The sequence below is a fragment of the Streptomyces sp. NPDC050504 genome, assembly GCF_044458065.1.
Classification (GTDB): domain Bacteria; phylum Actinomycetota; class Actinomycetes; order Streptomycetales; family Streptomycetaceae; genus Streptomyces.
Genome location: NZ_JBITHO010000008.1, coordinates 231224 through 344641, shown reverse-complemented (window position 1 = coordinate 344641; position 113418 = coordinate 231224). Strand labels below are relative to the sequence as shown.

The 113418-nt window shown below is 72.6% G+C and carries 95 protein-coding genes, 1 tRNA gene and 3 pseudogenes (1 of these 99 running past the window's edge); 54 read left to right on the top strand and 45 right to left on the bottom strand.

Going from position 1 to position 113418, the window contains the following annotated elements; genetic code table 11:
• The 4 genes from ybaK to ACIBNE_RS29695 form a co-directional block, all read right to left on the bottom strand.
• A protein-coding gene (gene ybaK, locus ACIBNE_RS29710) for a Cys-tRNA(Pro) deacylase (protein WP_399276902.1) crosses the window boundary here: on the bottom strand, nucleotides 1-331 show its 5' portion. It extends 167 nt beyond the left edge of the window; 331 of the gene's 498 nt are visible here — the first part of the coding sequence; it begins with the start codon at nucleotides 329-331; its stop codon lies beyond the left edge, outside the window.
• Between the two features lie 23 nt (nucleotides 332-354).
• Nucleotides 355-1104 (bottom strand): LON peptidase substrate-binding domain-containing protein, encoded by a 750-nt coding sequence (locus tag ACIBNE_RS29705; protein ID WP_399276900.1) that lies wholly within the window; start codon nucleotides 1102-1104, stop codon nucleotides 355-357.
• Nucleotides 1105-1109: 5 nt separating this feature from the next.
• Nucleotides 1110-2177: a hypothetical protein gene (locus ACIBNE_RS29700; protein WP_399276898.1), complete on the bottom strand. Its 1068-nt coding sequence runs from the start codon at nucleotides 2175-2177 to the stop codon at nucleotides 1110-1112.
• Between the two features lie 176 nt (nucleotides 2178-2353).
• Nucleotides 2354-3970, bottom strand: coding sequence for an oxidoreductase (locus ACIBNE_RS29695; RefSeq protein ID WP_399276896.1), 1617 nt, complete (start codon nucleotides 3968-3970; stop codon nucleotides 2354-2356).
• 171 nt (nucleotides 3971-4141) lie between these two features.
• Between ACIBNE_RS29695 and hisD the strand changes: the two genes are divergently transcribed.
• The 10 genes from hisD to ACIBNE_RS29645 all read left to right on the top strand — a co-directional run bounded on the left by hisD (nucleotide 4142) and on the right by ACIBNE_RS29645 (nucleotide 11918).
• Nucleotides 4142-5482 carry a histidinol dehydrogenase gene (hisD, locus tag ACIBNE_RS29690; RefSeq protein ID WP_399276894.1) on the top strand — a complete coding sequence of 447 codons (1341 nt, stop codon included), beginning with the start codon at nucleotides 4142-4144 and terminating at the stop codon, nucleotides 5480-5482.
• Complete coding sequence (locus ACIBNE_RS29685; protein WP_399276892.1) at nucleotides 5461-6585, top strand: histidinol-phosphate transaminase; 1125 nt, start codon at nucleotides 5461-5463, stop codon at nucleotides 6583-6585. Before hisD ends, ACIBNE_RS29685 begins: the two co-directional genes overlap by 22 nt.
• Nucleotides 6585-7181, top strand: a complete 597-nt coding sequence (hisB, locus tag ACIBNE_RS29680; protein ID WP_399276890.1) for an imidazoleglycerol-phosphate dehydratase HisB — start codon at nucleotides 6585-6587, stop codon at nucleotides 7179-7181. Before ACIBNE_RS29685 ends, hisB begins: the two co-directional genes overlap by 1 nt.
• A gap of 4 nt (nucleotides 7182-7185) precedes the next feature.
• Nucleotides 7186-7344 (top strand): hypothetical protein, encoded by a 159-nt coding sequence (locus ACIBNE_RS29675; RefSeq protein WP_399276888.1) that lies wholly within the window; start codon nucleotides 7186-7188, stop codon nucleotides 7342-7344.
• Nucleotides 7341-7982, top strand: a complete 642-nt coding sequence (gene hisH, locus ACIBNE_RS29670; protein ID WP_399276887.1) for an imidazole glycerol phosphate synthase subunit HisH — start codon at nucleotides 7341-7343, stop codon at nucleotides 7980-7982. Before ACIBNE_RS29675 ends, hisH begins: the two co-directional genes overlap by 4 nt.
• An 8-nt stretch (nucleotides 7983-7990) precedes the next feature.
• Nucleotides 7991-8713, top strand: coding sequence for a bifunctional 1-(5-phosphoribosyl)-5-((5-phosphoribosylamino)methylideneamino)imidazole-4-carboxamide isomerase/phosphoribosylanthranilate isomerase PriA (gene priA / locus ACIBNE_RS29665; protein ID WP_399277169.1), 723 nt, complete (start codon nucleotides 7991-7993; stop codon nucleotides 8711-8713).
• On the top strand, nucleotides 8710-9102 hold the full coding sequence (locus ACIBNE_RS29660) for a RidA family protein (RefSeq protein WP_399276885.1): 393 nt from the start codon (nucleotides 8710-8712) through the stop codon (nucleotides 9100-9102). Before priA ends, ACIBNE_RS29660 begins: the two co-directional genes overlap by 4 nt.
• On the top strand, nucleotides 9099-9854 hold the full coding sequence (gene hisF / locus ACIBNE_RS29655; protein ID WP_399276883.1) for an imidazole glycerol phosphate synthase subunit HisF: 756 nt from the start codon (nucleotides 9099-9101) through the stop codon (nucleotides 9852-9854). The genes ACIBNE_RS29660 and hisF overlap by 4 nt, the downstream gene beginning before the upstream one ends.
• 128 nt (nucleotides 9855-9982) lie before the next feature.
• Entirely contained in the window at nucleotides 9983-10573 is a 591-nt protein-coding gene (locus ACIBNE_RS29650) for an ArsR/SmtB family transcription factor (RefSeq protein WP_399276881.1), read from the top strand.
• 70 nt (nucleotides 10574-10643) lie between these two features.
• The gene (locus tag ACIBNE_RS29645) at nucleotides 10644-11918 is read left to right on the top strand and encodes an MFS transporter (protein ID WP_399276879.1); all 1275 of its coding nucleotides are present in this window, start codon (nucleotides 10644-10646) and stop codon (nucleotides 11916-11918) included.
• A gap of 64 nt (nucleotides 11919-11982) precedes the next feature.
• Here ACIBNE_RS29645 and ACIBNE_RS29640 read toward each other — a convergent pair whose 3' ends face one another.
• The gene (locus ACIBNE_RS29640) at nucleotides 11983-12615 is read right to left on the bottom strand and encodes a TIGR03085 family metal-binding protein (RefSeq protein WP_399276877.1); all 633 of its coding nucleotides are present in this window, start codon (nucleotides 12613-12615) and stop codon (nucleotides 11983-11985) included.
• Between the two features lie 83 nt (nucleotides 12616-12698).
• On the opposite strand from ACIBNE_RS29640, the gene hisI reads away from it, so the two are divergent.
• The 11 genes from hisI (at nucleotide 12699) to lgt (ending at nucleotide 21613) form a co-directional block, all read left to right on the top strand.
• A complete protein-coding gene (hisI, locus tag ACIBNE_RS29635) occupies nucleotides 12699-13100 on the top strand; it encodes a phosphoribosyl-AMP cyclohydrolase (RefSeq protein ID WP_399276875.1) in 402 nt (133 codons plus the stop codon).
• Nucleotides 13101-13111: 11 nt separating this feature from the next.
• Nucleotides 13112-14617 (top strand): anthranilate synthase component I, encoded by a 1506-nt coding sequence (locus ACIBNE_RS29630; RefSeq protein ID WP_399276873.1) that lies wholly within the window; start codon nucleotides 13112-13114, stop codon nucleotides 14615-14617.
• Nucleotides 14618-14634: 17 nt separating this feature from the next.
• Nucleotides 14635-15273, top strand: a complete 639-nt coding sequence (locus ACIBNE_RS29625; RefSeq protein WP_399276872.1) for a TIGR02234 family membrane protein — start codon at nucleotides 14635-14637, stop codon at nucleotides 15271-15273.
• 100 nt (nucleotides 15274-15373) lie between these two features.
• On the top strand, nucleotides 15374-15625 hold the full coding sequence (locus ACIBNE_RS29620; RefSeq protein WP_399276870.1) for an HGxxPAAW family protein: 252 nt from the start codon (nucleotides 15374-15376) through the stop codon (nucleotides 15623-15625).
• Between the two features lie 89 nt (nucleotides 15626-15714).
• A complete protein-coding gene (locus tag ACIBNE_RS29615) occupies nucleotides 15715-16176 on the top strand; it encodes a DUF2752 domain-containing protein (protein WP_399276868.1) in 462 nt (153 codons plus the stop codon).
• 118 nt (nucleotides 16177-16294) lie between these two features.
• Nucleotides 16295-17104, top strand: a complete 810-nt coding sequence (trpC, locus tag ACIBNE_RS29610; protein WP_399276866.1) for an indole-3-glycerol phosphate synthase TrpC — start codon at nucleotides 16295-16297, stop codon at nucleotides 17102-17104.
• 7 nt (nucleotides 17105-17111) lie between these two features.
• On the top strand, nucleotides 17112-17291 hold the full coding sequence (gene trpM, locus ACIBNE_RS29605; RefSeq protein ID WP_399276864.1) for a tryptophan biosynthesis modulator TrpM: 180 nt from the start codon (nucleotides 17112-17114) through the stop codon (nucleotides 17289-17291).
• Between the two features lie 74 nt (nucleotides 17292-17365).
• Entirely contained in the window at nucleotides 17366-18610 is a 1245-nt protein-coding gene (trpB, locus tag ACIBNE_RS29600; RefSeq protein ID WP_399276862.1) for a tryptophan synthase subunit beta, read from the top strand.
• Nucleotides 18607-19419 carry a tryptophan synthase subunit alpha gene (gene trpA, locus ACIBNE_RS29595; RefSeq protein ID WP_399276860.1) on the top strand — a complete coding sequence of 271 codons (813 nt, stop codon included), beginning with the start codon at nucleotides 18607-18609 and terminating at the stop codon, nucleotides 19417-19419. Before trpB ends, trpA begins: the two co-directional genes overlap by 4 nt.
• A 93-nt stretch (nucleotides 19420-19512) precedes the next feature.
• Entirely contained in the window at nucleotides 19513-20340 is an 828-nt protein-coding gene (locus ACIBNE_RS29590) for a DsbA family protein (protein WP_399276857.1), read from the top strand.
• A gap of 91 nt (nucleotides 20341-20431) precedes the next feature.
• Nucleotides 20432-21613 carry a prolipoprotein diacylglyceryl transferase gene (gene lgt, locus ACIBNE_RS29585; RefSeq protein WP_399276855.1) on the top strand — a complete coding sequence of 394 codons (1182 nt, stop codon included), beginning with the start codon at nucleotides 20432-20434 and terminating at the stop codon, nucleotides 21611-21613.
• Between the two features lie 70 nt (nucleotides 21614-21683).
• Here the strand turns inward: lgt and ACIBNE_RS29580 are convergent, their stop codons facing one another.
• The 7 genes and pseudogenes from ACIBNE_RS29580 to ACIBNE_RS29550 all read right to left on the bottom strand — a co-directional run.
• Nucleotides 21684-22505 (bottom strand): HpcH/HpaI aldolase/citrate lyase family protein, encoded by an 822-nt coding sequence (locus ACIBNE_RS29580; protein ID WP_399276853.1) that lies wholly within the window; start codon nucleotides 22503-22505, stop codon nucleotides 21684-21686.
• A gap of 11 nt (nucleotides 22506-22516) precedes the next feature.
• Nucleotides 22517-23809 carry a CaiB/BaiF CoA transferase family protein gene (locus ACIBNE_RS29575; protein ID WP_399276851.1) on the bottom strand — a complete coding sequence of 431 codons (1293 nt, stop codon included), beginning with the start codon at nucleotides 23807-23809 and terminating at the stop codon, nucleotides 22517-22519.
• Nucleotides 23806-24693, bottom strand: a complete 888-nt coding sequence (rbsK, locus tag ACIBNE_RS29570) for a ribokinase (protein ID WP_399276849.1) — start codon at nucleotides 24691-24693, stop codon at nucleotides 23806-23808. The genes ACIBNE_RS29575 and rbsK overlap by 4 nt, the downstream gene beginning before the upstream one ends.
• On the bottom strand, nucleotides 24690-26138 hold the full coding sequence (locus ACIBNE_RS29565) for an ADP-ribosylglycohydrolase family protein (protein ID WP_399276847.1): 1449 nt from the start codon (nucleotides 26136-26138) through the stop codon (nucleotides 24690-24692). The genes rbsK and ACIBNE_RS29565 overlap by 4 nt, the downstream gene beginning before the upstream one ends.
• A complete protein-coding gene (locus tag ACIBNE_RS29560; protein WP_399276845.1) occupies nucleotides 26135-27340 on the bottom strand; it encodes an ADP-ribosylglycohydrolase family protein in 1206 nt (401 codons plus the stop codon). Before ACIBNE_RS29560 ends, ACIBNE_RS29565 begins: the two co-directional genes overlap by 4 nt.
• A pseudogene (locus ACIBNE_RS29555) lies at nucleotides 27246-28623 on the bottom strand (ADP-ribosylglycohydrolase family protein); the annotation flags it as partial. The gene ACIBNE_RS29560 and the pseudogene ACIBNE_RS29555, both read right to left, overlap by 95 nt.
• A gap of 108 nt (nucleotides 28624-28731) precedes the next feature.
• A pseudogene (locus ACIBNE_RS29550) lies at nucleotides 28732-29712 on the bottom strand (ADP-ribosylglycohydrolase family protein); the annotation flags it as partial.
• A 191-nt stretch (nucleotides 29713-29903) separates the two neighbouring features.
• On the opposite strand from ACIBNE_RS29550, the gene ACIBNE_RS29545 reads away from it, so the two are divergent.
• The 3 genes from ACIBNE_RS29545 to ACIBNE_RS29535 all read left to right on the top strand — a co-directional run bounded on the left by ACIBNE_RS29545 (nucleotide 29904) and on the right by ACIBNE_RS29535 (nucleotide 37124).
• The gene (locus ACIBNE_RS29545; protein ID WP_399276843.1) at nucleotides 29904-30632 is read left to right on the top strand and encodes a VIT1/CCC1 transporter family protein; all 729 of its coding nucleotides are present in this window, start codon (nucleotides 29904-29906) and stop codon (nucleotides 30630-30632) included.
• Nucleotides 30633-31111: 479 nt separating this feature from the next.
• Nucleotides 31112-35671, top strand: a complete 4560-nt coding sequence (gltB, locus tag ACIBNE_RS29540) for a glutamate synthase large subunit (RefSeq protein ID WP_399276841.1) — start codon at nucleotides 31112-31114, stop codon at nucleotides 35669-35671.
• Complete coding sequence (locus ACIBNE_RS29535) at nucleotides 35664-37124, top strand: glutamate synthase subunit beta (RefSeq protein WP_399276839.1); 1461 nt, start codon at nucleotides 35664-35666, stop codon at nucleotides 37122-37124. The genes gltB and ACIBNE_RS29535 overlap by 8 nt, the downstream gene beginning before the upstream one ends.
• A gap of 157 nt (nucleotides 37125-37281) precedes the next feature.
• Here the strand turns inward: ACIBNE_RS29535 and ACIBNE_RS29530 are convergent, their stop codons facing one another.
• Nucleotides 37282-42471, bottom strand: a complete 5190-nt coding sequence (locus tag ACIBNE_RS29530) for a caspase family protein (protein ID WP_399276837.1) — start codon at nucleotides 42469-42471, stop codon at nucleotides 37282-37284.
• A gap of 78 nt (nucleotides 42472-42549) precedes the next feature.
• On the bottom strand, nucleotides 42550-44052 hold the full coding sequence (locus ACIBNE_RS29525; RefSeq protein WP_399276835.1) for an MFS transporter: 1503 nt from the start codon (nucleotides 44050-44052) through the stop codon (nucleotides 42550-42552).
• A 167-nt stretch (nucleotides 44053-44219) separates the two neighbouring features.
• On the opposite strand from ACIBNE_RS29525, the gene ACIBNE_RS29520 reads away from it, so the two are divergent.
• The gene (locus ACIBNE_RS29520; RefSeq protein ID WP_399276833.1) at nucleotides 44220-44942 is read left to right on the top strand and encodes a vWA domain-containing protein; all 723 of its coding nucleotides are present in this window, start codon (nucleotides 44220-44222) and stop codon (nucleotides 44940-44942) included.
• Entirely contained in the window at nucleotides 44939-45514 is a 576-nt protein-coding gene (locus ACIBNE_RS29515; RefSeq protein WP_399276831.1) for a HutD family protein, read from the top strand. The genes ACIBNE_RS29520 and ACIBNE_RS29515 overlap by 4 nt, the downstream gene beginning before the upstream one ends.
• Here ACIBNE_RS29515 and ACIBNE_RS29510 read toward each other — a convergent pair.
• Nucleotides 45495-45920: a nitroreductase/quinone reductase family protein gene (locus tag ACIBNE_RS29510; protein ID WP_399276829.1), complete on the bottom strand. Its 426-nt coding sequence runs from the start codon at nucleotides 45918-45920 to the stop codon at nucleotides 45495-45497. The two genes, ACIBNE_RS29515 and ACIBNE_RS29510, sit on opposite strands and share 20 nt — an antisense overlap.
• Nucleotides 45917-46861 carry an aldo/keto reductase gene (locus ACIBNE_RS29505; protein WP_399276827.1) on the bottom strand — a complete coding sequence of 315 codons (945 nt, stop codon included), beginning with the start codon at nucleotides 46859-46861 and terminating at the stop codon, nucleotides 45917-45919. The genes ACIBNE_RS29510 and ACIBNE_RS29505 overlap by 4 nt, the downstream gene beginning before the upstream one ends.
• Before the next feature lie 60 nt (nucleotides 46862-46921).
• Between ACIBNE_RS29505 and ACIBNE_RS29500 the strand changes: the two genes are divergently transcribed.
• A complete protein-coding gene (locus tag ACIBNE_RS29500) occupies nucleotides 46922-47287 on the top strand; it encodes a MerR family transcriptional regulator (RefSeq protein ID WP_399276825.1) in 366 nt (121 codons plus the stop codon).
• Between the two features lie 186 nt (nucleotides 47288-47473).
• Here ACIBNE_RS29500 and ACIBNE_RS29495 read toward each other — a convergent pair whose 3' ends face one another.
• Entirely contained in the window at nucleotides 47474-48988 is a 1515-nt protein-coding gene (locus tag ACIBNE_RS29495; RefSeq protein ID WP_399276823.1) for an FAD-dependent monooxygenase, read from the bottom strand.
• Between the two features lie 102 nt (nucleotides 48989-49090).
• Here ACIBNE_RS29495 and ACIBNE_RS29490 point away from each other — a divergent pair, with 102 nt between their 5' ends.
• The gene (locus ACIBNE_RS29490) at nucleotides 49091-49660 is read left to right on the top strand and encodes a TetR family transcriptional regulator (RefSeq protein WP_399276821.1); all 570 of its coding nucleotides are present in this window, start codon (nucleotides 49091-49093) and stop codon (nucleotides 49658-49660) included.
• Here the strand turns inward: ACIBNE_RS29490 and ACIBNE_RS29485 are convergent.
• The 4 genes from ACIBNE_RS29485 to ACIBNE_RS29470 all read right to left on the bottom strand — a co-directional run bounded on the left by ACIBNE_RS29485 (nucleotide 49636) and on the right by ACIBNE_RS29470 (nucleotide 53051).
• The gene (locus tag ACIBNE_RS29485) at nucleotides 49636-50298 is read right to left on the bottom strand and encodes a GNAT family N-acetyltransferase (RefSeq protein WP_399276819.1); all 663 of its coding nucleotides are present in this window, start codon (nucleotides 50296-50298) and stop codon (nucleotides 49636-49638) included. The genes ACIBNE_RS29490 and ACIBNE_RS29485 overlap by 25 nt on opposite strands.
• Before the next feature lie 3 nt (nucleotides 50299-50301).
• Complete coding sequence (locus tag ACIBNE_RS29480) at nucleotides 50302-50721, bottom strand: VOC family protein (protein ID WP_399276817.1); 420 nt, start codon at nucleotides 50719-50721, stop codon at nucleotides 50302-50304.
• A gap of 76 nt (nucleotides 50722-50797) precedes the next feature.
• Nucleotides 50798-51832, bottom strand: a complete 1035-nt coding sequence (locus ACIBNE_RS29475) for an acyl-CoA dehydrogenase family protein (protein WP_399276815.1) — start codon at nucleotides 51830-51832, stop codon at nucleotides 50798-50800.
• Nucleotides 51833-51905: 73 nt separating this feature from the next.
• Nucleotides 51906-53051: an acyl-CoA dehydrogenase family protein gene (locus ACIBNE_RS29470; protein ID WP_399276813.1), complete on the bottom strand. Its 1146-nt coding sequence runs from the start codon at nucleotides 53049-53051 to the stop codon at nucleotides 51906-51908.
• A gap of 99 nt (nucleotides 53052-53150) precedes the next feature.
• On the opposite strand from ACIBNE_RS29470, the gene ACIBNE_RS29465 reads away from it, so the two are divergent.
• From ACIBNE_RS29465 to ACIBNE_RS29445, 5 genes are all read left to right on the top strand, one after another.
• Complete coding sequence (locus ACIBNE_RS29465; RefSeq protein WP_399276811.1) at nucleotides 53151-53936, top strand: SDR family oxidoreductase; 786 nt, start codon at nucleotides 53151-53153, stop codon at nucleotides 53934-53936.
• A 15-nt stretch (nucleotides 53937-53951) separates the two neighbouring features.
• Entirely contained in the window at nucleotides 53952-54563 is a 612-nt protein-coding gene (locus ACIBNE_RS29460; protein ID WP_399276809.1) for a TetR/AcrR family transcriptional regulator, read from the top strand.
• A 22-nt stretch (nucleotides 54564-54585) separates the two neighbouring features.
• Nucleotides 54586-55743 (top strand): acetyl-CoA C-acetyltransferase, encoded by a 1158-nt coding sequence (locus tag ACIBNE_RS29455; protein ID WP_399276807.1) that lies wholly within the window; start codon nucleotides 54586-54588, stop codon nucleotides 55741-55743.
• A 242-nt stretch (nucleotides 55744-55985) separates the two neighbouring features.
• Nucleotides 55986-56189 carry a cold-shock protein gene (locus tag ACIBNE_RS29450; protein ID WP_399276805.1) on the top strand — a complete coding sequence of 68 codons (204 nt, stop codon included), beginning with the start codon at nucleotides 55986-55988 and terminating at the stop codon, nucleotides 56187-56189.
• Nucleotides 56190-56283: 94 nt separating this feature from the next.
• A complete protein-coding gene (locus ACIBNE_RS29445; protein WP_399276803.1) occupies nucleotides 56284-57957 on the top strand; it encodes a DEAD/DEAH box helicase in 1674 nt (557 codons plus the stop codon).
• A 321-nt stretch (nucleotides 57958-58278) separates the two neighbouring features.
• On the opposite strand, the gene ACIBNE_RS29440 is transcribed toward ACIBNE_RS29445, so the two are convergent.
• From ACIBNE_RS29440 to ACIBNE_RS29420, 5 genes are read right to left on the bottom strand one after another with little or no spacing between them, the layout of a single operon-like run.
• Nucleotides 58279-59196: a tyrosine-protein phosphatase gene (locus tag ACIBNE_RS29440; protein WP_399276800.1), complete on the bottom strand. Its 918-nt coding sequence runs from the start codon at nucleotides 59194-59196 to the stop codon at nucleotides 58279-58281.
• 13 nt (nucleotides 59197-59209) lie between these two features.
• A complete protein-coding gene (locus tag ACIBNE_RS29435) occupies nucleotides 59210-60310 on the bottom strand; it encodes an NAD(P)H-dependent flavin oxidoreductase (RefSeq protein ID WP_399276797.1) in 1101 nt (366 codons plus the stop codon).
• Nucleotides 60307-61053 (bottom strand): CoA-transferase subunit beta, encoded by a 747-nt coding sequence (locus ACIBNE_RS29430; RefSeq protein ID WP_399276795.1) that lies wholly within the window; start codon nucleotides 61051-61053, stop codon nucleotides 60307-60309. The genes ACIBNE_RS29435 and ACIBNE_RS29430 overlap by 4 nt, the downstream gene beginning before the upstream one ends.
• Nucleotides 61054-61064: 11 nt before the next feature.
• Nucleotides 61065-61907 (bottom strand): CoA transferase subunit A, encoded by an 843-nt coding sequence (locus tag ACIBNE_RS29425; protein WP_399276793.1) that lies wholly within the window; start codon nucleotides 61905-61907, stop codon nucleotides 61065-61067.
• A complete protein-coding gene (locus ACIBNE_RS29420; RefSeq protein ID WP_399276791.1) occupies nucleotides 61904-62653 on the bottom strand; it encodes an enoyl-CoA hydratase family protein in 750 nt (249 codons plus the stop codon). Before ACIBNE_RS29420 ends, ACIBNE_RS29425 begins: the two co-directional genes overlap by 4 nt.
• A gap of 65 nt (nucleotides 62654-62718) precedes the next feature.
• Here ACIBNE_RS29420 and ACIBNE_RS29415 point away from each other — a divergent pair, with 65 nt between their 5' ends.
• From ACIBNE_RS29415 to ACIBNE_RS29405, 3 genes are all read left to right on the top strand, one after another.
• Nucleotides 62719-63510, top strand: coding sequence for an SDR family oxidoreductase (locus ACIBNE_RS29415; RefSeq protein ID WP_399276790.1), 792 nt, complete (start codon nucleotides 62719-62721; stop codon nucleotides 63508-63510).
• Complete coding sequence (locus tag ACIBNE_RS29410; protein ID WP_399276788.1) at nucleotides 63507-64463, top strand: SDR family oxidoreductase; 957 nt, start codon at nucleotides 63507-63509, stop codon at nucleotides 64461-64463. The genes ACIBNE_RS29415 and ACIBNE_RS29410 overlap by 4 nt, the downstream gene beginning before the upstream one ends.
• A 69-nt stretch (nucleotides 64464-64532) precedes the next feature.
• Entirely contained in the window at nucleotides 64533-65579 is a 1047-nt protein-coding gene (locus ACIBNE_RS29405) for an aminoglycoside phosphotransferase family protein (RefSeq protein WP_399276786.1), read from the top strand.
• Between the two features lie 73 nt (nucleotides 65580-65652).
• Here the strand turns inward: ACIBNE_RS29405 and ACIBNE_RS29400 are convergent, their stop codons facing one another.
• Both ACIBNE_RS29400 and ACIBNE_RS29395 read right to left on the bottom strand, forming a co-directional pair.
• Nucleotides 65653-66219: a PP2C family protein-serine/threonine phosphatase gene (locus tag ACIBNE_RS29400; RefSeq protein WP_399276784.1), complete on the bottom strand. Its 567-nt coding sequence runs from the start codon at nucleotides 66217-66219 to the stop codon at nucleotides 65653-65655.
• 344 nt (nucleotides 66220-66563) lie between these two features.
• On the bottom strand, nucleotides 66564-67610 hold the full coding sequence (locus ACIBNE_RS29395) for an ATP-binding protein (RefSeq protein ID WP_399276782.1): 1047 nt from the start codon (nucleotides 67608-67610) through the stop codon (nucleotides 66564-66566).
• A 485-nt stretch (nucleotides 67611-68095) separates the two neighbouring features.
• Here ACIBNE_RS29395 and ACIBNE_RS29390 point away from each other — a divergent pair, with 485 nt between their 5' ends.
• From ACIBNE_RS29390 to ACIBNE_RS29380, 3 genes are all read left to right on the top strand, one after another.
• Nucleotides 68096-70549 carry an ATP-binding protein gene (locus ACIBNE_RS29390; RefSeq protein ID WP_399276781.1) on the top strand — a complete coding sequence of 818 codons (2454 nt, stop codon included), beginning with the start codon at nucleotides 68096-68098 and terminating at the stop codon, nucleotides 70547-70549.
• Nucleotides 70550-70700: 151 nt separating this feature from the next.
• Nucleotides 70701-71342, top strand: coding sequence for a TetR-like C-terminal domain-containing protein (locus ACIBNE_RS29385; protein WP_399276779.1), 642 nt, complete (start codon nucleotides 70701-70703; stop codon nucleotides 71340-71342).
• Complete coding sequence (locus ACIBNE_RS29380; RefSeq protein ID WP_399276777.1) at nucleotides 71335-72162, top strand: alpha/beta fold hydrolase; 828 nt, start codon at nucleotides 71335-71337, stop codon at nucleotides 72160-72162. Before ACIBNE_RS29385 ends, ACIBNE_RS29380 begins: the two co-directional genes overlap by 8 nt.
• Nucleotides 72163-72171: 9 nt before the next feature.
• Here ACIBNE_RS29380 and ACIBNE_RS29375 read toward each other — a convergent pair whose 3' ends face one another.
• Nucleotides 72172-72864, bottom strand: coding sequence for a class I SAM-dependent methyltransferase (locus ACIBNE_RS29375; RefSeq protein WP_399276775.1), 693 nt, complete (start codon nucleotides 72862-72864; stop codon nucleotides 72172-72174).
• Between the two features lie 178 nt (nucleotides 72865-73042).
• On the opposite strand from ACIBNE_RS29375, the gene ACIBNE_RS29370 reads away from it, so the two are divergent.
• Nucleotides 73043-73471 carry a ribonuclease domain-containing protein gene (locus tag ACIBNE_RS29370; protein WP_399276773.1) on the top strand — a complete coding sequence of 143 codons (429 nt, stop codon included), beginning with the start codon at nucleotides 73043-73045 and terminating at the stop codon, nucleotides 73469-73471.
• A 90-nt stretch (nucleotides 73472-73561) separates the two neighbouring features.
• Here ACIBNE_RS29370 and ACIBNE_RS29365 read toward each other — a convergent pair whose 3' ends face one another.
• A complete protein-coding gene (locus ACIBNE_RS29365) occupies nucleotides 73562-75073 on the bottom strand; it encodes an ankyrin repeat domain-containing protein (protein ID WP_399276771.1) in 1512 nt (503 codons plus the stop codon).
• A gap of 151 nt (nucleotides 75074-75224) precedes the next feature.
• The gene (locus ACIBNE_RS29360) at nucleotides 75225-76112 is read right to left on the bottom strand and encodes a hypothetical protein (RefSeq protein ID WP_399276769.1); all 888 of its coding nucleotides are present in this window, start codon (nucleotides 76110-76112) and stop codon (nucleotides 75225-75227) included.
• A 256-nt stretch (nucleotides 76113-76368) separates the two neighbouring features.
• Here ACIBNE_RS29360 and ACIBNE_RS29355 point away from each other — a divergent pair, with 256 nt between their 5' ends.
• Both ACIBNE_RS29355 and ACIBNE_RS29350 read left to right on the top strand, forming a co-directional pair.
• Nucleotides 76369-77190 carry a S1 family peptidase gene (locus ACIBNE_RS29355; protein ID WP_399276767.1) on the top strand — a complete coding sequence of 274 codons (822 nt, stop codon included), beginning with the start codon at nucleotides 76369-76371 and terminating at the stop codon, nucleotides 77188-77190.
• Between the two features lie 326 nt (nucleotides 77191-77516).
• Nucleotides 77517-80528: an endo-alpha-N-acetylgalactosaminidase family protein gene (locus tag ACIBNE_RS29350; RefSeq protein WP_399277167.1), complete on the top strand. Its 3012-nt coding sequence runs from the start codon at nucleotides 77517-77519 to the stop codon at nucleotides 80526-80528.
• Nucleotides 80529-80618: 90 nt separating this feature from the next.
• On the opposite strand, the gene ACIBNE_RS29345 is transcribed toward ACIBNE_RS29350, so the two are convergent.
• Nucleotides 80619-80936: a chorismate mutase gene (locus ACIBNE_RS29345; protein ID WP_399277165.1), complete on the bottom strand. Its 318-nt coding sequence runs from the start codon at nucleotides 80934-80936 to the stop codon at nucleotides 80619-80621.
• A 20-nt stretch (nucleotides 80937-80956) separates the two neighbouring features.
• Nucleotides 80957-81835 (bottom strand): helix-turn-helix domain-containing protein, encoded by an 879-nt coding sequence (locus tag ACIBNE_RS29340; RefSeq protein WP_399276765.1) that lies wholly within the window; start codon nucleotides 81833-81835, stop codon nucleotides 80957-80959.
• 166 nt (nucleotides 81836-82001) lie between these two features.
• Here ACIBNE_RS29340 and ACIBNE_RS29335 point away from each other — a divergent pair, with 166 nt between their 5' ends.
• The 4 genes from ACIBNE_RS29335 (at nucleotide 82002) to ACIBNE_RS29320 (ending at nucleotide 89749) form a co-directional block, all read left to right on the top strand.
• The gene (locus ACIBNE_RS29335; RefSeq protein ID WP_399276763.1) at nucleotides 82002-83774 is read left to right on the top strand and encodes a beta-galactosidase; all 1773 of its coding nucleotides are present in this window, start codon (nucleotides 82002-82004) and stop codon (nucleotides 83772-83774) included.
• Nucleotides 83775-84196: 422 nt separating this feature from the next.
• Nucleotides 84197-86683, top strand: a complete 2487-nt coding sequence (gene pepN, locus ACIBNE_RS29330) for an aminopeptidase N (RefSeq protein WP_399276761.1) — start codon at nucleotides 84197-84199, stop codon at nucleotides 86681-86683.
• 217 nt (nucleotides 86684-86900) lie between these two features.
• On the top strand, nucleotides 86901-88307 hold the full coding sequence (locus tag ACIBNE_RS29325; protein WP_399276759.1) for a pyridoxal phosphate-dependent decarboxylase family protein: 1407 nt from the start codon (nucleotides 86901-86903) through the stop codon (nucleotides 88305-88307).
• Complete coding sequence (locus ACIBNE_RS29320) at nucleotides 88304-89749, top strand: lysine N(6)-hydroxylase/L-ornithine N(5)-oxygenase family protein (protein ID WP_399276757.1); 1446 nt, start codon at nucleotides 88304-88306, stop codon at nucleotides 89747-89749. Before ACIBNE_RS29325 ends, ACIBNE_RS29320 begins: the two co-directional genes overlap by 4 nt.
• A 24-nt stretch (nucleotides 89750-89773) precedes the next feature.
• On the opposite strand, the gene ACIBNE_RS29315 is transcribed toward ACIBNE_RS29320, so the two are convergent.
• Entirely contained in the window at nucleotides 89774-91585 is a 1812-nt protein-coding gene (locus ACIBNE_RS29315) for a bifunctional metallophosphatase/5'-nucleotidase (protein ID WP_399276755.1), read from the bottom strand.
• Nucleotides 91586-91820: 235 nt separating this feature from the next.
• Here ACIBNE_RS29315 and ACIBNE_RS29310 point away from each other — a divergent pair, with 235 nt between their 5' ends.
• Nucleotides 91821-92537, top strand: a complete 717-nt coding sequence (locus tag ACIBNE_RS29310) for an SIMPL domain-containing protein (protein WP_399276753.1) — start codon at nucleotides 91821-91823, stop codon at nucleotides 92535-92537.
• A gap of 331 nt (nucleotides 92538-92868) precedes the next feature.
• Here ACIBNE_RS29310 and ACIBNE_RS29305 read toward each other — a convergent pair whose 3' ends face one another.
• Nucleotides 92869-93513: a TetR/AcrR family transcriptional regulator gene (locus ACIBNE_RS29305; RefSeq protein WP_399276751.1), complete on the bottom strand. Its 645-nt coding sequence runs from the start codon at nucleotides 93511-93513 to the stop codon at nucleotides 92869-92871.
• 141 nt (nucleotides 93514-93654) lie between these two features.
• Here ACIBNE_RS29305 and ACIBNE_RS29300 point away from each other — a divergent pair.
• Nucleotides 93655-94584: pseudogene (locus ACIBNE_RS29300) on the top strand (RNA polymerase sigma factor); the annotation flags it as partial.
• 173 nt (nucleotides 94585-94757) lie between these two features.
• On the top strand, nucleotides 94758-96191 hold the full coding sequence (gene pyk, locus ACIBNE_RS29295; RefSeq protein ID WP_399276749.1) for a pyruvate kinase: 1434 nt from the start codon (nucleotides 94758-94760) through the stop codon (nucleotides 96189-96191).
• Between the two features lie 35 nt (nucleotides 96192-96226).
• On the opposite strand, the gene ACIBNE_RS29290 is transcribed toward pyk, so the two are convergent.
• Together ACIBNE_RS29290 and ACIBNE_RS29285 are read right to left on the bottom strand one after the other, a co-directional pair.
• Nucleotides 96227-97003, bottom strand: coding sequence for a helix-turn-helix domain-containing protein (locus tag ACIBNE_RS29290; protein WP_399276747.1), 777 nt, complete (start codon nucleotides 97001-97003; stop codon nucleotides 96227-96229).
• Between the two features lie 106 nt (nucleotides 97004-97109).
• Nucleotides 97110-97184 (bottom strand) — tRNA-Leu (locus ACIBNE_RS29285).
• A 100-nt stretch (nucleotides 97185-97284) separates the two neighbouring features.
• On the opposite strand from ACIBNE_RS29285, the gene ACIBNE_RS29280 reads away from it, so the two are divergent.
• A complete protein-coding gene (locus ACIBNE_RS29280; RefSeq protein WP_399276745.1) occupies nucleotides 97285-97950 on the top strand; it encodes an ANTAR domain-containing response regulator in 666 nt (221 codons plus the stop codon).
• A gap of 79 nt (nucleotides 97951-98029) precedes the next feature.
• Here the strand turns inward: ACIBNE_RS29280 and ACIBNE_RS29275 are convergent, their stop codons facing one another.
• The 5 genes from ACIBNE_RS29275 to ACIBNE_RS29255 form a co-directional block, all read right to left on the bottom strand.
• Nucleotides 98030-98746 carry an ABC transporter ATP-binding protein gene (locus ACIBNE_RS29275; protein ID WP_399276743.1) on the bottom strand — a complete coding sequence of 239 codons (717 nt, stop codon included), beginning with the start codon at nucleotides 98744-98746 and terminating at the stop codon, nucleotides 98030-98032.
• Nucleotides 98743-99633, bottom strand: coding sequence for an ABC transporter ATP-binding protein (locus ACIBNE_RS29270; RefSeq protein WP_399276741.1), 891 nt, complete (start codon nucleotides 99631-99633; stop codon nucleotides 98743-98745). The genes ACIBNE_RS29275 and ACIBNE_RS29270 overlap by 4 nt, the downstream gene beginning before the upstream one ends.
• Nucleotides 99630-101387, bottom strand: a complete 1758-nt coding sequence (locus ACIBNE_RS29265; protein WP_399276739.1) for a branched-chain amino acid ABC transporter permease — start codon at nucleotides 101385-101387, stop codon at nucleotides 99630-99632. Before ACIBNE_RS29265 ends, ACIBNE_RS29270 begins: the two co-directional genes overlap by 4 nt.
• A 5-nt stretch (nucleotides 101388-101392) precedes the next feature.
• A complete protein-coding gene (locus tag ACIBNE_RS29260) occupies nucleotides 101393-102322 on the bottom strand; it encodes a branched-chain amino acid ABC transporter permease (protein WP_399276737.1) in 930 nt (309 codons plus the stop codon).
• Between the two features lie 119 nt (nucleotides 102323-102441).
• On the bottom strand, nucleotides 102442-103671 hold the full coding sequence (locus ACIBNE_RS29255) for a branched-chain amino acid ABC transporter substrate-binding protein (protein ID WP_399276735.1): 1230 nt from the start codon (nucleotides 103669-103671) through the stop codon (nucleotides 102442-102444).
• Between the two features lie 445 nt (nucleotides 103672-104116).
• Here ACIBNE_RS29255 and ACIBNE_RS29250 point away from each other — a divergent pair, with 445 nt between their 5' ends.
• Together ACIBNE_RS29250 and ACIBNE_RS29245 are read left to right on the top strand one after the other, a co-directional pair.
• Nucleotides 104117-104308 carry a hypothetical protein gene (locus ACIBNE_RS29250; protein WP_399276733.1) on the top strand — a complete coding sequence of 64 codons (192 nt, stop codon included), beginning with the start codon at nucleotides 104117-104119 and terminating at the stop codon, nucleotides 104306-104308.
• 19 nt (nucleotides 104309-104327) lie between these two features.
• A complete protein-coding gene (locus tag ACIBNE_RS29245; RefSeq protein ID WP_399276731.1) occupies nucleotides 104328-104516 on the top strand; it encodes a hypothetical protein in 189 nt (62 codons plus the stop codon).
• On the opposite strand, the gene ACIBNE_RS29240 is transcribed toward ACIBNE_RS29245, so the two are convergent.
• Nucleotides 104513-105187, bottom strand: a complete 675-nt coding sequence (locus tag ACIBNE_RS29240; protein WP_399276729.1) for a hypothetical protein — start codon at nucleotides 105185-105187, stop codon at nucleotides 104513-104515. The genes ACIBNE_RS29245 and ACIBNE_RS29240 overlap by 4 nt on opposite strands.
• 210 nt (nucleotides 105188-105397) lie before the next feature.
• On the opposite strand from ACIBNE_RS29240, the gene ACIBNE_RS29235 reads away from it, so the two are divergent.
• A complete protein-coding gene (locus ACIBNE_RS29235) occupies nucleotides 105398-107389 on the top strand; it encodes a Xaa-Pro dipeptidyl-peptidase (protein WP_399276727.1) in 1992 nt (663 codons plus the stop codon).
• Nucleotides 107390-107441: 52 nt separating this feature from the next.
• Here ACIBNE_RS29235 and ACIBNE_RS29230 read toward each other — a convergent pair whose 3' ends face one another.
• Together ACIBNE_RS29230 and ACIBNE_RS29225 are read right to left on the bottom strand one after the other, a co-directional pair.
• Nucleotides 107442-107909, bottom strand: coding sequence for a PaaI family thioesterase (locus ACIBNE_RS29230; protein ID WP_399276725.1), 468 nt, complete (start codon nucleotides 107907-107909; stop codon nucleotides 107442-107444).
• A 74-nt stretch (nucleotides 107910-107983) separates the two neighbouring features.
• A complete protein-coding gene (locus tag ACIBNE_RS29225) occupies nucleotides 107984-110263 on the bottom strand; it encodes an FdhF/YdeP family oxidoreductase (RefSeq protein ID WP_399276723.1) in 2280 nt (759 codons plus the stop codon).
• A gap of 137 nt (nucleotides 110264-110400) precedes the next feature.
• Between ACIBNE_RS29225 and polA the strand changes: the two genes are divergently transcribed.
• The gene (gene polA / locus ACIBNE_RS29220) at nucleotides 110401-113112 is read left to right on the top strand and encodes a DNA polymerase I (protein WP_399276721.1); all 2712 of its coding nucleotides are present in this window, start codon (nucleotides 110401-110403) and stop codon (nucleotides 113110-113112) included.
• Nucleotides 113113-113418: the final 306 nt, after the last annotated feature.

Sequence of the window (113418 nt, the reverse complement as noted above, 5' to 3'; positions counted from 1 at the left end):
AGATGCCGCCCCTGACGTACCCCGTGGTGCGCTCCGCCGCCGCCGGGTCGGCCATCGCCGCGCGCTTGCCGCCGACCGCCGCCGCGAGGGCCTTGAGGTCCAGCTGGCCCGCGACCGGCACGACCGCGACGGTCAGCTGCCCGTCCACGTCGGCCACCAGCGTCTTGAAGACGCGCTCGGGGGTCACGCCGAGGGCGGCCGCGGCCTCGTCGCCGTAGGAGGCGACGGACGGGTCGTGCTCGTAGGCGTGCACGGTGTGCACCACGTTCGCCGCGGTGAGCACCACCGTCGCGGGGGTGCCGTTGGACTGCTGCTTCTGCTTCTTCGCCATGACCACCTGCGTACGGGTTCGGGCTAGTTCGGGCTCGTGGGGGACCTGGTGAGGTCCACCGCGGGGAGCGACGGCAGGTGGCGGATCACCGCCGTCTCCGAGCGCAGCAGCGCGAGCTCCTCGCGCAGCCGCGTCGCGGTGTCCGGCGCCTGGAGCAGCCGCTGCTTGGACGGCGTGTCCAGCACGGTCGTCGCCGCCACCAGGTAGGAGACGACCGACGGGTCGTCGGGCAGCTCCGCACCCGTGGTGAGCGTCTGCTCGCTCGCGCCCGCCAGCCGCTTCTGGTAGTTCCTGAAGGCCCGCAGCACCCCTTCGGAGAGCGCGGACGCGCCCTCGCCCGGCTCCTCGGGCAGCTCTTCGAGCTCGGCCGTGAGGTAGGGGCCGTCCGCGTCGACGGAGAGCAGCTTGACCCGCGTCGTCCCGGTGGCCAGCACCTCGAAGCCGCCGTTGGTCCGCTCGCGGATCGTCGCGGCGTCGGCGACGCAGCCGACCCGGTGGAACGCCTGGATGGGGTCGGGCCCGAAGCCGGCCGCGGGGCCGCGCTCGGGGAGCGCGGTCGGGTCGGGCAGGCCGGGCGCGGTCGTCGCGACCTCGCGGCCGTCGCGGATCGCGACCACGGCGAAGCGGCGCGGCTCGTCGGAGTCCGGGCCCGCGGTCTTCAGCAGATCGCGCATCATCGCGCGGTACCGCTCCTCGAAGACGTTCAGGGGCAGGACGAGACCCGGGAACAGCACCGTGTTCAGCGGGAACAGGGGGAGGCGTGCGGTGGTCACAGCGGTCAAGCGTAATGGCCGCTGGGCCGGTGCCGGGCGGCCCTCCCGCGGAGCGCCATCGCGGACGCGACCCTGAGCCGCACCGCGGTGCGCGCTTCGAGGAACGCGGCGAGCGGATCGTCCGTCACCGACGTCCACGGGAAGGACGTCGCACAGGGCCCGATCCGCTCGAACTGCTCCAGCGCGTCCGCCCAGCGCTCGCGCCGCAGCAGCACCTGCACCAGGACGTTGCGCACCTCGGCGGGCCACGGGTCGCCGGCCGCGTACTCAGCCGACAGCGCGATCGCCAGGTCCGCCGCCTCGTCGATGCGCTCCTGCTGGACGGAGCCGACGGGGCCGTCGCCCGCGAGGTACTGGGCGAAGGCGGCGCGCACCGGCAGCGCCTGGATGAGCGAGCCGGGCAGGGCGTCGTGCGCGGCCTGTTCGGCGAAGTCGAAGCACTCGCGGTGCGAGCCGTACCACTGGGCCGAGAGGTACTTCAGCGCGGCGACGTGGCAGCCGTAGTGGTGCGGGGCGCGGCGGACGGCCTGTTCCCACAGGGTCTCGAAGGCGGTGTGCGTGGCGTGCGTGCCGCGCGCGTGGTCCAGCGCGATGCGCCACGGCACGGGGTCCAGCGGCACCGCTTCGGCCGCCGCGTCGATGAGCGGCGCGATCTCGCGCAGCCGCTCCGCGCGGGCGGGGGAGTCCCAGGCCCTGCGGACGGCCAGCTCCGCCTTGACCAGGAGCGCGTCCGGATCGCGCGGGGCCGCGGCCAGCCAGCCCGCGAGCCAGTCGTCGCGGCACTGGGCGAAGGCGGCGAGGCGGGAGACGTAGCGGTCGCGGTTCTCCCACTCGGCGGCCTCCCTGGTGGCGGCCAGGAGCGCCGCGACGGGGGCGTGGTCGGCGGCCGCCGCGGCGACGAGCGCCGGCGAGAGGCGGGCGTCGGGCGCGTCGAGCAGGACCGCCTCGTCGGGGGTGCCGGAAGCCGGGGCGCCGGCGGTGTCGCCGGTGTTCCGGGAGGGCAGGCCCGAGGCCGGTTCCGGGGTGTGCCATCCGAGCTGTCGCAGTCGCCTCAGGGCGCGGAGGAATGACATGGTGCGGACCATTGAAAACCGCAGGTGAGGGGCGCGCCAGTAGGGATCTGTGAAGCTTTGGTAGGAGGTGGAATGGTTGTACGCCGAAAGGTCAAGAAAGCGTAAAGGCGGCGCGGGATTCTGGCTGAAAGTGATCAGCCCGTTCAGCCGGACGATCAACGGGGGAGCGGGCGCCGTCAGCTCCGCCGCAGCAGTCGCGACGCCCCCGCCGCCACCGTAGTGGCCAAAATCCATCCCAGCAGGATCAGCGCCGTCGAAAGCCACTGCCAGCCGCCGTCCAGCCGCCAGTACGCCTCCTGGCCGAGGTCGATCACCGGGATCAACAGGTCCAGCGCGTACAGCGGCGCGCTCCGCTCCGGCTGTCCGCCCCCCATCGGCGTCCCCGGGTCGTACTGCGAGAAGGCGACCGCCCCCGCCGCCCACAGCACCGCCATCCACACCGCGGCCCGCCCTGGCTTGTAGCCGTACGCCACCGTCCAGTCCTGGACGTACCCCCACAGCTTCGCCGCCGGCGGCAGCGTCTCGCGCCGCCTGCGCTGCTTGGCCAGCAGCACCTCGCGGGCGTCCGCGTCCTCGCCGCTCGCCCGCAGCACCGCCGCCAGCCGCTCGTACGGCTCCGGATTGAACTCCGGCGTCGCCGCGGCCACCCAGTCCAGCCGCCGCGAGAGCGGGAAGTGCCCGTACGGCACCAGGTTCTCGTAGACGAACCCGCCCATCGCGAGCCCGCCGGGGCCGGGCCAGCTCGGCTCCAGGTCCACCAGCGTGACGACCTTGGCGCCGTTCAGCACCACCCGGCCCTCCTCGGGCCGCTCGCCCACGAACCGCAGCTCCGGCGTGACGATCCGGCGCAGCGACAGCTCCTCGCCCGGCGCCAGCACGAACCGCGACTCCAGGAAGTCCACCGCGTCCCCGAACCGCCCGTCGTCCAGCCGCACCCCGCCCCTGCACTCCAGCGGCCGCGTCCTGGCCCTCGGCGTGCCGCGCGCCGGGGTGATCGCGTTGCCGATGCCGTACGGCGGGGTGGCCCCGGCCCGCGCGAAGTCCTCGCCGAGCGCCGCGCCGGTCATGTACAGCGTGCGCTCCACGGTCAGCTGCGGGGCGTTCAGCGCGCGCCGCCCGTCGGACGCGCGCAGCCTGCTGCCGCGCAGGCTCAGCGAACCGCCGACCTTCGCCCCGCGCAGGCTCACCTCGCCGTACGCCTCGATCAGCTCCGCCTGGAGGTCCTGGGCGACGGTCAGCCCGTCGGCCGTGACGGCCTGGCCGCGGCGGCTCGGCCTGATGTCGATCTGGTTGAGCAGCAGGTCGGTGCCGATGTGCGCGTCGTTGAGCCGGATGCCCCGCGCGACCCGGCAGCGCGGCAGGTGCAGGTCGCCCTCGGTGTGCAGCCGCGAGCCCTCGAACCTGGGCAGCGCGCAGGACGCCATCCGCAGCGTCGTGAACCGCGTCTCGGGCATCACCACCTCCTCGTCGAAGCGGCACCCGGTGAACTCCACGTACGGCGCGACCGTGCCGCCCGCCACGTCCAGGCGGCCGGTGATCCGCGCGCCCCGCAGCTTCACCGCCGACACCTTCCCCGAGTCGGCCGGCGGGCCGTCCAGCATCAGCCGGGCGACGGTCAGCGCCCGCACGCTGTGCCCGTCGGGCCACGGCCGGGCCGAGAACGGGTCGTCGAGGACCGGGTCGCCCGTGCGCAGGTCGAGGGTCTCGCCCGCCTTGAACGCCTGCCACATCCGCCGTTCGACGGGGGTCAGGTCCTGCGGCGCCGCGTCGTCGCCGTCCCACGGCAGAATCACCGGGGCCCCCTTCCGCTCCGATGCCCGTACAGGCGTTCTTCCCGCTGGGTGAGCGGCTGAACGCGCGTGGTGACGGGGGTCTTCTGGGGCCCGTATCAGCCACTGGTAGGCGTGTATCAGTGACTGATACGGGCCAACGGCCGGTACCGGCGGTCTGCGAGAATCGACCACGTGATCTCCCGAATCGATCTGCGCGGCGATGCCCTCCCCGAGGGCGGCGCCCTGCGCGACCTGCTGCCCCGTGCCGAGTTCGACGTGGAAGCCGCCCTGGAGAAGGTGCGGCCGATCTGCGAGGACGTGCATCATCGCGGCACGGCGGCGCTCATCGAGTACGCGGAGAAGTTCGACGGCGTGCAGCAGGAGAGCGTCAGGGTTCCGGCCGAGGCGCTGAGCGCCGCGCTGGAACGGCTGGATCCCGCCGTGCGCGAAGCGCTGGAGGAGTCCACCAGGCGCGCCCGCCTCGTCCACCGCGCCCAGCGCCGCACCTCCCACACCACCCAGGTCGTGCCCGGCGGCACGGTCACCGAGAAGTGGGTCCCCGTCGAGCGCGTCGGCCTCTACGTGCCGGGCGGCCGCTCCGTCTACCCCTCGTCCGTCATCATGAACGCGGTCCCGGCCCAGGAGGCGGGCGTCGCCTCGATCGCCCTCGCGTCCCCGCCGCAGGCCGAGTTCGACGGCCTGCCGCACCCCACGATCCTGGCCGCCTGCGCGCTGCTGGGCATCGACGAGGTGTACGCGGTCGGCGGCGCCCAGGCCGTCGCGATGTTCGCGTACGGCACGGACGCCCCAGGCGACCCGGACGGCTGCCCCCCGGCCAACATGGTCACGGGCCCCGGAAACATCTGGGTGGCCGCCGCCAAGCGCTACTTCACCGGCCGCATCGGCATCGACACCGAGGCGGGCCCGACCGAGATCGCCGTCCTCGCCGACGCCACCGCCGACCCGGTGCACGTCGCGGCCGACCTGATCAGCCAGGCCGAGCACGACCCGATGGCCGCCGCCGTCCTGGTCACCGACTCGGCCGAGCTGGCCGACGCGGTCGAGGAGGAGCTGGCCCCGCAGGTCGCGGCCACCAAGCACGTCGAGGACCGGATCCGGCCCGCGCTCACGGGCGAGCAGTCCGCGATCGTGCTCGTCGACTCGATCGAGGACGGGCTGCGCGTCGTCGACGCGTACGGCGCCGAGCACCTGGAGATCCAGACCGCCGACGCCGCCGCCCTCGCCGACCGGGTGAGGAACGCGGGCGCGGTCTTCGTCGGCCCCTGGTCCCCGGTCTCGCTGGGCGACTACTGCGCCGGCTCCAACCACGTGCTGCCCACCGGCGGCTGCGCCTGCCACTCGTCGGGCCTGTCCGTCCAGTCCTTCCTGCGCGGCATCCACATCGTGGACTACACGCGCGACGCCCTGGCCGACGTCACCCACCACGTGGTGACGCTCGCCGAGGCCGAGGACCTGCCCGCGCACGGCGCCGCCCTCAAGGCGAGGTTCGGATGGAAGGTGCCCGGAAAGTGAGCTTCGGCATCGACGACCTGCCCATCAGGGACGAGCTGCGCGGCAAGTCCCCGTACGGCGCGCCCCAGCTCGACGTCCCCGTCCAGCTGAACACCAACGAGAACCCCTACCCGCTGCCCGAACCGCTCGTCGCGCGCATCGCCGAGCGGGTCGCCGAGGCGGCGCGCGGCCTCAACCGCTACCCCGACAGGGACGCGGTCGAGCTGCGCACCGGGCTCGCCGCCTACCTCACCCGTACGGCCGAACACCGCGTCGGCGTCGAGAACGTGTGGGCGGCCAACGGCTCCAACGAGGTCCTCCAGCAGCTGCTCCAGGCATTCGGCGGCCCCGGCCGCACCGCGATCGGCTTCGAGCCCTCGTACTCGATGCACGCCCTGATCTCGCGCGGCACCGGCACCGGCTGGATCTCGGGCCCGCGCCGCGACGACTTCACGATCGACGTCGACGCGGCCCGCGCCGCCGTCGCGGAGCACCGCCCCGACGTCGTCTTCGTCACCTCGCCCAACAACCCCACGGGCACCGCCGTCGAGGCCGAGACGGTCCTCGCGCTGTACGAGGCGGCCCAGGCCGCCAAGCCGTCCCTGGTGGTCGTGGACGAGGCGTACGTGGAATTCAGCCACCGCGCCTCGCTGCTGCCGCTGATCGAGGGCCGCCCGAACCTGGTGGTCTCCCGGACCATGTCCAAGGCGTTCGGCGCCGCGGGCCTGCGCCTGGGCTACCTCGCGGCGCACCCGGCCGTGGTCGACGCCGTACAGCTCGTACGGCTGCCGTACCACCTCTCGGCCGTCACCCAGGCCACCGCGCTCGCCGCGCTCGAACACACCGATACCCTGCTCGGGTACGTCGAACAGCTGAAGGCCGAACGCGACCGGCTCGTCACCGAGCTGCGCGCCATCGGCTACGAGGTCACGGCGTCGGACGCCAACTTCGTGCAGTTCGGCCGCTTCGCCGACGCCCACGGGGCGTGGCGGAAGATCCTCGACAGGGGCGTCCTGGTGCGCGACAACGGCGTACCCGGCTGGCTGCGGGTCACCGCGGGCACGCCCGAAGAGAACGACGCGTTCCTCGATGCGGTGCGCGAACTCAAGAAGGAGCAGAGCTGATGAGCGGCCGCGTCGGACGCGTGGAGCGCACCACCAAGGAGACTTCCGTCCTCGTCGAGATCGACCTCGACGGGACCGGAAAGGTCGACGTGTCGACGGGCGTCGGCTTCTACGACCACATGCTCGACCAGCTCGGCCGCCACGGCCTCTTCGACCTCACGGTCAAGACGGACGGCGACCTGCACATCGACACCCACCACACCATCGAGGACACCGCGCTGGCGCTCGGCGCCGCCTTCAAGCAGGCGCTCGGCGACAAGGTGGGCATCTACCGCTTCGGCAACTGCACGGTTCCGCTGGACGAGTCGCTCGCCCAGGTCACCGTCGACCTCTCGGGCCGCCCCTACCTGGTGCACACCGAGCCGGAGAACATGGCGCCGATGATCGGCGCCTACGACACGACGATGACCCGGCACATCTTCGAGTCCTTCGTCGCCCAGGCCCAGATCGCGCTGCACGTCCACGTCCCGTACGGCCGCAACGCCCACCACATCGTGGAGTGCCAGTTCAAGGCCCTGGCCCGCGCCCTGCGCTACGCCGCCGAGCGCGACCCGCGCGCCGCCGGGATCCTCCCGTCCACGAAGGGCGCGCTGTAACCCCATGAACGGCCTGAACACCATCCTGATCGTCCTCGGTCTCTTCCTCGCGGGCGGCGTGTACTCCTTCATCAAGCAGAAGCAGTCGAAGAACGTCATCGTGCTGCTCTCGATCGCCTCCGCGATGTGCCTGGCGGCGGGCATCCTCCGAGTGGAGTGGTGACCGTGGCCAAGAAGGTCGTCGTCTTCGACTACGGATTCGGCAACGTCCGCTCCGCCGAGCGCGCGCTGGCCCGCGTCGGCGCGGACGTCGAGATCACCCGGGACTACGAGAAGGCCATGAACGCCGACGGGCTCCTCGTCCCCGGCGTCGGCGCCTTCTCCGCCTGCATGACCGGGCTCAAGGAGGCCCGCGGCGACTGGATCGTCGGCCGCAGGCTCTCCGGCGGGCGTCCCGTCATGGGCATCTGCGTCGGCATGCAGATCCTCTTCGAGCGCGGCATCGAGCACGGCGTGGAGAGCGAGGGCCTGGACGAGTGGCCCGGCACGGTCGAGCCGCTGAAGGCCCCGGTCGTCCCGCACATGGGCTGGAACACCGTCGAGGCGCCCGGGGACAGCAGGCTGTTCGCGGGCCTCGACGCCGACGCCCGGTTCTACTTCGTGCACTCCTACGCGGTGCGCGACTGGACCCTGGAAGTCACCAACGCGAACATCCGCGCCCCCCGCGTCTCCTGGGCCACGCACGGCGAGCGCTTCGTCGCCGCCGTCGAGAACAGCGCCCTGTGGGCCACGCAGTTCCACCCCGAGAAGTCCGGCGACGCCGGAGCGCAGCTGCTGACGAACTGGATCGGAACTCTGTGATGACCGCCGTGAACAAGCTCGAACTCCTCCCCGCCGTCGACGTCCGCGACGGCCAGGCCGTGCGCCTCGTCCACGGCGAGTCCGGTTCGGAGACCTCGTACGGCTCCCCGCTGGACGCGGCCCTCGCCTGGCAGCGCGCGGGCGCCGAGTGGCTGCACCTGGTCGACCTCGACGCCGCGTTCGGCACCGGCGACAACCGCGCGCTGATCTCCGAGGTCTGCGCGGCGATGGACATCAAGGTCGAGCTGTCGGGCGGCATCCGCGACGACGCCTCGCTCGCCGCCGCCCTCGCCACCGGCTGCCGCCGCGTCAACCTCGGCACGGCCGCCCTGGAGACCCCCGAGTGGGTCGCCAAGGTCATCGCCGAGCACGGCGACAAGATCGCGGTCGGCCTCGACGTGCGCGGCACCACGCTGCGCGGCCGCGGCTGGACCCGCGACGGCGGCGACCTCTACGAGACGCTGGCCCGCCTCGACTCCGAGGGCTGCGCCCGCTACGTCGTCACCGACATCGCCAAGGACGGCACGCTCCAGGGCCCCAACCTGGAGCTGCTGAAGAACGTCTGCGCCGCGACCGACAAGCCCGTCGTCGCGTCCGGCGGCGTCTCCTCGCTGGACGACCTGCGCGCGATCGCCGGCCTCGTCCCCGAGGGCGTGGAGGGCGCGATCGTCGGCAAGGCGCTGTACGCCGAGGCGTTCACCCTCGAAGAGGCCCTGGCGGCCGTGTCGTGAGCGGCGTGAAGAAGGTCACGACGGGGGCGCCCTGGGAGGAGCAGTTCGGCTACTCCCGCGCGGTGGAACTGCCCGGCGGGCTCGTCCTGGTCTCCGGCTGCACGTCGGTGGTCGACGGCGAGATCGCCGAGGGCTCGCCGTACGAGCAGGCCGTGAACGCCTTCGGCGTCGCCTTCGCGGCGCTGGGGCAGCTCGGCCTGGGCGCCGAGCACGTCGTGCGCACCCGGATGTACCTCACGCACGCCAGGGACGTGGAGGAGGTCGGCCGCGCCCACAAGGAGCTGTTCGACGCCGTGCGTCCCGCGGCGACGATGGTCATCGTCTCCGGCCTGGTCGACCCGCGCCTGGTCGTCGAGGTCGAGGTCGAGGCGCACCGAGGAGAGTCATGACCCTGTCCGTACGCGTGATCCCCTGCCTGGACGTCGACAACGGCCGGGTCGTCAAGGGGGTCAACTTCCAGAACCTGCGGGACGCGGGCGACCCCGTCGAGATGGCGAAGCTGTACGACGCCGAGGGCGCCGACGAGCTGACCTTCCTGGACATCACCGCCTCGTCCGGCGACCGCGAGACCACGTACGACGTGGTGCGGCGCACCGCCGAGCAGGTCTTCATCCCGCTCACGGTCGGCGGCGGCGTGCGCACCGCCGACGACGTGGACAAGCTGCTGCGGGCGGGCGCGGACAAGGTGGGCGTCAACACGGCCGCCATCGCGCGTCCCGAGCTGATCCAGGAGATCGCCGAGCGCTTCGGCCGCCAGGTGCTCGTCCTGTCGGTCGACGCGCGGCGCACGGAGGCGGGCTCCTTCGAGGTGACGACGCACGGCGGCCGCAAGGGCACCGGCATCGACGCCGTCGAGTGGGCGCACCGTGCGGCCGAGCTGGGCGCGGGGGAGATCCTGCTGAACTCGATGGACGCCGACGGCACCAAGGACGGCTACGACATCGAGATGATCACGGCGGTGCGCAAGCACGTGACGGTCCCGGTGATCGCCAGCGGCGGCGCGGGCAGGCTCGCGGACTTCGCGCCCGCCGTGGACGCGGGGGCCGACGCGGTCCTCGCGGCGTCGGTCTTCCACTTCGGCGACCTGCGGATCGGCGAGGTCAAGCGGTCGCTGCGGGAGGCGGGCCACCCGGTTCGCTGAGCGTGCGCCGGTGAAGTCGGCGAAGGGGCCGGGTGGTTTCCACCCGGCCCCTTTTCCGTGCCCGACTGCGCAGGAAAAGTTGCGCAAGAAATATTGTGCAACTTTTCTTTTCCATCTACGGTGACCGCATGCCCAGTGACAACGAACCCCGCAGGGTCACCGACCTCGGCACCCTGAAGGCCATCGGCCACCCCTTGCGCATGAGGCTCTACCGCGCGCTCCACATCGCCCGTACCGCCACCGCGTCCCAACTGGCCGACCAGGTCGACGAGGCGGTCTCGCTGGTCAGCTACCACCTGCGCAAGCTCGCCGACCACGGCCTCATCGAGCAGGCCGAGCAGCAGAGCGCCGACGGCCGCGAGCGGTGGTGGCAGCTCGCCTCGCGGGGGCTGACCTTCCGGGACGCCGACTTCAGCGACTCGCCTGAGAAGGCCGCGGTGCACGCGGCGTTCGGCCGGGTGGCGTTCGAACAGCGCGGCGACCTGTTCCGGAGCTACCTCGACTCCTCGCAGGCGTGGGGCCCCGAGTGGGCGCAGGCCGCCTTCAGCTCCGAGTACCTGCCCGCGCTCACCGCCGCCGAACTCGCCTCGCTGGCCCGCGAGATGCACGACCTGGTCAAGAAGTACGAGGCGGCGGCGCGCGCGGCCCAGGAGGCGGGCGAGGGCGAGGGCCGCGAGCAGGTGGCGCTGCACCTGTACGGGTTCCCCTTCCGCCCCTGACGCCCGACCCCCGGCCCCTGACGCCCGGCCCCGCCCCGCTTCGCGTCCGTTCCCGACAGGAGTACGCCCCATGAGCGCCCCGCACGGCACCCGGCACCCCGAAGCCCACCAGGTCGACTTATCGATACGGGCCGAGCGGCCCGCCCACCGCGACGGCAACGTGCTGCGCTGGCTCGGCGCCTACGCCGCGTCCGCGATCGGCGACAACGTCTACTTCCTGGCCCTCGCCTGGGCCGCCGCCCGCTCCGGCAGCCCCGCCCAGGCCGGATTCGTCCTAGCGGCGGGCTCCGTGCCGCGCGCCGTGCTGATGCTCGGCGGGGGAGTGCTCGCCGACCGGTTCGGCCCGCGCCGCGTGGTCATCGGCAGCGACGCCGTGCGCTGCGCGGTCGTCCTGGGCACCGCGGCTGCCCTGCTGTTCACCGCGCCCGCGCTCTGGCTGCTGGTGACGGTCGCCCTGGTCTTCGGCGCGGTGGACGCCCTCTTCCTGCCCGCTGTCGGCGCCCTGCCGCCCCGCATCACCGCCCCGGGCCAACTCGCCAGGGTCCAGGGCCTGCGCGGGCTCGCGGCGCGCGCCGCGAACGTCGTGGGGGCGCCGCTCGGCGGGCTCGCGGTGGCCGTCGGCGGATCCGCGTCGGCGTTCCTGGCGGCCGGGGCGCTGTTCGCGCTCTCGCTCGGCCTGCTGTGCGCGGTACGGATCGGGCCGCTGTCCGCGGACGAGGCGCGGCGCCCCGCCGCGTCCGCCCGCGCCCAACTCGCCGACGGGCTGCGCCACATCGCGCGCCACCGCGTGCTGGCCCCGCTGGTCGCCGTGATCGCGGTGAGCGAGCTGGGCTTCGTCGGCCCGCTCAACATCGGGCTCACGCTGCTCGCCGACGAGCGCGACTGGGGCGCGTCCGGCATGGGCTGGATCGTCGCCGCATTCGGCACGGGCGCCGCGGCGGCGTCCCTGCTGCTGGCGGTGCGGGGCAGGATCGGCCGCGCGGGCCTGGTGCTGTGCGCGGGCCTGGCGCTGGGCGCGCCCGCCGTCGCCGCGCTCGCCTTCGTGCCGTCCGTCGCGGCCGCGGCCGCCTGCGCGGTGCTGTTCGGGATGCTCGCCGGGGTCAGCGGGGCGCTGTGCGGGGCGCTCGTACAGACGCACGCGGACCCGGCGTACCTGGGCCGGGTCACCTCGGTCACGACGCTCTTCACCCTCGGCATCGCACCGCTGAGCTATCCCGTGACCGGCGCGGCGATCGGGGCGTGGGGGACGGGCCCGGTGTTCGCGGTCAGCGCGGCGGTGTGCGGGGCGGGCGCGGTGATCGGGCTGGCCTCCCGGGGCGTACGGACCGCGGAGCTGCCGCGCTGACCCGCCCGGAGCCCCGGCCGCCACGCCCCCAAAGCCCCAGCCACCCCCAAAGCCCCAGCCGCCCCTAAAGCCCCAGCCGCCCCTCAAGCACCCGCGCCACCGCTTCCTTCTCCCCGTCCAGCTCCACGCGCGCCGCGTCCTGCCGCCCGAACGCGAACAGCACCAGCTCGCCAGGCTCGCCGGTCACGGTCACCACGGGCGCCCCCTTGCGGGCCACCGCCGTCCGGCCGTCCGGCCGCCGCAGCACGAGCCCCACCGGCGACTTCCGCGCCAGCACCCTGGCCATCCGCTCGGTCCGCGCCCACAGCGCGTCCGCGAACACCGGGTCCACCTCGCGCGGGGTCCAGTCGGGCCCGGCGCGCCGCACGTCCTCCGCGTGGACGTAGAACTCCACGGTGTTCGCGCCCTCGTCCACCTGCTTGAGCGCGTACGGGGACAGCCGCGGCGGCCCCGTGCGGACCAGCTGGATCAACTCCTCGTACGGCTTCGCCGCGTACTCCGACTGCACCCGCTCCAGCCGGGAGCGCAGCGCGCCGATCAGGATCCCGCCCGCGGCGTCGGGGCGCCGCTCGCGCACCACCACGTGCGCCGCCAGGTCCCGCGCCTTCCAGCCGGAGCAGAGGGTCGGGGCCTCGGGCCCGGCGGCCTCCAACAGATCGGCGAGGAGCAGGCGTTCACGCTTCGCATGGGTCGACATGCCCGACAGAGTAGGGCCGCCGCACCCGGTCCGCACAGTGGACAGCGCGCGGACGCCCCCCGACCCCACGGCACAATGGGCACATGACCAGCGATCTCGCCCCGGCCGTCGCCGCCCGCCTGAAGCGGAACCCCGACGGCCTCGTCCCCGCCATCGCCCAGCAGTACGACACCGGCGAGGTGCTGATGCTCGGGTGGATGGACGACGAGGCCCTGCGCCGCACCCTCACCACGGGCCGGTGCACCTACTGGTCGCGCAGCCGCGGCGAGTACTGGGTCAAGGGCGACACCTCGGGCCACGTGCAGCACGTGAAGTCGGTCGCCCTCGACTGCGACGGCGACACGCTCCTGGTCAAGGTCGACCAGGTCGGCGCCGCCTGCCACACGGGCGACCGCACCTGCTTCGACGCGGACGTGCTTCCCCTGGGCGACGCGGCCGCCCCGGGCGACGGCACCTCCATCGGCGACGGAAACGAAGGAAAGTAGGGGCAGCGCGCATGCACCGCACGGACACCACCATGGACCTGGACACCTTCCGCAAGCTCGCCGTCGACCGGCGCGTCATCCCGGTCGTCCGCCGCCTCCTCGCGGACGGCGACACGCCCGTCGGGCTGTACCGCAAGCTCGCCGCCGAGCGCCCCGGCACGTTCCTCCTGGAGTCCGCCGAGAACGGCCGCACCTGGTCCCGCTACTCCTTCATCGGCGTGCGCTCCTCCGCCACCCTCACCGCCCGCGAAGGCGCCGCGCACTGGATCGGCACCCCGCCCGTCGGCGTCCCGGTCGACGGCGACCCGCTGGACGCGCTGCGCGCCACCGTCGAGGCCCTGCACACCCCGCGCGACCTCGCGGGCGGCCTGCCGCCGTTCACCGGCGGCATGGTCGGCTACCTGGGCTACGACATCGTGCGGCGCCTGGAGAAGATCGGCGACTCCACCCGGGACGACCTCCACCTGCCCGAGCTGACCATGATGCTCACCAGCGACCTCGCGGTCCTGGACCACTGGGACGGCTCCGTCCTGCTGATCGCCAACGCGATCAACCACAACGACCTCGACTCGGGCGTCGACGAGGCGTACGCCGACGCGGTCGCCCGCCTCGACGCCATGGAGGCCGACCTCACCCGGTCCGTCGACAGCGTCCCCGCCGCCCTGCCGCCCTCCGAGCTCCCGCCGTACACCGCCCTGTGGGGCGGCGAGGCGTACCAGGAGGCGGTCGACGACATCAAGGAGCGCATCCGCGCGGGCGAGGCGTTCCAGGTGGTGCCCTCGCAGCGGTTCGAGACGCCCTGCACGGCGAGCGCCCTGGACGTCTACCGGGTGCTGCGGGCCACCAACCCGTCCCCGTACATGTACCTCCTGCGCTTCGACGGCTTCGACGTCGTCGGCTCCAGCCCCGAGGCGCTGGTCAAGGTCGAGGACGGGCACGCGATGCTGCACCCGATCGCCGGGACCAGGCCGCGCGGCGCGACCCCGCAGGAGGACCAGGAGTACGCCGAGGAGCTGATCGCCGACCCCAAGGAGCGCGCCGAGCACCTGATGCTCGTCGACCTCGGCCGCAACGACCTGGGCCGGGTCTGCGAGCCGGGCTCCGTGGAGGTCGTGGACTTCATGTCCATCGAGCGGTACTCGCACGTGATGCACATCGTCTCCACCGTGACGGGCCGCGTCGCCGAGGGCCGCACCGCCTTCGACGTGCTGACCGCCTGCTTCCCCGCGGGCACCCTCTCCGGCGCGCCCAAGCCGCGCGCGATGCAGATCATCGAGGAGCTGGAGCCCTCCAGGCGCGGACTGTACGGCGGCTGCGTCGGCTACCTCGACTTCGCGGGCGACTCCGACACCGCGATCGCGATCCGCACCGCGCTGCTGCGCGACGGCACCGCGTACGTCCAGGCGGGCGCGGGCGTGGTCGCCGACTCCGACCCGGTCGCCGAGGACACGGAGTGCCGCAACAAGGCCGCCGCCGTGCTCCGCGCGGTGCACACCGCGAACCGGCTGAACGGCTGACCGGAGGGTAGGGGATAGTGGGGTACGTGAGTGCCGTATCCGTACCCCAGTCCCGTGCCGCGGCCGCCGGCGGCCGCCGCAGCATCGCCGCGGCCCTGCTCCTCGGCGCAGTGGGCGCCGCCGTCGTGCTGCTCGCCTCAGGCCAGACCTGGTCCCAGGGCAAGGCGTCCGTGGGCGGCGGGACCCTGTCGCTCAAGGCGTCGGGCGGCGACGTCACCGGCGTGCCCACCGCCCTCGCGATCGTCGGCCTGGCCGCGCTCGTCGCGGTCTTCGCGGTGCGCAGGGCGGGCCGGATGCTCGTCGCCGGGCTGCTCGCGCTCAGCGGCGCGGGCGCGGCACTCGCCGCCTTCCTCGGCGCGTCCGACAGCTCGGCCCTGGACGAGAAGGCCGTGAGGACCACCGGCGACACGTCCGCCACCATCGGCGCGCTCACCCATACGGCCTGGCCGTACGTCACCGCGGCGGCCGGGGTGCTGATACTCCTGGCGGGCCTGCTCGCGCTGCGGTACGGCACGCTGTGGCCCGCCATGTCCGGCCGGTACGAGCGCGACGGCACGCCGCGGCCCCGCGCCGCCAAGGCACCGGCCGACCCGGACAGGCCCGAGGAGCTGTGGAAGGCCATGGACCGCGGCGAGGACCCGACGCGCGAGCGTTGACCCCCAGCTCACCCCGTGCGCGCGCGTGCGGAACAATGGGCGGCGAGTAACCGACTCACCACCGACTTCACCCCTGAGCAACATCAACGAGGAGCAACTCATGGCGGGCAGTAGCCACGGACACACCCCGGCCGCCTGGACCGGTGTCACCATCGCCTTCATCGGTTTCTGCATCTCCGGCGTCTTCACGGTGGCCGCCAACATCCCCGGCTTCTGGGCGGGCATCGCGGTCATCGTCCTCGGCGGTGTCGTCGGCGGCATCATGAAGGCCATGGGCATGGGCATGCCGAAGGAGTCCGCCGAGATGGCGGAGGCCCGTGCGAAGGCCGGCCGGGCGCAGCTCTCCAGCTGAGCGGCCCCGATCGGCGCAACCGACACGAGGCGCAGCCCCACCGGGCTGCGCCTTCTCCCATGAACGGGGACAATCGGCGGGTGGACCCCATGCCGACGCCCCCGAGCCCGCCCCCCGGCACCGCCCCCGCGCCCCCGACGGCGCCGCCGCCCGCGGCAGCCGCCCGCAGGCTCCTGGTCCCCCTCGGGGTGCTCGCCGGAATCGCCGTGTCCTTCGCGTACGTCGGCACGGTCGACCCCAACGAACCGGGGCACTACCCCGTCTGCCCCTTCCTGCGCTTCACCGGCGCCTACTGCCCGGGGTGCGGAGGGCTGCGCAGCGCCTACGCGGTGGCCCACGGCGACATCCCCACCGCGCTCGGCGCCAACGCCCTCGCCGTCGTCGGCTACGCGCTCTTCGCCGCGCTCTGGCTGCTGTGGACGGTCAGGACGGTCCGGGGGCTGCCGGTGCGGGTCAGCCTGGGCCCCGCCTCCTGGTGGGCGCTCGGTGGCCTGATCCTGATCTTCACCGTGGTGCGCAACCTGCCGTTCGGATCGGTTCTCGCCCCGTGAATTCCCATTTGATGAGACGCCCGTCAACCGGATGCGCAGGCCGGGCGCCCCGACGGATACCATCGGCATGGCCGAACCTGGCCCATCATCACCACTGTCCCGGAAGGGGGCCGCTCGCGTGAGTGTGCTCGACGAGATCATCGAGGGCGTGCGCGCCGACCTGGCGGAGCGGCAGGCGCGGGTCGGCCTCGACGAGCTCAAGGAGCGTGTCGCCAAGGCGCCCCAGGCCAAGGACGGGGTCGCCGCGCTGCGCGGCGAAGGCGTCCAGGTCATCTGCGAGGTGAAGCGCTCCAGCCCCTCCAAGGGCGCGCTGGCCGCCATCGCCGACCCCGCGGGGCTCGCCGCCGACTACGAGGCGGGCGGTGCGGCCGTCATCTCCGTACTGACCGAGCAGCGCCGCTTCGGCGGCTCGCTCGCCGACCTGGAGGCCGTCCGCGCCAAGGTCGACATCCCCGTCCTGCGCAAGGACTTCATCGTCACCTCGTACCAGCTCTGGGAGGCCCGTGCGTACGGCGCCGACCTGGCGCTGCTGATCGTCGCCGCGCTGGAGCAGGAGGCCCTGGTCTCGCTGATCGAGCGCGCCGAGTCGATCGGCCTCACCCCGCTGGTCGAGGTCCACGACGAGGCCGAGGTCGAGCGCGCGGTGGACGCGGGCGCGCGGATCATCGGCGTCAACGCGCGGAACCTCAAGACCCTCAAGGTGGACCGCTCCACCTTCGAGCGGGTCGCACCCGAGATCCCCTCGCACATCGTCAAGATCGCCGAGTCCGGCGTCCGCGGCCCGCACGACCTGATCGCCTACGCCAACGCGGGCGCCGACGCGGTGCTCGTCGGCGAGTCCCTGGTGACCGGCCGCGACCCCAAGGCGGCCGTCGCCGACCTGGTCGCCGCGGGCGCCCACCCGGCGCTGCGCCACGGGCGGGGCTGACGCTCCGATGCCCATCTTCCCCAAGCTCTCGGCTTCGCTCGAGCAGGGGATGCCCCATCCCCGTCTGGCCCGCGGCTGTCGGCCGCGCGGCTGCCGTGCGCCCGCTCGGCGGGTGCACGGCCGACGGGTGCGGTACGTGATCGGCAGCGAGCCCGGTCAGGTCAACGGCATGCGATGGCGTCGCTGAGCAGGCAGTACCAGCGCTGACACCCAGCGACAGTCATCACTGATTCACCTCATTCAGCACTGAGGAGATTTGGCATGCCCAGCGAATTCTTCGTACCCGACCCCGACGGTCGGGTCCCGAGCGCCGAGGGGTACTTCGGCGCCTTCGGCGGAAAGTTCATCCCCGAGGCCCTCGTCGCCGCGGTGGACGAGGTCGCCGTCGAGTACGACAAGGCCAAGGGCGACCCCGCCTTCGCGGCCGAGCTCAACGACCTGATGGTCAACTACACCGGGCGCCCCAGCGCCCTCACCGAAGTGCCCCGCTTCGCCGAACACGCGGGCGGCGCACGGGTCTTCCTCAAGCGTGAGGACCTGAACCACACCGGCTCGCACAAGATCAACAACGTGCTCGGCCAGGCCCTGCTCACCAAGCGCATGGGCAAGACCCGGGTCATCGCCGAGACCGGAGCGGGCCAGCACGGCGTCGCCACGGCCACCGCCTGCGCCCTGTTCGGCCTCGAATGCACCGTCTACATGGGCGAGATCGACACCGAGCGCCAGGCGCTCAACGTCGCCCGCATGCGGATGCTCGGCGCCGAGGTCGTCCCCGTGAAGTCCGGCAGCCGCACCCTCAAGGACGCCATCAACGAGGCGTTCCGCGACTGGGTCGCCAACGTGGACCGCACCCACTACCTCTTCGGCACGGTCGCGGGCCCGCACCCCTTCCCCGCGATGGTCCGCGACTTCCACCGCGTCATCGGCGTCGAGGCCCGCCGCCAGATCCTGGAGCGCGCCGGACGGCTGCCCGACGCGGCCGTCGCCTGCGTCGGCGGCGGTTCCAACGCCATCGGCCTCTTCCACGCGTTCGTCCCCGACGAGGGCGTCCGGCTGATCGGCTGCGAGCCCGCGGGCCACGGAGTGGAGACCGGCGAGCACGCCGCGACCCTCACCGCGGGCGAGCCGGGCATCCTGCACGGCTCGCGCTCCTACGTCCTGCAGGACGAGGAGGGCCAGATCACCGAGCCGTACTCCATCTCGGCCGGTCTGGACTACCCGGGCATCGGCCCCGAGCACTCCTACCTCAAGGACAGCGGACGCGGCGAGTACCGCGCCGTCACCGACGACGCCGCCATGCAGGCGCTGCGCCTGCTCTCCCGTACGGAGGGCATCATCCCGGCCATCGAGAGCGCGCACGCGCTGGCCGGGGCCATCGAGGTCGGCAAGGAACTGGGCGGGGACGGCCTGGTGCTGGTCAACCTGTCCGGCAGGGGCGACAAGGACATGGACACGGCCGCCCGTTACTTCGGGCTGTACGGGGCCGCGGAGGGGGACGCGAAGTGAGCGGGAACATTCAGCTGTTGGGCGACACCCTGGCGCGCGCCAAGGCCGAGGACAGGGCCGCACTCGTCGCCTACCTCCCGGCCGGGTTCCCGACCGTGGACGGCGGCATCGAGGCGATCAAGGCCGTGGTCGCGGGCGGCGCCGACGTCGTCGAGGTCGGGCTGCCGCACAGCGACCCGGTCCTCGACGGGCCGATCATCCAGACCGCGGACGACATCGCCCTCAAGGGCGGCGTGAAGATCGCCGACGTGCTGCGCACGGTGCGCGAGGCGCACGAGGCGACCGGCGCGCCGATCCTGGTCATGACGTACTGGAACCCGATCGACCGCTACGGCGTCGAGCGGTTCACCGCCGAGCTGGCCGAGGCGGGCGGCGCGGGCTGCATCCTGCCCGACCTGCCGGTCCAGGAGTCGGCCCTGTGGCGCGAGCACGCCGAGAAGCACGGGCTCGCCACGGTCTTCGTGGTCGCGCCCAGCAGCAAGGACGAGCGCCTGGCCACCATCACGGCGGCGGGCTCCGGCTTCGTCTACGCCGCGTCCCTCATGGGCGTCACCGGCACCCGCGAGTCGGTCGGCGTCGAGGCCAAGGAGCTGGTGCGGCGCACCCGCGCGACCACCGACCTGCCGGTCTGCGTCGGCCTCGGCGTCTCCAACGCCGTGCAGGCCGCCGAGGTCGCGGGCTTCGCGGACGGCGTGATCGTCGGATCGGCCTTCGTCAAGCGGATCCTCGACGCGCCCGACGAGGAGAGCGCCCTCGCCGCCGTACGGGCGCTCGCGGGCGAGCTGGCGGACGGCGTACGCAAGCGCTGAGAAAACCGTACGGGCACGGGAGTCCCGTAGCTCGTACGAGTGGATCTGGGACCGGGGAGGCACATAGCTGCCTCCCCGGTTCGTTTGCGGGACGTGAGCGAGAAGAACCGTGAGGGAAAAAGAGCCGCGCGTGACCGGCTCGTCCAGGAGCGCGAGCAGCAGCGGGCGCGCGAGAAGCGACGGCGCCTGCTGGTCGTCTCGGCAGCCGTGGTCGGCGTGCTCGGGCTCGCCGCCGTGATCGGGGTCGTGGCGGCCAACAGCGGCAAGGACGACGGCCCGTCGGACGCGGGCCCCGCGACGGCCCCCAGGGGCGCGACGGGCAAGGGCGGCCTGGCGATCCCGGCGGGCGCGGCGGACGCCCCTGCCACGCTCACCGTGTGGGAGGACTTCCGCTGCCCGGCCTGCGCCCAGTTCGAGAACGGCTTCCGGGCCACGATCCACGAGCTGGAGGCGAGCGGCCAGCTGAAGGTCGAGTACCACCTGGCGACCCTCATCGACGGCAACATGGGCGGCAGCGGCTCGCTCCGCGCGGCCAACGCGGCGGCGTGCGCACAGGGCCAGGGCAAGTTCACCGCGTACCACGACGTGCTCTTCCAGAACCAGCCGGAGGAGACGAAGGACGCCTTCAGCGACAACAGCCTCCTGCTGGAGCTGGCGGGGAAGGTCCCCGGGCTCGACGTGGCGGGCTTCCGCAGCTGTGTCGAGAAGGGCACCCACGACAGCTGGGTCCGCGAGTCGAACGAGGCCTTCCGCAGCGGCGGCTTCTCCGGCACGCCGACGGTCCAGCTGAACGGCGAGTCGGTCTTCCCGAAGAAGGGCGAGGAGCAGATCAGCCCCGCCAACCTGAAGAAGTGGGTCGTCGAGGCCAACAAGGGCAAGAAGCCGGGCAAGGTCACTGCCTCGCCGAAGGCGGCGGGCTGACCCGAGGGGGACCGGCGGGCGGACCCGTTACTCATACGTTGCCGGGCGGGTTGCGCCGCGTCCCGCCCGGCACGGTAGCGTCGGACCTGCCATGGAATTTGCCTACATCCCCAGTCCGTCGACCGGAGTCATCCACCTAGGACCGATTCCGCTGCGCGGCTACGCCTTCTGCATCATCATCGGTGTCTTCGTCGCCGTCTGGTACGGCAACAAGCGCTGGGTCGCCCGCGGCGGGACGTCGGGCACGGTCGCGGACGTCGCCGTCTGGGCCGTGCCCTTCGGTCTCGTCGGCGGTCGGCTCTACCACGTCATCACCGACTACCAGCTGTACTTCAGCGACGGTGAGGAGTGGACCGACGCCTTCAAGATCTGGGAGGGCGGCCTCGGCATCTGGGGCGCCATCGCGGTCGGCGCGCTCGGTGCCTGGCTCGGCTGTCGCCGCCCCGGAGCGCCGCTGCCCCAGTGGGCGCGGATCGCCAGCGGGGCCGGTGCGCTGGTGTTCGCCGCGTGGGCCGCGGCGAAGTTCGCGGACGTGTCGGTGCCGTCCTGGACCGTCTGGATCGGCCTCGCCGGCCTCGCGGTGACGGCCGCGGCCGGCGTCTGGGCGTGCGCGCGGCGCCGTCCCGGGATCCCGCTGCCCGCCTGGGCCGACGCGCTCGCCCCCGGCATCGCGCTGGCACAGGCCATCGGCCGCTGGGGCAACTGGTTCAACCAGGAGCTGTACGGCAAGGAGACCGACCTGCCGTGGGCGCTGAAGATCTCGGCGGGTGACGGCCGCGAAGAGGGCCTCTACCACCCGACGTTCCTCTACGAGTCGCTCTGGTGCGTCGGCGTCGCGGTGCTGGTCGTCTGGGCGGACCGGCGCTTCAAGCTGGGGCACGGCCGGGCGTTCGCGCTGTACGTCGCGGCGTACTGCGTGGGCCGCGGCTGGATCGAGTACATGCGCGTGGACGAGGCGCACCACGTGCTCGGCCTGCGGCTGAACGTCTGGACGTCGTTCGTCGTCTTCGCGCTGGCCGTGGTCTACATGCTGCTGTCGGCGATGCTGCGGCCGGGCCGCGAGGAGATCGTGGAGCCCGGCGAGGGCGGCGAGGGCGGCGCGAAGGAGTCCGCCGACTCCGCCGACTCCGCCCGGTCCGGCTCCGGGGCGAAGACGAGCCTGGTGAAGGACGGGTCCGGGGCGGACGAGAAGGCGGAGGACGGCCCGAGCGACAGCGCGAACGCGAGCGAGAACGAGAACGAGAACGCGAGCGAGTCGGCCGGGAAGGCCTGAGGCCTGACGTTCGTACGGAAGGGGCCGCCGAACCCGATGGGTTCGGCGGCCCCTTCCGCGTTCCGCGGGCCTATGAGGAAGCCTGGCGGTCGCGCTCGGCGAGCGCGAGGGTACGGCGCGCCGACGCGACGATCGCCGCGTCCACGAACCGCCCGTCCGCGAGCGCCAGCGCCCCCTCGTCGGCGGCCGCGGCCAGCAGGACCTCCTCCGCGGTCTCGACCTCCCGGGGCGTCGGCAGATAGGCCCGCTCGATCACCGGGAGCTGGCGCGGATGGATCGCGGCCCGGCCCAGGAAGCCCAGGTCACGGCCGTGGGAGCAGGACGCGGCGAGCCCGTCCAGGTCGCGGACGTCGGGGAAGACCGACTGGGCGGGCGGCGGCAGCCCGGCGGCGCGGGCGGCCACGACGATCCGGCCGCGCGCCCAGTCGAGGCCGCTGTCGACGCGCACCCCGAGGTCGGCGCGCAGGTCGGCCTCGCCGACGGCCAGGCCGTGGACGGCGGTGTGGGCCGCTGCGATGGCGTGGGCGTGCTCGACCGCCTGCGCGGATTCCAGGAGCGGGAACAGCGGGACGCCGGGCGCCGCCGCCACGGCCCGGTGGATGTCAGTGGCGTGTGTCACCTTGGGAACACGCAGAGCACCGAGGCCGGGCAGGGCGGCCAGGGCCTCGACGTGCTCGGCGCCGTGCCGGTTGTCGATCCGTACGTGTACGGGAAGGGGGTGGTCGGCCGTGCCGAGCAGTTCGACGGTCGCGTCGAGGGCGTACGCCTTGCGGTCGGGGGCGACGGCGTCCTCCAGGTCGACGATGACCACGTCGGCCTCGGACGCCAGGGCCTTGGCGACCCGCTCCGGGCGGTCGCCCGGGACGTACAGCCAGGTGAGGGGGGAGTCCATGAGGGGGGAGCTCATACGGACCCCGAGGCGCGCAGCGCGGTGATCTCGGGGGCGGAGAGGCCCAGCTCGGCGAGGACGGCGTCGGTGTCGGCGCCGTGCGGGCGGCCCGCCCAGCGGATGGCGCCGGGCGTCTCGGAGAGCCGGAAGAGGACGTTCTGCATGCGCAGGGTGCCCAGCTCCGGATCGGAGACCTCGGTGACGGTGTCCAGGGCCCGGTACTGCGGGTCGTCGAGCACGTCGCGGACGTCGTAGACCGGGGCGATCGCGGCCTCGGCCTTCTCGAACGCGGCCATCGCCTCGTCGCGGGTGCGGCGGGCGATCCAGCCGCCGACGGCCTCGTCCAGCACGTCGGCGTGCTCGGCGCGCCCCGAACCGGTGGCGAACCAGGGCTCCTCGACCAGCTCGGGGCGGCCGACCAGGTGCATCACCCGGGTCGCGACGGACTGGGCCGAGGTGGAGACGGCGAGCCAGGAGCCGTCGGCGGTGCGGTAGGTGTTGCGGGGGGCGTTGTTGCGGGAGCGGTTGCCGGTGCGGGGCTGGACGTAGCCGAGCTGGTCGTACCAGAGGGGGTGGGGGCCCAGGACCGTGAGGATCGGCTCGATGATCGCCATGTCGACGACCTGCCCCCGGCCGGTGGCGGTCCTGGCGGTGAGCGCGGTCATCACCGCGTAGGCGGTGGCGAGCGCGGCGATGGAGTCGGCGAGCCCGAAAGGGGGGAGCGTGGGCGGGCCTTCGGGTTCGCCGGTGATGGCGGCGAACCCGCTCATGGCCTCGGCGAGGGTGCCGAAGCCGGGGCGGTGGGCGTACGGGCCGAACTGGCCGAAGCCGGTGACGCGGGCGAGGACGAGCCGGGGGTTGGCGGCGGACAGCTCGGCGGGGCCCAGGCCCCAGCGCTCCAGGGTGCCGGGGCGGAAGTTCTCGACGACCACGTCGGCGGTGGCGGCGAGCTTCAGGAGGGTGTCGCGGCCGCCGGGGGAGGACAGGTCGAGGGTGAGGGTGCGCTTGTTGCGGCCGAGCAGCTTCCACCAGAGGCCGACGCCGTCCTTGGCGGGGCCGTGGCCCCGGGAGGGGTCGGGCTTGCGGGGGTGCTCGACCTTGATGACGTCGGCGCCGAAGTCGCCGAGCATCGTCGCCGCGAGGGGGCCGGCGAAGAGGGTGGCGAGGTCGAGGACGCGCAGGCCGGAGAGGGGCGCGGGCGGGGGAGCGGGGAGCGCGGTGCGTTCGGGGGCGGCCAGGGTCGGTTCGGGGGTGGCCCGGTCCGTTTCTGGGGCGGCCCGGTGCGGTTCTGGGGTGGCCTGGTTCATGAGGCGGCTTCGATCTCCTGGCGGTAGGGCATGGAGGCGGCCGCGCCCGGCTTCTGGACGCAGAGCGCCGCGGCGGTGGAGGCCCAGGCCAGGGCCTCGGTGACGGGGCGGCCCTCGCCGACGGCCACGGCGAGGGTGCCGACGAAGGTGTCGCCCGCGCCCGTGGTGTCCACGGCGGTGACCTTGGGCGCGGGGACGGTGAGCGGGGGCGTGGTGCGGGACGCGTGGAGGCTGCCCGCGGCGCCGAGGGTGATCACGACCTCGGGGACCAGGCGGAGCAGTTCATCGGCCGCCGCGCGCGGGTCGGCGTGGCCGGTGAGCGCCTCGGCCTCGTGCTGGTTGGGGACCAACAGATCTACGCAGGAGAGGAGTTCGGGCGGCAGGGGACGCACGGGAGAGGGCGTGAGGACGGTGCGCACGCCGTGGGCGCGGGCCGCCGCCGCGCCCGCGACGACGACGGAGAGGGGGAGTTCGAGCTGGAGGAGGAGGGTGTCGGCCGCCGCGATGGCGGTGTCCTCGCCCGGACCGAGCGCGGTGAGCGTGCCGTTCGCGCCGGGGATCACCACGATCGCGTTGTCGCCCGCGTCGTCGACGACGATGTGCGCGGTCCCCGACGGGCCCTCGGTGGTGTGGAGCAGATCGGTCTCCACGCCCGCCGATTCCAGCGCGGCGCGGAGCCGGGGGCCGAAGACGTCGGTGCCGACCGCGCCGATCATGACGACGTCGCCCCCGGCGCGGGCCGCGGCGACGGCCTGGTTGGCGCCCTTGCCGCCGGGGGTCGTGCGGAACTCCCGCCCGGTGACGGTCTCGCCGCGCTCCGGGGCGCGGGGGACGTAGGCGACGAGGTCCATGTTGGTGCTGCCGAGCACCACGATGTTGGTCATGGGCGGGTGGCCTCCCTGTGGGTGAGTTCGGCGAGGGTGTCGAACCCGACGCCGTCGAAGGGGGTGATGGAGGTGGACAGCCGGTTCTTGAGGGGGTCGGTCCAGCGGGCGGGGAGCCGGGCGGGGGACCCGGCGAGCAGACCGGCGATCGACCCCGCGGTCGCGCCGTTGGAGTCGGTGTCCCAACCGCCGGACACCGCGCGGCAGATGGAGCCGGTGAAGTCGCCGTCGGCGTGGGTGAGCGCGGCGGCGAGCAGGGCGGCGTTCGGCAGGACGTGCACCCAGTGGTGGTCGCGGTGGACGGAGTGGAGGTGGTCGACCGCGGCGTCGAAGTCGCGGTGGGCGCGCGCGGTCTCGATGCCGAGGCGGACCGCGCGGGCGTAGCGGGAGCGCGGGGGCACGACGCGCAGGGCCGTGCGCAGGCACTCGTGGACGTCGGGGGTGCCGGAGCCCGTGCCGGTGCCGGGTGCGGCGGCGGCGATGGCGGCGGCCGTGAACATCGCGCCGTACACGCCGTTCGCGGTGTGCGTCAGGACCGCGTCCCGGTGGGCCTGTTCGGCGGCGGCCCCGGGGTCGCCGGGGTTGGTCCAGCCGTGCACGTCGGCGCGGATCGCGGCGCCGATCCATTCGCGGAACGGGTTGTGGTGGGTGGCGGTGAGCGGGGGCTCGATGCCGGAGAGGAGGTTGCGGTAGGCGATGCGCTCGGCGGTGAAGGCGCGGCCTGCGGGGAGTTCGGCGAGCCAGAGGTCGGCGAGGTCCGCGGTGGTGAAGGCGCGGCCGTGGCGTTGGAGCAGGAGCAGGCCGAGGAGCGGGTGGTTGAGGTCGTCGTCCTCGGGCATGCCGTCGATGTTCTCGGCGAGCGAGGTCGCGGCGGAACGGCGGTTCCAGGGGTGCGCGGAAAGGAGGTCGCCGGGGACGCCCCGGGCGGTGAACCAGGTGTTCAGGGGCCAGTTGCCGGTGGCGCGGGCGAGGGCCCGGATGGCGTGGAGCGGAAGCTTCTCCACGGGCTTGCCGAGGAGGCAGCCGGCGGCCCGGCCCAGCCAGGAGGCGTGCAGGGCGGGGAGCGAGGCTGCGCCGGGGGAGGCCGCGCCGGGGGAGGCGGCGGCCGGGGGTGCGGTGACGGGGGGCGTGGCGCCGGGGGAGGTCGTCGGCGGCTCGGGCCAGGACGGGCACAGGGCCTTGACCGCCGCGAGGTCCGTGGGCTCGTCGGGGGCCAACGGGCTCGGCAGGAGGGCGAGTTCGTCCAGCAGGCGCAGCGCGAGCGCGCGGAGCTCCGGGGACGCGGGACGCGGGGAGGCGCCCGCTGCCGGGGGCGCTTCGCGGCCGCCCGCCGCCCGCCAGCGCGCGCGGACCGCCGACGCGTCGCGCCCGTCCTCGGCGGCCTGCCGCAGCTCGTGGCCGAGCAGGTCCTCGGGCTGCACCCAGGTGACGCGCAGCGGCTTCACCGGGGGTCCGCGGCGAGCGTGCGGAAGGCCGCCTCGTGCGCGCGGCGCCGCTCGGTGTCCCGTACGAACACCTCCCGGGCGACCTCGGCCAGCGTCCGTGCCGGGGCGTGCAGGTCCAGCCTGCTGGCCTCCGCGACCGTCTTGGACCATGCGGCGGGCACGGCCGACTCGCCGTGCAGCGCCCCGGCGATCGCCCCCGCCATGGTGGCGATGGAGTCGCAGTCGCGGCCGTAGTTGACCGAGCCGAGCACGGCGTGGCGGAAGTCGCCGCGCGCCACGAGCAGCATGCCCAGCGCGACGGGCAGCTCCTCGATCGCGTGGAGGCGGGAGGGGCGGCGGGCGGCCAGGGAGGGGGAGCGGTAGTCGGGGCCGACCGTGTCGAAGGGGGCGACGGCGGCGCGCAGCGGGGCGAGCGCCGACTCGAAGTCCGTGTACCGGGCGGCCGTTTCGGCGACCGCCTCGATCGCGGCGCGCGTGCCGTCCTTGGCGAGGCCGAGCGCGGCGTCGACCACGGACGAGGGCGTCGCGCCCGGGACGCAGGCGGCCGCCACCGCCGCCGCGAAGACGCCCGCCGCCTCGCGGCCGTACGAGGACTGGTGGGGCGCCGCGACGTCCAGCGCCTCGGCGTAGGCGGCGGCCGGGGCCGCCGCGTTGACCAGGCCGACCGGCGCCATGTACATCGCGGCGCCGCAGTTGACGATGTTGCCGCTGCCCGCCTCGCGCGGGTCGACGTGGCCGTAGTGCACCCGGGCGACCAGCCACTTCTCGGCGAGGAAGATCCGCTGGAGCGGCAGGGCCTCGGCCTCCAGCTCGGGGATCCAGCGGGGGGTGGCGATCAGGTCGGGGACCAGGTGGTCGGCGACCGCGTACGCGTCGAGGTGGTCGCGCACGGTGGCGTACACCCTGATCAGGGCGTGCGTCATGAGGGTGTCGTCGGTGACGTGGCCGTCGCCCTTGTGGTACGGCGCGATGGGGCGGGCGGTGCGCCAGTCGTCGCCGTACCAGGGGCCGACGACGCCGTTGATCCGGCCGCCGTGGCGCTCGGTGATCTGCTCGGGCGTCCAGCCCTCAACGGGGCCGCCGAGCGCGTCCCCGACGGCGGCGCCGACGAGGCTGCCGGTGATGCGGTCGTCGAGGGTCGCGCAGGGCGCGGCGGCCGTGTCGGCCGAGGCGGTCGGGTCGGGTGCGGAGGTAGGCGTCATGTCGGAATTGTCTCTCCGGTAAGGGGCGTTGCGTGGGTCAGGAGCTCGGCGAGTTCGACGAGATCGGTGCCCGCGAGGCGGGGGAGCGCGCAGCCCGCGAGCGTCCGGCAGGCGTCGCGCCAGGTGCCGGGGATCGCGGCGGTGCCGCCGAGCGCGCCGGTCAGCGCGCCCGCCAGCGCGGGGGCCGAGTCGGCGACCCGGGACAGGCACGCGGCGGCGGGCACGGCCTGGGTGACGTCGCCGCGCGCCGCGGTGGCCAGCGCGAGGGCGACCGGGACGGTCTCGGCCGCGGCGATGCCGTAGCTGTAGACGTGGTCCACGATCTGGTGCTCCAGCGTGGGCACGAGGGCGAACGCGCCGTCGGGGAGCGCGGCGCGGGCGAGCTTCACGGCGTGGGCGGTGTTGCGGCCGATCTCGGTGGCGCCGGGGAGCTGGGCGAGCGCGGCGTCCACCGCGTCGTCGACGGGCGCGCCGCCGAGCGCCGCCGCGACGGCCGCCGCCATGGCGCGGGCGCCGTGCACCCCGTCGCCGTCCTGGGTGTACCGGGCGTCGAACTCGGCGAGTTCGGCGGCGGCTTCGGGGTCGCCCGGGTGGGCGGTGGCGAGGACGACGGCGCGTACGCAGGCGGCGTCGTCGAAGTAGTGCGGGTTGTCGTGGCCGGTGGCGGGCGGGCGCAGGCCCGCGGCGAGGTTGCCGAGACCGGCGCGCACCGAGATGCGGGCGCGCAGCGGGATGACCGCGGACTCCACCTCGGGCGCGCGGTCGGCGGCCGCTGCGACCTCGGCGGCCAGCGCGTTCCAGGCGCGGGCCAGGGCGGCGGTCAGCGGGGTGCCGGTCCTGGCGGCGGTCAGGACCGTGTGGGCGGTGAACGCCGCCCACTCCGCGTCGTCGGCGGGGCCGAGGCGCAGCGGCTCGGGGGGCTGGTTGAGGGCGATCGGCACGGGGAGGGTGGTGGTGGCGTTCTGCTCCGCGAAGGTGTCGAGTTCGCGGGTGAGGCGGCGGGTCCACTCGGGCATGCGGGCGGCGCGGTGCCGCGCGGCGGGCCAGCCGGCGGCGTCGCCCGACGCGAGGCCCAGGAGGAGGGCCTCGACGGCGCCCGCCCGTCGCACGGCACTCGGCGACGGGCCGGCCGTCCGGTCCCCGCGGGTCGGCAGGAGCGGTGCGGTGCGGAGTCCCGCGGTACGGATCCCGGGGGCGGTGCGCTCCGCGGGGGCGGCGCACTCGGGGCTGGAGGCGGCCGCTCCGGCCGTTCCGGCTGTTCCGGTCGTTCCTGTCGTGCTGATTGCCCCGGCAGGTCCGGTCGTGCCGATTGCCCCGGCAGGCCCGGTCGTTACGGCCGTCCCGGTCGGGAGGGTGCCCGGCTCCCCCGGGAGCGGGCTCGGCGGGGGCTCGTCCTCCGGGGTCAGGAGGTCCGCGATCTCCAGCACGTGGTGCCCCCGCATCTCCGGCAGGCAGCTGCCCCGTACCGGACCGATCGCGGTCGACCACTCCCGGGGGATCGCGCCCGCCCCCGCGGCCGCGCCCGCCAGCGCCCCCGCCACCGCCGCCGTGGTGTCCGCGTCGCGGCCCATGTTGACCGCGGTCAGCACCGACGTACGGAAGTCCGCGCGGGCCGCGGCGAACGCGCCGAACGCCAGGCCGACCGCCTCGGGGGCCAGGTCCGTCCACGGGTAGCCGCCGATGACGACCGCCGAGCGGACCGCGCGCTCGCCGCCGTGCGCGGCCGCGACCGCGCGCCGCAGCGAGCGCGCGGTCCAGGAGTCCATCGGGATGACGGAGAGCGCGGCGGCGATCACCGACGCCACCCCCGCGCCCGTCATCGCCGCGGCCACCCCCGCAGCCACCGCCTGGCCGCCGTAGATGCCCTCGCCGTCGTGGCTCACGCTGCCGTCGATCGCGACGAGCCGCGCCGCCTCGGCCGGGCGGCCCGCGGCGAAGACGCCGAACGGGGCCGCCCGCATGGCGAGTCCGTCGCTCCAGGCGTGCCGGTGCTGCGCCGAGATGGGCGCGGCCAGCCCTCTGCGCAGGTTCTCCAGCGTGCCGCGTTCGCTGAACCCCGCGCCCTTGAACGGGCCTTCGTCGAGATCGGCGATCCAGTGGTGCCAGGCGCGCTCGACGTGCGCGACGGTCAGTGCCGAACCGTGCCGCGCCAGCAGGAGGCCCGAGAAGATGGCGTACTCCGTGTCGTCGGTGCCCGCCGGGTCGTCGCTGACGAAACCCTCGATACGGCCCCACCGGCGGCGGATCTCGGACGGGCGCATGTTCTCGGCGGGCGCGCCCAGCGCGTCCCCCACCGCAAGGCCGAGCAGCGCGCCCCTCGCACGGTCGAGTACGGAGACCGGCTGGAGCGCGTCACGGGCAATCAGATCCATGGCTGGATCTCTGTCACACCAGGCGCCCGCAGCGCGCGCGAAACGCCGACGTCACCCGGTCGAGGCGGGTGAACTACCGCTACTTAGTAAGGCCTTGCTTGCTGGCGCGCCCCTTACATCGAGCGTAGATTCGAGTCAGCGAGAGGGGGGCGGGTCCGTCTGAACCCGCTGCGATTTCCAAGGGGAGAAGCATGTCCATCATCGAAACCGAGGCCACGCTCCACGAGGCCCACCGGGACAACCACACGCACCGCGACGTCAACGGCGGCTGGCTGCGCCCCGCCGTCTTCGGCGCGATGGACGGCCTCGTCTCCAACCTGGCGCTGATGACCGGCGTCGCGGGCGGCGCGGTCTCGCAGCAGACCATCGTCATCACGGGACTCGCCGGACTCGCGGCGGGCGCGTTCTCCATGGCCGCGGGCGAATACACCTCCGTCGCCTCGCAGCGCGAGCTGGTCGAGGCCGAACTGGACATCGAGCGCCGGGAGTTGTGCAAGCACCCGATCGACGAGATGGAGGAGCTGGCCGCGCTGTACGTGGCGCGCGGCGTCGAGCCCGCGCTCGCCCGCGAGGTCGCGATGCAGCTCTCCAGGGACCCCGAGCAGGCGCTGGAGATCCACGCCCGCGAGGAGCTGGGGATCGACCCGGACGACCTGCCGTCGCCGATGGTCGCCGCGGTCTCGTCCTTCGGGGCCTTCGCGCTCGGCGCGCTGCTGCCCGTACTGCCCTATCTGCTGGGCGCGACGGCGCTGTGGCCCGCCGTGCTGCTGGCCCTCGTCGGGCTCTTCGCGTGCGGCGCGGTGGTTTCGAAGGTGACCGCGCGCAGCTGGTGGTACAGCGGTCTGCGGCAGCTCGCCCTGGGTGGTGCGGCGGCGGCCCTGACGTACGGGATTGGCACGCTGATCGGCGCCGCGGTCTAGCGGCGGGCCGGGCCCCGGCCCGGCCGTATACGGCTGCAAGCGCTGAATACGGCTGCAAGCACTGAATGCGGCTGCAAGCGCTGAGGCGCATGTGAATGCTGGGACGAAAGTGAGCGGTGGGACGGGGGAGCGGCCCCTGTCCCACCGCTTCCGTGTGACGTAAGTCCCTCCCCGAGGCGGCCGACTCGATGAGACACTATGCAGCGGAGCACATAAGTAGTCGTTTCCTGTCGGTTTCGCGACCTCGACCGTTGGGCATGAGCCGTAAGCGCTGTGGGCAACGAAGCCTGCTCGCCCGGTCCTGACGGACAGCGATCTGTCCGTCCGAGCCCCTTCCGCCGCCATGAGCGGTGTCCGCATGTTGGAATGAGCTATCCGCTTTCCGAGAAGCACTCCATCATGTAACCTGCACGAAATTTCGCCAGGGCCAACGTCGTCCCTCGGTATCAGCACATGCCACGACGACGACGGGAGAGCCGATGCGTACCCACGCCTGGTCGCCCATGGAGGGTCGCCCCGCCCCGCAGGGCCTGTACGACCCCCGTAACGAACACGACGCCTGCGGTGTCGGGTTCGTGGCCACTCTGACCGGTGTGGCCAGCCATGAGCTGGTCGAGCAGGCGCTGACGGTACTGCGCAACCTCGAACACCGCGGCGCCACCGGCTCCGAGCCCGACTCGGGCGACGGCGCCGGAATCCTGCTCCAGGTGCCCGACGCGTTCCTCCGCGAGGTGGCCGGATTCGAGCTGCCCGCAGCCGGTTCGTACGCCGTCGGCATCGCCTTCCTGCCCGCCGGGGACAGCGGCGAGGCCGTCTCACGGATCGAGACGATCGCGGCCGACGAGGGCGTCACCGTCCTCGGCTGGCGCGACGTCCCCGTCACCCCCGACCTGCTCGGCAACGGCGCCCGCGCCACCATGCCCGCCTTCCGGCAGCTGTTCGTCGCCGCCGAAGGCAGCGAGGGCATCGCCCTGGACCGCAAGGCGTTCGTCGTCCGCAAGCGCGCCGAGCGCGAGGCCGGGGTCTACTTCCCCTCGCTGTCCGCGCGCACCATCGTCTACAAGGGCATGCTGACCACCGGCCAGCTCGAACCCTTCTTCCCCGACCTCTCCGACCGGCGCTTCGCGACCGCCGTGGCCCTCGTCCACTCGCGGTTCTCCACGAACACCTTCCCGAGCTGGCCGCTCGCCCACCCGTACCGCTTCGTCGCCCACAACGGCGAGATCAACACGGTCAAGGGCAACAGGAACTGGATGCGGGCCCGCGAGTCCCAGCTCGCCAGCGACCTCTTCGGCGCCGAGAAGCTGGAGCGGATCTTCCCCGTCTGTACGCCGGACGCCTCCGACTCCGCCTCCTTCGACGAGGTCCTGGAACTGCTCCACCTCGGCGGGCGCTCGCTGCCGCACTCCGTGCTGATGATGGTCCCCGAGGCGTGGGAGAACCACGCCTCCATGGACCCGGCCAGGCGCGCCTTCTACCAGTACCACTCCACGATGATGGAGCCCTGGGACGGCCCCGCCTGCGTCACCTTCACCGACGGCGTCCAGGTCGGCGCGGTCCTGGACCGCAACGGCCTGCGCCCCGGCCGCTACTGGGTCACCGACGACGGCCTCGTCGTCCTCTCCTCCGAGGTCGGCGTCCTCGACATCGACCCCGCCAAGGTCGTCCGCAAGGGCCGCCTCCAGCCCGGCCGGATGTTCCTCGTCGACACCGCCGAGCACCGCATCATCGAGGACGACGAGATCAAGGCCGCCCTCGCCGCCGAGAACCCGTACCAGGAGTGGCTGGAGACCGGCGAGATCGAGCTGGAGGACCTGCCCGAGCGCGAGCACATCGTGCACACGCACGCCTCGGTCACCCGCCGCCAGCAGACCTTCGGCTACACCGAGGAAGAACTGCGCGTCATCCTCGCCCCGATGGCCCGCACCGGCACCGAGCCGATCGGCTCCATGGGCACCGACTCGCCGATCGCCGCGCTCTCCGAGCGCCCCCGGCTGCTCTTCGACTACTTCACCCAGCTCTTCGCGCAGGTCACCAACCCGCCGCTGGACGCCATCCGCGAGGAGCTCGTCACCTCGCTGGTCTCCTCGCTCGGCCCGCAGGGCAACCTCCTGGACCCGACGGCCGCGTCCTGCCGCTCGGTGACCCTGCCCTTCCCGGTCATCGACAACGACGAGCTGGCCAAGCTCATCCACATCAACGCCGACGGCGACATGCCCGGCATGAAGGCCGCCACGCTCTCCGGCCTCTACCGCGTCAGCGGCGGCGGCGACGCGCTGGCCGCCCGCATCGAGGCCGTCTGCGCCGAGGCCGACGCCGCCATCGAGGACGGCGCCCGCCTGATCGTCCTCTCCGACCGGCACTCCGACGCCGAGCACGCGCCGATCCCCTCGCTGCTGCTCACCTCCGCCGTCCACCACCACCTCATCCGCACCAAGCAGCGCACCCAGGTGGGCCTGCTGGTCGAGGCGGGCGACGTCCGCGAGGTCCACCACGTCGCCCTGCTCATCGGCTACGGCGCCGCCGCCGTCAACCCGTACCTCGCGATGGAGTCCGTCGAGGACCTGGTCCGCGCCGGCACCTTCATCGAGGGCACCGAGCCCGAGCTGGCCATCCGCAACCTGATCTACGCGCTGGGCAAGGGCGTCCTGAAGGTCATGTCCAAGATGGGCATCTCCACCGTCGCCTCCTACCGCGGCGCGCAGGTCTTCGAGGCCGTCGGCCTGGAAGACGCCTTCGTCGAGAAGTACTTCAACGGCACCGCCACCAAGATCGGCGGCGCCGGCCTCGAGGTCGTCGCCAAGGAGGTCGCCGCCCGGCACGCCAAGGCGTACCCGGCCAGCGGCATCGCCTCCGCGCACCGCGCGCTGGAGATCGGCGGCGAGTACCAGTGGCGCCGCGAGGGCGAGCCGCACCTCTTCGACCCCGAGACGGTCTTCCGCCTCCAGCACGCCACGCGCTCCAAGCGGTACGACATCTTCAAGCAGTACACGGGCCGGGTGAACGAGCAGTCCGAGCGCCTGATGACGCTGCGCGGCCTCTTCGGCTTCACCTCCGACCGCCCCGCGATCCCCGTCGACGAGGTCGAGCCGGTCTCCGAGATCGTCAAGCGCTTCTCCACCGGCGCCATGTCCTACGGCTCCATCTCGCGCGAGGCCCACGAGACCCTCGCCGTCGCCATGAACCGGCTGGGCGGCAAGTCCAACACCGGCGAGGGCGGCGAGGACCCGGACCGCCTGTACGACCCCGAGCGCCGCTCGTCCATCAAGCAGGTCGCGTCCGGCCGCTTCGGCGTCACCAGCGAGTACCTGGTCAACGCCGACGACATCCAGATCAAGATGGCCCAGGGCGCCAAGCCCGGCGAGGGCGGCCAGCTGCCCGGCCACAAGGTGTACCCGTGGGTCGCCAAGACCCGCCACTCCACCCCGGGCGTCGGTCTCATCTCGCCGCCGCCGCACCACGATATCTACTCCATCGAGGACCTCGCCCAGCTCATCCACGACCTCAAGAACGCCAACCCGGTCGCCCGCATCCACGTGAAGCTGGTCTCCGAGGTCGGCGTCGGCACGGTCGCGGCGGGCGTCTCCAAGGCCCACGCGGACGTCGTCCTCATCTCCGGCCACGACGGCGGCACCGGCGCCTCCCCGCTCACCTCGCTGAAGCACGCGGGCGGCCCCTGGGAGCTGGGCCTCGCCGAGACCCAGCAGACCCTGCTGCTCAACGGCCTGCGCGACCGCATCGTCGTGCAGACCGACGGCCAGCTGAAGACCGGCCGCGACGTCGTCATCGCCGCCCTCCTCGGCGCCGAGGAGTTCGGTTTCGCCACCGCGCCGCTCGTCGTCTCCGGCTGCGTCATGATGCGCGTCTGCCACCTCGACACCTGCCCGGTCGGCATCGCCACGCAGAACCCGGTGCTCCGCGACCGCTTCTCCGGCAAGCCCGAATTCGTGGTGAACTTCTTCGAGTTCATCGCGCAGGAGGTCCGCGAGATCCTCGCCGAGCTGGGCTTCCGCACCATCGAGGAGGCCGTCGGCCACGCCGAACTCCTCGACACCGAGCGGGCCGTCACGCACTGGAAGGCGCAGGGCCTGGACCTGGAGCCGCTGTTCCACGTCCCCGACCTGCCCGAGGGCGCGGTGCGCCACCAGCTCGTCGCGCAGGACCACGGCCTGGAGAAGGCGCTCGACGTCCAGCTGATCAAGCTCGCCGCCGACGCGCTGCACGCCGAGAGCGCCGAGGCCGCCCAGCCGGTCCGCGCCCAGGTCGCGATCCGCAACATCAACAGGACCGTCGGCACCATGCTCGGCCACGAGGTGACGAAGCGGTTCGGCGGCGCGGGCCTGCCCGACGACACCGTCGACATCACCTTCACCGGCTCCGCGGGCCAGTCGTTCGGCGCGTTCGTGCCGCGCGGCGTGACCCTGCGCCTCGAAGGCGACGCCAACGACTACGTCGGCAAGGGCCTGTCCGGCGGCCGCGTGATCGTCCGGCCCGACCGGGGCGCCGACCACCTCGCCGAGTACTCCACCATCGCGGGCAACACCATCGCGTACGGCGCCACCGGCGGCGAGCTGTTCCTGCGCGGCCGCACCGGCGAGCGCTTCTGCGTCCGCAACTCCGGCGCGACCGTCGTCTCCGAGGGCGTGGGCGACCACGGCTGCGAGTACATGACCGGCGGCCACGCGGTCGTGCTCGGCGAGACCGGCCGCAACTTCGCGGCGGGCATGTCGGGCGGCACCGCGTACGTCATCGACCTGAACAGGGACGACGTGAACGCCGGGAACCACGGCGCGATCGAGGCCCTGACGGAGGCCGACGAGCGGTGGCTGCACGACGTCGTGCGCCGCCACCAGGAGGAGACCGGCTCCACGGTCGCCGAGAAGCTGCTCGCCGACTGGCCGGCCGCCGCACGGCGCTTCAGCAAGATCATTCCGTCCGCGTACAAGGCAGTGCTCGCCGCCAAGGAAGCCGCTGAGCTCGCCGGTCTCTCCGAGCGGGAGACCACCGAGAAGATGATGGAGGCGGCGACCAATGGCTGACCCCAAGGGCTTTTTGACCACGGAGCGCGAGGTCGCCAGGACCCGCCCGACGGGCGAGCGCGTCAAGGACTGGAACGAGGTCTACGTCCCCGGCTCCCTGCTGCCGATCATCAGCAAGCAGGCCGGGCGCTGCATGGACTGCGGCATCCCGTTCTGCCACAACGGCTGTCCCCTCGGAAACCTCATCCCCGAGTGGAACGACTACGCCTACCGCGAGGACTGGTCGGCGGCGAGCGAGCGGCTGCACGCCACCAACAACTTCCCGGAGTTCACCGGCCGCCTCTGCCCGGCGCCCTGCGAGGCCGCGTGCGTGCTGGGCATCAACCAGCCCGCCGTGACCATCAAGAACGTCGAGGTCTCGATCATCGACAAGGCGTGGGACAACGGCAGCGTCGCGCCGCAGGTCCCCGAGCGCCTCTCGGGCAAGACCGTCGCCGTGATCGGCTCGGGCCCCGCGGGCCTGGCCGCCGCCCAGCAGCTCACCCGGGCCGGCCACACGGTCGTGGTGTACGAGCGCGCCGACCGCATCGGCGGGCTGCTGCGCTACGGCATCCCCGAGTTCAAGATGGAGAAGCGGCACATCAACCGCCGCATCGAGCAGATGCGCGCGGAGGGCACGAAGTTCCGTACGGGCATCGAGATCGGCCGCGACCTGTCCTCGACGGACCTGCGCAAGCGGTTCGACGCGGTCGTCATCGCGGCGGGCGCCACCACGGCGCGCGACCTGCCCGTCCCCGGCCGCGGGCTGAACGGCATCCACCAGGCGATGGAGTACCTGCCGCTCGCCAACAAGGTGCAGGAGGGCGACTTCGTGACGCCGCCCCTGACCGCCGAGGGCAAGCACGTCGTCGTGATCGGCGGCGGCGACACCGGCGCGGACTGCGTGGGCACCGCCCACCGCCAGGGCGCGGCCTCGGTCACCCAGCTGGAGATCATGCCGCGGCCGGGCGAGGAGCGCGCGGCCGGGCAGCCCTGGCCGACGTTCCCGATGCTCTACAAGGTCACCTCGGCCCACGAGGAGGGCGGCGAGCGGGTCTACTCCGTCTCGACCACGCACTTCGAGGGCGACGAGGACGGGAACGTGCAGTTCCTGCACCTGGTCGAGGTCGAGTTCGTCGACGGCAAGATCGTCCAGAAGGCGGGCACGGAGCGGAAGATCCCGGCGCAGCTGGTGACCCTCGCGATGGGCTTCACCGGTACGGACGTGGAGAACGGCCTCGTCTCGCAGTTCGGACTGGAACTGGACGCGCGCGGCAACATCGCGCGGGACGGCGAATTCGCGACGAACGTCGACGGTGTGTACGTGGCCGGTGACGCCGGGCGAGGCCAGTCCTTGATCGTCTGGGCCATCGCGGAGGGCCGTTCGGCAGCACGTGGTGTAGACCGGTATCTTACTGGGGCGAGCGAGCTTCCCGCCCCGATCAGGCCGACTGACCGGGCGCTGACGGTGTAGCCCCGCTCCCCGAATCGTCCCGTACAGCGTCGTACGGAACACAGACGCGGCGACCGCCCCTGTCCCCGACCGGACTCATGGGCGGCGCCGCGTCGCTTTTTGTCTGCCTACTCCTGCGTGCCTGCCTGCTTCTGTCCGCCTGCTTCTGTCCGCCGCGTCACGACGCGGGAGGGGTCTTCGGCGGCGCGAGGTCGAAGAGGCGGGCCCAGCGGGTCAGGCGCTCGTGGACCTCCCGGGGCGTCAGGTCGGTCTCCTCGGAGCGGAGCAGGACGTCGTCCGGGGTGAGCGTGCCGTGGAGCGCGGGGGCGCGGCCGGTCAGCTGCTCGGTGAGGATGACGACGTCGCGCCAGTCGGGGGCGTACGCGGCCTCTTCGGGAGTGGGCTCGCGGACGGCGACGGCGAGCCCGAGGTGACGGAAGGGCGCGTAGCGCTCGTACGCCTGGCCGATCGTCCAGCTGAAGCGGCCCGCGACGAGCACGAGTTCAAGGGGGCCGAGTGTGCCGGGGCCCAGAAGGCCCGCGTCGAACGCGGCGAGGTCGAAGCGGGTGGGGCGCAGGAAGAGGAGGGGCTCGGCGCCCGGGGCGGTGAGGTCGCCGGGCGGGGGCGGGGCGCCCAGGAGGACGTACTCGGCCAGCCGGGTGTGTGCGGTACCCAGGGTGCGGCGGTCCAGGTAGGCGCACCGCAGGACGTCGGCGATGCTCACGCACCGGAAGCGTCGCCTTCCGTCGTGGGGTACTTCGGTGATGGCGTGGACCTCCGCGGTGGTGGGCTCCAGGTGGCCCGCTCCCCAGGGGACTTCCGCGATGTCCAGGGGAAGGGTGGGCCGTTCCTCCGCCAGCTTGCCGACGAACTCTTCCAGGGAGGAATTGTTGGTGCTCGCTTGGGCGAGCAGGGCGGGCAGGGAGAGGTGGAGAGATCCGTCGGTGATCGTCGCGGCCTCTTCGGCGAGGAAGTAGGCATCGATGGGACTGGCACTGAGCGCGACGGCCTGCTCCGTTACGGCTGACAGGGGCAACGGTGTCTCGACTGCCAGCAGACCACAGGCAATGAGCATCTGTGCGTGGTGCTCCATCTCTTCCACCTGGGGCGTCTGCCCGTACCAGTTCACGTAGCAAGCGAACTGCCAAGGTGTGAGGGGAGTGGGGTCCTGTTCTTCGACGAAGGGGGTGCCGAGCCAATGGGGCGGTGTCCAGGTGTGTGCGTCGGAGGGGACGGCGGGGCCGGACAGTCCGGTTTTCGCCCGCGACTTCTCGATCTGCTCCAGGACGTCGCCGACCGTGGCATTGAGATCCGCGGCGGCCCGCAGCACATCCGTCAGGAGCAGGTCTCGGGTGCGCCACGACGGTTGGCCGTCGGACCTGACGGAGAACAGACGCCTCTCGTTGGGCGTCAAACCCTCGTACGCGCTCTGCTCGTCGCCCGGCTCGGGGCAGAGGGAGAACCCCAGCGGGGCCAGCTGGCGAATCCGACTCACCAATTGCCGCTCCGACAGGAGCGGACCTGTCCGGCTGAGCCGGTCCACCCGGCACAGGGCACCCGCGTTCCATGCGCCGGACGTTCTCCTGGCGAGGAATTCGGCTTCAGCGGTGGTGAAGCTCTGAGCCATGAGCTCTTCGTCCAGGCGCGGCGCCGCCGGCAGGGCCGCATCGATGGCGAGGAGACGGTCCAGTTGCTGCGCCGCCTCGCCCAGAGTGATGTCGTGCACGGCGGAGGTCCACACCAATGGCGCGTGTACGGCCGGCGGCTGCGGATCATCGACCAGAGGCGATCCGGCCACCTCCGTATACCCCTGGTAGAGGTGGGTCATGACCGGTGTGGGACGTACGGTGCGCAGGGACCTGGGGTCGTCGGCAGCGGGGACATGGAGCCCGGCGATGGCGTGTCTGCGCAGCGCACGTACGGCGTCGGCCAGCGGGACCGAGGCGAGAGCAGCCGTTTGCAAGGCGCTTCCCCAGTCTTCCCGGGGAAGGCCGGAGTGGAAGAGCAGTGCGTCGATGGCGCTCGGTGCGGCGTAGCTCGCCGGGACGAACGGCTCGTCCTTCGCGAAGGCCAGGCCGAGGCGAGACCGTTGCCACGCCCTCAGCAGGCCGTCCTCGTGCTCCCTGCCCGGACGGTGCAACGGCGGGCTGTCCCTTTCTGACTCGGACTGATCGAAGGGCAGGCACCCCACCAGGGCCAGGGGCATGCGCTTGTGCAGCAGCCGGCGGCTCAGCTCTCCCGACTGCAACACCGCCACGACGTCGGGCCTCAGCGCGCTCAGCAGCGCGACCACGAGCCGGGGTTCTCGCTTCGCCAGCACCCAGAGGTGCGACAGCTGCACCTCTGGCCAGCCCTTCGCCGCCTCCGGAACGGCGTCGAGCAGCTCCGCCAGCGCCAGGCCCTCGTCGTAGGACAGCATCTGGTTGCGGTCCACGCTCGGCACCGGCCGGTGCCGAGCCCGTAGGTTCACCACCCGCCCGTACGGCTTCTCCGCGTGGCCCACCACCACACCGTCCAGCAGGACCCGCCCCTCCCCCTGGACCAGCCAGGCGTCGCCGCCCGCCGGGAGGGGGCCGCCGTCCCAGGAGGCGGACGCCGTCAGCTCGCCAGGTTCCCAGGCGGCCGCGCGCACCACGCGCTCCGGGGCGTCCTGCGCGCACTCCGTCGCCGTCACCCGGTGATCGCTCACCCAGAGCGTCGACCGCAACGTCTCCACCAGCGAGGGAAGCTCCCCGTCGTCCGTCGACAGGTACAGCCGCACCCGCGTGCCGCCCCCCGGCGGGGCCTTCTCCGTGTGGCGGACCTGGACCAGGCCGGAGCCCGCCTGGATCTCGGCCCGTACGCCCCGGTCGCCCACCGGGATGCCGAGGAGGTTCACCGGGCGGGTCCACACGACGACCTCGTCGGCGAGCATGAAGTAGCTGAACACCCCGATGCCGAAACGGCTGTTGAGGTCCAGGTCCGCCAGGCCCGCCCGCCGCCAGTTCCTACGCTCCTGCACGAAGTCCGGGTCCTGTTCGTACCGCCTGCCCGCGCGCGCGAACATCGAGACGAGCTTCTCGCGCGACATGCCGGTGCCGTTGTCCTGGCACTCGATGTACGGGCGGCCTTCGTCCCAGCCCTGGGTGAACGAGATGTGCGCCCGCCAGTCCGCGTCGGGCGTGCCGCGCCGCTGGGCGTAGCCCACGCGCATGGTCCGGTGGCGGCAGGCGTCCAGCGCGTTCTGGTACAGCTCGCGCACCGCCAGCATGCGGTCGCCGTACAGCTGGGTGCCCATCAGGAGCGGGCGGATCTCGTCCTCGGAGAGCTGGAAGCGCTCCAACGGCTGCTGGTACGCGTCGTCCAGCGCGTACAGGTGCTCGGCGGTGACGCGGTCGGGGAGTCCGCGCAGCAAGGGGGCGGTGTCGCCCCGGGCCGAGGACAACGTGTCGTTGACCCTGGCGACCAGCCCTTCGACGGCGAAGTGCAGTGCGGGGTGCGGGCAGGGGAAGTGCACGGAGAGCGCGTACGGGCCGCCCTTGCCGTCCTTGGTGCCCTTGCCGTTCTTGGTGCCTTGGCCGTTCTTGGTGCTCGCACCCTCCCCGCTGCTCGCGTCCTCCCTGCCGTCCTTGTCGACCGGCTCCAGGTGGAAGCCCGCCGCGAGGGCCGCCACCGTCTCGCGCGGGCGCAGCGCGGAGTGCGCGCCCAGGTGGTCCACGACCACGCCGGACAGCAGGCGCGGATCGACGGCCAGCAGCCCCGCCGTCCACAGGAGCTGGGCCAGCTCCCGGCCGCGCCACTGGTTCCCCGGCCCCGGAGGGCGGGTGCTCCAGCCGTCCGTGTGGTCCGACTCGTTGATCCGGGGGCTCGCGGCGGGGCGTACGGTCAGGTGGCCCGCGACCTGGCGGATCTGGTGCTTGATCCGGTCTGGCGCGGGAGAGGGGGCGGGCGCGAGGGCGGGCGCGGACTCCTCCTGCCCCGGGAGCGTGAACGCGGCGGTGATCGCGTCCGCCGCCGTACGAATCAGCCCGTCGATCGACCGGTACGCGTCGTTGCGCTCCCAGGGGCGGTCCCAGCCGGCGATGAACCGGTGGCGCAGCCACAGCTCTGCGGCGTGCGCGGCCTCGTGGAGTCCCCGCCGACGCAGGGTGTCCAGGGTGCGCTGGGTCTGCGAATGGGCCCTGCGCACGTCGTCCGCCGCGCCGCGCACCTGCCTCAGGTGTTCGGGGAGGGCGTCGGTCGATGTCGATGCGGAGACCGTGTGCAGTTCGTTGAGGACGAGGACCACGACCGCCTCGTGCAGCAGGGGAGCCGCGAGCAGCACCGCGGTCTCCGCGGGGGAGAGCCGCTGCCTGCCGTCCAGCCCGGCCCTTTCCACCAGTAGGGCGAGGCGGTCCATCACGCGTTCCGGATGGCCGGGATCGTCCCAGGGGTCGTCGTGGTGGGTGCCTCGGCCCGCGCGCTGGGCGGCGACCCGGCGGGCCAGCTCCACGAGGCGGTCCTTGACCCGCTCGTGGGTCGCTTCGTCGCCCGACGTGTGGCGCCAGAGACCGGATTCGGTCACCGCCGTGCTCCAGCGCCGGGTCTCCTGCGAACCCCGGCACAGCTTCAGCTCGGCGGCGGCCGCGCGGTGGGCGGGAGCGAGGGCCCAGTCCAGGTCGGGCGGCGGGTGGGGGAGGTCGGCCGAGAGGCGGCGCAGCGCGGCGCGGGTGTGTTCGACGATCGCGTCGAAGGTGGTGGGCGGGGAGGTGGGGGCGATCGCCTCGGCGAGGGCCTGGCCGAAGTGGCTGCCGTCCGTGCGGTGGGCGTGGGCGGCCTGCCCCGGGCTCGACGCGAAGAGCCAGAAGATCCGCTCCTTGTCGGAGACCTCGAAGCGCACGGGGCGGCCGGGCGGCGAACCCTCCTCGTCCGTACGGCACATGTCGAGGCAGACCGTGACGGTCACCCCGGGCCGCAGCCCCGTGAGCAGGGTGCCCGGATCGGCGGGCACGAGGCTGTCCGCGAGCAGTTCCCTGGTGCCGTCGGCGGCGAGGTCCCCCGGCTGGGCGTCGGCGGGGACGAGGAAGTCCCGGTCGCCCAGGCGCACCCCGTGGCAGGAGAGGTAGACGAAGGCGGTGTCGCCGGGCGCGCACGATCGGAAGAAGCCGCGCAGCCGCCGCAGCAGTACGTTCCGCAGGAGTTCCCCGTCCTCCGGGTCGGGCGCGGTCACCTCGTACCCGGACTGGGTCAGCGCCGTGCTGACGCGCCGCACGTCGCGCTCGACGAAACCGAGCCCGGGGTACCGCTCGTCGAGATCGGGGTCGCGGCGCAGGAAGCGGGTCTCGGACACGCCCATGACCAGGGCCCGTCGGAACGCCTCCCATGACCCCTGTGTGTTCTCTGCTCCCATGGAACCTTCGAACCCCCTTGTCCGAACCGCCTCCCACATCTTCACAGAGACGACTGACATCGGGGCCCGGAACGCCCGTCACACCCGTGCGGGGGACTCGGTGGGGACGGGCTCGGTGGGGCGGGACTCGGTGGCGACGGGCTCGGCGGGGCCGGGCTCGGTGGCCGGTGCGGGCCGCGCGTCCCGCACCGGCCGCAGCAGGTGCCGTACGAGGAGCGCCGCCAGGGTCAGGACGGCCGCCGCCGTCCAGGCGACCCACTCCCACGCCCCGGTGAACGGGCCCGCCAGGTCCGGGCGTTGCCCCGCGGTGACCGTCGCTGCCACGGCCTCGTCGTGCACGTCCAGGGCGACCAGGCCGGTGAGGGCCGCGCCCACGCCCGCCAGGACCAGGGCCCCCGCCCCGCCGCGCGCGGTGTTCAGCAGGCCCGACGCGAGGCCGACGCGCTCCTGCTCGACCAGGCTCATCGCCTGGGCGTCGATCTGGCCGAGGCCGAGGCCGTTCGCGCTGCCGATGAGGACCAGGGGCAGGGCGAGCGAGAGGGCGCTCGCGCCCGGGGCGAGCGCCAGGGCCAGCCACGCGTTGCCGGCCGCCGACAGGAGCAGTGCCGTGACCAGCAGGCGGCGCGGCGCGAAGCCGTGGTTCACCAGCCAGCCGCCGACGGAGGGGAAGGCGAAGATCGGCGCGGTCGCCGCCAGCAGGATCAGCCCCGCCTGCTGGGCACCGAACCCGGCACCGCCCTGGAGGTAGGTCGGGAAGAAGACCAGCACCCCGGTCGCGCCCGACGAAACGGCCATGGCGCCGAGCACCCACCCCATGAAACGCCTGTTTCGGATCAGCGAGAAGTCCAGCACGGGGTGGTCGCTGCGGCGTTCCACCGCCACGAACAGGGCGAGCACCACGAGTCCGGCCAGCGACGGGACGAGCGACGCCTGTGTCACTCCGTACATCAGCAGCGCGAGGCCGGTGACGAAGGTGACGACGCCGGGCCGGTCGACCTTCGGGCGCTCGGCCGCCCGGGAGTCGGGAGCCAGGAAGGACGCGGCGAAGACCAGCGTGGCGGTGGTGCCGAAGACGAGGAACGTCGCGCGCCACCCGAAGCCGCTCACCAGCCAGCCCGAGAGCGTGGGGCCCGCCGCCATGCCGATCCCGGCGACCGTGCCGACGGCGGCGAACACCCTTGTGCGGGACGGGCCTTGGAAGACGCTGGCGAGCAGGGAACCGCCGCCCGCCATGACCCCGGCGGCGCCGATCCCGGTGAGCGTTCTGGCCGCGTCCAGGACCAGGATGTTCTGCGCGCCCGCCGCCGCGTAGGTGCCCAGGGCGTAGACGCCGGCCCCGGTCGCGTACACCTTCCTGCGGCCGAACATGTCGCCGAGCGAGCCCGCGACCAGCATCACCGACGAGGCGGTGAGGACGTAACCGGTGACGACCCATTGGAGCGGGGTGCCGGACGCGTCGAGGTCGCGGCCTATCTCGGGCAGCGCGAGTGCGGTGCCGGTCATCCCCATGGGGAAGGTGAGATAGCCGATGAGTACGACGAGGAGGGTGATCGCGGGGCGGGAGAGGCGTGGTGTGGTCATGTGCGCCAGGCTCCTACCTCAAGTTTGGTCGAGGTCAAGGGGTGTTGGCGCTGTGTTCGGCGAGGCCTCTGGTCCGGCCTCCGGTGTGGCCTTTCGCGTTGACCCCCGTGGCGTAATCTCGACAGTCACTCGCCGTTCGTCGTACCACCTGTGGATCGGGGTCAGCCATGGCGGCCGCCATCAGCCTGCGCAAGGTCGAGGAGACCGCGCCCGCACTCGTCAGCCTCTACAAGAGCGCGGGTGCCAGCCTGCACAGGCACGGGCTCGGCGAGGAGCGCGCCGCCGTGTACCTGGTGCTCGACTACTCGGGCTCCATGCGCGAGTACTACCGGGACGGCGTCGTGCAGGACTTCGCCGACCGGGTGCTTGGCCTGTCGGCCAACCTCGACGACGACGGGCGGGTGCCGGTCGTCTTCTTCTCCACGGACGTGGACGCGGTCACCGACATCACCCTGGAGAACCACGGGGGCCGGGTGGCGGAGATCGTCGCGGGCCTCGGCCACATGGGCAGGACCAGCTACCACCTGGCGATGGACGCGGTCATCGACCACTACCTGGACAGCGGTTCGACCGCGCCCGCGCTCGTCGTCTTCCAGACGGACGGCGGGCCGATCAGCAAGCCCGCTGCCGAGCGCTATCTGTGCAAGGCCGCGCGGCTGCCGCTGTTCTGGCAGTTCGTGGGCTTCGGCAACAAGCGCAGCACGCAGTTCGACTTCCTGCGCAAGCTCGACGAACTCGCGGTGCCACGGCACCGCGTCGTGGACAACGCCGGTTTCTTCCACGCCGGACTCGATCCGCGCAAGATCTCCGACGACGAGCTGTACGACCGGCTGGTCGCGGAGTTCCCGACGTGGCTGCGGGCGGCGCGGGCTCAGGGGATCGTGCGATGACCGCCGAGCGCGTACGGGTGTTGAGGGCCGCGGACCGCGTGGCCGTGCCGTGGAAGAACGGCGGCGGGGTGACCCGCGAGATCGCCTGCTTCCCCGAGGGCGCGGGCACGGACGACTTCCGCTGGCGGGTGAGCCTCGCTGACGTCGCGGCGGACGGGCCGTTCTCCGCGTTCGACGGGGTGGACCGGATCCTGACTGTCGTGGAGGGCGCGGGGATGGACCTCTCGGTGGGCGGTCAACAGGTGTTGGCCGACGAGAGGTTCGCCCCACACGCCTTCCGCGGCGACGTGCCGACCGAAGGGCGCCTGCTGGACGGTCCGGTGGTCAACCTGAACGTGATGCACCGCAGGGACAGCGGCCACACGGCGGCCCTCGTCTCGGTCGTACGGGGCGGCCTGCCGATCGTCGTCCCCTCCGCGAGTTCCGTACTGGTCGTCGCCCTGACCGGCGAGGCCCGCCTGCCGAGCGAGGGCGTGACCCTCGGCCCGCTCGACGCCGCGCTCGTCACCGACTGGCCCGGTGTCCTGACGACCGACGGACACGCGGCGGTCATCACGATCCGGCACGTGTGAGCGCCACCAGCGGCACCCGGCGCCCCGCCCCCTCGGCCCGCTCCCGGAACTGCGCGAACTTCGGCTCCACCGCGATCTGCCGCCGCCACAGCTCCTCGTACTCCACGGGATCGGCCACCTCCACCGGCCTGGCGCGGTAGGTCTCGGTGCCCACCTCGACCGTGAGGTCGCCGGGGTGGGCGACCAGGTTGTGGTACCAGGCGGGCGACGCGGGGTCGCCGCCGTTCAGGGCGAACACCACCTCGGTGTCGCCGTGCGCCAGGCGCACCAGCGGGGTGGTGCGGGGCAGCCCCGAGCGGGCGCCCCTGGTGGTCAGGAGCAGCAGGTCGGTGCCCTCGAAGGGGTCGCCCACGGTGCCGCCGGACGCGCGGAACTCCGCGATGACACGCTCGTTGAAGGCGCTCATGCCCGGTTCTCCCCTTCGGTGTTCGCCCCGCGGGCGCTCTCCGCGTCGATGCGCGCGAACTGCTCGGCGGTCAGGGAGACGTGCAGCGCCTCCAGGTTCTCCTTGAGGTGGAGCTCGGAGGACGTGCCGGGGATCGGCACGATGTTGGGTGCGCGGTGCAGCAGCCAGGCGAGTGCCGTCTGGGACGGGGTGGCCCCGATCTCCTCGGCCACGGCGGCGAGCGGGCTGTCGGGCCCCGCGTGCCCGCCCATCGCGATGGGGAAGAACGGCACGAAGGCGATGCCGCGTTCCGCGGTGTGGTCAACAACCGTTTCGTGGTCGCGGGACGCGAGGTTGTAGAGGTTCTGCACGGCGGCGATCGGTGCGACTTCCCCGGCCGCGTCCAACTGCTCGACGGACAGCTCGGATATGCCGATGTGGCGGACCTTGCCCTCCTCCTGGAGCTGCTTCAGAGCGCCGATCTGATCGGCCAACGGGTACTCGGGGTCGATGCGGTGCAGGTAGAGCAGGTCGATGCGCTCGGCCCGCAGCCTGCGCAGGCTCAGCTCGGCCTGCTGGCGGAGGTAGGCGGGGTGACCGAGCGGCACCCACTCGGTGGGCGAGGGGCGCACCACCCCGACCTTGGTCGCGATGCTGACGCGGTCGCGGTAGGGGGCGAGTGCTTCCGCGAGCAGCTCCTCGTTGGTGCCCAGCGCGTAGGCGTCGGCGGTGTCGAAGAGGTCCACGCCGCTCTCCGCCGCCGTACGCAGCAGGGCGATCGCCCGGTCCCGGTCGGTGGGTGCGGTCCAGATGGGGGCGCCGCCGCCGGAACGCTCACCGGGGGCACCGGCCAGGCGCATCGCGCCGTATCCGATGCGGTGGACGGGCAGGTCGCCGCCGATGGAGAAAATGGGGGAGCGGTTGCTGGCGCTGTTGCTGCCGCCGCTGTTGTTGTTCGTCATGAGGGGAACGCTAGGAGCTCACACCGGTGTGAGCTTCAAGGGTCTGTGAGGGGGATCACGTTGAAGATCGGTGAGCTGTCGAGAGTGAGCGGGGTCAGCGTCCGGCTGCTGCGCTACTACGAGGAGCAGGGACTGCTGGACGCCGAGCGCACGGCCGGGGGGCAACGCGTGTACGGCGAGGACGCGCCGCACGTCGTGCGCAGGATCAGGGCGTTCCTCGAAGCGGGCCTGCCGACGCGGGTGATCCGCGAGGTGCTGGACTGCGTCTGCGGCAGCGAACAGGAGGTCGAACCCTGCCTGAGCGGAATGCTCGTGGAGCGTCTGACGGAGATCGAAGAACGCATCGCGGAACTCCAGGGAACGCGGGCGTCACTGGCGTCTCTGGTGGCGAAGACGGAGGGGCGGGGACTGGCCGCGGTGGCGTAGAGGGGGCGGGTTCGTGGTCGATGGCGCGGCTCCGCCGCGTGGGCGCGAGCACCGGGTGTCCCTTCGGGGGCGCGGGGAACTGCGCGAGCGGGCCGTCACCGGCCCGCAGGCGATCGCCGAGCGCGGGCGGGCTCGCCACCCCCGCCCGCCCGTCCCGGGGCGCGGCCACCCCCCTACGCCCTCCGCTCACCCGGCCACGTACCCGTCCGGGCGGACCAGCAGGGTGTCCTGCCGCCCGCTGGCCCAGTGCGCCAGAACCGTCCGCCCGTCGCTCCCTGTGCCGACGGTGCCCGTCCTGGTGTTCTCCGTTCCGTCGCTCCCCGTGCCGGCGGTCGCCCGAGGGACGATGCGTACGTACGCGCCCGCGCGCAGCACCTCGTACAACCGCCCCTCCACCAACCGGACGTCCGGCACGCGCGTGCCGATGCGGCTCCCGCGCGGTCCGTATGCGTAACCGATCGCGGTGACCTGCCCCAGCGCCCGGCGCCGCACCGGGCGCACGCCACCGACGACCCGCGCCAGCACCGCACGCAGGACGCGCTGCGAAAGCGTCCCCGCCATGGCGAGCCGGACGATCGCACCGCTGCTGCGCAGCACCGCGCGCCCGACGGGCCACCGCTCCGCCTCGTACGTGTCGAGCAGTGCCTCGGGCGCCTCGCCCCTGAGTACCGCCGCGAGCTTCCAGCCGAGGTTCGCGGCGTCCTGAAGCCCGGTGTTCATGCCCTGCCCGCCTGCGGGGGAGTGGGTGTGCGCGGCGTCCCCCGCGAGCAGGACCCGGCCCACCCGGTACGCGGGGACCTGCCGCTCGTCGCTGTGGAAGCGCGAGATCCACCGCACGTCGTACATCCCGAAGTCCGTGCCGAACGCGCGCCGCGCGATCGCGCGCAACTCGTCGAGCTCCACGGGCTCCGCGTCGGAGACCTCGCCGCGCGAACGGTCCCACCCGCCGATGCGCCAGTAGCCGTCGCCGAACGGGATGACGAAGCCGAAGGCGTTGCCCACGCCGTTGACGGTCACCGTGCTCCGCGGTTCCTCGGCGAGCCGTACGTCCGCCAGGACGATCGACCTGATGACGGACCGGCCGGGGAACGGCAGGCCGAGCGCTTCACGGACCGTGCTGCGCGTGCCGTCCGCGCCCACCGCGTAGGCGGCGCGCAGCACGGCCGTGCCGCCGTCCTCTGTACGGACCCGGACGGTCACGCCCTCCCGGCCCGGCTCGCCGTTCTGCCCGCCGCTCCGCCCGGTGCCCTGCTCACCGGCTCGCTCACCGCCCTGCTCCACGTCGGTGACCAGCGCGCCGTGCAGGAACCGCACGCCGTGCTCCTCGGCGCGGCGCAGCAGCAGCCGCTCCACCTCGTACTGCGGAGTGATCAGCATGTACGGGAAGCGGGAGGGCAGCTCGGACAGGTCGAGCGCGAGCGACCCGAAGAGCCGCAGTTCGGTGACGGCCCTGCCGGTCTTCACGAGTTCGTCCGCGAGCCCCCGGGCGTCCAGTTGCTCCAGGGTCCTGGCGTGCACGCCGAACGCGCGGCTGAGGTTGCTGATCCCGGCGGGCCGTTTCTCGACGACGGTGACGGCGACTCCCGCCGCCGCGAGGTCTCCCGCGAGCAGCAGCCCGGTCGGGCCGGAACCGACCACGACGACGGACGTGTCGTAGGTGTTGTCGAGGGGCGCGTCGTGCATGGCGGATGAGCTGTTCATGGCGAACTCCCGGATCGTCAACGCTTGTTGGTAAACGTAGAACCGGGTTCGAGATGATGTCAACGCTTGTTGGCCAACGATTGTTGGTCTACGGTTGTTGGCATGACTGAAACGCAGACGCCCCGGCGCTCCGAAACCACCCGTGCGGCCATCCTCGCCGCGGCCCGCGAGCGCTTCGCCGCCGACGGCTACGAGCGGGCCACCATCAGAGCCATCGCCAGGGACGCGGCCATCGACCCTTCGATGGTGATGCGCTACTTCGGCAACAAGGAGGGCCTGTTCGCGGCGGCCTGCGAGTTCGACCTGAGGCTCCCCGACCTGACCGACGTCCCGAGGCAGGACATCGGCCGCACCCTCGTGCTGCACTTCCTCGACCGCTGGGAGCAGGACGACGTCCTCGTCGCCCTGCTCAGGACCGGTGTCACCAACCCGGTGGGTGCCGAGCGGATGCAGGAGGTCCTCAAGAAGCAGCTCTTCGTGCTGGCCGCCCGGGTCTGCCCCTACCCCACCCAGGCGCCCGTCCGCACCGCCCTGGTCGCCTCGCAGATCCTGGGCATGGCGCTCTCCCGCTTCGTGCTGCGCTTCCCCGTCGCCGTCGAGATGGACCGCGAACAGATCGCGGACTGGCTCGGCCCCACGGTGCAGCGCTATCTGACCGCCGAACGCCCCTGAGCGTCCCGTTCGGCGGCGTCCCAGTCGATCGCGTAGAACCGCATCCCGCCGTCCCGGGCGACCAGCCGCATGCCGACCGACAGCATCACCCGCTGGGAGGCGATGTTGTCGTCGTCGGTGTCGCCCTTCACGGCGGTGATGCCGCGCTCCCGCGCGAAGCGCAGCAACTCGCGCAGTGCCTCCGTCGCGTAGCCGCGGCCGCGCGCGGACGGCACCAGGCCGTAGCCGACGGTCACGGTCAGATCGGCGTCGGGCGGCCGGTTGAAGCCGAGGCTCCCGATCGTCAGACCGTCGTCGCGGCGCCGGATCTCGTAGTCCCCGAACGGCCGCGGATCGCCGGTGCTGGCACAGCGGTTGAGGAAGTCGGCGGCCGACTCCATGTCGCCGTCGGTCGGATAGCCGGGAGCCCAAAGGTCGTTGGCACCAGGCTCGCCCGCGACCACCCGCTCGGCCAGCGCGATGCCCATCGGGTGGAGCACCAGCCGCTCGGTGGCCAGATCGGCGTGCGTCGCGTCGCCCGGGTGCCCCGGGTGCCCCGGGTGCCCCGGGAGCTGCGGGAGCTGCGGGAGCTGCGGGAGCGGCGGCAGCGGAGGGCGCGAGGACTCGGGGGTGGGCCGGGGGCCCGGGGGTCTGCCCATGCCTCAGCCCCGCACCAGGCAGAAGGGGTGCCCCGCCGGATCCGCGTAGACCCGCCAGCCGCGTTCCCCTCCGCCGCCCTGGCCGTCCCCGTCCGCTGCCTCGCTCCCGTCGTCCAGCAGCCGTGCGCCGATGTCCAGCACCGCCCGGTGCGCCGTGTCGAGGTCCCGGACGGTGAGGTCCAGATGGAACTGCTGGGGCAGCTCGGGGTCGGGCCAGTCGGGGGCGCGGAAGTCGGCCGCCCGCTGGAAGGGCAGCACGGTGCCCGACGAGTCGGATCCCGAGTGGAGCGTCACCCAGTCGTCGTCCGTCGACCAGCGGGGATCGGGCTTGTTGACCGTGCCGCCCAGCAGGCGCCGGTAGAAGTCGGCCAGTTCGAGGGGATCGGGGCAGTCGAGTGCCACGCATTCGAGTTCGGCGATCATGGGTGGGACGATACGGATGCCGCGGATCTCCCATCAATCAGGACACGGGGTGTCCGGACGGCGGCCGGCGTCGGCGTCAGACGGCGAGCACGCGCGCGCGGCACTGCGACGGGGTTCCCCAGGCGTCGCGCAGCGGCCGCGCCTTGCGCAGCCACAGGGAGAGGTCCAGCTCCTCGGTGTAGCCGACGGCGCCGTGCAGTTGCAGCGCGGTCCGGGCCGCCGCGTACGCCGCCTCGCCCGCCGCGACCTTGGCCGCCGCGATGTCGGCGGGACGCAGGGACAGTGCCGCGCCGAACAGCAGCGGCCGGGCGAACTCCAGCGCGAGCAGGGTGTCCGCGAGGCGGTGCTTGACCGCCTGGAAGGACCCGATGGCAGTGCCGAACTGGGTGCGCTGCTTGACGTATCCGACGGTACGGCTCAGCAGCGTCTCGCCCACCCCGAGCGACTGTGCGGCGGTGACGAGCCGGGCGACGTCCACGGCGTGCGCGGCGGCCTCGGCGACGTGCGGCCCCGCCGCCAGGAGCTCACCCCCTTCAGCGGGCGCGGCGTGCCGCCGCGCGGGATCGGCGCAGGACCGTACGGGGCCGTGGGCGGGGGCCGCGTACAGTGCGCCGCCCGCCACGACCAGCGTCAGGTCGGCGCTGTCGGCGTCCAGCGCTAGGGGCACCGCTGTGAGGGGTGCCGCCGTGAGGGGCGCCGCCGTGAGGGGCGCCGCGCCTTCCAGCGGTCCGTGCTCCAGCACCGCGAGCGTCACGGACAGTTCGCCGGACGCCATGCCGGGCAGCAGCCGCTTGGCGAGGTCCGCGTCCCCCGTGCGGGCCACGAGGGCGGCGGCCGCCACGGTCTCGACCACCGGACCCGGTACGGCGTGCCGCCCCAACTCCACGAAGGCCACCACCAGTTCCACGGGCAGCAGCCCCGTGCCACCGTGCGTTTCGGGGACGGCGAGCGCGAAGACACCGGCGTCGGCGACCCGGGCGAGCAGCGCGCGGCCCGCCGACGGATCGCCCGCCGCCCAGGAGCGCACGGCGGCCGGGGTGCCGGCCGCGGCCAGCATCGCGTCGAGCGAGCGCGCGAAGGCGTGCTGTTCGTCGGTGAGCGGGAACTTCACGGCAGTGCCCTCCGTCGGTGCGGGGAAGCGGGCGGTGAGGGGGTGCGGGTGGTGAGAGGGACGCGGGCGGCGGTCAACGGCCGCGGGGGAGCCCCAGCAGGCGCTCGGCGATGATGTCGCGCTGGATCTCGTTCGTCCCCGCGTAGATCGGACCCGCGAGCGAGAAGACGTATCCCTCCGCCCACTCCGCCGCCGCGCCGTCCGTCAACACGCCCTCCGGGCCCAGCAGTTCCAGGGCCGTCTCGTGCAGTGCGATGTCGTACTCCGACCAGAAGACCTTGTTGAGGCTCGACTCGGCGCCGATCGTCCCGCCCGCCGCGAAGCGCGCGGCGCCGGCGCGGGTGAACAGTTGGTACGCGCGAGCGCCGATCACCGCGTCCGCCACCCTGTCCCGCAGCCCCCGGTCCTCACCCGTTTCGCGCCACAGCCGCACGAGCCGGTCGGCGGCGGCGAGGAAGCGGCCGGGGGAGCGAAGGGTGAGCCCGCGCTCGTTGCCCGTGGTCGACATGGCGATCCGCCAGCCCTGCCCCGGCTCCCCGATCACGTCCGCGTCCGGCACGAAGACCTCGTCCAGGAAGAGCTCGGCGAAGGCGGGCTTGCCGTCGAGCCTGCCGATGGGGCGGACGGTCACTCCGGGCGCGGCGAGGTCGAACATCAGATACGTCAGCCCCCGGTGCGGCCGGTCCGCGTCCGGGTCGGAGCGGAAGATCCCGAAGGCGCGGTCGGCGAAGGCGGCCCGTGACGACCAGGTCTTCTGCCCCGTCAGCAGCCAGCCGCCGTCCGTCCGCACCGCCCGCGAGGTCAACGACGCGAGGTCCGAGCCCGCCTCGGGCTCCGACCACGCCTGGGCCCAGATCACCTCACCGCTCGCCATCGAGGGCAGCACGCGGGCGCGCTGCTCATCGGTCCCGTGGTCGAAGAGGGTGGGCGCGAGGAGGCTGATGCCGTTCTGCGAGACCCGGCCGGGCGCGCCAGCCGCGTAGTACTCCTCCTCGAAGGCCAGCCACTCGAAGATGCCGACGCCCCGGCCGCCGTACCGCTCGGGCCAGGAGACGGCCGCCCAGCGGTCCGCGTGCAGCCGCGCCTCCCACTCCCGGTGCGCGGCGAAGCCAACGGCCGTTTCGAGGGAGGGCAGCGGAGCGGAGGGGACGTTGGCCGCCAGCCAGGCGCGCGCCTCGGCCCGGAAGGCGTTCTCCTCGTCGGTATGCGTCAGGTCCATCGCGCGCGTCCGCCTCCTCCCCCGCAGGTTCCCTAACAAGTGTTTGGTAGGTTAACGTACGCCCACGAACGGCGTCGAGAAGCCGGAAGGGGTACGGACGTGGGGGAAGCACCCGCATACGTCCCGGGGCACGGCCTGCTCAAGGGCCGCACCGCGGTCGTCACCGCCGCGGCCGGAACCGGCATCGGCGGGGCGGTCGCGCGCAGGTTCCTGGAGGAGGGCGCCCGGGTCCTGGTCAGCGATGCCCACGCCCGTAGGCTCGGCGAGAGCGCCGCCGCGCTGGCCGCGGAGTTCGGCGCCGACGCGGTGGCCGCGCTGCCGTGCGACGTCACCGACGAGGAACAGGTGCGGGCGCTCTTCGACACGGCCGTCCGGGAGCACGGCGGGCTCGACGTCGTCGTCAACAACGCGGGCCTCGGCGGCACCTCGACGCTCGTCGACATGACCGACGAGCAGTGGGCCAGAGTGCTGGACGTGACGCTCGGCGGCACCTTCCGGTGCACCAGGGCCGCGCTGCGGCTCTTCAAGGACGCGGGCACGGGCGGCGTCGTCGTCAACAACGCCTCCGTCGTGGGCTGGCGCGCCCAGGCCGGCCAGGCCCACTACGCCGCGGCCAAGGCCGGGGTCATGGCCCTCACCCGGTGCGCGGCGGTCGAGGCCGCCGCGTTCGGCGTACGGGTCAACGCCGTCGCGCCCAGCCTCGCCATGCACCCGCACCTGGTGAAGGTCACCACGCCCGAACTGCTGGCCGAGCTCACCGAGCGCGAGGCGTTCGGCCGCTGGGCCGAGCCTTGGGAAGTCGCCAACACCGTCGTCTTCCTGGCGAGCGACTACTCCTCCTACATGACCGGCGAAGTCGTATCGGTCAGCGGCCAACATGCGTAGGCGCAGAATGGCGAGGTGCCTACCAAGAAGAACAGCCAGGTGACGGGCGTGCCCGAGCGCCGGCGCGAACTCCTCGACACGGCGGCCGAGGTGTTCGCCGCACAGGGCTACAACGCCACCACCGTCCGCAAGATCGCCGACGCCGCCGGAATGCTCGCGGGCAGCCTCTACTACCACTTCGACTCCAAGGAGTCGATGCTCGACGAGATCCTCTCGACCTTCCTCACCGAGCTGTGGGACGGCTACGACGCCGTGCTCGCCGCCGGACTCGGCCCCAGGGAGACCATCGAAGCGCTCGTCACCGAGTCCTTCCGGGAGATCGACCGGCACCGCGCCGCCGTCGCGATCTACCAGAAGGAGGCCCGCCACCTGTCCGTACAGCCGCGCTTCCAGTACCTCGCCGACTCGCAGGAGAAGTTCGAGAAGGCGTGGCTCGGGACGCTGGAACGGGGCGTCGCGGCCGAGGTCTTCCGCGCGGACCTGGACGTCAGACTGACCTACCGCTTCGTGCGCGACACGGTGTGGGTCGCCGCGTCCTGGTACCGGCCGGGCGGACAGCACAGCCCGGACGAGATCGCCCGCCAGTACCTGTCGATGGTCCTGGACGGCATCGCCGTACGCACCTGAACCCACCCACGGAGGGACCGCCATGCCCGAGGCATACGTCGTCGAAGCGGTGCGCACCCCGGTCGGCAGGCGCGGGGGCGGCCTCGGCGCCGTCCACCCCGCCGACCTCGGCGCACACGTCCTCACCGCCCTGGTCGAGCGCGCCGGCCTCGACCCCGCGGCCGTCGACGACGTGGTCTTCGGCTGTCTGGACGCCGTGGGCCCGCAGGCCGGTGACATCGCGCGTACGGCATGGCTGGCCGCCGGCCTTCCCGAAGAGGTGCCCGGCGTGACCGTCGACCGGCAGTGCGGCTCCTCCCAGCAGGCCGTGCACTTCGCGGCCCAGGCCGTCCTGTCCGGCACCCAGGACCTGGTGGTCGCGGGCGGCACCCAGAACATGACCATGATCCCGATCGCCTTCGCCTCGCGGCAGGCCGCCGAACCCCTCGGACTCGTCGAAGGGCCGTTCGCGGGCAGCGCGGGCTGGCGCGCACGGTACGGCGCCGCGCCGGTGAACCAGTTCCACGGCGCCCAGCTGATCGCCGAGAAGTGGGGCATCTCGCGCGAGGACATGGAACGCTTCGCCCTCCGCTCCCACCGGCGTGCCGTCCGCGCGCTCGACGAGGGCCGCTTCGCGCGCGAGACGGTGCCGTACGGCACCGTGCGCGTCGACGAGGGCCCGCGCCGAGACACCGACCTGGCCAAGATGGCCGCCCTCAAGCCGGTGGTGGAGGGCGGCACGATCACGGCGGCCTGCTCCTCGCAGGTCTCCGACGGCGCTGCGGCGATGCTCCTCGCGTCCGAGCGGGCCGTGCGCGACCACGGCCTCACGCCCCGCGCCCGCATCCACCACCTGTCCGTACGGGGCGAGGATCCCGTACGGATGCTGTCGGCGCCGATCCCCGCGACCGCGCACGCCCTCAAGAAGACCGGCATGTCCATCGACGACATCGACCTGGTCGAGATCAACGAGGCGTTCGCACCCGTCGTCCTCGCCTGGCTGAAGGAGACCGGCGCGGACCCGGAGCGGGTCAACGTCAACGGCGGCGCCATCGCGCTGGGCCACCCGCTGGGGGCCACCGGCGTGCGGCTCATGACCACGCTGCTGCACGAGCTGGAACGCACCGGGGGCAGGTACGGCCTGCAGACCATGTGCGAGGGCGGCGGCCAGGCCAACGTCACCGTCGTCGAGCGCCTCTGAAACGGCCGTGGGCACGTGTGAGCGGTACGACACACGCTGATCTACCATGCGCTCTCGGAGCGTGCGTGGTAGGCTGGACGAGTTGCAGTTTTGGTACCCATAGACTTTATGTGCGCCTGACGGAATGCTTCGTCAGGCGCATTATTTGTTTCCGGAATTCTCCGGTGTGGGGCTCAATGCGGCGACTGAGGAATTCACGAGGTGTGAATTTCCGGCACTGCCCCAAGTTTTAGGAGAATGACATGGCCACCGGTACCGTGAAGTGGTTCAACTCGGAAAAGGGCTTCGGCTTCATCGAGCAGGACGGCGGCGGCGCCGACGTCTTCGCCCACTACTCCAACATCGCGACCTCCGGCTTCCGTGAGCTGCACGAGGGCCAGAAGGTCACCTTCGACGTCACGCAGGGCCAGAAGGGCCCGCAGGCGGAGAACATCCTCCCCGCCTAATTCGGCGACGAGGACGCGTTAGCTCGCAGAGCCGGGGCCCGCACCGCACAGGTGCGGGTCCCGGCTTGTGCTGTCCCCAGGAGGGCAAACCCGTATGACCCGCTCCGAACGCCAGGACCGGCCTGTTCGCAACCGCCCGCCCCGAGGGCGCGGCACGGCCCCGGGCAAGACCCGCACCGGCGCCGGTTCCGGTGCCGGAAAGGCCACGGGCCGCCGAAAGGCCGCACCGCCGCAGGGTGATTTCACGCTGCCGGAATCCATCACCCCCGCACTGCCCGCAGTCGAGTCGTTCGCCGAGCTCGACATGGACGAGGCGCTGCTGAAGACGCTCGCCGAGCAGGGCGTCACCGCGCCCTTCCCGATCCAGGCCGCGACCCTGCCGAACTCCCTCGCGGGCCGCGACATCCTCGGCCGCGGTCGTACGGGATCGGGCAAGACCCTCGCCTTCGGGCTCGCGCTCCTCGCCAGGACGGCGGGACGGCGCGCCGAACCCAAGGCGCCGCTCGCGCTCGTCCTCGTCCCCACGCGCGAACTGGCGCAGCAGGTGCACGACGCGCTCGCGCCGTACGCGGGTGCGCTGCGGCTGCGCGTCGCGACGGCCGTCGGCGGGCTGTCCATCACCAAGCAGGCCGGTTCGCTGCGGCGCGGCGTGGAAGTCCTCGTCGCCACCCCGGGGCGGCTCAAGGACCTCATAGAGCGCGGCGACTGCTCCCTGGAGCAGGTTTCCATCACGGTCCTCGACGAGGCCGACCAGATGACCGACATGGGCTTCATGCCGCAGGTCGTGGCGCTGCTGAAGCAGGTGGAGCCGGACGGTCAACGCATGTTGTTCTCCGCGACGCTGGACAAGAACATCGACCGGTTGGTGCGGATGTTCCTCCAGGACGCGGTCGTCCACTCCGTCGACCCGTCGGCGGGCGCCGTGACGACGATGGAGCACCACGTGCTGTACGTGGCGGACGAGACCGACAAGAAGGCCGTCGCCACCCGGATCGCCGCGCGCGACGGGCGGGTCATCCTCTTCGTCGACACCAAGCGTGCCGCCGACCGCTTCGCCAAGCGGCTGCTGTCCAGCGGGGTGCGGGCCGCGGCGCTGCACGGCGGCCGGTCGCAGCCGCAGCGCAACCGCACGCTGGACCAGTTCAAGAACGGGCAGGTCACCGCACTCGTCGCGACGAACGTCGCGGCGCGCGGCATCCACGTCGACGACCTCGACCTCGTCGTGAACGTCGACCCGCCCATGGACCACAAGGACTACCTGCACCGCGGCGGGCGCACCGCCCGTGCCGGTGAGTCCGGCAGCGTGGTCACCCTCGTGCTCCCCGAGGAGAAGCGGGAGATGACCCGGCTGATGAGCGACGCGGGCATCTCGCCGCGCGCCGTGCGGATCAAGTCGAGCGACGAGGAACTGGCGACGCTCACGGGCGCGCGGGAGCCGTCCGGCGTGGCGGTCGTCATAGAGGCTCCGCCCGCGCCGACCCCGCCCTCCAAGCGCCCCGAGTCCTCGGGCCGCCGCAGGCGCGGCCGCGGGTCGCGGGGCGGCAACGGAGGCGGCGGGACCGGCACGGGTACGTCGGCCGGTTCGCGCGGTGCCGGTTCGTCGGCAGGTTCGCGTGGCACGGGTTCGTCGGCGGGTTCGCGCGGCGCCGGTGCTTCGGCCGGTTCGCGCGGTTCCGGTGCGGCGCGCGGCACTGGTGCCTCGGGCGGCGGTGCGCGGTCCGGCGCACGTCGGTCCGGCGGCGGTGGCGGGCGCAGGGCTGCGGCGTAGCCGACAGCACCCCACTCCCGCGGGGGGGGGGGGGGGGGGCGCGGCCGGGGCGGGGCCCCCCGCCCGGGGGGGGGGCCCCCCCCGCGGGGGGGGGCCCCCGCCCCGCCCCCCCCCCCCCCCCCCCCCCCCCCCCCGGGCGGGGCGGGGGGGGGGGGGGGGGGGGGGGGGGGGGGGGGGGGGGGGCCCCCCCCCCCCCCCCCCCGCGGGGGGGGGCCCGCGCCCCGGTGCGGGGGCGCCCCCCCCCCCGCGCGGTCTTTTACGCCCCGCCAGGGTTTCGGGAACGCCCCGCGCAGCGGAACCCCCGCCACCCCGCCGTGCCCCCTACTCCACCAACTTCGCGCGCAGCGCGACCAGCACCTGCGGCTCCAGCCCGAGCCCCTTCGTCAGGTAGCCCCCGAACCCTCCGTACAGCCGCTCGACCTCCGCGAGCGCCCCCGCCAGATACTCGTCCCGCACTTCCTGAAGCGGGATGATCAGATCCGGGTTCTGCATCAGGCCCGCCTGCTTCAGCCCCTCCCGCACCTTCGCGTCGTACGCGGCCCGGTAGCCGTTCGACGCCAGATAGTCCCGCTCTGCGGTCGCCGCGGGCACGCCCACCGCGCGCAGCAGGACGTAACTCAGCCAGCCCGTACGGTCCTTGCCCGCCGTGCAGTGGAACAGCACGGCACGCCCGCCGGCCGCCACGTCGCGCACGGTCGCCGCGAACCGCTCCCGGTTCGCCGGGTCGTTCACGAACGCCGGATAGACGGCGCGCATGAATGCCGCCGCCCTCCCGCCGCCCAGCATCTCCTCCTGCCTCACCGGGTCCCTGGACCCGATCGCCGCGTACAGCTGCTGGTAGAGCCCGTTGTCCGTGACGGGGCGGGGGACGGGGATGACGCCGGGCGGCAGCCTGTCCTGACCGTCCTGCTGGACTTCGAGCGGGATGCGGAAGTCCACCGCCTTCCCCAGGCGGAGCCCCGCGAGCGTCGCGACGTCGGCCTCGGTGAGCCTGCCGAGCGCGTCCGCCCGGTAGGCGACGCCGTAGCGCGTGCGCTTGCCGTCGTACGTGAGGTGACCGCCCAGGTCACGGACGTTGACCGCGCCCTGGAGCGGGATCTGGCGGGCGCCCTCCCCGGCCACCGCGCCCGTGGGCCCCGTGGAAACGGCACCCGCGGGTGCGACCGGCAGCAGGGCCAGCGTCAGGGCGGTCAGTACCGCCGCCGCCCTCGGGCGCACTCGCGTACGGCTCGTGCTCATCTCTCGGCTCCTTCTACGTAGGAGGTGGAAGGGTGCGGAGTACGTGCTGTGCCTCGGACATGACGCGGTGGATCAGTTCCTCGCAGGTGGGCAGCGAGTCGATGACCCCCGCGACCTGCCCGGAGGCCATCACGCCCAGATCGGTGCGGCCGTCGACCATGGAGGCCCTGAGCAGCATGGGCGTGTTGGCGGCCAGGAGGACCTGGCTCCAGGTCAGGTCCTTGCCGTGCCTCATGGCGAGCCCGTCCTTGACCATCCGGGACCAGCTCAGACCGGAGACCTTCCTGAAGCCGAAGGCGTGCCGGACGGCGTGGGCCAACGCCCGTGTGCGCCCGGCCCGTTCCAGCGACGCGACGAACTCCGTGCGCAGCATGCGGTGCGGCAGCCCGTCAACAGCCGTTGTCACGGTGACGTCCTTGACCGTCGCCGCGAGGTACGCGGCCTTCACCGCGTCCGGCACCGTCGAGTCCGAGGTGAGCAGGAAGCGGGTGCCCATGGCGATGCCCGCCGCCCCGTAGGCGAGCGCCGCCACGAGGCCGCGCCCGTCGTGGAAGCCGCCCGCCGCGACGACAGGGACGTCCACCGCGTCCACCACCTGGGGCAGCAGCACCGACGTGGCCACCTCCCCGGTGTGGCCGCCGCCCTCGGAACCCTGCACCACCACCGCGTCCGCGCCCCAGGCGGCGACCTTCTCGGCGTGGCGGCGGGCGCCGACGGACGGCATGACCACCACGCCCGCGTCCTTCAGTTCGGCGATCAGCTCCCGCGAGGGGGCGAGCGCGAACGACGCGACCCGCACCCCCTCGTCGACGACGATCCGCACCCGCTCGCGGGCGTCCGCCGCGTCGGCCCGGAGGTTGACTCCGAAGGGCGCGTCCGTACGGGACTTGACTTCGCGCACCGCCCGGCGCAGTTCGTCCGCCGTCATCGTCGCCGACGCCAGGATGCCGAGCCCGCCCGCGTTGGCGGTCGCCGACACGAGGCGCGGCCCCGACACCCACCCCATGCCGGTCTGGACGATGGGGTGCCTGACCCCGACCAGCTCGGTCAGTGCCGTCTCCAGCGCGTACCGCGCCGGGTCATCAGGCGTTGTCTCCCGCGCGCCCTCCCTCACGCCGGGACCTCGCGCTCCCGGGTCGCCGCCGGGTCGATGACCTCACGGATCAGCCGGAGGTCAACGTCCGTGGGCTCCCGGGTGAACGGCACCTCGGCGGGGATCACCAGCGGGAAGCCCGTGGCCGCCCGCACCTCGTCGACCGTGACGCCCGGGTGGAGCGACGCCAGCCGCATCGAGCGGTCGGGCGTGTCGAAGTCGAAGACGCCGAGGTCGGAGACGACCCGGGGGATGCGGTGGAAGCGGCTCGCGGACGGCCCGGCCGCCGCCGCGGAGTCGTAGCCCACCCCGCAGACCATGTCGACCTTCTCCACGAAGACGCGGGGGGAGTGCTTCGGCACCCAGTAACTGACCGGGTTGTTGAGGGTGTTGGCCGGTGCGCCGCGCACTCCGAGGAGCTGCCGGGCGGGCTGCCGCCAGTCGCCGATGCAGGAGATGTTCTGGTTGCCGTACCGGTCGATCTGGCTGGCGCCCATCATCACGTGCCGCCTTCCGCCGGTCACCACCGTCAGGTGCCTGCGGTACGGCAGCCAGCCCTCGGCCGCGCCGTCCGGGCCGACGAGCGTCGCCTCGCCGTCGGTGAGCAGCAGATCGGGTGCGAAGGTGCGCCGGGCGAGCCGGGCGCCCACGGCGGGCACCAGTCCCATCGGGCTGGCCAGCACCTCTCCGTTGTCGCGCCACGCCTCGGCGCAGGCGATCACGCAGTACTCGGCCCGGGTGACAACGCCCGTTGACCGGGGCATCGGGTGCGGGGTCACTGTTGCTCCTCGTGCCAGGCCTGGACGGCGGACTGGTAGGACTTCTCGTCGGGCCCGGCCAGGAAGCGCGCGGCGAACTCGGGCCAGGGGGTCGTCGCGTACGCCTTCTGGAAGGGTTCGTCGCGGCCGTAGTCGGGTGCGCACGAGGTGAAGTGCGCGCCGTTCGGGGTCTCGGTCACACCGGCCACCGACGAGCGGCTGACGAGCAGGGTCTGCGGCGGCGCGTCGCCGAAGCCGTCGACGAGCCGTTCGCAGGAGACGTACGCCGCGTCCGCCGCCTCGCAGAAGAGGTCGTCGAAGTACGGGTCGGGGCCCAGGTACTGGCCGTTGCCCAGCCGGTCGGCGCGGTTCAGGTGGACCAGGGCCGCGTCCAGCCGCAGCGCGGGCATCGCGACCAGCGTCTCCCCGTCCTCGTACGGTGAGGTGACCGTACGCAGGCCGGGGTTGACCCGCATCACGTCCGAGCCGATGCCCGCGCGCACGGGCATGAAGGGCAGCCGGTTGGCGGCCGCGTGCAGCCCCCACATGAACATCGCCTCGTCGACCTCCGTCAGTTCGAAGGCGCCGCGCTCGCGGGCCGCGCGGAAGCGCGGTTCCAGGGGGATCGAGTCCAGCGTCACGAAGGCCGTCACCAGCTTGCGGACGCGGCCCGCCGCCGCGAGGAGGCCGACGTCGGGGCCGCCGTACGAGACGACGGTGAGGTCGGTGAGGCCGGAGCGCAGGATCGCGCGCACCAGGGCCATCGGCTTGCGGCGCGAACCCCAGCCGCCGATGCCGATCGTCATGCCGCTGCTGAGGCGGGAGACGACCTCGTCGGGGGACATCACCTTGTCGGTCACGAGCGCTCCCTGGTGCCGAAAGAGGCGCGGACGCGGTCCGCGACCCCGCCGAGGTTCGCCTCGAAGGTGAACCCCTGTTCGTAGCGGTAGCTGCGGCGCACGTCGACGGGGTCGATGCCGTTGATGGCCGCCTTCGCCAGCCGGATGAGGCCGCCGTCCTTGCGGGCGATCTCGCGCGCCAGCTCCAGTGCGGCGGAGGTCAGTTCGGTGCGGGGCACCACCCGCCAGACCGAGCCGTGGGCGTGCAGTTCATCGGCCGTCGCGGTGCGCGAGGTGTAGTACAGCGCGCGCATCAGGTGCTGCGGCACCAGCCGCGCCAGGTGCGTCGCCGCTCCCAGCGCGCCCCGGTCCAGCTCGGGCAGGCCGAAGGTCGCGTCGTCCGACGCCACGATCGCGTCGGCGTTGCCGACCAGACCGATGCCGCCGCCGAGGCAGAAGCCGCCGACGGCCGCGACGACCGGGACCTCGCACTCGTACACGGCGGCGAACGCCTCGGCGCAGCCCCGGTTGACGCCGATCAACGCCTGGTGGCCCGCATCGCGCTGGAGTTCCTTGATGTCGACGCCCGCGTTGAACCCGCGGCCTTCGGCGGTGAGCACGACGCAGCGGACGTCCTGGTCCCGGCCGGCCGCGCGGACGGCGTCGGCCAGGTCGTACCAGCCCTGGACGGGGAGCGCGTTGACGGGCGGGAAGTCGACCGTGACGAAGCGGACGCCCTTCTCGGGGCTTGTGGTGGAGACACCCATGAGTGGATCAGCTACCTTTCCACCAAACGTTTGTTAGGTGCGTTGGGTCAGGAAGGTAGCAGCGAATGGAACTGGACGGGAGGGTCGCGGTCGTCACCGGCGGCACCCGGGGCGTCGGCGCCGGCATCGCGCGGGCGTTCCTGGGCGCCGGGGCGCGGGTGGTCGTGTGCGCCCGCAGGCCCCCGGACGAACCGATCGCGGCAGCCGGCCGGAACGCCGAGTTCAGCGCGCTCGACCTGCGGATGCCAACGGCCGTTGATGAATTCTTCACGGAGGTCGTGGCGGCCTGCGGACGGCTGGACGTGCTGGTCAACAACGCGGGCGGCACGCCCTACCGGCCGTTGGCGCAGGGCGGCGCCGCGCGGCACGCGCGTGTGGTCGAGCTGAACCTGTTGGCCCCGCTGACCGCGTCGGTCGCCGCGTACGAGCACCTGCGCGCGAGCCGGGGCTCGATCGTGATGGTCGGCAGCGTCAGCGGCACCCGCCCCTCGCCGGGAACCGCCGCCTACGGCGCGGCGAAGGCGGGACTGGAGAACCTGGCCCGTTCCATGGCGGTGGAGTGGGCACCTGAGGTCCGGGTCAACACGCTCGTCCCCGGCATGGTCCGCACGGAGCTGTCCCATCTCCACTACGGCGACGAGGCGGGGCTCGCCGCCGTCGGCTCGACGGTCCCGCTCGGCCGCCTCGCCGAGCCCGCCGACATCGGCGAGGCCGCCGTCTTCCTCGCCTCGCCCAGGGCCTCGTACGTCAGCGGGGCGTCGCTGCTGGTCCACGGGGGCGGAGAGCGCCCCGCCTTCCTGGCAGCGGCGAACGCCAACAACCAGCCTGCGGAAGCAGTGGAAGGGGAAACGGCATGACGGGAGACAGCGTGTCGGGGAACGGCGTGACAGGGAACGGTGCGACGGGGCTCTGCGAGGGCCGCGTGGTCGTTGTGACGGGCGCGGGCCGCGGCCTCGGCCGCGCCCACGCGCTCGCCTTCGCCGCGGAGGGCGCCGAGGTGGTCGTCAACGACCTCGGCGTCGGACCCGCGGGCGACGGAACCAGCGCCGCGCCCGCGCAGCGGGTCGCCGACGAGATCGTCGCGCTCGGCGGCCGGGCGGTGGCCCACGGCGGCGACATCGCCACGGCGGACGGCGCGGCCTCACTGGTCGATACGGCCCTGGAGACGTTCGGGCGCCTCGACACGCTCGTCAACAACGCGGGATTCCTGCGCGACCGGATGCTCGTCAACCTCGAAGAGGACGACTGGGACGCCGTGATGCGGGTGCACCTCAAGGGGCACTTCCTCCCGCTGAAACACGCGGCGGCACACTGGCGGGCCGAGGCCAAGGCGGGGCGGCGGACCGAGGCCAGGGTGGTCAACACCAGTTCCGGGGCCGGGCTGCTCGGCAGCGTGGGTCAGGGCAACTACGCGGCGGCCAAAGCCGGGATCGTAGGCCTGACGCTGGTCGCGGCGGCCGAGATGGGGCGGTACGGAGTCCAGGTCAACGCCATCGCCCCGGCGGCCCGCACCCGGATGACCGAGCAGACCTTCGCCGGGACGATGGCGGCGCCCGGCGCGGGCGCCTTCGACGCGATGGCCCCCGAGAACGTCTCCCCGCTCGTCGTCTGGCTCGGCTCGGCCGACAGCGCGGGCGTCACCGGCCGGGTCTTCGAGGCCGAGGCCGGGCGGATCACCGTCATGGAGGGCTGGCGCCCCGGTCCCACCGCGGACAAGGGCGCCCGCTGGACCCCGGCCGCCGCGGGCGCCGCCGCCCGCGACCTGTTGGCACGGTCCGACGAGCCGCGACCGGTGTACGGAACGCGCTGAGGCCGGGCTCCGGGCAGGGCATCGAAAAGAGGTTGGCGAAGCGGTCGGGGGCCGTGCTGGGATGGCGCGATGCGCGATGAAACAGCCGTGGACACCGGAGCGGCCGCCGCCCCGGGCACCGATCTGCCCGTCGAGTACGGCGACTACGCCGACGTCCCGACCCCGTGGAACCGCCCCGCCTGGCGGGACGCCCTGCTGTCCTGGGCGGAACAGGCGTTGACCGCGCACGGGCTTCGCGAGACCGGCGGGCGCACCGTGCGCCTACGCCCGTGGTCCGTCCTGGTCAGGATGCCCGTCGAAGGGCGCGAGCCCGTGTGGTGCAAGGCGAACCCGGCCGCCTCCGCCTTCGAGGCCGGACTCGGCGAAGCCCTCGCCCGCTGGGTGCCGGACCACGTGCTGCGCCCGATCGCGGTCGACGCCGCACACGGCTGGTCCCTCCTCCCGCACGGCGGTGAACTCCTCGCCGACCGGCTCGACACCGGAGAGGCGGGTCTCGACGACTGGGCGGAGGCCATGCGGCAGTACGCGCTGGCGCAGCGCGCCCTGGCCCCGTACGCCGACGAGATCGAGGCGCTGGGCGTGCCGGGCGCCCGCACCGCCCAACTGCCCGGCCTCCTCGACGGGCTCGTGGAGTCCAACACGTCGCTCGGCGACGGTGACCGCAAGGCGCTCGACCTGCTGCGCCCGCGCATCCTGGAGTGGTGCCAGGAACTCGACGCGCTCGGCGTCCCCGACACACTCGACCATTCCGACCTGCACGAGAACCAGATCCTCAGCCCCGCGCCCGGCCGCTACACCTTCTTCGACTGGGGCGACGCGGCCGTCGCGCACCCCTTCACGACGATGCTCGTCACCGCCCGCACGGCCCGCGTGCGGTTCGGTACCGAAGCGCTGCCCCGGCTCCGCGACGCCTACCTCGAACCGTGGACGGCGGACGGCCGCTCGCCGCGCGAGCTGCGCCGCGCCGTGAGCCTCGCCTGCCGCCTCGGCGCGCTCAACCGGGCCCGCTCCTGGGGCCGGCTGTTCCCCGAGGCGCTGAGCGGCAGCCTCGCGGGAGCGGGCGACGCAGATGTGGCGCGGTGGCTGCGAAGACTGCACGACGAACCGCCGCTGTAGCGGTAGGGCGGTAGGGCGGTACGGCGGTACGGCGGTACGGGAGTCCGTACGCCCCGTAGCCCCGCGGCATCCCTCACCGCCCCCGCGGACGGCCGTCCAGCTCCGCCGCCAGGAGCGACGCGTCGTCCCGCAGGCGCCCGCCCGCATGCCGCAGCAGGTCAGTGGCCACCTCCTCCACGAACGCGTCCAGCGGACGGTCGACCAGGGGCGCGGCGCACTCCGCCAGGGGGTAGGCGGTCCCGGCGGCGTCCGTGGCGTCGCTGACCCCGTCGGTGTAGAGCAGCAGCCGGTCCCACGCCCCCGCGGGTATGCAGCCCGCCGCGCACCACCCGTCGTCCAGGTCCAGCAGACCCAGCGGCGGCGCGGGCGCGGGGACCGCCGCGCACACCGCCGAGCGGCCGCGCATCAGGAGGGGCGGCGGATGCCCGCAGCACACCAGGTCGCCGGTGCCGTCCGGCCTGATGCCGACCAGCGTGGCGGTCACGAACCGGTCGGGTTCGGCCGAAGAGGCGATCAGGGAGTGCAGCCGTACCGCGACCCCTTCCAGCGTTTCCTCGTGCGCGGCGAGATCACGCCAGGCCCGCAGAACGGTCGCGGCCCGTCCGGCGGTTCCCGGGCCGTGGCCCATCACGTCCCCCATGACTAATCGCGCACCGAAGGGGGTGTCGACGGCCCCGTACAGATCGCCGCCCGCCCGTCCAGGCCGACCCCGAGGTCCGATGCGGCGCGTCCGGACGCGGAGCACGCCGACGGTCTCGGTCAGGGGGTGCAGCGAGCGGTGTTCGGCGGGCATCAGGGCCTTCCGGGCTGGTGCCGGCAGCGGCCCGACGGCTGTCCGGCCAGGATGGTCTGCGCGGTCTGCCGGAAGAGTATTCAGCCACGCGTGCCTGTGATGTTCTTTTGCCGAAAGGCGTCGTACCGGCCCGTACGGGTGTACCAGCCCCCTATCGGGGCCGGATGTACCCACCCTCAACAAGGGCTCCGCTACTCCTCCCTGCCCGCGAGCCACGCGAGGTGCCGCGCCCTTATGGTCGAGCTCTCCCCGAGCGCGTGCAGCCGCGCCGCGCCGTACGTGCGGACCGTCACCGGCAGCCAGAACTTCTCCGCGCGGCCGGTCAGCAGCGAGGACTCGGCGAGACTGGCCAGCCGTCCGGGAACGTCGGCCAGCGCCGCGTCCCCGCACACCGCCACGGCGTCATCGGAGGTGAACCCCGTCACGAACACGGAGAGCCGCGCCCACAGCAACCGGTCCGCCGGTGCGCACAGTTCGTGACTTCGGCCGAGCGCCGTGCACAGGGACCGGTGGTGGTGCGGGCTGACCGGCGCGGCGGTGGGGCGGTGCAGATCGCGGCCCATGTCGAGGTCGTGGTCCAGCTCTTCGACCGTGCGGTGCTGGAGCTGGGACGCGGCCAGCTCCAGGGCGAGCGGCAGGCAGTCGAGGCGGCGGCAGATGCCCCGCACCAACTGCTCGTCGTGCCCGTCGGCCACGAACGAGGGGTCGTTCGCGCGGGCGTACCGGGTGAACACGGCCACCGCCTCGCTCTCCGTCAGCGGCGCCACGCTCAACATGCGTTCCGCGGCGACGCGCAGCGGCGTACGGCTGGTGACCAGGAGCGCGACACCCGGACAGGAGCGCAGGAGGTCGGCGGCGAACCGGGCGCACGACGCCACCAGGTGTTCGCAGTTGTCGAGCACGAGCAGCAGGCCGCTGCCGCCCAGCGCGTCGAACAGCGCCTCGGGCATGGGGCGTTCGGTAGTCGTCGGTACACCGACGGCGGCCGCCACCGTATGGGGCAGGAGCCGTCCGTCGCGCAGCCCGGCCAGGTCGACCACGTGCGTGGCGCTCCGGCGCGCCCCCTCCCGGCCCCTCCGTGCCACCCTGGTGGCCGTCTCCCTGGCCAGGCGCGACTTGCCGACGCCGGGCAGCCCGGTCAGGGTGACCACCCGGCCACCTTCCAGCAGCCGCTCGATCCCGTCGAGCAGCAGTGCCCTCCCGATCAACGCCCCGCTCGCGTCGCGTCCGCTGTGCATGGCGCCGCTCCCGTCCGCCGTGCCGGTTCCCCGCTCACTGCACAGCCTCCCGCGCGGACCTCTCGCGCCGCGTCGGCACGATGCCCGATGCGCGTACGGGCGTTGACCGGGCGCGGGGTACCTAGAGCGTGCGGCGGGGCGGTCTCGGTAGGCGCGAGGCGCTCTCGGTAGGCCTCGTCGGCGCACTGGGCATACCGAGGGGGCGGCCCCGCTGTACGGAGGGAGGGCCCCGGCGGAGGCGACGCGGAAGCCCGAACACAGCGGAAGCTCCAAAGACAGCGGAAACTCCGAAGACAGCGGAAGCCCGAAAACAGGCGTGGTCCGAACCGGATCATGAGCCCGCCGGACGCGACCGGGGTGATTATCCCAGGAACTCGCCCCCAACGAGTGGTTCTCCGGCGAATCAGCGGTGCCCGTACGGGCAGGCCACTAGCCTGCGCCGCATCCGTGGACCATCCGCCGACCACCTGGAGCGCCCTCCCCTCATGAGCCCCCACCCCGCCCGTCGCGCGGCCGGAGAGCTGCCCGCCGAGACGACGAACTTCATCGGCCGACGCCGTGAGCTGGCCCAACTCGCCGATGTGCTGGGACGGGCCCGGCTCGTCACGCTCCACGGTCCCGGCGGGGTCGGCAAGACACGGACGGCGATCCGCGCCGCCCACCAGGCCAAGGAGGGTTTCCCCGGAGGCGTCCACCTGGTGCCGCTGTCGGCGCTCGCGGACCCCGAACTGCTGGCGAACACCGTCGCCACCGCACTGGACCTGCCCGAGCAGTCCGCGCGGCCCGCCATCGAGATCGTCGCGGACCATCTGGAGGACAAGGAAGTCCTGCTCATCCTGGACACCTGCGAGCACCTGGTCGACGCGTGCGCACTGCTCTGCGACGAACTGCTGCGCGCCGCGCCCAAACTGCGCATCCTCGCGACGAGCAGGCAGCCGCTCGACGTGCCGGGCGAGCACGTGCTGCCCGTGCCGCCGATGGAGGTGCCGGACGAACTGCCGGGCGCCGCACAGAGCGAACCCTCGGACGCGGTGCTGCTGTTCGCCGACCGGGCCGTGGCGGCCGTCCCCGGCTTCGCGCTCGGCGACGACAACCGCGCCGACGTACTCGCCCTGTGCCGCCGCCTCGACGGCATCCCGCTCGCCATCGAACTGGCCGTGTCGCGGTTGCGCGTCCTGTCGCTCGACGAGATGCTGGCCCGTCTCGACCACCGGTTCCGCACCCTCAACGGAGGGCGGCGCACCTCCGTGCCCCGGCACCAGACGCTGCGCACCGCGATCGCGTGGAGCCACGACCTGTCCACGGAGCCGGAGCGCGTGCTGTGGGCCCGGCTTGCCGTCTTCGCGGGGGAACTGACCCTCAAGTCCGCGGAGGCGGTCTGCGCGGACGAGGAGCTTCCCGTGGAGGAGGTGCTCGAATCCCTCATCGGGCTGGTCGAGAAGTCCGTCGTCCTGCGCGTGGAGACCCCCGACGGCACCCGGTACCGCATGCTCGACACCATCCGCGAGTTCGGCCTCGAACAGCTTGCGGAAGCGGGCGACGAGGAGCGGACCAGGCAGCGGCACCTGGCGCACTTCCTCGACACGGCCCGCGAGTTCGACCTGCTGTGGACGACCGACGCCCAGCTGCCGCTCCTGCGCAACCTGGTGCGCGACAAGGCCAACCTCCGTACGGCGCTGGAGTACTGCACGGCGGCCCCTGCGCAGGGCAGCCCCGTTCCCGTGTCCGGCCCGGTGCCGAGCGGGGCCGGTCCGGAGGGTTCGGGGGACGCCCCGGTGCCCGGGGGCGCGGGGCTGGAGATGGCGACGGCCCTGTGGGGCTTCTGGCACTGCACCGGTCTGCTCACCGAGGGGCGCTACTGGCTGCGCAGGGCCCTGGACAGGTACCCCGAGGACTCGCCCGCCCGGGTCAGGGCCCTCTGGCTGACCAGCTGGTACATGGACATCCAGGGCGAGCGCGGCAACAACGAGGGCCTGCTGCGGGAGGCCGAGGGGATCGCCGACCGCATCGGGGACGATTCGGGCCGGGCGTGGACCCTGTCCTTCCAGGCCCACCGCCGCTACTTCACGGGCGACCTGGAGGGCTGCGCCGACGACTTCGACCAGGTGCGCGCCCAGCTCATGGCGCTCGGCGACGAACGCGGCCTGATAATGATCGGGTTCTACGCGGGGTTCATGCTCTTCATGGAGGACAACCTCGACAAGGGCATCGCGTGGTGCGACGACTCGCTGTCCCGCAACGAGGTGCACCCCGCGGAGTCCTGGTCGCGGAGCTGGGCGCTGTGGGTCAAGAGCGTCGGCCTGTGGCTCCAGGGCAACGCGGAGGCTTCCGTCGAGTGCGTCCGCGAGGCGATGCGCCACAAGGCGGCCCTGCGGGACGTGATGGGCGTGGCCCACTGCCTGGAGGGACTCGCCTGGTACGCGGCGACCCTGCGGCACTTCGAACGGGTGGCCGTTCTCCAGGGAGCCGCGGACGCCCTGTGGCGCCGTGCTGTGAAGGAGGCCAGGTTCGGCGTTCCCTTCCTGCACGATCTGCACGACACGGCGGCGCGGGAGGCGCGCGCCGCGCTGGGCGCCGACGGGTACCACGCCTCGCACACGGAGGGCGGGCTGCTGACGCTCGACGCGGCGGTGGAGGCGGCGCTGGCCCAGGACACGGCGACCGCGCCCGAGGTGCCGTCCCAGCGCTCGGGCCCGGCCGACGGGCTCACGCCCCGCGAGCGGCAGGTCGCCGCACTGGTCAGCGAGGGGCTGACGAACCGCGAGATCGCGGGCAAGCTCGTCGTCTCCAAGCGGACCGTCGACTCCCACGTCGAGCACATCCTCACCAAACTGGGCTTCACCTCGCGCTCCCAGATCGCGGCACTGCACGGCGCGGCCCCGCGGAGCGCGCCGGTCCCGCAGCGGGGCGAACCGCACCGGGGTCCCTCGGAGGTCTGACCCCGGCCCTTTCCGGCCCGGCCCATCCAGGCCGTCCAGCCCGTCCCTTCCGGAGGTTTAATCCCGCGACCGCCGCGCCCTTCCTCGGTATCTTGTGCGAAACCTAGGGGTCCTAGGTTTTGGTGCGCGACGGTACGGGGGGCGACGGCGGATGGCGCGTGCGGGGCTCAACGCGGACCGCGTGGCCGAGGCGGCCGCGGACATGGCCGACGAGATCGGCTTCGACAGCATCACCATGTCCGCGCTCGCCCGGCACTTCGGGGTCCGGGACGCGAGCCTGTACTCGCACGTCAAGAGCGTGCGGGAGCTGCGCACCCGGGTCGCGCTGATCGCCACCCGCGACCTGGTCGACCGGATTGAGGCCGCCATGGCGGACCGGGCGGGACGGCCCGCGCTGGCGGCGTTCGCGGGCGCGTACCGCGACTTCGCCCACGAGCGCCCGGGGCGCTACGCGGCGACCCAGATCCAGCTCGACCCAGCGGTCGCCGCGTCGTCCGACGCCGTGCGCCGCACCCTTGAACTGATCGACGGAATGCTGCGCTCGTACGGCTTGGGCGACCCCGACCGGACCGACGCGGTACGGCTGTTGCGCTCGGCCTTCCACGGCTACGTCAGCCTGGAGGCGATCGGCGGCTTCGGCCATCCGCGCGCCGTATCCGAATCCTGGGACCGGATCGTCGAGTCGCTGCACTTCCTGTTGACCAACTGGCCGTCGGAGGCCGGGAAAGAGCCGGGGGCGCCCGAACCGGGGAAGTGCGGGGCGCCCGAACCGAAGGAGAACGAGGATGCCTGAGCTGAAGGTGGACGGTGCGACCCTGCACTACGAGGTGCGCGGAACCGGGCCCGTCCTGCTGCTGATACCCGGGGGCGGCGGCGAAGCGGCCGTGTTCGACCGGCTGGCCGCCGGGCTCACCGACCGTTTCACCGTGGTCGCCCACGATCCGCGCGGCCACTCCCGCAGCGCGCTCGAAGGGCCGGTCGCCGACCAGCGCGTCGAGGAGCACAGCGAGGACGTGCACCGGCTGATCGAGGAGGTCGCCCCCGACGGGGAGCCGGTCAGCGTGCTGGGCGCCAGCTCGGGCGCGATCGTGGCGCTCGACCTGCTGGCCAGGCACCCCGAGCGGCTGCGCACGGTCGTCGCGCACGAGCCCCAGACCGTGGGCGTGCTGCCGGACGCCGAGCGGCACGAGGCGCTGTTCGCCCGGGTCGTGGCCGCCTACCGGAAGGACGGGCTCGGCGCGGCGATGACGGTGATGGGCGCGGGCGTCGGGGCGGAACTGCCGGCCACGGACCGGGAACTCGGGGAGGGGGAGCTGCCCTACCCGCCCGAGGTGATGGAGCGGGTCATGGCCAACATGCCGTTCTTCCTGGAGCGCGAACTGCGGCAGTTCTCCGCGTACGTCCCCGACACGGCGGCGCTCGCCGCGGGCCCGGCGCGCCTCGTCCTCGCGGGCGGGCGCGACTCCAAGGAGCAGACGCTCCGGCGCCCGGTCGAGGAACTGGCGCGGCTGCTCGGCACGGAGACGGTGGTCTTCCCCGGCGGCCACACGGGCACGAGCAGCCATCCCGCCGCGTTCGCGCGGAAGCTGGTGGAGGTGCTCAACGGGCGTTGACCTGATGCCTCAGGCGAGTCCTGCGGTGTTCCCGGTGTTCCCGGTGCCCTCGGCCGGCTTCCTGGCCATCAGGTACGCCTGGGGCGTCGACTCCAGCAGCGCCGGTTCGCCCTCGCGTACCGCCCTGGTGTGCGGGGCGAGCCCGGCGCCGCGCAGCAGCTCGGCGATGTGGTCGGGCCGGAGCCTGTGGAAGTCGAGCGAGACGGGGTGGCCGAACGGCTCCGCGACGCGCAGGGGTTCGTCGCCGACCTGGAAGGCGACGAGCAGTTCGCCGCCGGGTGCCAACAGGCGTTGGAATTCGGCGAAGAGGGCAGGCAGCCGGTCCTGTGGCGTGTGGATGACGGAGTACCAGGCCACGATCGCGCCGAGCGCCCCGTCCGGCAGGTCGAGGTCCGTCATCGAACCGACCTCGTAGCGCACCTCGGGGTGGTCCCGGCGTGCCAGCGCCACCATCTCCGGCGACAGGTCGACCCCGAACACCGGAAGGCCCAGCGCGTGGAGATGGGCCGTCACCTCGCCCGGTCCGCAGCCCAGTTCCGCCGTGGGGCCGAGGTCCGCCGCCAGCACCGTCTCGGCGAAGCCGGTGAGCAGCGCCCGGTCGAAGGGCCTGTCCTTGAGCACGTTCCGGTAGCGGTCGGCGTAGTCGGTCGCCACCGTGGAGTAGAAGGTCCGGGTGGCGCGCAGGAAGTCCGGTTCGATCATGGTCCCGAACCCTACGCCCGGTGTGGGAGGCGGGGCGAACGCGCGGGGGAGAGTGCCCGGAGGCGGGTGAACGCCGGGACGAGGTCCCGTTAAGCGGGATAGGGGCGGAGTTAACAGGCAGAGAACTCAAGGGAGTTGCCTTGACCTGGACATGTCTACGCGCGTCATGATGGTGCGCATGCGGATCCCCCCACGTATCTCAGCCATCGGCTCGATCGCGGCCCTCGCCGCCACCCTCCTCGTCGGCGGCCCCGTCGCCGCCGCCGGTGCGGCCCCCGCGAACCACGCCCCCACGGCCTCCCTCACCGTCGCGGTCAAGGCGGTCGGCAACGTCTGCTACTCGGCACTGCCGCCCCAGGCCCACGACACGCTCGACCTCATCGAGTCCGGCGGCCCCTTCCCGTACGACCAGGACGGCACGGTCTTCAGGAACCGCGAAGGCGTCCTGCCGGGCCAGTCCTCCGGCTACTACCACGAGTACACCGTCATCACCCCCGGCTCGCCCACGCGCGGCGCGCGGCGCATCGTCACCGGCCAGCGGGTCCAGGAGGACTACTACACCGCCGACCACTACGCCTCGTTCCGCCTCGTGAACCACGGCTGCTGAGCGACCGGCCCGCTCGGGCGCGGCGGAAAGCCCCGCGCCCCTGTCCGGGCCTTCCGCCGCGTCCCTCCGCCGCGCCCCTCCGCCCCGCCGTCAGTACGACCGGCCGATCCTCGGCAAGGTCCGCTCCAGCCACCGCCTGACCTTCTCGTCCGCCAGGTGCGACACCGCCTCCAGCGCGGTGTCCCTGGCGTATCCCTCCGGTTCGCCGTCGGCCAGGATCCGCGCCAGCGCGTCCACCGCGCGCGGGTCCTGCCGCATCGCGAGCCCCCGCGCGGCCTCCGCGGCGGTGTCCGCGTGCCGGTCCTCCAGCCGCTCCGCCAGCGCCTCGCGGATCAGCGGCGTGTCGGCGTCCACCCCGGCCAGCGCCATGGTCGCCCAGTCCCGCACGGAGGTGTCCCCGTCCCGGGTGAGCGCCACCAGCGCCCCGATCGCCTCGGTCCCGTCGCCCGGCACGAGGCCCGCGAGGGCGACGGCCACCCGGACCCGCACCTCCGCGTCGGGATGGTCCGCGTGGCGCAGGATGTCGGGGATCGCCGACGGATCGCACTGGTGGCCGAGCGCCGCGACGACCGCCTCGGTCAGCTCCCGCACCCCGGGCTCGCGCGCCAGCTCGCGCAGCACCGGAAGGGCGCGCGCGGCGAACGGCCGCTCCCCGCCGAGCATGCCCAGCTGTGCCAGCACGTCCACGCCGAACGCCTGCCGCAGCGGATCGTCGCTCGCGCACCAGGCGACCGCTGCCTGGAACGTCTCCTCGTCCCCGCGCTGCCACAGCGTGTCCACGGACTCCGCCCAGCAGTCGACGTCGGGGTCCCCGAGGCTCAGGGCGCGCGAGGCGAGCTCCTCGTACGGAGTCTGGGTGCCCGTCTCGCGTTCCAGGACGGTTGCGATGGCTCCGTGCCCCGTCTGCTGTTCATTTCCGGCCAAAGGCTCGCCGTCCCGCAGAACTTCCACCACGACGGTCACTCCGCCGCACTCCTGGACCCGCCGCGTCACCGTCGTGAAGGCCGGATCGCCCCCGTACTGCTCCAGGAGCCCGCGCCGCAGCTCCGCCTCGACGTCCGCCCCGATCCACCGCCGCGCCTCGGCCAGCGCCTCGCTCCTGGACCTCGCGCCGTGCCGCAGCAGTGCCTGTACGGAGCCCAGGGAACCGCGCCGTGCGGCCAGCACCAGGGGCGGTACGCCGCTGTGTGCCAGGTTCGGATCGGCGCCGTACTCCAAAAGGGCCTCCACCACGCCCGTGTGCCCCAGCTGGGTCGCCCACGCCATGGCGGTGAAACCGAACCCTTCCCGCCGGTCGGGGCGGGCGCCGGCCGCGAGCAGCGCCCGTACGGCGGCGGTGTGTCCGCCGACGGCCGCGGCGCACAGCGGCAGGTCGTCGGCCTCGGGGCCGCACAGCAGGTCGGGGTCGGCGCCCGACGCCAGCAGCAGCCGTACGATGCCGGGCCGGTCGGCGAGCGCCGCGTGGTAGAGCGCGGTGTGCCCCTCGTCGTCCGCGGCGCTCGCGGACACGCCCGTGCGCAGGAGCCGCACCACCTCGTCCTCGTCGCCCGTGCGCACCGCTTCGAACAGGAGGGAGACATCCGTTTCGCGCAACTCGTCCATGACCGGACCCTACGCGCGGCACCTCGGGCGCCGCAGTTCCAATACGCGGGGCCCACAGCCGTTGGCACGGCAGCCGGGACGGCGGCGACAGGCCTGGGCGCCGCACTCCAGTACCGCCGGGCCTGGGCGCCGCGCTCCAGCACCGCCAGGCCTAGGTGTCGCACTCCAGCACCGTGCGGCACAGCCCGCAGCGCGCCCGCACCCGTCCGCGCACCGGGATCCTGATGCGCTGGTGGCAGGTGGGACAGGGGAAGGAGACCCGCAGCCCGCCGCGTCCGTTCTCGAAGCCGTACGGCGTGCCGCTCGCCGCGCCCGGCCGCTCCTGCGCGCAGCGCCGCTCCCGCGCGTAGCGCCGCCGTCCGGCCCAGCCCGCCGCTGCGAGCGGCGGCTGCTGGGCGTCCCTGCGGGCCATCGCCAGGCCCTTGGTGTACGCCGTGTACGCCTGGGGGCTGGTGAACCAGATCGAGGGGTCCTCGTCGAACAGCACGGCACGCTTGGCCAGCACGTACCCGAACTCCTCCGGCGTCAGGTAGCCGAGCTTCTGGCTGGAGTGGGCGTCCTCCCGGTAGGCGTCCAGCAGCAGCCAGCCCGCGCCGAGGTAGGTGGTCACCGTGTCGGTCAGGATCTCGTTGGCGCGGGTGCCGGGGAAGGCCAGCCCGAGCCGGTGCAGCAGGACGTGCGTCACCTCGTGGGCCAGCGCGGCGCCGATGTCCCTGCGGTGCGTGCGGAAACGGTCGTTGAGCTCGATGAAGTACTCGGGCCCCGCGGCGAGTTCGACGCTCGCCGCGTGCTCCATCCCGCGGAAGCTGACGATCATTCGGGCGTCCGGAAGGCCCAGGTGCTGGACCATCGCGCGCGCCACGCGCTGGGCGCCCAGGTGCAGGTCGTCGGTGTCCGCGAAGGCCACGTCGGCGGGCGGGACGCTGCTCCCGAAACGGGCGACGCCGTCGGGGGAGAGGCGCCGGTAGAGGGCGGTGACGGCGGACCGCACGGTGTCGAGGTGCGGGAACCCGTGTGCGACCGTGCTGCTCGACGTCACGCCCCGACCCCCTGTGCGAACCGACCGGATCCTCTGCGCGATTCTCCAACCAGCGCTCACTCTACGGGTGTTGGCGTCGACCCTGAGAATGCCGCCCCCGCTGCCGACCCCCGGTGAATGGCCGAAATCTGATCCTTGTGACCCCGGCCACCCCTTCCCGATAATCCGGATCACGTCTTGTCGGGCACATGTCACTCGTTCGAGTGGTGCGTGTTTGACGACGTGTCAGCCCACCCCCCACGAGAGGCGGAAACGCATGAACAGCAAGGCCGTACGTGCGCTCAAGAGATGTGCCGCAGCCGGGACCGTGATAGCCGCGGCGCTCGGACTCCAGGCCGGCTCCGCCACCGCCGCGCCCCACGCCGACCACGTCAAGCCCGTGGCCCAGGCGGCCGTCCCCGCGCCGCCGCCGGTCGTCGGCGGCACCCGCGCTGCCCAGGGCGAGTTCCCGTTCATGGTCCGGCTCTCCATGGGCTGCGGCGGCTCCCTCTACGCCAAGGACATCGTCCTGACCGCCGCGCACTGCGTGAGCGGCTCCGGGAACAACACCAGCATCACCGCCACCGCGGGCGTGGTGGACCTGCAGAGCTCCAGCGCCATCAAGGTCCGCTCCACCAAGGTGCTCCAGGCCCCCGGCTACAACGGCTCGGGCAAGGACTGGGCGCTCATCAAGCTCGCCAAGCCGATCGACCTGCCCACGCTGAACATCGCCGACACCACCGCGTACAACAGCGGCACCTTCACCGTCGCGGGCTGGGGCGCCAACCGCGAGGGCGGCAGCCAGCAGCGCTACCTCCTCAAGGCCCAGGTGCCGTTCGTCTCCGACGCGAGCTGCAAGAGCTCCTACTCCGACCTGATCCCGGGCGAGGAGATCTGCGCCGGCTACACCGCGGGCGGGGTCGACACCTGCCAGGGCGACTCCGGCGGCCCGATGTTCCGCAAGGACAACGCCAACGCCTGGATCCAGGTCGGCATCGTGAGCTGGGGCAACGGCTGCGCCCGCCCCAACTACCCCGGTGTCTACACCGAGGTCTCCACCTTCGCCTCGGCCATCAGGTCCGCGGCGAGCACCCTCTGACGAGGCCGTACACGACGGCGGCGCCGGGCCCCAGCTCCTGAACGACCGGGGTCGGCGCCGCCCCTGACGGCCGCGTCCGGAACATCGTTGCGACACGGGAGGGGCGGGTGCCCCGGACCGGGCCCCCGCGGCCCAAAGTCCAAGACCCGCCCCTCCTTTGTCCATGGGCGCCCTCGCCCCGCCCGACGCATCTTGACGTGCACGGAAACCCGTGAGGCACCCGGCACGAGCGAGGAGCGAGCGTGGACGCGAACGAACAGGACGACCAGCGGCGCGGACCCGGCCGTCGGACGGTGGTCGCCGCCACCGCGCTCGCCGGAGCGGGCATGGCGCTCGGGGCCCCGGGCACCTCCCTCGCGGCCCCCGGCACCGCCGCCGCCCGGACCCTGCTGCGGTCCACGGCGCTCGACGTACGGGTCGACCCCCGCTTCCCGCGGATCGTCTCGTACACCGAGCGCGCCACCGGGGCCGTCCTGCACGGCCAGGAGGAGACGGTCACCACCGTCCTGATCGACGACGTCCCGCACGTCCCGGAGGTCACCGCACGCGCCGGGCGCGACCGGATCGCGTACGTCCTCGCCTTCGACGGCGGCACCGAGATCCACGTCGAGATCCGGGTCACGGGCCACCGCACCGACTGGCGGGTCACCCGCGTCGCCGACACCCCCGCACTGCGCGTGGGCACCCTCCGGATCCCCGGCCTCGCCTTCCTCTCCGTCCGCAGCGACCAGCCGGGCGCGGCCCTGCTCGCCGCCCGCATCGAGCTGGACAAGGCCAAGAGCGGCGACACCCTGGTGCGGCCCACCCCCGCCACCCCCGCGGAGGCGGACAAGGGCTGCGCCTACGCCGTCGTCGCCCACGACCGGCTCGGCGGCGCGGTCGAGACCAACACCGTCTGGGACAAGCCCACCACGGCGGCGGGCACCACCTGGGAGAACGGCCGCCTCTGGCGCCGTACGACCGTCGCGGACGGCTACGTCAAGGCGGAGCTCTCCTGCGGCCAGTGGACCCACCGCGCGGCCACGTCCCCGGTCGGGGCCACCGAACCCCTGCCGTACGCCACCGTCGTCGTCACCGGGGACCGCAACGGCGACGGCGTCGTGGACTGGCAGGACGCGGCGATCGCCTTCCGCGACATCATGGTCAACGCCCGTGGGGCCGACGAGCAGCACCTGCGCGTCGTGCCGCACATCCCCTTCAACTTCGCCTCACAGGCCACGAACCCCTTCCTCGCCACCCTCGACGAGGTCAAGCGGATCTCCCTCGCCACGGACGGGCTGCGCCAGTACACCCTCCTCAAGGGCTACCAGTCCGAGGGCCACGACTCCGCCCACCCCGACTACGCGGGCAACTACAACGAGCGCGCGGGCGGCCTCGAAGACCTCAACACCCTGGTCCGCGAGGGCCGGAAGTGGAACAGCGACTTCGGCGTGCACGTCAACGTCACCGAGTCGTACCCGGTCGCCAACGCCTTCTCCGAAACGCTCGTTGACAAGGCCAACGAACAGTGGGACTGGCTGGACCAGAGCTACCGCATCGACCAGCGCCGCGACCTGGTGTCCGGCGACGTCATCAAGCGTTTCGCGGACCTGCGCGCACAGACCGACCCCGCCCTGAACACCCTCTACATCGACGTCTTCCGCGAGTCCGGCTGGACCTCCGACCGCCTCCAGCGGGCCCTGCGCGAACAGGGCTGGACGATCACCACCGAGTGGGGCCACGGCCTGGAGCGCTCGGCCGTCTGGGCGCACTGGGCGACGGAGACCGACTACGGCCCCGACACCTCGCGCGGCATCAACTCCCAGCTGATCCGCTTCGTCCGCAACCACCAGAAGGACGTCTTCGCCGACAAGTGGCCCACCCTGCTGGGCATCGGGCGCACCGGCAACTACGAGGGCTGGGTGGGCAAGACCGACTGGACCACCTTCCACACCCTCATCTGGACCGAGTCGCTGCCCGCGAAGTACCTCCAGGCGTACCCGATCAAGCGCTGGACCGACCACGAGATCACCTTCTTCGGGCCCGTGCCCACAGCCGTTTCGGACGCGACGGGCAGCCGCCGCATCACCACCGACGGCAGGGTCGTGTACGAAGCGGGCAGCTACCTCCTGCCCTGGGAGCCGCGCAGGGCCACCGACCCGGCGAAGCTCTACCACTACAACCCGAAGGGCGGCCGGACGGCCTGGCGACTGCCCAGGGGCTGGTCGGGCCTCGGCACGGTGGCGCTCTACCGCCTCACCGACCAGGGCCGGGTGTACGAGGGGCGGCTGCCCGTCCGGGCCGGCCGCGTGAGCATCGAGGCGAAGGCGGGACAGCCCTACGTCGTCCATCGCGACCGGGTCCGCAGCGCCCCCGACCCGGACTGGGGCCAGGCCACCCCGCTGCACGACCCCGGCTTCAACTCCGGCTCCTTGGACGGCTGGGCCGCGACGGGTCCCGCCGAGGTCGTCCGCAGCGCGCTCGGCGACCACGAACTCGTCGTGGGAGCCGGCGGAGCGGCGGCCGTCAGTCAGCGCCTCACGCGCCTGGCACCCGGCAGCTACGCCGCGTCCGTACAGGTCGAGGTCGGCGCGGAACCGGGCGAGCGGCGCAGGGCCGCCCTGGAGGTCCGTACCGCCGACGGCGTGACGGCCGCCAACTGGACCGACACCTCCACCGCGGGGAACCACGTCGCGGCCGACCGCAAGCACGGCACCCGGTTCCAACGCGTGTTCACCCGCTTCACCGTCCCCGAGGGCGGCGGCCCCGTCACCCTCACGCTGCGCGCGGCGGCCGGGGAGGCGCGGGTGCGTTTCGACAACGTCCGTGTCGTGGCGGCGGCGCCGCCGGTCAACAGGCCAGGCGTCCTCGCCCACGAGGACTTCGAGCACGTCCCCCAGGGGTGGGGCGTCTTCGTCAAGGGCGATGCGGGCGGCGCCACCGACCCGCGCACCCACATCGCCCAGCGGCACGCGCCGTACACCCAGCGCGGCTGGAACGGCAAGGCGATCGACGACGTGATCGACGGCACTGAGTCGCTGAAGTCGCGCGGCGAGAACGACGGCCTCGTGTACCGCACCGTCCCGCACACGGTGCGCTTCGCGGCGGGACGCCGCTACCGGGTCTCCTTCCGCTACGAGAACGAGAAGGCGGGACAGTACGCCTGGATCACGGCGGTGGACGAACCGGGCGCGCGCGAGCTGTCGCGGCAACCGCTGCCGGTGGCGACCGCGCCGACGGTCCTGAGCTACGAGTTCACCGCGCCCGACCGGGGCGAGGCGTGGGTGGGACTGCGCAAGACGGGCGACGACGGAACGGCGGAGTTCGTCCTCGACGCGTTCGAGGTGCGCGAAGCGTGACGCCGTACGGAACGTGACGCGGGGCGGCCCGGGGCGCGGTGCCCCGGGCCGCCCCGCGTCACTTCGGATACGGATCGGATCGTGTGCGGATCAGACGTTCGACGATTCGTTCGCGATCGTCTCGTGGTGCCGGATGACCTCGGCGATGATGAAGTTCAACAACTTCTCCGCGAACGCCGGATCCAGGTTCGCGCTCTCCGCCAGCTCCCGCAGCCGGGTGATCTGCCGCGCCTCCCGTGCCGGGTCGGCGGGCGGAAGGTGGTGCTCCGCCTTGAGGTGACCGACCTGCTGGGTGCACTTGAAGCGCTCGGCCAGCATGTGCACGACGGCCGCGTCGATGTTGTCGATGCTCTCGCGGAGCCTGGTCAGCTCGGCTCGTACCGATGCGTCGATGTCGGGGGTGCTCATGGTCAGCGAGCTTACGTCGGTCACGTGGCGATCGTGGGAGGGTGCTCCGGATCGGGGACCTGCGTCGACCAGCCGCCCGGCACCGTCCGCCCCTGCTGCTCGCGGAACCGCACCGGGGCGGTCCCGACCCGCCGCGTGAAGAGCCGCGAGAAGTACGCCGGGTCGTCGTAGCCGACGCGCCGCGCCACCGCCGCGACCGGCAGCTCGGTCGCGACCAGCAGCTCCTTGGCGCGGCCGAGCCGGATCCCCAGGAGGTAGTCCTTGGGGCTGCACCCGGCGCCCCTGCGCACCGCCGCCCGCAGCTCGGCCGGCGTCATCGAGTGCCGCGCCGCGTGCTCGGCGACGGACAGCGGCTGGAAGGCGTCGCGTGCCAACGCCTGGAGGACGGGGTCGCCGTCCGGGCTGACGTCGGCGCGGGCGCGGCGCAGGGCGACCAGCAGCTCGTGCACGGCCGCGCCCGTCTCGACCTCCAGGAGCGGGTTCCCGCGCCGCGCGGCACGCGCGATGCGCCCCACGGCGGCACGGGCCGCGGCGGTGTCGGAGAGCGGGACGACGGGCCTGTCGGGCTCGATGTAGCCCAGCTCGGTGTAGGTGGCGGCGGCCGGGCCGCCGAAGTCCACGAAGCACTCGTCCCAGCCGGTCCCCGGATCGGGGGCGTAGTGGTGGGTCCTGCCCGGCGTCAGCCAGATCAGCGCGGGGGCCGTGACGGTCGTGCGCCGCCCGTCCGCGTCCTTGAACCAGCCGCTGCCCGAACTGATGACGACGGCGACGTGGTGGTCGAGGGTGCGGGGCCCCACGGTCGGCAGCGCGCCGTGCTGGAGCCCGACACCGAGGCAGACCAGACCGAGGCGCTGGTGGAGCGGGCTGGGAGTGAAATACCGCATCCAGGTGTGATACATCCCTTTTCTTCCTCCCCTGCCCGTCGGCCGTGCACGCCAACGACCGTTGGCCACTTCTTTGTGTCCAAACAGAACCGATCTTTGTCCATGGACCGCGTCTCTCGCCAGAGGCCAGGGTGGCGCAGAACGTACGGGGCGAGAGCACGGGGCAGAAAAGGGGCGGGACGTGGCCGAGTTCACGGTCGGGGACCAGGACTTCCTCCTGGACGGACAGCCGGTGCGCCTGCTGTCGGGGGCGCTGCACTACTTCCGGGTGCACGAGGAGCAGTGGGACCACCGCCTCGCGATGCTCCGCGCGATGGGCCTCAACTGCGTCGAGACCTACGTCCCCTGGAACCTCCACGAACCCGCCCCCGGACACCACGCCGACGTCGAAGCCCTCGGCCGCTTCCTGGACGCCGCGCGGGCGGCGGGACTGTTCGCGATCGTGCGTCCGGGCCCGTACATCTGCGCGGAGTGGGAGAACGGCGGCCTGCCGCACTGGCTCACCGGCGAGCTGGGACACCGCGTCCGCACCCGCGACGCCGTCTACCTGGGCCACGTCGAGCGTTGGTTCCGCAGACTGCTGCCCCAGGTCGTCGCCCGCCAGCTCGGCAACGGCGGCCCCGTGATCATGGTGCAGGTCGAGAACGAGTACGGCAGCTACGGATCCGACCGGGTCTACCTGCGCGAACTGACCGCACTGCTGCGCTCCTGCGGCGTCACCGTCCCGCTGTTCACCTCCGACGGCCCCGAGGACCACATGCTCACCGGCGGCTCCGTCCCCGGCCTCCTCGCCACCGCCAACTTCGGCTCGGGAGCCGCCGAAGCCTTCGACGTCCTGCGGCGCCACCAGCCCAAGGGCCCGCTGATGTGCATGGAGTTCTGGTGCGGCTGGTTCGACCACTGGGGCGAGGAGCACGTCGTGCGCGACGCCGCCGACGCCGCGCGCTCGCTCCGCGAGATCCTCGCGGCCGGGGCGTCGGTCAACATCTACATGGCCCACGGCGGCACCAACCACGCGGGCTGGGCGGGCGCCAACCGCGCGGGCGACCTCCACGACGGCCCCCTGGAACCCACCGTCACTTCCTACGACTACGACGCCCCGATCGACGAGCGCGGCAGGCCCACCGAGAAGTTCTGGCTCTTCCGCGCGGCACTGGCCGACACCCTCGCCGAGTACGGCGCCGAACCCGCCGAGCTGCCCCCGGCCCCCGCCGCGCTCGCCGCCCCCGTGCGGATCCCCCTCACCGACCGGGCGCCACTGGCCGCCGTCATGGACGCGCTCGGCGGCCCCGAGACCGAGACGGGCACCCCGCCCACCTTCGAGGACCTGGGCGTCGATCGGGGCCTGGTCCGCTACCTGGTGGACGTCCCGGGCCCCCGCAAGCCCTACCCGCTCGGCGTCGTCGGCCTGAGGGACCTCGCGGTCGTGTACGTGGACGGCAAGCGCGCGGGAACCCTGAGCGGTGCGGACGGCGCCATCGGCGCCGCGCTCGACACTCCCGTCGCCGGCCCCGCCCGCGTCGAGCTGTGGGTGGAGTCGCTGGGCCGGGTCAACTACGGCCCCTTCGTCGGCGAACGCAAGGGCATCACCGGCGGCATCCGCCACGAACGCCAGTACCTGCACGGCGTACGGGCCCAGGGCCTGCGGCTCGACGCACTGGACGAGGCCGCGGAGACCGTGGACTGCCTGCCGTACGGACCGGCCGCGGGGGAGCCGGGACTCTACCGGGCCCGGTTCGACGTCCCGGCGGGCGGCGCGGGCGACTGCGGGCTGCGCCTGCCCGGCTGGACCCGCGGATTCGCCTGGGTCAACGGGCGTTGTCTCGGCCGCTACTGGGCGGCGGGACCGCAGGAGACGCTGTACGTGCCGGGCCCGGTCCTGCGGGAGGGCGCCAACGACCTCTGGATCCTGGAGCTGGAGGAGGCGGGGGAGCACGCGGAACTGGCCGAGTGACGGCTTCCGCGGCCGCCCGGCCGCCCGGCCGCTGGCGGGGCGAGGGCCCCGTCACCCGGGGGCACCGCCTTTCGCCTGCGGCGGAGTGGGTACGCGCGGCGTCTGCCCCGCACTCGCGCAGTTCCCCGCGCTCCTTTGAAGGGCCGCGGGGAACGGCGCGAATCCTTTGGCGCCCCCGGCAGGTTTCCGGGAAGGGGCGGGGGACGCCCCCGCGCAGCGGCCCCCACCGGCCCGCAGGTGGGCCCCCGACCCCGCACCCGCCCCATACGCCCCGCACCCCGCGCCCCGTCCCGCACCCGTCCCGCACCCCGCGCCCGCAGCACCGCACCCGCCCCCTCCCGCGCCTTCCGCCGCCCGCGAACGCTTCGATTCGGCCAGGGACCCCCATGTACCGGCCGTACCCCATCAGGCAGCATGTCCCCATGTCCGTACTGACGCGCGACGAAGCGCAGACCCGAGCCCGAATCCTCGACGTGCACCGCTACGAGGTCTCCCTCGACCTCACCCGCGGCGACGAGACCTTCGCCTCCACCACCCGCATCCACTTCACCGCCCGTACCGCCGGGGACACCTTCGTCGAGCTCAAGCCCGCCACGCTGCACACCATCACGCTCGACGGACAGCCCCTCGACCCCGAAGCGCTGACCGAGAACCGCTACCCCCTCCCCGGCCTCGCCGAGGGCCCCCACGAGCTGCACGTCCACACCGACATGCGCTACTCGCGCACCGGTGAGGGCATGCACCGCTTCACCGACCCCACCGACGGCGAGACGTACGTCTACACCCAGCTCTTCATGGAGGACGTCCAGCGCGTCTTCGCCGCCTTCGACCAGCCCGACCTCAAGGCGGTCTTCGAGCTGTCGGTCACCGCCCCCGAGGCGTGGACCGTCCTCACCAACGCCGTCGCCACCCGCACCGCCCCCGGACAGTGGCAGGCCGCCCCCACCCCCCTGATCTCCACCTACCTGGTCGCCGTCGCCGCCGGCCCCTGGCACTCGATCACCACCGAGCACGCCGGACTGCCCTTCGGCATCCACTGCCGCCGCTCGCTCGCCCCGTACATGGACGCCGACGCCGAGGAACTCCTCTCCGTCACCCGCGACTGCTACGACCGGTACCACGAGAAGTTCGAGGAGCCGTACCCCTTCGACTCCTACGACCAGGCCTTCGTCCCCGAGTTCAACGCGGGCGCCATGGAGAACCCCGGACTCGTCACCTTCCGCGACGAGTTCGTCTACCGCTCCGCCGTCACCGAGACCGAGCGCCAGACCCGCGCCATGGTCATCGCCCACGAGATGGCCCACATGTGGTTCGGCGACCTGGTCACCCTCCAGTGGTGGGACGACATCTGGCTCAACGAGTCCTTCGCGGAGTACATGGGCTACCAGACCCTCACCGAGGCGACCCGCTTCACCGACACCTGGACCGACTTCGCCATCGTCCGCAAGGCCTGGGGCTACGACGCCGACCAGCGCCCCTCGACACACCCGGTGGCCCCCGACCCGGACGCCGTCCCCGACACCGCCTCCGCGCTCCTCAACTTCGACGGCATCTCCTACGCCAAGGGCGCGTCCGCCCTGCGCCAGCTCGTCACCTGGCTCGGCGAGAAGGACTTCCTCGCGGGCATCAACGCCCACTTCGCCCGGCACAAGTTCGGCAACGCCACCCTCGCCGACTTCATCGACAACCTCGCGTCCGCCACCGACCGCGACGTCCACGCCTGGGCCGAGCGGTGGCTGAGGACAACAGGCGTTGACACCCTCACCGCGGACGTCACCGGCGACACCGCGTGGACGCTCTCCGTCGACCAGGACGGCAGCCGCCCGCACCGCATCGCCGTCGCCGCCTTCGACCCCGACCCGGTCGACCCCGACCGGCTCGCCGAACGCGACCGCTTCGAGATCGACGTGCCCCAGCAGGCGCCCGTGACCCGCCCCGGCCGCCGCCCCGCCCTGGTCGTCCTCAACGACGGCGACCACACCTACGCCAAGGTCCGTCTCGACGCGGACTCCTTCAAGACGGCCGTGCGCGCCCTGTCCGCCGTCCCCACGCCGCTGACCCGCGCCGTCGTCTGGAACAGCGCCCGCGACATGGTCCGCGACGGCGACCTCGCCCCCACCGCCTACCTGGCGGCCGCCCGCGCCCACCTCCCGCTCGAATCCGACCTGGCGATCGTCCAGGGCGTCCTCGCCTTCGCCCACGGTCAGATCGCCGACCGCTACCTCGACGCCCAGGACCGGCCCGCCGCCCTCGCCCTCCTCACCGACCTCACCCGCGACCTGCTGCGCCGCACCGAGGACGGCAACAACCCGGGCCTGCGCCTGACCGCCGTACGCCACTTCATCGACGCCGCGGCCCAGCCCGACACCATCGCCACCTGGCTCTCCGAAGGCACCGTCACCGGCGGCCCCGAACTCGACCCCGAGCTGCGCTGGCGCATCCTCGCCCGGCTCGCCGTCCTCGGCGCCACCGACGAGCGGGCCATCGCCGCCGAACTCGACCGCGACCGCAGCGCCACCGGCGAGGAAGGCGCCGCACGCTGCCGCGCCGCACTCCCCACCCCCGAGGCCAAGGCCGCCGCCTGGCAGGCGATGTTCGCCGGCGACGACCTCTCCAACTACCTGCTCACCGCCACGGCCCAGGGCTTCTGGCAGCCCGAACAGGCCGACCTGGTACGGGAGTACGTGACCCGCTTCTACCCCGACGCCGTCGCGCTCGCCGCCCGCAGGGGCCCCGCGATCGCCGAGGCGGTGGGCCGCCACGCGTTCCCCGTCCACGCGGCCGACGCCGAGAGCCTGGCCCTGGGCGAGAGCTGTCTGGCCGAGACCGACATGATCCCCGCCCTGCGCCGCAAGCTCGTCGACCAGCTCGACGACCTGCGCCGCGCGTCGAGCGTCCGCGAGGGCTGACCCCGACCGGCGGGGACAGGACCGGGGACGGGACCGGGGACAGGGCCGGGGACGGGACCGGGAACGGTCGAACAGGGGACGGTCGAACAGGTGCCGGTCGCGGCGCCATAGCACGTACGCACGACCGTACGGGCGCCGCGACACGGCAGTACCACTTTCGGGTCGGGATCGTTGAGCACGGCGAACACGCCGCCCGAACCCTGTACAGGCTGATCCCATGAGCACCCCGCCCCTCGCCGGAGGAACCGCAGGCCCCGCCGCGCTCCGCCCCCTCCTCACCGCGGCCGTCGACGCACTCGCCGTCGGCGCCGCGGAACGCGGCGGGCCCCTCCCGGCGGGCGGACCCGACGCCGTCACGGCCCGGGTCCGCGCCGCCCTCGGCGAGGCGCTCCCCGACAAGGGCACGGGCCCCGAAGAAGCCCTGCGCACCCTCGTGAGCGTGCTCGCCGCAGGCGCCGCCGACCCCGCCGACCCGCTCTGCGCGGCCCACCTCCACACCCCGCCGCTCGCCCTCGCCGTCGCCGCCGACCTCGCCGCGAGCGCCCTCAACCCCTCCATGGACTCCTGGGACCAGGCCCCCGCCGCGTCCGCCCTGGAAGCCGCCACCACCCGCGCCCTCGCCGCCGAGGTCTACCCCGCGGCGGCCGCCCCCGACGCCCTCGTCACCACCGGCGGCACGGAGTCCAACCAGCTCGCCCTGCTGCTGGCCCGCGAGCGCCACGGCACCGTACGGCTCGTCCACGGCGCGAACGCCCACCACTCACTGGCCCGCGCCGCCTGGCTCCTCGGCCTCCCCGAACCCGTCACCGTCCCCGCCCCCAGCGGCACCCTCGACCTCGCCGCCCTCGACGAAGCCATCACCGACCTGCACCGCCCCCACTCGCCCGTCCTCGTCGCCGCCACCGCGGGCACCACCGACGCCGGACTGATCGACCCGCTCCCCGACATCGCCGACCTCTGCGAGCGGCACGGCGCCGAACTGCACGTCGACGCGGCCTACGGCGGGCCGCTCCTGTTCAGCGACACCCACAAGGGCCTCCTGCACGGACTCGACCGCGCCCGCTCGGTCACGCTCGACCTGCACAAACTCGGCTGGCAGCCCGTCGCGGCCGGACTCCTCGCCGTCCCCGACCGCGCTCTGCTCGCCCCGCTCGGCCTGCGCGCCGACTACCTCAACGCCGACGACGACACCGAGGCCGGCCTCCCCGACCTGCTCGGCCGTTCGCTCCGCACGACCCGCCGCCCCGACGTCCTCAAGATCGCCGTCACCCTCCGGGCACTGGGCCGCGACGGACTCGCCGACCTCGTCGACCGCGTCCACGCCGCCGCACAGCAACTCGCCGACCTCGTCGAAGCCGCACCCGCGCTCGAACTCCACCGGCGCCCCACCCTCACCACTGTCCTCTTCCGCCCCGTCGGCGCCGACGACGCCCGCATCGCCGACGTCCGCCGAACCCTCCTCACCACGGGCCGCGCCGTCCTCGGCCGCGCCCGCGCCGACGGCAGGCTCTGGCTGAAGGCCACCCTCCTCAACCCGCACACCACGCCCGAAGACCTCACCGCACTGCTCAACGCACTGCTCACCGCGCTGAGCACCGTCCTGGAAGGCAGCACCGTCCGATGACCGAAGAGACGCCCCCCGCCCCGGCCGGCCAACCCGACCAGCACGACCAGCCCCACGACCTGGTCGGCATCGGCATCGGCCCCTTCAACCTCTCCCTGGCCGCCCTCGCCGACGGCGTCCCCGGTGGAATCGCCGCGACCTTCTTCGAACAGCGCCCCGCCTTCCACTGGCACCCCGGCATGCTCATCGAGGGCGCCAGCCTCCAAGTCCCCTTCCTGGCCGACCTGGTGACCCTCGCCGACCCCGCGAGCCCCTGGTCCTTCCTCAGCTACCTGCGCAGCCGCGAGAGGCTCTTCCCCTTCTACTTCTCCGAGCGCTTCCACATCCAGCGCGCCGAGTACGACGCCTACTGCCGCTGGGTCAGCGGCCGCCTCGCCGGACTCCACTTCGGCCACCAGGTCGACGCCGTCCGCTGGAACCCCGAACGCTCCCTGTTCGAGGTCGATTTCACCCAGCTCGACACCGAGGGCGAGGCCGAGGCACTCGGCCGCGCCTACACCCGCAACGTGGTGCTCGGCGTCGGCACCGAACCCTTCGTCCCCGAGCCCCTGAAGCCGCTGGCCGAGGCGCCCACCGTCCCCGTCATCCACTCCGCCGACTACCTGGAGAACCGCCAACGCCTGTTGGCGGCCGAACACGTCACGGTCATCGGCTCGGGACAGTCCGGCGCCGAGATCTTCCTCGACCTGCTCCGCTCCCGCCCCGCCGGCCGGGAGAAGATCCACTGGCTGGCCCGCACCGAGGCCTTCGCGCCCATGGAGTACTCCAAGCTCGGCCTCGAACACTTCACCCCGGACTACAGCCGCTACTTCCACGCGCTCCCGGAGTCCGTGCGCGACGAACTCGTCCCCCGGCAGTGGCAGTTGCACAAGGGCATCGACGCCGAGACCATCACCGCCATCCACGACGAGCTCTACCGCCGCACCCTGCACGGCGGCTGGCCCGACGCCGTCCTCACCCCCGGGGTCTCCGTCCGCACGGCGGGCCGCGTCGCCACCACCAAGGTCGAGCTCCACCTCGAACACCGCCAGCAGGCCACCCGCTCCCGCCTCACCACCGACGCGGTCGTCCTCGCCACCGGATACCGCGAGCGCCCCCTCGACCGCATGCTCGCCGGGCTCGACCCGTACATGCGCCGCGACGCCTCGACCCGCCCCCGCGTCGACGAGCAGTACCGGCTGATCCTCGACCCGTCCGTCACCGGCACCGGCTGCAACGTCTACGTACAGAACGCCGAGCGGCACACCCACGGCGTCGGCGCCCCCGACCTCGGTCTCGCCGCCTGGCGCAGCGCGACCATCCTCAACGACCTCACGGGCAAGGAGGTCTACCCGCTCCCGGCCCGCACCGCCTTCACCACCTTCGGCCTCGAACGACCGCAGACCCTCCCGCGCCAGCAGAGCGCGCGGAAGGGCCTGGTGCCTCTGGTCGAAAGGACCTGAGAAGAGGTTTGGAACGAAAACCGGTCAGAAGACGGGCACGCCGTCCCGGGTCAGCTTCCAGTCCACCGAGGCGAACAGGGCCGGGTCGACCGTGCCCTTCGCCTGCACCCAGCGGATGATCGTGTTGCGGATCTCGTCCGAGTCCGCCCACAGCTGCTTCGCGGCGGCGACGTGCGGGAACGCGCCGCCGCCACTGGCCCGGTAGTTGTTGACCGCCAGCACGAACTGCGCGTTCGGGTCGATCTCCTTGCCCCCGAACGACAGCTTCACGATCCGCGAACCGACCGGCTTGGCGATGTCGATCTCGTACGTCAGCCCGGACACGGCGTCGTAGTTGTAGTCGGGGGTGTTCTCGGCGTTCGTCAGCTTCGACGTGTCGACCGGACCGCCGGCCGGGGTCCGCACGTAGTACTTCGCCGAGTACTCCAGGTACTCCTTGAGCTGCTTGCCGGTCAGCAGGCGCGCCTCAAGGGTGTTCTCGAACGGGTACAGACCGGCCGCGTCCTTGATGGTCACCTGGCCGGACGGGATGCGGGCCGTGCGCGAGAAGCAGGACGCCTGCGACAGCACCGGCAGCGCCGCGTACTGGCCGCCGGCCAGCGCCGCCTTCACGGTCTCCGCCTGCACGTGGTTGATCAGGTCGATGATCGGCTCGTCCTTCCACGGCGCGTCCGCCGTGGTCATCGCCGCGGTCGAGGTGCCGATGACCTGGTTGACGTAGGCCACGACCTTCTTGTGCTCGTCGCCGAGCAGCCGGGTGATCTTCGGGTCCTCGGCGACGGTGTTGGAGTTCAGCACCTGTGCCGAGACCTTCTCCACCGTCCAACGGCCCTTGCTCCACACCAGGTCGAAGTCGAAGAGCGTGAGGCGCTGGCCCCACTTCAGCGGCTCGGACAGCACGACGTCCTTGCCGGTCTCCTTGTTCTTCACCCGGTACTCGGGGATCTCCGTGTGCGCGTGCCCGACCAGGATCGCGTCGATCCCCGGCACCTGCTCCGCCACCAGACCCGCCGCGTTCTCGATGTGCGGGAGCTGGTCACCGTAGGAGGACGTGCCGCTCGAACCGGAGTGCGCCGAGACGATCACCACGTCGGCACCCATCGAACGCAGCCGCGGCACGTACTTCGCCGCCTGCTCCTCCAGACCGGGGAAGGTCATCTTGCCCTGGACGTTCGCCTTGTCCCAGATCGCGATGCCCGGGTTCGTCAGCCCGAGGACCGCCACCTTCACGTCACGGCCGAACGGGGTCCGCACGCGCTTGATGAAGTACGGGGGGAACGCGGGGCGCAGCGTCTTCGCGTCCAGCGCGTTCGCGCCGAGCAGCGGGAAGTCGCACTGCTCCTCGAACTTGCGCAGCACCGGGATGCCGTAGTTGAACTCGTGGTTGCCGAGCGCGGCGGCGTCGTAGCCGATCGCGTTCATGGCCTGCGCCATCGGGTGGACCGGACCGCGCCTGGCGGTGATCGGGTCGATCTTGGCGTAGTAGTACGAGAGCTGGGTGCCCTGGATCGTGTCGCCCGCGTCGATGAGGAGGGTGTTGCGGCGGCCCTTCTCCTCGCGCACCTGGTTGACGAGCGTGGAGATCTTCGCCAGGCCCACGTCGTTGTGGGCCTTGTCGTCGAACTCCTTGTCCGTGAAGTAGTCCCAGTTGAAGACGTTGCCGTGCAGGTCGGTCGTCCCCATCACCGTGAAGGAGTAGCGCTTCGGCGGACGCCCGTGGCCGTGTCCGTGGCCGGGGCCGTGGGCCTCGGCCGGTACGGCGGCCGCGCCCGCGACGGCCACACCGGCACCCGCCGCGGCCGACCGCTCCAGGAACTTCCGACGATTAAAGGGCATTTCCACTCCTTTGTGACAGTGCGCATGGTGCACAACGCGCGTAGATTCTGACCTGTACACCCCACGCCCCGACACCCCCTCAGGGTTGCGATCTGGTGACTGCCGAATGTCGGACCGGGATGCGAGAGTGGACGGAACCACGCGCCCGGTACCCGTGCCGGGGGCCGTTCGACCAGGCCGGACCCGGACAGGGACCGCGCACCAGGCCGCACCACGCCGTACGAGGGAGCCCGCCGTGACCACCGCCGACACCCAGCCCGCCGCCCCGTACGGCACCCCTGAGACCCCGCGCGTCGCCGTGCGCGGCGAAGCGCGGCTCGAAGTCGACCCCGAGATCGCCCGCATCGGCATCACCGTCAGCGCGCGCGGCACCGACCGCCGCTCGGCACTGGAGGACCTCACCCGCCGCAACGCCGAGGCCGTCGACCTCGTCAAGACGTACGGCGAGGCGGTGGAGAAGCTGGAGACCGGGGCGTTCTCCATCGCGCCCGAGCTCACCAAACGGGGCAAGGGGGAGCGGGTCCGCACCTACCACGGCTCGGTCCACCTCACCGCGGAGCTCTCCGACTTCACCGCGCTCGGCGAGCTCACCACCCGGCTGGCCGACCTCGAACTGACCCGGGTCGACGGCCCCTGGTGGGCGCTGCGCCCCGACTCCCCGGCACACGGCGAGGCCCGCCGCCAGGCCGTGCGGGAAGCGGTCCAGCGCGCCCGCGAGTACGCCGAGGCGCTGGGCGCGGGGCTCGCGGCGCTCGTCGAACTGGCGGATCTGGGCGCGGAGCGCGCCGAGGCGTACGGGATGCCGATGGCGGGGGGCATGCGGATGGCTGCGTACGGCGGCGGGGCTGTGGAGGAGGGGGTGCCCGTGCTGAATCTGGAGCCCGAGCGGCAGGTGGTGCTCGCTCAGGTCAACGCGCGTTTCACCATGACGCCCCCGGATTTGTCCGCGTAGCGGGGGCGGGTGCGGCGGGGGCCTGGGGCGTGCGGTCCCCGGAGGTCCCGTTGCCCGGGGCTGGGGCCTGGGCCGGGTGCGAACCTGCGGCCCGGTGGTGGCTTGCTCGCGCAGTTCCCCGCGCCCCTGACGGGGCGCGCCTGTGCTGGACGGGCCCGTTCGGCACAGCCCACCTAGGGGCGCGGGGAACTGCGCGACCAGCCACCCACCGGGCCGCAGGTTCGCACCTGCCCCCGGCGAGGCTTCGGGGAGGGACACCGCCCGCCGCAGGCGAGACGTCCGCCCGGGGGTGCGGCGCCCCTTCCGTCCCGTACCCCTCCGTCCCGTACCCCTACTCCGCGAACAGCGGCTCCAGCAGCGCGAACACCCGCCGCGCCTCCTCCTCGTGCGCCACCGCGATCTCCGCGTTCGACGCTCCCGACAGCGTCCGCTCCAGCAGTCGCCCGAACAGCAGCCGCAGCGCCGCCCCCAGCTGCGCGGCCACGGCGGCCGACGTGATGCCGTCCGAAGGCGCCCCGCCGCCCCCCGCCCCCGCCCCCGTCTCGGCCTCCGCCAGCACCCGCGCCACCGCCGCCTCCCGTTCCTCGTGGAAGACCCGCAGGCGCGCCAGCAGCGCAGGGCTCTCCACGATCATCCGGGCGAACGGCTCCCCGGAGAACCCGATCACGGGATCGTGCCGCTCCACCGCCGCCAGGTAGTGCTCCCGCAGCGACACCAGGGGACTCACGCCCCCCACGAGCCCCTCGGCCACCACACGCGCGGGGCCGGAGACGAAGACCTCACTCAAATCGAGTACCAGATCCTCCTTGCGGGGGAAGTAGTTGGTCACCGTCATCTTCGCCACGCCAGCCGCCGCCGCCACCTCAGCGATCGTCACCCGGTCGAAGCCGCGCTCGATGAACAGACCCGTCGCGGCGTCCGAGATCACCTGCCGGGTCTGTTGCTTCTTCTGCTCACGCAGGGTCTGTGCACTCATGGGAACCACCCTCTCATAGGTCGGACCTAAATTTATGCTTGACCTAGTCACTAGGTCCAGCATAAGTTTAGGTCCGTCACAAGATCTCGACCGAAAGGCACCGCCTTGCCCACCACCCACGCTGCCGCCACCACCGCCACCGCCGTCGCCCGCAAGGCGACCCCCGCCGCCCCCGCCGTCGACCCCGCGGGCGACTACCTCAAGCGGATCGGCCGCATCCCCCTCCTCACCGCCGAACAGGAAGTGACCCTCGGCCAGCGCGTCCAGGCCGGCATCCGCGCCGAAGAGGAGATAGCCGCCACCGGAAACCCCACCCCCGAGCTGGAACGCCTCTCGCTCGACGGCCGCCGCGCCAAGAACCACATGCTCGAAGCCAACCTCCGGCTCGTCGTCTCCATCGCCAAGCGCTACACCGGCCGCGGCATGCTCTTCCTCGACCTCGTCCAGGAGGGCAACCTCGGACTCATCCGCGCCATCGAGAAGTTCGACCCCACCAAGGGCTTCAAGCTCTCCACGTACGCGACGTGGTGGATCAAGCAGGCCGTCGGCCGCGCCCTGGCCGACCAGGCCCGCACCATCCGCGTACCCGTGCACATGGTCGAGGAGATCAACCGCCTCGCCCGCACGCGCCGCGAACTCGCCACCACCCTCGACCGCGAGCCGACCTCCGACGAACTCGCCGCCGCACTCGACATCACCCCCGAGCGCGTCGCCCGCATCCAGGGCTACGACCGCACGCCCATCTCCCTGCACACCCCGCTCGGCGACTCCGCGGGCGACTCCGAACTCGGCGACGTCATCGAGGACACCAGCACCCCCGCCCCCGACGAGACGGTCGCGGCGGGACTGCTCAGCGCCCACATCCGCGCCGTGCTCGACACGTTCACCGAGCGCGAGGCGGGCGTCATCACCCTCCGGTACGGACTCGACGGCGGCGACCCCCGCACCCTCGACGAGATCGGCAAGTACTACGGCGTCACCCGCGAACGCATCCGGCAGATCGAGGCCAAGACCATGGCCAAGCTCCGCCTCCCCACCCGCGCCAACAGCCTCCGCGGCTACCTCGGCTGACCGCGCCGACGGTTCCGAGGGCCCCTAGGGCCCCGCCGGAACACCCCGTTCAACTGCTCATCGGAGCAGCACCCCGCACACTTCAACAGTTGTCAATAACCCTTCACGCAAAGGTTGTTGAGTAGTCATGCCGAGCTGATTTTCTACCCACCGGTAAGCCCTAGGGTCGAACCATGCGCCGAGCGAAAATCGTCTGTACCCTGGGCCCAGCCACCGACTCGTACGACCAGATCAAGCAACTGGTCGAAGCCGGAATGGACGTCGCCCGCTTCAACCTCAGCCACGGCAGCTACGCCGAGCACGAGGCGCGTTACCAGCACGTCCGCCAGGCATCCAGCGAGACGGGTCGCAGCGTCGGCGTCCTCGCCGACCTTCAAGGTCCGAAGATCCGCCTCGGCCGATTCCGCGAAGGACCCGTACTCCTTGAACGCGGCGACGACTTCACCATCACCGTCGAACCCGTGGAAGGCGACCGCCACACCTGCGGCACCACCTACGCCGGTCTGCACACCGACGTCACACCGGGTGAACGCATCCTCGTCGACGACGGCCGCGTCGCCCTCGAAGTCACCTCCGTCGACGGACCCCGCGTCCACACCACCGTCGTCGAAGGAGGCATGGTCTCCGACCACAAGGGCCTCAACCTCCCCGGCGTCGCGGTCTCCGTCCCCGCCCTCTCCGAGAAGGACGTCGACGACCTGCGCTGGGCCCTGCGCACCGGCGCCGACATCATCGCCCTCTCCTTCGTCCGCAGCGGACGCGACATCGAGGACGTCCACCGCATCATGGACGAGGAGGGCCACCGCCTCCCCGTCATCGCCAAGGTCGAGAAGCCCCAGGCCGTCGAGAACATCGACGACATCGTCGCCGCCTTCGACGGCATCATGGTCGCCCGCGGCGACCTCGGCGTCGAAATGCCCCTGGAGCAGGTCCCGATCGTCCAGAAGCGCGCGATCAAGCTCGCCAAGCGCAACGCCAAGCCGGTCATCGTCGCCACGCAGATGCTCGACTCGATGATCGACAACTCCCGGCCCACCCGCGCCGAGGCCAGCGACGTCGCCAACGCCGTCATCGACGGCACCGACGCCGTGATGCTCTCCGGCGAGACGAGCGTGGGCAAGCACCCCGTCGAGACCGTGCGCACCATGGCCCGCATCGTCGAGGCGGCCGAGGAGGACATCCTCGCCAAGGGCCTGCCCCCGCTCACCGAGCGGAACAAGCCCCGCACCCAGGGCGGCGCGGTCGCCCGCGCGGCGGCCGAGATGGGCGACTTCCTCGGCGCGAAGTTCCTCGTCGCGTTCACGCAGTCCGGCGACACCGTCAAGCGCCTCTCGCGCTACCGCTCGCCGATCCCGCTGCTCGCCTTCACCCCCGACCCGGCGACCCGCTCGCAGCTCAACCTCACCTGGGGCGTGGAGACCTTCCTCGGGCCGCACGTGGAGTCCACCGACGCGATGGTGGCCCAGGTCGACGAGCTGCTGCTGAAGTTCGGCCGCTGCGAGCGGGGCGACATCGTGGTCATCACGGCGGGCTCCCCGCCCGGGGTGCCCGGCTCGACGAACCTGGTGCGGGTGCACCACATCGGCGAGGACGACTGCCCCAAGTAGCCCGTACGGGGTGTGACTTCCGGGCCCCGGGCGGTTCAGTGCTTGGGGCCCACGTGGAGGTCCATCAGAGCGACGGACGCGCGCTTGGCGACGGAGACGTTGCACCTGTTGGCGCGCTTCCACTCCACACCCAGTTTGTCGAGGGTGTCGGTGTAGAGCCGCCGGATGTCGTCGGAGACGTTGGTGAAGAAGTACCGGGGGTACTCGTAGCGCTTGCGCACGCCCCCGACGACGCGGGTGGTCCAGTTGACGTTCCGGCAGCCGTCGGAGTGGATGAGGCCGCGGACGAAGTCCCAGGGGTGGGCGTCCACGATCTCCTGCTGCCAGGGTTCGAGGGCGATCGTGCGCTCGTGCTTCTTGCCGGGGCCGTGCTGGGGGAAGAGGCACGGCAGGTGGGTGGAGTACACCTTCACGTTGCGGCAGCCGGTTCGGCGTACTTGGCAGACGCGGTTACCAGGGAAGATGCGACGCATCGATGCGTCTGCTTCGGCTATCAGTCCGGGGTGGGCTTCCGCGCAGGTGATCATCAAGCTGGGCGCTCGGTGTCCTGCGTAGTGGCTCACGTGCCCGTCGCCGAGATAGAGGCCGAGTAGGTAGGCGTAGGCGGCGGTGTCGAGTTCCGCGCCGTCGCAACGAGGACATTGAGGCCGTCGGGCCCCTGGGCATTCGCCGCGCTGTGCCCGATCGGAGTGCTTCCAGTAGCTGATGGTGCCGACAGGGACTCCGAGTTGGCGGGCGACGTCGGAGTTCTTCGTCCCGTCGCGTAGGAGCGTCAGCGCTCTTTGCCGTACTTGTGTGCCATGAAGCTGCATATGGGCAGTCTGCGGTGCTGTGTGCGAGGTCGAGTGCTCAAGTGGATCGATTCACGAGAACGGGATCATCCGCTTCTTGCCCGTGACCTTGGAATCTTAGGAAAAGTACCCCGGGTCGGATTCGAACCGACACTGGATGGGTTTTGAATCCATTGTCTCTAACCAGTTGGACTACCGGGGCTCGCAGAATCTAAGGTTTCCCTGATCCCGCCGCGCGTACACCATACCTCAGCTAGGTACGCTCATGGGAAGCAGTGCCGCCCTGTATCGAGGAGCATCCCGTGACCGCCCCCGAGTCGCCCACGCCCGCCGACGTCGACGCCGACGTCGTCGACTCCGCGCACGTTCCCCCGCTGACGACCCGCGTCGTCATCGCCGAGGACGAGGCCCTCATCCGCCTCGACCTCAAAGAGATGCTCGAAGAAGAGGGCTACACGGTCGTCGGCGAGGCCGGTGACGGGCAGAGGGCCGTCGAGCTCGCCCGGGAGCACCGGCCCGACCTCGTCATCCTCGACGTGAAGATGCCCGTCCTGGACGGGATCTCCGCCGCCGAGCAGATCGCCGCCGAGTCCATCGCCCCCGTGCTGATGCTGACCGCGTTCTCGCAGCGCGACCTCGTCGAGCGGGCCAGGGACGCCGGGGCCATGGCGTACCTGGTGAAGCCGTTCAGCAAGAGCGACGTGGTGCCGGCCATCGAGATGGCCGTCTCGCGGTTCGCGGAGCTGAAGACGCTGGAGCGGGAGGTCGCCGACCTCACGCAGCGGCTGGAGACGCGCAAGCTGGTGGACCGGGCCAAGTCGATCCTGCAGACGCAGTACGGGCTGACCGAGCCCGCCGCGTTCCGCTGGATCCAGAAGACGTCGATGGACCGGCGGCTTTCGATGCAGCAGGTCGCCGAGGCGGTCATCGAGGACGCCGAGGAGAAGAAGGCGGCGAAGGGGCAGTAGCCCGCTGTCCATACGGTACGCGAGAGGGCCCCGCACCTGGCGAAGGTGCGGGGCCCTCTCGCGTGAGCCGTACGGCGTCTCAGTCCTCGCCGAGGTACGTCTTGCGGACGTTCTCGTCGTGGAGCAGGTCCTGGCCCGTGCCGGTGAGCTTGATCTCGCCGACCTCCATGACGTGGCCCTGGTCCGCGAGGGAGAGCGCCGCCTGGGCGTTCTGTTCGATCAGGAGGATCGTCATTCCCTCGCGCTTCAGCTCGACGATGGTCTCCATGATCTTCTGCATCATGATCGGCGAGAGTCCCATGGACGGTTCGTCGAGCATCAGCAGCTTCGGCCGGGACATCAGCGCGCGCCCCATCGCGAGCATCTGCTGCTCGCCGCCGGAGAGGGTGCCCGCCGCCTGCTTCCGGCGCTCGCCCAGGATCGGGAAGAGGTCGTAGGCGCGCTGGACGTCCTTCTCGATGCCCGCGGTGTCCTTCCGGAGGAACGCTCCGAGCTGGAGGTTCTCGTAGATGGACAGGCGGGGGAAGATGTGGCGGCCCTCGGGGGAGTGGGCCAGGCCCAGCGCGACGATCTTGTGCGCGGGGATGCCCGAGAGGGGCTTGCCGTCGAAGGTGATCCGGCCGCCCGTCGGCTTCAGGAGTCCCGAGAGGGTGCGCAGGGTGGTGGTCTTGCCGGCGCCGTTGGTGCCGATCAGGGTGACGACCTGGCCCGCTTCCACCGAGAAGCTGATGCCCTTGACGGCTTCGATCTTGCCGTAGGCGACCCGGAGGTCCTCGACTTCGAGGAGGGCGGTCACTGGGTGTCTCCTGTCTGTGCGTCCTCTGCCTGCGCGTCCTGCGCCTGGGCCTCCTCGGCCGCCTGGACCTCGGCGGCCTCCGCCGCGCCCGGGGCGCCTTCGTAGGGGGTGCCGAGGTAGGCGGCGACGACGCGTTCGTCGCTCTGGACGACGTCGCTGGTGCCTTCGACGAGCTTCTCGCCCTGGACGAGGCAGGCGACGCGGTCGCAGAGGTTGAAGATGAAGCGCATGTCGTGCTCGATGACGAGCACGGCGATGCCCTTGTCGCGGATGGCGAAGACGAGTTCTTCCGTCGCCCGGGTCTCCTGCGGGTTCATTCCCGCGGTCGGCTCGTCGAGGAGCAGCAGGCCGGGCTCGCTCGCCAGGGCGCGGGCGATCTCCAGCTTGCGCTGTTCGCCGTAGGGGAGGTTCCTGGAGAGGTGGTCCGCCTTGTGGGCGAGTCCGATGAACTCCAGGAGTTCCATGGCGCGTTCGCGGCTGGCGGCTTCGGCCTTCTTGAAGCCGGGGCCGCGCAGGAGGGCCGACCAGAGGCCTTCCTTGGTCCTGGTGTGGCGTCCGACGAGGACGTTCTCCAGGACGGTCATGTTGGCGAAGAGCCGGATGTTCTGGAAGGTGCGGGCGATGCCGGCCTGGGTGACCAGGTGGGGCTTGGGCGGCAGGACGGTGCCCTTGTAGGAGACCGTGCCTTCGGTGGGGACGTAGAGGCCGGTGAGGCAGTTGAAGAAAGTGGTCTTGCCTGCGCCGTTGGGGCCGATGAGGCCGACGATCTCACCGCTGTTGACGGTGAGGTCGACGTCGCGCACGGCGGTGAGGCCGCCGAAGCGCATGGTGACGCCCGATGCGTCGAGCACGGTGGAGGTGGTGGTCGCGGTGGTCATCGTGGTCACGCCTCCGCCTTGGTCACGCCGACGCCGCCTTCTGGCAGGCTCTGGTCGGGTACGTCGGCCTGTTCGTCGGTGTCGTGGAACTCCAGTTGGCGGCGCCGGTCGGCGATGACGCCCTCGGGCCGGAAGCGCATCAGCAGGATGAGGGCGACGCCGAAGGCCAGGAGCTCGTACTCCTTGAGGAAGGAGAGCTTCTCCGGGATGAGGTAGAGCAGGGAGGCGCCGAGGATGGGTCCGGCGACGGTGCCCATGCCGCCGATGACGACGGCGGCGAGCAGGAACGCGGAGTTGGGCGGGGCCGCTCCGGCGAACTGGTACGGCGTGGGGACGACGCTGTAGGTGACGTGGGCGAAGACGGTGCCGGCGAGGCCGGCGAGCGCGGCGCCGAGGGCGAAGGCGATGAGCTTCACGCGGAAGCCGTTGATGCCCATGGCGGTGGCGGCGGTCTCGTCCTCGCGGATGGCGACCCAGGAGCGGCCGATGCGGGAGTCGGCGGCGCGGCTGAAGACCAGGACGACGAAGGCGGTGATCAGCAGCATCAGCAGGAAGTAGTTGGAGAACCTGCCGAGGGTGAAGCTGCCGATGTCGTGGGCCTCGCCCATGTTGAACCCGAAGAGTTCGAGGTCGGGGATGTTGGCGATGCCGTTGGGGCCGTTGGTGATGTTGGGGCCCGAGGAGCCGTCGAGGTTGTTGACGGCGATGCGGAAGATCTCTCCGAAGCCGAGGGTGACGATGGCGAGGTAGTCGCCGCGCAGTCGCAGGGTCGGTGCGCCGATGAGGACGCCGAAGACGAGCGAGGCGGCCATGCCGGTCAACGCGGCGGCCCAGAAGGGGAACTGGACGCCGGAGAAGCGGGAGAACTCGGAGCCGGAGACCAGGGCCGCGGCGTAGGCGCCGACGCCGAGGAAGGCGACGTATCCGAGGTCGAGGAGGCCGGTGAGGCCGACGACGATGTTGAGGCCGAGGGCGACGGTGCCGAAGATCAGGATGTTGACGCCGAGGTTGGCCTTGTGGTCGTCGCTCTGGGTGAACGGGAAGACCGCGGCGGCGACGAAGGCCAGCGTGACGGCGAATCCGCGGTGGCGTGCGGTGATCTGGGTGTAGCGCTGGGCGAGGCCCGAGGTGATCAGTGCCCAGGAACCGAAGGCGACCAGCAGGATGAAGCCGACGAAGAGTTCGGCGTACTCGGTGCCGATGCCGTAGGTGAAGGTCTGCAGGACGGCCGCGGTGACCAGGGTGATGACGATCCGCTGGACGGCCGCGGGCTGCGGGGCGGCCTTGGGCAGTCGCGCGGGCTTGGCGAAGTGGTCCTTGGGCGTTTCCGCGGTGCGGGGCAGGGCGAGGGCGCCCAGTACGGGGAGGAGTGCGGCGACGGCCGCGATCCAGCCGCCGGGTTCGAGGTTGGCGAGGCCTTCCAGTTCCCAGGCGATGGCGATGACGGTGTACCAGACGATGGTGAATCCGGCGAGCGCGCTCATCAGGACGGGGTTGGAGGTGCCGCCGGGGTTGAGCCAGCGCAGTCCTCGTACGTCCCAGAGGGTGAGGCCGAAGAGGAGGGTGAGCGCGCCGGATATGAGGGCGAGGACCTGGAGGCCGCCGGGGTAGCCGGTGACGGTGAGGTCGCCGGGGAAGCTGGCGGTCCACGTCCAGGCGAGGAAGGTGGCGGCGATGGTGGCGACGGCGCCGCCCGCGACGAGGAGGCGGGCCGCGGAGGCCGGGAGGGGGAGGTACCCCTGCTGGGTGGTGGTCTTTTCCATGGTTCTCACGCCCTGTCCGCGACGCGTTCGCCGAGTAGCCCTTGTGGCCTGAAGAGCAGGACCAGGATGAGGACGACGAAGGCCCAGACGCCGGACCAGGCGGTGCCGCCGAGCTGCTGCATGCCCGGGATGTCGGCGACGTAGGCGATGGCCATGGCTTCGATGAGGCCGAGGGCGAGGCCGCCGAGCATGGCGCCGTAGATGTTGCCGATGCCGCCGAGGACGGCCGCGGTGAACGCCTTGAGGCCGGTGAGGAAGCCCATGTCGTAGTTGATGCTGTTGGTCTTCAGGCCGAAGGCGACGGCTCCGATGGCGGCGAAGAGGCCGCCGATGGCGAAGGCCACCATGATGATGCGGTTGGTGTCGATGCCCATGAGCTGGGCGGTGTCCGGGTCCTGGGCGGTGGCCTGCATGGCGCGGCCGGTGCGGGACATGCGGACGAACAGGGCGAGCGCGGCCATCGAGATGGGGGCCGCGATCAGGACGAAGAGTTCGTCCGTGGAGATGTCGACGGAGCCGAAGGAGAGGCCGGAGCCGGGCAGGTCGGGGAAGGCGCGCGCGTTGCGGGCGTCGGGGTACCAGTTGAAGACGGCCTGCTGGAGGGCGAGGGAGAGGCCGATGGCGGTGATGAGTGGTGCTAGTCGTGGTGCTCCGCGTAGGGGTCGGTAGGCGAAGCGTTCCGCCCCGACCGCGATGAGGACGGCGACGATGGCGCCGCCGACGAGCATCGCCGGGAGGGCCAGCCACATGGACACGCCGTCTGGCAGGAGCAGGTAGACCGTGAGGGCGCCGAAGCCTCCGGTCATGAAGATCTCGCCGTGGGCGAAGTTGATGAGCTGGACGATGCCGTACACCATCGTGTAGCCGATGGCGATCAGGCCGTACATCGAGCCGAGTATCAGCCCGTTGGCCAGCTGTTGCGGCAGGGTGTTCACCGCATGGCCTCCATGTGGGTGCGGAGTGAGCAAGGGGTAGTAAGCGGGCCGCGCGGTGACGGGTGGTCGTGGCCGCGCGGCCCTGGGTGCTACGGGGTGCTACTGCGGTGCGGTGGTGCTCAGCTCTCCTTGGCGGTGCCGCTCTCCACGGCCTCCCACTTGCCCTTCTTGACCTGGTAGACGGTGAGCTGCTTGTTGGTGGTGTCGCCGTACTCGTCGAAGGCGACGGGGCCGGAGATGCCTTCGAACCGGGACTTCTGGACCTCGTCGACGATCTTGGCGCGGGCGTCGTCGGGGATCTTGCCGTCCTTGACGACCTTGCCGATGGCCTGGATCAGGGCGGTGGCGGCGTCGTAGGAGTAGCCGCCGTAGGTGCCGTAGTCGCCGGGGTACTTCTTGGCCTTGTACTTGGCGATGAAGTCCTTGGCGGCGGGCTGCTGGTCCAGGGGCGCGCCGACGGAGGTGACGAGGTCGCCCTCGGCGGAGGCGCCGGCGGTCTCGATGTAGGTCGGGGTGAACATGCCGTCGCCGCCGAAGAGCGGGATCTTGGCGCCCTTCTCCTTGAGCTGCTTGGTCAGGATCTGCGACTCGTCGTACTGGCCGCCGTAGTAGAGCAGGTCGGCGCCGGAGTTCTTGACCTGGGTGGCGAGCGCGGAGAAGTCCTTCTCGCCGACGTTGACGTGGTCCTCGCCCGCGATGCTGCCGCCGAGCTTGGTGAAGCCCTGCTTGAAGAGCTTGGAGAGGCCGGCGCCGTAGGTCTGCTTGTCGTCGACGACGAAGACCTTCTTCTTCTTGAGCTTGTTGTAGGCGTAGTCCGCCGCGAAGCCGCCCTGGAGGGCGTCGGTGGTCGCGGTGCGGAAGTACGTCTTGAAGCCGCGCTTCTTGTTGCCGGCCGCCCAGTTCTTGCCCTGGGTGAGCTCGGGGGCGGTGTTCGAGGGGGAGATCTGCGCGAGGTTGGCGGTGGCGAAGACCTGCTGCATGGTCTGGGCGACGCCGGAGTTGAGCGGGCCGATGACGCCGAGGACCTTCTTGTCGCCGACGAAGGCGGTGGCGTTCTGCTGGCCGGTGGGCGGCAGGGCCTTGTCGTCCTTGGCCTCGACCTTGAATTTGACGCCGGGGACGAGTTTCTTCTCGTTGGCGTCGTCGACGGCGATCTGCACGCCGTACTGGATGCCGAGGCCGGTGGCGGAGTTCTGGCCGGTCAGGGGGGCGTCCACGCCGATGACGACGGTTACTTCGCCCCCGTCGGCCTTGTCCTTCTTGTCGTCGTCGCGCGAGCCGCAGGCGGTGAGCGTGAGTGCTCCGGTGGTGAGCACGCTGGTGAGTATGAGCAAGGAACGGTTTCGCACGATCAATCCTCTCCCTGGCGCGGCGCCCTCGCCATGAGGGGCCGTGTGTCTCGCCGGGCCGTACTTGGTTGGTACAGAGCCGTGCTGTGTGACGCGCCCGGCGGCGCGGTGACTGGCCGTGACTCTAAGGGCAGGTTGCGAGGGCGGGGAGCGGTGCAGACAGGCTGTGACTGTCTTGTTATGACGAGGGGGAGGTCTGGTGGGAGCAGTGTGGACAGATGGGGATTTTGAGCCCTCCGTTCCGCTGACCACATGCTGAGAACTCGCAGTTCCGCTAAGGAGCTTGAGCTGATCATGGTGCTGTCACGAGTGGATCTTGAGGTGGGGCGGCGGGCGACTCGGGAGGTGATTCGGAGGGGCCCGGGTGTCCGCTGAGCGAACTTCGTGGTTGCTGCACGTATATTACTGTGCGTAATGGTCGCGGCGGTACGTCCACCTGTGGATCATGCGTCGCGCCGCCCTGCGCGGCGCACTCCGCGGCCGCCTGACGGTCTATCAACTTCGCCGCCGCGAAAGCCCCGTGGCGCTCGCGTTCGACGCGGGCCGCGGCGACGATCCGTTCGTGGACGAGGTGCTGTGCCTCGGTGAGCCCCTTCTGCTCCCAGTCGAGGCCGGACCAGCGTTCGCCGTTGAGTGACTTGCGGGCCCAGTAGGCGATGCGCTCGACGCAGTCCGCGACGAGCGGCGAGACGCTGGTGGAGGCCGTGGCGCCGGGCGCCGCCGAAGGGCCGGACTCCGCGGGCGAGCCCCGGGTGCAGCCCGCCGCCGCGGCGGCGGCGAGCAGCACGCAGGCGGCACTCCCGGTCCAGGTGCGGTGCGCCGAAGGGGCCATGCAGGCACGTTAGGGGCTCGCGGGTGGGCTTTCAACGGTCGGTCCGCCGCAGGCCGCGCGCAGCAGACGGGCGAGGTCGCGCGGGTACGCCCCGCCGAAGAGGAAGCTGTGCTGCTGTCTGATGCGGCTGTTGCGCAGGGTCATCTCCAGGTGCGGATAGTCGATCTCCCGGGGCATTTCGGTGCATTGGTCTACGGAGGTCCGTACGACGATGCGCAGACTCCGGCCGGGGGAGACCCGCAACGGCGGTGCGGGCGTCGTGACGGCGGACAGGCCGGGCAGGCCGTGGCGCAGCGCTTCGACGGTCACCGGCTCTCCGTACCGCACGGCGACGGTGAAGCGGAAGTCGGCGGACTGGTTTGCGGGGGACGGCGGCCGGGCGGGCCCGGGGCCCTCGTAGTCGAGTGCGGTCGACTGGGCGGGCCAGGGCGACAGCGGCCGGGGCGGCGGCGCGGGCGGCCGCTCGCCGGAGCCGGAGGGCGAGGGGCGCAGGAGTACGAGGAGGGCGGCGGCCGCGGCGACGGCGGCCACGGCCTTGGCGAGCAGCCTGCGGCGCGGCGGCAGTTCGCGCCAGCGGTCCGAGACCCGGGGCGGATCCGGGCCGATGACGTCGACGGGCCCGGGTGCGCGGACGCGGAAGTCGCGGCCGGGGGGCTCGGGTTCGACGGGGCCGATGGTGCTCATCGCGGCGGCCTCATGTCCGCACGGTAGGGCGGGCCGACGGGGGCGGCAACGGGCGGGGGAGCGGCGGAGCCGACCGGAGCCGACCGGAGTCGACCCGAGTCGCTCCGGTCGCCCTCTGGTGCGGGAGGGGTGCGGGGGGATGGAATGTGTGCGCGCTCCACGCGTGATCGTCCCCCGGTTCTTGATTCACGGTTCTTGGAGGCAGGCACGATGGCGAGACCCACCGGCACACCCACGCCGGGCACGTCGGAGACATCCCGTACGGCAGGCGCGTCCTGTGCCGCGCCGACCGCGCGCGCGGCGCGCCGGGCAGGGGCGCGGGCCGCGCGCAGGTTCGGGCTCGCGGCCCTCGCCGTGTCCCTGGCCGCGGTGCTCCCCGCACCCGCGGCGGGGGCCGACGAGCGGCCCGCACTGAAGATCGTCGGCAACGAGACCCAGCCGGTCTTCTCCCGCGCCGACGCCGTCTACCAGCAGGTGGACATCGAGACCGAGGCGGACAGCGACCGCGACGGCAGGCGGGACACCGTGCGCATGCGGATCCTGCGCCCCAAGGAGACCGACGCGGGGCTGAAGGTCGCCACCATCATCGAGGCGAGCCCCTACTGGGGCGGCGGCAACGACGTCCCCTTCCACGAGGTCGACGTCGACGAGGACGGGCTGCCCCTGGCCGGGCGGCTCGGGCTCGGCAGGCAGACCAGGCTCCCCGGGCTGATCGGTCCCTCCGTGCCGTACTCCGGCTACTACGACAACTACTACCTGCCGCGCGGCTACGCGGTGGCCCAGCTCGACAGCGTCGGCACGGGCGGCTCGACGGGCTGCCCCACGTCGGGCGACCGCAGCGAGACCCTGGGCGCCAAGGCGGCCGTGGACTGGCTGAACGGCCGGGCCAAGGGCTGGGACCTGGCCGGGAAGCCGATCGGCGCGGCCTGGTCGACCGGGAACGCGGCCATGATGGGCATCTCCTACAACGGGACGCTGCCGATCGCCGCCGCGACGACCGGCGTCAAGGGCCTCAAGGCGATCGTCCCGATCTCCGGCATCTCCTCCTGGTACGACTACTACCGCGCGAACGGCGGGGTCGTGGCGCCCGGCGGCTACCAGGGCGAGGACGCCGACGTCCTCGCCAAGGCCGTCTACAGCCGCACCGACCGGGAGGTCTGCAAGCCGGTGCTGGACGCGCTGACGGCCGAACAGGACCGCAGGACCGGTGACTTCACGCCGTTCTGGAAGGAACGCGACTACCTGAAGGACGTCGGGAAGATCAAGGCGGGCGTCTTCGTCGTCCACGGCCTCAACGACTGGAACGTGAAGACGCGGCACACCGGGCAGCTGTGGGAGGCGCTCGGCAAGAACCGGGTGCCGCGCAAGATGTGGCTGCACCAGGCCGGACACAGCAACCCCATGCCGCTGCGCATGGAGGAGTGGCTGCGCCAGACCCACCAGTGGTTCGACTACTGGCTCTACGGGCTGAAGAACGGCGCCCTGGACGAGCCCAAGGTCGACGTGGAGCAGTCCGACTTCAGCTGGAAGCGCCAGTCCGACTGGCCCGCCAAGGGCACCCGCGACCTGACGCTGCGGCTGAACGGGGGCGGCCTCTCGCCGCTGCCCGGTCTTCCCGGCAGGCGCACCCTGACCGACGCGGGGCGCACCCTGACCGCGGAGCAGCTGGTCGCGGCGCCCGACGCGGCGAACCCGAACCGGCTGGCGTACACGACGGGGGCGCTCCCCGGCGACGTGCGGGTCAACGGCGCGCCCGAGGTGTCGGTGCGGGCCTCGCTCAAGGGCACCTCGCCCTACGTGACGGCGCTGCTCGTGGACTACGGCACGGACACCCGCTCGACGGCCGGGCTCTACCAGGACACCTCGCAGCAGATCTGCTACGGGCAGGGCATCCCCGGTGACACCGGCTGCACGTACCGCACCAGGCACCGCACCGAGACGGCGGACTTCAAGATCGTGTCGCGCGGCTGGCTGGACGCCAGGAACAGGGTGACGCCGGAGCGCCAGACCAAGCTGGTGGAGGGGCGCGAGTACCGGCTGCGGTGGGGGATGCAGCCGCAGGACTACGTCTTCAAGAAGGGCCACCGGCTGGGCGTGGTCCTGATCTCCACCGACCACGACTACACGCTGCGCCACCCGGCGGGCACGGAGCTGTCCGTCAGGTCGGGCGTCAGCTCGGTGACGCTGCCGGTCGCCCGGTAGTCCGACCGGAGGGGAGGGGCCCGCCGGTCGGTGGGCCCCTCCTTCCCGTGCGTCAGGCCGTCTCGGCGGGGACGTCGCGCAGCAGGCAGGTCAGCCGGGCGGTGCAGACCCGCTTGTCCTGCTCGTCGGTGATGACGATCTCGTACGTCGCGGTGGAACGGCCCCGGTGGACGGGGGTGGCGACCCCGGTGACCAGGCCGCTGCGGGCGCCGCGGTGGTGCGTGCAGTTGAGGTCGACGCCGACGGCGATCTTCTTGATGCCGCCGTGCAGCATGGAGCCGACCGAGCCCAGCGTCTCGGCGAGCACCGCGGACGCCCCGCCGTGCAGGAGCCCGTACGGCTGGGTGTTGCCCTCGACCGGCATGGTGCCGACGACGCGCTCGGCCGACGCCTCGACGATCCGCACGCCCATGCGCTCGCCGAGGTGCCCGGCGGAGAAGAGCGCGGGCAGGTCGATGCCCTGGGAGGCGTACTCCTCGATGACCTCCGGCGGGAACTTCACTGTGGACTGCTCACCCATGGCCCGGCTCCGTTCGCGGTGTTCCGTCGTGTCGTGCCGGTTCCTCCGGCACGCACACGCGTCTAAGCGAACGCTTAGACGGTGGGTGATTGTTCCAGACGCACGATCACGGACTTGCTGGCGGGGGTGTTGCTGACGTCCGCCGTGGAGTCCAGCGGCACCAGCACGTTCGTCTCCGGGTAGTACGCCGCAGCGCAGCCGCGCGCGGTCGGGTAGTGCACCACGCGGAAGCCGGGGGCCCGCCGCTCCACCCCGTCCCGCCACTCGCCGACGAGGTCGGCGTACGAACCGTCGGCCAGGCCCAGCTCGCGGGCGTCGTCGGGGTTGACCATGACGACGCGGCGGCCGCCCTTGATGCCCCGGTAGCGGTCGTCCAGGCCGTAGACGGTGGTGTTGTACTGGTCGTGGGAGCGCAGCGTCTGCAGGAGCAGCCGCCCCTCGGGCACCTTCGGGTACTCCACGGGGGCCGCGGTGAAGTTGGCCCGGCCCGTGGCGGTGGGGAAGCGGCGCTCGTCGCGCGGGGCGTGCGGCAGGGTGAAGCCGCCGGGCCGGGCCACGCGCGCGTTGAAGTCCTCGAAGCCGGGGACGACGCGCGAGATGCGGTCGCGGATGGTCGCGTAGTCCCGCTCGAACTCCTCCCATTCCGTACGGGACTTCTCGCCGAGCACCGCGCGGGCGAGCCGGGCGACGATCGCGGGCTCGGAGAGCAGCCGGTCGCCCGCGGGCGCCAGGTTGCCGCGCGAGGAGTGGACCATGCCCATGGAGTCCTCGACGGTGACGAACTGCCTGCCCGACGCCTGCACGTCCTTGTCGGTGCGGCCGAGGGTGGGCAGGATCAGCGCGCGCCTGCCCGTGACGGCGTGCGAGCGGTTGAGCTTGGTCGAGACGTGGACGGTCAGGCGGGCGCGGCGCATCGCGGCCTCGGTCACGTCCGTGTCGGGCGTCGCGCCGACGAAGTTGCCGCCCATGGCGAAGAAGACCTTCGCCCTGCCGTCGCGCAGCGCCTCGATGGAACGCACCACGTCCAGGCCGTGGTGGCGCGGCGGGGCGAAGCCGAACTCCTTCTCCAGGGCGTCCAGGAAGGCGGGCGCGGGCCGCTCGAAGATGCCCATCGTGCGGTCGCCCTGCACGTTGGAGTGGCCGCGCACGGGGCAGACGCCCGCGCCGGGACGGCCGATGTTGCCGCGCAGCAGCAGGAAGTTGACGACCTCGCGGATCGTGGGCACGGAGTGCTTGTGCTGGGTGAGGCCCATCGCCCAGCAGACGATGGTGCGCTTCGACGCCAGGACCAGGCCGAGGGTCTGCTCGATCTCGGCGCGGGTCAGGCCCGTGGCGGCCAGCGTCTCGTCCCAGTCGGCGGCGCGGGCGGCGGCCGCGAACTCCTCGAAGCTGTGCGTGTGCTCCCGTACGAAGTCCTCGTCGACCGCGCCCGCGGTCTCCAGCACCAGCTTGTTGAGGAGGCGGAAGAGCGCCTGGTCGCCGCCGATGCGGATCTGGAGGTGGAGGTCGGTGAGCGCGGTGCCCCTGAGGACGCCGATCGGCTTCTGGGGGTTCATGAACCGCTCCAGGCCCGCCTCGGGCAGCGGGTTCACCGAAACGATCTTCGCGCCCGCCTCCTTGGCCTTCTCCAGCGCGGAGAGCATGCGCGGGTGGTTCGTCCCCGGGTTCTGCCCCGCGACCACGATCAGGTCGGCCCGGTGCAGGTCCTCCAGGTGGACGCTGCCCTTGCCGATGCCGATCGTCTCGGTCAGCGCCGAACCCGACGACTCGTGGCACATGTTGGAGCAGTCGGGGAGGTTGTTCGTGCCGAACTCGCGGGCGAACAGCTGGAGCAGGAACGCCGCCTCGTTGCTGGTGCGGCCCGAGGTGTAGAACAGCGCCTCGTCGGGGGAGGCCAGGGCGGTCAGCTCCTCCGCGATGATCGAGAAGGCCCGCTCCCAGCTCACCTCCTCGTACGCCTCCGCGCCCTCCGCCAGGTACACGGGGCGGGTGATCCGGCCCTGCTGGCCCAGCCAGTAGCCGCTGCGGGTCGCCAGGTCGGCCACGGGGTGCGCGGCGAAGAAGTCGGGGGTGACCCGGCGCAGGGTCGCCTCCTCGGCGACGGCCTTCGCGCCGTTCTCGCAGAACTCCGCCACGTGCCGCTTCTCGCCCTCGGGCCAGGCGCAGCCGGGGCAGTCGAAGCCGTTCTTCTGGTTCACCCTGAGCAGCGTGCGCGCCGTGCGGGCCAGCCCCATCTGCTCCTGGGAGACGCGCAGCGTGTGCACCACGGCCGGGAGGCCGGCCGCGGCGTGCTGCGGCGGCGTGACCTGTGGCGCGTCCTGGACCGGGTCACCTGCGGGCGGCTTGCTGGCCATCGTGCTCCCCTTCGAGCCTGAGGCGGGTGCGAGTGTGCGATCGCGTGTGCATCCGATCCTGTCACGCGTCACTGACACGGGGTCCCGGGAGGTCTTGCCGGTCGGGATTGTCAGTGGTCCGTGGCAGGATCGGGGACGTGGCTGAGAAAGCGTCGAAGAAGACCGTAGACAACCGACCGCGCCTGCTCCTGATGGACGGGCACTCCCTGGCGTACCGGGCGTTCTTCGCGCTGCCCGCGGAGAACTTCACGACCGCGACCGGCCAGCCGACCAATGCCGTCTACGGCTTCGCGTCGATGCTGGCGAACACCCTGCGCGACGAGGCGCCCACGCACTTCGCGGTGGCGTTCGACGTGTCGCGCAAGACGTGGCGCGCCGAGGAGTTCCCGGAGTACAAGGCGAACCGCTCCAAGACCCCCGACGAGTTCAAGGGGCAGGTCGAGCTGATCGGCGAGCTGCTGGACGCGATGCACGCCGACCGCTTCGCCGTCGAGCGGTACGAGGCGGACGACATCATCGCCACGCTCGCCACGCAGGCGGAGGCGGCCGGGTTCGAGGTGCTGATCGTCACCGGCGACCGCGACTCCTTCCAGCTGATCACCGAGAACATCACCGTGCTGTACCCGACCAAGGGCGTCTCGGAGCTGACCCGCTTCACGCCGGAGAAGGTCGAGGAGAAGTACGGACTGACCCCGCAGCAGTACCCGGACTTCGCCGCGCTGCGCGGCGACCCGTCCGACAACCTCCCCGGCATCCCCGGCGTCGGCGAGAAGACCGCCGCGAAGTGGATCAACCAGTTCGGCTCGTTCGCCGAGCTGGTGGAGCGCGCCGACGAGGTCAAGGGCAAGGCCGGGCAGAACTTCCGGGACCACCTGGACGCCGTCAAGCTCAACCGCACGCTCACCGAGATGGTGCGCGACGTCGAGCTGCCCAAGGGCCCCGCCGAGCTGGAGCGCGCCCCCTACGACCGGGCGGCCGTCACCGGCGTGCTGGACGTGCTGGAGATCCGCAACCCCTCGCTGCGCGAGCGCCTCCTCGCCGTCGACCCCGGCGGCAGTGCCGAGGAGGCCGCGGCGCCCGAGGCGGGCGTGGAGGTCGACGGGACGGTCATCGGCGCCGACGAGCTGGCGCCGTGGCTCTCCGAGCACGGCGGGCAGCCGCTCGGCGTGGTCACAGGCGACACCTGGGCGCTGGGCGCGGGCAGCGTCACCGAGGTCGCCCTCGCGGCGGCGGACGGCGCCGCGGCCTGGTTCGACCCGGCCGAGCTGACCGAGGGGGACGACAAGGCGTTCGCCGCCTGGATCGCGGACCCCGAGCGGCCCAAGGTGATGCACAACGCCAAGGGCGCCATGCGGGTCTTCCCCGAGCAGGGCTGGAGCGTCGCGGGCGTCACGATGGACACCGCGCTCGCCGCGTACCTGGTGAAGCCCGGCCGCCGCTCCTTCGCGCTGGACGCGCTCTCGGTCGAGTACCTGGGCCGTGAGCTGGCCCCGGCCGCCGCGGCCGACGGGCAGCTCGCCTTCGGCTCCGACGACCAGGCCGAGGCCGACGCGCTGATGACGCAGGCGCGCGCGGTGCTCGACCTCGGGGACGCCTTCCACGAGCGGCTCCAGGAGGTCGGCGCGGCGCAGCTGCTGCACGACGTGGAGCTCCCGACGTCCGAGCTGCTGGCCCGGCTGGAGCGGCACGGCATCGCGGCCGACCGGGGGCACCTGGAGTCCATGGAGCAGCAGTTCGCTGCCGCCGTGCAGCAGGCGGTGAAGGAGGCGCACGCGGCGGCGGGCCACGAGTTCAACCTCGGCTCGCCCAAGCAGCTCCAGGAAGTGCTGTTCGGCGAGCTGAACCTGCCCAAGACCAAGAAGACCAAGACCGGCTACACCACGGACGCGGACGCGCTGGCCTGGCTGGCGTCCCAGACCGAGAACGAACTGCCGGTCGTCATGCTCCGCCACCGCGAGCAGGCGAAGCTGCGCGTCACGGTCGAGGGCCTGATCAAGACCGTCGCGACGGACGGCCGCATCCACACGACCTTCAACCAGACGGTCGCCGCGACCGGCCGCCTCTCCTCCACGGACCCCAACCTCCAGAACATCCCGGTCCGCACCGACGAGGGCCGGGCCATCCGGCGCGGCTTCGTGGTCGGCGAGGGCTTCGAGTCGCTGATGACCGCGGACTACAGCCAGATCGAGCTGCGCGTGATGGCGCACCTCTCCGAGGACGCGGGCCTCATCGAGGCGTTCACCTCGGGCGAGGACCTGCACACCACGGTCGCCTCGCAGGTCTTCGCCGTCGACAAGTCGGCCGTCGACGCGGAGATGCGGCGCAAGATCAAGGCGATGTCGTACGGCCTGGCGTACGGGCTCTCCGCCTTCGGCCTCTCGCAGCAGCTGAACATCGAGGCGGCGGAGGCGCGCGGCCTGATGGACACCTACTTCGAGCGGTTCGGCGGCGTACGGGACTACCTGCGCCGGGTCGTCGACGAGGCGCGGGCGACGGGGTACACGGAGACGGTGCTCGGCCGCCGCCGCTACCTCCCCGACCTGAACAGCGACAACCGCCAGCGGCGCGAGATGGCGGAGCGGATGGCGCTCAACGCGCCGATCCAGGGCACGGCGGCGGACATCGTGAAGGTCGCGATGCTCAACGTCGACCGGGCGCTGCGGGAGGCGGAGCTGGGCTCCCGGATGCTGCTCCAGGTCCACGACGAAATCGTTCTGGAGATCGCTCCGGGGGAGCGGGAGCGGGTGGAGGAGCTGGTGCGCCGCGAGATGTCGGGGGCGGTGGAGCTCCGGGCGCCGCTCGACGTGTCCGTCGGGGTCGGCGCGGACTGGGAGTCCGCGGCGCACTAGCCCCCTGCCGGGGGCGGTCCTGCCCACGCGGGGCAGGTGCGTGCGGCGCGTGCCCCGCCCCCGCGCGGTTCCCCGCGCCCCTTTCGGGGCGCGGGGCCGTGTCGACGTGCGGCGCCGCCGTGTCGACGTGGGGCTCAGCCGCGTGGGCGCGGGCGGGCCGCCCCCCCCGGGGCGGGGGGGGGCCCCCCCCGCCCCGGGGGGCCCCCCCCCCCGCCCCCGCCCCGCCCCCCGGCCCCCCCGCCCCCCCCCCCCCTGGGGCCGCCCCCCCCACCCCCACGGCCGCCCCGCCCCCCCCCAGGGCGCCGG

Excerpts from the sequence above, each read along its gene's own strand:
- ACIBNE_RS29700 (WP_399276898.1), bottom strand. The coding sequence starts at position 2,177 with ATGTCATTCCTCCGCGCCCTGAGGCGACTGCGACAGCTCGGATGGCAC.
- ACIBNE_RS29685 (WP_399276892.1), top strand. The coding sequence starts at position 5,461 with ATGGAAGGTGCCCGGAAAGTGAGCTTCGGCATCGACGACCTGCCCATC.
- hisB (WP_399276890.1), top strand. The coding sequence starts at position 6,585 with ATGAGCGGCCGCGTCGGACGCGTGGAGCGCACCACCAAGGAGACTTCC.
- ACIBNE_RS29675 (WP_399276888.1), top strand. The coding sequence starts at position 7,186 with ATGAACGGCCTGAACACCATCCTGATCGTCCTCGGTCTCTTCCTCGCG.
- hisF (WP_399276883.1), top strand. The coding sequence starts at position 9,099 with ATGACCCTGTCCGTACGCGTGATCCCCTGCCTGGACGTCGACAACGGC.
- ACIBNE_RS29650 (WP_399276881.1), top strand. The coding sequence starts at position 9,983 with ATGCCCAGTGACAACGAACCCCGCAGGGTCACCGACCTCGGCACCCTG.
- ACIBNE_RS29645 (WP_399276879.1), top strand. The coding sequence starts at position 10,644 with ATGAGCGCCCCGCACGGCACCCGGCACCCCGAAGCCCACCAGGTCGAC.
- ACIBNE_RS29640 (WP_399276877.1), bottom strand. The coding sequence starts at position 12,615 with ATGTCGACCCATGCGAAGCGTGAACGCCTGCTCCTCGCCGATCTGTTG.
- hisI (WP_399276875.1), top strand. The coding sequence starts at position 12,699 with ATGACCAGCGATCTCGCCCCGGCCGTCGCCGCCCGCCTGAAGCGGAAC.
- ACIBNE_RS29630 (WP_399276873.1), top strand. The coding sequence starts at position 13,112 with ATGCACCGCACGGACACCACCATGGACCTGGACACCTTCCGCAAGCTC.
- ACIBNE_RS29620 (WP_399276870.1), top strand. The coding sequence starts at position 15,374 with ATGGCGGGCAGTAGCCACGGACACACCCCGGCCGCCTGGACCGGTGTC.
- ACIBNE_RS29615 (WP_399276868.1), top strand. The coding sequence starts at position 15,715 with ATGCCGACGCCCCCGAGCCCGCCCCCCGGCACCGCCCCCGCGCCCCCG.
- trpM (WP_399276864.1), top strand. The coding sequence starts at position 17,112 with ATGCCCATCTTCCCCAAGCTCTCGGCTTCGCTCGAGCAGGGGATGCCC.
- trpB (WP_399276862.1), top strand. The coding sequence starts at position 17,366 with ATGCCCAGCGAATTCTTCGTACCCGACCCCGACGGTCGGGTCCCGAGC.
- lgt (WP_399276855.1), top strand. The coding sequence starts at position 20,432 with ATGGAATTTGCCTACATCCCCAGTCCGTCGACCGGAGTCATCCACCTA.
- ACIBNE_RS29580 (WP_399276853.1), bottom strand. The coding sequence starts at position 22,505 with ATGGACTCCCCCCTCACCTGGCTGTACGTCCCGGGCGACCGCCCGGAG.
- ACIBNE_RS29575 (WP_399276851.1), bottom strand. The coding sequence starts at position 23,809 with ATGAACCAGGCCACCCCAGAACCGCACCGGGCCGCCCCAGAAACGGAC.
- rbsK (WP_399276849.1), bottom strand. The coding sequence starts at position 24,693 with ATGACCAACATCGTGGTGCTCGGCAGCACCAACATGGACCTCGTCGCC.
- ACIBNE_RS29560 (WP_399276845.1), bottom strand. The coding sequence starts at position 27,340 with ATGACGCCTACCTCCGCACCCGACCCGACCGCCTCGGCCGACACGGCC.
- ACIBNE_RS29545 (WP_399276843.1), top strand. The coding sequence starts at position 29,904 with ATGTCCATCATCGAAACCGAGGCCACGCTCCACGAGGCCCACCGGGAC.
- gltB (WP_399276841.1), top strand. The coding sequence starts at position 31,112 with ATGCGTACCCACGCCTGGTCGCCCATGGAGGGTCGCCCCGCCCCGCAG.
- ACIBNE_RS29535 (WP_399276839.1), top strand. The coding sequence starts at position 35,664 with ATGGCTGACCCCAAGGGCTTTTTGACCACGGAGCGCGAGGTCGCCAGG.
- ACIBNE_RS29530 (WP_399276837.1), bottom strand. The coding sequence starts at position 42,471 with ATGGGAGCAGAGAACACACAGGGGTCATGGGAGGCGTTCCGACGGGCC.
- ACIBNE_RS29525 (WP_399276835.1), bottom strand. The coding sequence starts at position 44,052 with ATGACCACACCACGCCTCTCCCGCCCCGCGATCACCCTCCTCGTCGTA.
- ACIBNE_RS29520 (WP_399276833.1), top strand. The coding sequence starts at position 44,220 with ATGGCGGCCGCCATCAGCCTGCGCAAGGTCGAGGAGACCGCGCCCGCA.
- ACIBNE_RS29515 (WP_399276831.1), top strand. The coding sequence starts at position 44,939 with ATGACCGCCGAGCGCGTACGGGTGTTGAGGGCCGCGGACCGCGTGGCC.
- ACIBNE_RS29510 (WP_399276829.1), bottom strand. The coding sequence starts at position 45,920 with ATGAGCGCCTTCAACGAGCGTGTCATCGCGGAGTTCCGCGCGTCCGGC.
- ACIBNE_RS29505 (WP_399276827.1), bottom strand. The coding sequence starts at position 46,861 with ATGACGAACAACAACAGCGGCGGCAGCAACAGCGCCAGCAACCGCTCC.
- ACIBNE_RS29495 (WP_399276823.1), bottom strand. The coding sequence starts at position 48,988 with ATGAACAGCTCATCCGCCATGCACGACGCGCCCCTCGACAACACCTAC.
- ACIBNE_RS29490 (WP_399276821.1), top strand. The coding sequence starts at position 49,091 with ATGACTGAAACGCAGACGCCCCGGCGCTCCGAAACCACCCGTGCGGCC.
- ACIBNE_RS29485 (WP_399276819.1), bottom strand. The coding sequence starts at position 50,298 with ATGGGCAGACCCCCGGGCCCCCGGCCCACCCCCGAGTCCTCGCGCCCT.
- ACIBNE_RS29480 (WP_399276817.1), bottom strand. The coding sequence starts at position 50,721 with ATGATCGCCGAACTCGAATGCGTGGCACTCGACTGCCCCGATCCCCTC.
- ACIBNE_RS29470 (WP_399276813.1), bottom strand. The coding sequence starts at position 53,051 with ATGGACCTGACGCATACCGACGAGGAGAACGCCTTCCGGGCCGAGGCG.
- ACIBNE_RS29455 (WP_399276807.1), top strand. The coding sequence starts at position 54,586 with ATGCCCGAGGCATACGTCGTCGAAGCGGTGCGCACCCCGGTCGGCAGG.
- ACIBNE_RS29450 (WP_399276805.1), top strand. The coding sequence starts at position 55,986 with ATGGCCACCGGTACCGTGAAGTGGTTCAACTCGGAAAAGGGCTTCGGC.
- ACIBNE_RS29445 (WP_399276803.1), top strand. The coding sequence starts at position 56,284 with ATGACCCGCTCCGAACGCCAGGACCGGCCTGTTCGCAACCGCCCGCCC.
- ACIBNE_RS29440 (WP_399276800.1), bottom strand. The coding sequence starts at position 59,196 with ATGAGCACGAGCCGTACGCGAGTGCGCCCGAGGGCGGCGGCGGTACTG.
- ACIBNE_RS29430 (WP_399276795.1), bottom strand. The coding sequence starts at position 61,053 with ATGCCCCGGTCAACGGGCGTTGTCACCCGGGCCGAGTACTGCGTGATC.
- ACIBNE_RS29420 (WP_399276791.1), bottom strand. The coding sequence starts at position 62,653 with ATGGGTGTCTCCACCACAAGCCCCGAGAAGGGCGTCCGCTTCGTCACG.
- ACIBNE_RS29415 (WP_399276790.1), top strand. The coding sequence starts at position 62,719 with ATGGAACTGGACGGGAGGGTCGCGGTCGTCACCGGCGGCACCCGGGGC.
- ACIBNE_RS29410 (WP_399276788.1), top strand. The coding sequence starts at position 63,507 with ATGACGGGAGACAGCGTGTCGGGGAACGGCGTGACAGGGAACGGTGCG.
- ACIBNE_RS29405 (WP_399276786.1), top strand. The coding sequence starts at position 64,533 with ATGCGCGATGAAACAGCCGTGGACACCGGAGCGGCCGCCGCCCCGGGC.
- ACIBNE_RS29400 (WP_399276784.1), bottom strand. The coding sequence starts at position 66,219 with ATGGGGGACGTGATGGGCCACGGCCCGGGAACCGCCGGACGGGCCGCG.
- ACIBNE_RS29395 (WP_399276782.1), bottom strand. The coding sequence starts at position 67,610 with ATGCACAGCGGACGCGACGCGAGCGGGGCGTTGATCGGGAGGGCACTG.
- ACIBNE_RS29390 (WP_399276781.1), top strand. The coding sequence starts at position 68,096 with ATGAGCCCCCACCCCGCCCGTCGCGCGGCCGGAGAGCTGCCCGCCGAG.
- ACIBNE_RS29385 (WP_399276779.1), top strand. The coding sequence starts at position 70,701 with ATGGCGCGTGCGGGGCTCAACGCGGACCGCGTGGCCGAGGCGGCCGCG.
- ACIBNE_RS29380 (WP_399276777.1), top strand. The coding sequence starts at position 71,335 with ATGCCTGAGCTGAAGGTGGACGGTGCGACCCTGCACTACGAGGTGCGC.
- ACIBNE_RS29375 (WP_399276775.1), bottom strand. The coding sequence starts at position 72,864 with ATGATCGAACCGGACTTCCTGCGCGCCACCCGGACCTTCTACTCCACG.
- ACIBNE_RS29370 (WP_399276773.1), top strand. The coding sequence starts at position 73,043 with ATGCGGATCCCCCCACGTATCTCAGCCATCGGCTCGATCGCGGCCCTC.
- ACIBNE_RS29365 (WP_399276771.1), bottom strand. The coding sequence starts at position 75,073 with ATGGACGAGTTGCGCGAAACGGATGTCTCCCTCCTGTTCGAAGCGGTG.
- ACIBNE_RS29355 (WP_399276767.1), top strand. The coding sequence starts at position 76,369 with ATGAACAGCAAGGCCGTACGTGCGCTCAAGAGATGTGCCGCAGCCGGG.
- ACIBNE_RS29350 (WP_399277167.1), top strand. The coding sequence starts at position 77,517 with ATGGCGCTCGGGGCCCCGGGCACCTCCCTCGCGGCCCCCGGCACCGCC.
- ACIBNE_RS29345 (WP_399277165.1), bottom strand. The coding sequence starts at position 80,936 with ATGAGCACCCCCGACATCGACGCATCGGTACGAGCCGAGCTGACCAGG.
- ACIBNE_RS29340 (WP_399276765.1), bottom strand. The coding sequence starts at position 81,835 with ATGTATCACACCTGGATGCGGTATTTCACTCCCAGCCCGCTCCACCAG.
- pepN (WP_399276761.1), top strand. The coding sequence starts at position 84,197 with ATGTCCGTACTGACGCGCGACGAAGCGCAGACCCGAGCCCGAATCCTC.
- ACIBNE_RS29325 (WP_399276759.1), top strand. The coding sequence starts at position 86,901 with ATGAGCACCCCGCCCCTCGCCGGAGGAACCGCAGGCCCCGCCGCGCTC.
- ACIBNE_RS29320 (WP_399276757.1), top strand. The coding sequence starts at position 88,304 with ATGACCGAAGAGACGCCCCCCGCCCCGGCCGGCCAACCCGACCAGCAC.
- ACIBNE_RS29315 (WP_399276755.1), bottom strand. The coding sequence starts at position 91,585 with ATGCCCTTTAATCGTCGGAAGTTCCTGGAGCGGTCGGCCGCGGCGGGT.
- ACIBNE_RS29305 (WP_399276751.1), bottom strand. The coding sequence starts at position 93,513 with ATGAGTGCACAGACCCTGCGTGAGCAGAAGAAGCAACAGACCCGGCAG.
- pyk (WP_399276749.1), top strand. The coding sequence starts at position 94,758 with ATGCGCCGAGCGAAAATCGTCTGTACCCTGGGCCCAGCCACCGACTCG.
- ACIBNE_RS29290 (WP_399276747.1), bottom strand. The coding sequence starts at position 97,003 with ATGCAGCTTCATGGCACACAAGTACGGCAAAGAGCGCTGACGCTCCTA.
- ACIBNE_RS29265 (WP_399276739.1), bottom strand. The coding sequence starts at position 101,387 with ATGGAAAAGACCACCACCCAGCAGGGGTACCTCCCCCTCCCGGCCTCC.
- ACIBNE_RS29250 (WP_399276733.1), top strand. The coding sequence starts at position 104,117 with ATGCGTCGCGCCGCCCTGCGCGGCGCACTCCGCGGCCGCCTGACGGTC.
- ACIBNE_RS29245 (WP_399276731.1), top strand. The coding sequence starts at position 104,328 with ATGCGCTCGACGCAGTCCGCGACGAGCGGCGAGACGCTGGTGGAGGCC.
- ACIBNE_RS29240 (WP_399276729.1), bottom strand. The coding sequence starts at position 105,187 with ATGAGCACCATCGGCCCCGTCGAACCCGAGCCCCCCGGCCGCGACTTC.
- ACIBNE_RS29235 (WP_399276727.1), top strand. The coding sequence starts at position 105,398 with ATGGCGAGACCCACCGGCACACCCACGCCGGGCACGTCGGAGACATCC.
- ACIBNE_RS29230 (WP_399276725.1), bottom strand. The coding sequence starts at position 107,909 with ATGGGTGAGCAGTCCACAGTGAAGTTCCCGCCGGAGGTCATCGAGGAG.
- ACIBNE_RS29225 (WP_399276723.1), bottom strand. The coding sequence starts at position 110,263 with ATGGCCAGCAAGCCGCCCGCAGGTGACCCGGTCCAGGACGCGCCACAG.